The organism is Campylobacter sp. 2014D-0216, assembly GCF_014931215.1.
Lineage (GTDB): Bacteria > Campylobacterota > Campylobacteria > Campylobacterales > Campylobacteraceae > Campylobacter_D.
Map to the genome: position 1 here is coordinate 456,635 of NZ_CP063089.1, position 115,343 is coordinate 571,977.

A 115,343-nucleotide genomic window follows, 5' to 3' on the forward strand; every position below is an offset into this window, starting at 1 on the left:
AAATTTTATATGCTCAAAGGTGATGGTTTAGATAGAATTAGAAATCTTAAAAAAGGCGATGTGGTAAAAGAAAAAGGCGTTTTTGTTGTGATTGCTGATGAAAATGATAGAGAAGCAAAAAGACACTATATTCCAAGAGAATCAGTGATTGAATTTGATGATAGTTCTTTTGTGGATAATCCTAAAGCTATCATAGCAAAATCAAGCAAAGAAGATAAAACTATCATTGCTGAATGGGATGCGTATAATAATACTGTAATTGCGGAAGTTGCAGGTACAATTAACTTTGAAGATATTGAATCAGGTTATAGTGCTGATGAGCAGATAGACGAAGCAACTGGTAAGAGATCGTTAGTGATTAATGAATATTTACCAAGTGGAGTGCGACCTGCATTGTTGATCTTAGGTGAAAATGACAAAGTAGTGCGTTATCAGCTTGAGCCAAAAACAGTTATTTATGTAAATGATGGCGATAAAGTTAAACAAGCAGATATTTTAGCTAAAACTCCAAAAGCAGCAGCTAAGTCAAAAGATATCACAGGAGGTCTTCCAAGAGTTTCTGAACTATTTGAAGCGAGAAAGCCAAAAAATACCGCTGTTGTTGCTGAAATTGATGGCGTGGTAAGATTTGACAAACCTTTAAGATCTAAAGAGAGAATTATCATCCAAGCAGAAGATGGAAGCAGTGCTGAATATTTGATTGATAAATCAAAACGCATCCAAGTAAGAGATGGTGAGTTTATTCATGCAGGTGAAAAACTAACCGATGGGGTTATTTCAAGTCATGATGTACTTAGAATTTTAGGTGAGAAAGCATTGCATTATTATCTTATTTCTGAAATTCAACAAGTTTACCGTGGTCAAGGCGTTGTGATTTCTGATAAACATATTGAAATCATCGTTTCTCAAATGCTAAGACAAGTTAAAATTGTAGATAGTGGTCATACAAACTTCATTGTAGGTGACTTAGTTTCAAGAAGAAAATTTAGAGAAGAAAACGAAAGAATTTTAAGATATGGCGGTGAGCCTGCTGTGGCTGAACCTGTATTACTTGGGGTTACTAGAGCTGCTATTGGAAGCGACAGTGTGATTTCAGCTGCTTCATTCCAAGAAACAACAAAAGTTTTAACTGAGGCAAGTATCGCGGGTAAATTTGACTATCTTGAAGATCTAAAAGAAAATGTAATCTTAGGTCGTATGATTCCTGTTGGTACGGGTTTGTATCAAGAGCAAAAGCTTAAGTTGAAAGAAAAAGAATAAAAATCCCTCTCAAGGGATTTTTACTGATATATATTTTCCAATTCTGGAAAATATAAATTTAACTCCTGTTCTATTTTAAATTTTTCATCTAATAAAATTTTCTTATTTTTCTTTTTAAATTTTTCATCAGAGTAAAATATATGGTAAGAAATGCTAATTGCTGCTATGATTTTATCATTATGTTCAATCCCTATAGCCATGCATTCGATTTCAGGATTCATTTCCCCGCTTTCTAAAGCTATTTTTTCTTTTTTAATAAGTGTCAATTCTTTATACAACTCTTCTATATTTGCAATGGTATTAGGAGTGATTTTTTCAAAAGGGTGAGGGTAAATTGATTGAAGCTCTTTGTAACTTTTCATTTCCAATAAAGCTTTGCCTAAAGAAGTAGCATAAGCTGGGTAAGAAGCCCCAACAAAAGATTTAATCTGAATATGATGATCAGGATTTATTTTTTCAAGATAAAACACATCTCCTTCTTTTAATATCCCCATTTGGCAAGTTTGCCCTGTTAAATTTCTAATATTTTTCATATGCTTTTTAATAAGTTCTAGAGCGCTATTTTTCATTGAAACACAGCGACTAATTTCTAAAATTTTATAATCTAATGTATAAATTTTGTTTTTATCGCATTTGATGTAGTTTTTAGCTTGTAGGGTTTGTAATATAGGAGAGAGTGTTCCTGGAGGAATATCTAGTTTTTTTGCAATTGAACTTAATGTATTTTTTTCATTTGTATTGGTAAGCAATTCTAAAATTTTCAAAACTCTTAAAGTTGGCTGATGTGTCATTTTACTCCTTTTGATGGATAAATTCTATCATAATTTTTACTTTTAGTAACATTTTTACGTAATTTATTTCTATTTTACTTGTGTAATTTTTTCCATAATCGAGGTAATAATACCGCATTAAAGGCTTTTGAATAAAAATTGGTATTTTATTTAGGTTTTTTAAAATTTCTATTTTTAGCTATATTTTTTGTATATAAAAATATTTTTGTATATACAAAAATAATGAAAGGAAAGATATGGGAAATTTAAAAGGAACTTTTCCGGCCTTATTGACACCTTATGATGTTCATAGGAATATTGATGAAAAAGAATTTGTTCGTTATTGCGAATTTGGAATTTCAAAAGGCTTAGATGGGCTTTTTTGTAATGGAAGCGCAGGAGATTCTCAAGCATTAAGTTTAGAAAAACAAGTTAAATTAATGCAACTATCAAAGAGTGTTGCTAAAAACAATGTCCCTGTGATTACTGGTATTACTTCTACAGTATATGAGCACACACTTATTCTAGCACAAAAGGCGTATGAGTTAAATTTAGATGCACTTTTGCTAGCAATGCCTTATTATTATAAATTAGATGAAAATGATCTTTTTGAATATGTTAGGCTAGTTGCAAATAGTGCGAAAATACCTGTTTATGTTTACAATATACCTTTATTTGCACCTAGCATGAGCTTAAAGCTAATAGAGAAAGTTTCTAAATTAGATAATGTTGTCGGGATTAAAGATAGCAGTGGAGATGCTTTGCTTTTAAATCATATACTTGATGTAGTGCCTTGTGATTTTGATGTGTTTGTTGGTAGAGAGGAATTTTATGCAGGAGCTTTATTTGCTGGTGCAAAAGGCTCTATGACAAGTATAGGTGGTGTATTTCCTGAACTTATGAGTGAAATTTATCACTGTATGTGTGATAAAAACTATGAAAAAGCACTAGGCATACAAAAAAGTTTATTAAAAGCTATACGCTTTGCGATGAGTATTAGTTTTCCTATGGGTTTTGCATTGTTATTAAAACTTAGAGGTTTTGAATTTACTCGTTTTAGAATTCATCCTAGTTCTATAAAAGCTGAATCTTACTTGGAGCAATTTTACAATGAAGCTAAGAATGTAATTCAAACTTTAGAACAAGAAACTGGAATTTTATTATGAGTAATTTTATCATTGTACATGAAAAAGATAATGTTGCAACCGCATTAAAAGACCTTCAAAAGGGCGAGGAATTTGCAGGAGTTATCTTGAGAGAAGATATAAAAAATGGACATAAATTCGCAATTAAAACTATAGATAAAAATCAGCTTGTAATTAAATATTCAGAAGCCATAGCAATGGCAAATAAGACAATTTATGCAGGAGAATGGGTTCATACACATAATATTGATGGGATTCGCGCAAGAGGTGATAAGGAAGAATGATGAAAATAATGGGATATCGTAGAGCAGATGGTAAATTTGGCTTAAGAAATAAAGTTATTATTATACCAAGCGTGCATTGTGCTAATAAAGTATGTGAAAACATAGCAAAAAAATGCGATGGTGCGGTATATATCAATCATCAGCATGGTTGTTCACAGCTTGATTTTGATGCATTGCAAACGAGAGATGTTTTAATAGGACATGGAAGTAATGCAAATGTTTTTGGTGTTTTGGTTGTTGGATTGGGGTGTGAGGTGATACAGGCAAAAACTGTAGCAGAAAAAATCAAAGAAGCAACTCCTTATAAGCAGGTGGAATATCTAGTAATTCAAGAGTGCGGTGGAAGCAAAAATACCATTGATAAAGGGGTAGATATTGTTAAATCTATGCTCGAAAATGCATCTAAAATAGAAAAAAGCGAAGGTGATTTCAGTGATTTGATTTTAGGAACAGAATGTGGTGGGAGTGATAGTTATAGTGGTTTAAGTGCAAATCCTGCATTAGGAAATTTGAGTGATTTTGTGATCGAGCAAGGCGGTTCTGTTATCTTAGCTGAGACAACTGAGTTGATAGGTTGTGAAGCAATTTTAGCCAAAAGAGCTAAAAATGATGAAGTTGCAAAAAAAGTGTATGAGAAAATTTTAGGTTATGAAAATTTGGTTAAATCTTTTCATGCTGACATTCGTGGAGCCAACCCAAGTCCTGGAAATATAGAAGGTGGTCTTAGCACTATAGAAGAAAAATCATTAGGTTGTGTGTATAAAGCAGGAACTAAGACACTAATGGATGTGATAGATTATGCTAAACCCGTAGTTTCTAAAGGACTTACCTTTATGAATACCCCTGGAAATGACATAGAACAACTTAGTGCTATGGTTGCAGGTGGGGCGAATATATGCGTTTTTACAACAGGGCGTGGTACTCCTACTGGATCAGCTATAGTACCTACTATCAAAATGAGTTCTAATACTTTTTGTTATACAAATATGAATGATGCTATTGACATTAACGCTGGAAGTATTATCGATGGAGTGAAAACAAAAGAGGATGTTCGCGATGAACTTATAGATTTGATTGTGCGGATTTCAAATGGAGAATTAGTAAAAGCGGAAATAAACGAGCAAAACGACTTTTCAGTTTGGAGACTTGCAACAACTTGTTAAATTATAAAAAGGATGTAATATGGATTTAAAAATTCAAAATAAGGTTTGTATTATCACTGGTGGGGCAAAAGGTATTGGTTATGGCATTGCTAAATTATGGGCGCTAGAGGGTGGAATTCCTGTTATTTTTTCAAGAAGTGAAATAGCAGAAAAAAACCACAACGAACTAAAAGAAATTTGTGAAAATTACGGTTTTTATCAAATAGACTTAAAAAATACAGAACAAATTGCAATGCTTGTGAAAAATGTGGTTGATAGTTATGGTGGAATATATGCTTTGGTTAATAATGCAGGTGCTAATGATAATTTGCATATTGAAAACACAAGCACTCAGGATCTGATCAAATCTTATGAGAACAATCTTTTTCATTATTATACTATGGCTAAGGAATGTTTACCGTATATCAAAAAAGAACAAGGGAATATTTTAAATATTACCAGTAAGACAGGTTTAACAGGTCAAGGTAGAACATCAGCTTATGCCTCTGCTAAGGCTGCTCAGATAGGTTTTACAAGAGAATGGGCATGCGCTTTTGCAAAAGATAATATTCGAGTAAATGCAATTGCACCGGCTGAAGTGATGACTCCGCTTTATGAAAAATGGTTATCTAACTTTCCAAATCCAAAAGAACAATATGAAAAAATAGCAAAATGTATCCCTTTGGGTCACCGCTTTACAACCATAGAAGAGATAGCAAACACAGCTGTTTTTACTCTAAGTCCTCTTGCATCACATACAACAGGACAAATTTTAACTCCAGATGGTGGATATATCCATCTAGATAGAGCTTTAAATTGGGATGAAAATTAGCAAAAGGAGGTTTATATGCTAAGTAATTCTAAAAATATAAAAATAGCAATTATTCTAGTTACTTCTCTTTTTTTTCTATGGGGAGTAAGCTATGGTTTGATTGATGTAATGAATAAAAATTTTCAAAATCACCTGCATATTACACAACATGAAAGCGGATTTTTACAGCTTGCGTATTTTGGTGCTTATTTTATTATAGCACTACCTGCGGGTTATATCGCTAATAAATACTCGTACAAAATCGCTATTATTTTTGGTTTGATTTTGTATGCGATAGGTTGTTTATTGATTATACCAGCAACCAATTTGGCTAATTTTTATTTGTTTTTATTTGCGTTTTTTATATTAGCTTGTGGTATTGGTTCTTTAGAAACTAGCGCAAATCCTTATATGGTAAAACTAGGGGATGAAAAAAATGCAAGTTTTAGGATCAACGCTGCTCAAAGTTTTAATGGCTTAGGACAATTTTTAGGACCTATTATAGGAGGTGCTTTATTTTTATCTATTACTAAGCAGGCAGATGGAGCAAGTAAAGAGCAAATCGAAGCAGCCTTGCTAGCTAATATGGGCAATGTTCAACTTGTATATGTGGGGATAGCGGCTATTGTTATTTTGGTTTTAATTGCTTTTGCTTTAAATAAAATTCCAGAAGGTGCTGCTGTGAGTAGTGATTATGAGCAAACAGACACTTCAAAACCCATAGGAGTGTTTAAGCATAAACATTTTAATCTCGGTCTTCTAGCCCAGTTTTTATATATAGCAAATCAAGTAAGTGCAGGTGCGTTTTTTATTAATTATCTTAGTGAACATAATGAAAATTTAAAAGATGAGCAAGGGGCGTATTATTTTTCTATTGCACTAGTTGTTTTTATGATGGGTCGTATCCTTTCTACCCCTTTAATGAAAAAAATTAAAGGTGAAGTTATTTTAGGATGGTACTCATTTATTAATGTAATTTTATGTGTGTGTTTGTATTTTGCAAGTGGTTTTATTAGTATAGTGATTTTAATTGCTTTGTTTTTTTTCATGTCAATTTCCTTTCCAACTATTTTTGCCGTTGCAACCAAAAATCTTCCTTTTAACCAAGTAAAACTAGGCGGTTCTTTGCTAGTTATGAGTATAGTAGGTGGTGCAATTATGCCTATTATTGTAGGTTTGGTTAATGATCATTTTGGAACAAGTATGGGGTATTTGGTGATGGCTCCTTTGTTCTTGTATGTATCTTGGTATGGATTTTTTGGTTCTAAAATAAAGGCATAGCATGCAAGCTATTTTTGATTCTCATTTGCATCTTTGGGATTTAAGTAAAATGCCTATTTCATGGATAAAATCTAATGATAGATTAGATCAAAATTTTGAATTTGAAAGAGCAAAATTAGAATATAAAGACTATCAATTTTTAGGTGCAATGTATGTTGAAACTAATAGCGATGATAAAAGCAAGGAAGCTTTGTTTGCATTAGAGCAAAGGAGGCTTCATGGGCTTTTTCTTTGTTTGGCTGATTTAGAATGCAAAGATCAACTTTGTGCTTTTAGAGAAGTAATGCATACAAGCAAAAAAGGTGCTAGAAGGTTATTTGAACCAGATTTTAAGATTATATTGCGAGTTTTAAAACAAGAAAATATAGTTTTTGAAGCTTGTATGAAGAATGAAGAATTATGGTTTTTAGAAAGGTTTTTGCAAGAAAATTCTGATTTAAAGGTTGTGCTAAATCATATGGGTAGCCCTAAAATGGAATGTTTTGAAACATATAAAAAAACTCTAGAAAAATTAAAACTTTTTTCCAATTTATGGATAAAAATTTCTGCTCCAGATGATTTTACAATACAAACTCACAAAGAGTTTGTAAAAGAGTGTTTTGTGTTTTTAAAAAGCATTTTTAATGAAGATAGATTTTTATTTGGTAGCAATTATCCGGTTGCAAAAATACCACCAAGTCAATGGGCGAAGCTTATTGTAGAGAGTGGAATTTTTAAAGATCTAGATGGCATATTTTATAAAAATGCTTTATCAATTTACAAGGAGGATAGGTGCAAAGATATGGGCAAATCATAAAAGTTAAAAAGGAAAAAATACAAGAATATAAAGATCTTCATGCTAAACCCTATGATGGGGTTTGTGAGATGATTAAAAAATGTAATATACAAAATTACTCTATTTATTTATTCGGAGAGTATTTATTTGCATATTTTGAATACATTGGTGCTGATTTTGAAGCGGATATGGCAAAAATGGCAAAAGATGAAAACACACAAAAATGGTGGAGAGTGACAGATCCTTGCCAAATATCTTTAGGCTATGCGGGTCAAAAATGGCTAGATATGGAAGAAGTGTTTCATTTAGATTGAAAGGAGAAAAAAATGACAACTTATTTAAATTATATTGATGGTGAATTTATTCCGCATGATGGTGAATTTATTGAGGTTTTAAATCCTGCTACAAAAGAAGTAGTATCAAGAGTGGCTAGTGCTTCTTTGGAGGATACAAAAAGAGCCATTGAAGCAGCAAAAAAAGCACAGAAGTCTTGGGAGGCAAAGCCGGCGATTGAAAGAGCGAGTTATTTAAGAGAAATTGCAAATTTAATACGTAAAAATGCAAATTATTTAACCGAAGTTTTAATGCAAGAACAGGGTAAAACAAGAACTCTTGCAAGTATAGAGATTAACTTTACAGCAGATTATATGGACTATATGGCAGAATGGGCTAGAAGGTATGAAGGTGAGATTATACAAAGTGATAGACCTAATGAGCATATTTATTTATATAAAAGTGCAATCGGGGTTATTGGCGGAATTTTACCTTGGAATTTTCCATTTTTTCTTATTGCTAGAAAAATGGCACCTGCTTTAGTTACGGGCAATACGATTGTTATAAAACCAAGTAGTGAAACACCTAATAATGCCTTTGAATTTGCAAAACTTGTTGCACAAAGTTCTTTACCTAAAGGAGTATTTAATCTAGTAGCGGGTAAAGGAAGTGTGGTAGGACATGAGTTATCAAGCAATGAAAATATAGGCATGGTGAGTCTTACAGGGAGTGTTGAAGCAGGCACCAGAGTAATGGAAGCTGCTGCGAAAAACATCATTAAAGTATCACTAGAACTAGGTGGTAAAGCACCAGCTATAGTTTGTAAAGATGCTGATATTGACTTGGCAGTTGAAGCAATTAAAGCTAGTAGAATTTGCAATAACGGCCAGGTGTGTAATTGCGCTGAAAGAGCTTATGTGCATTCAAGTATTTATGATGAATTTGTGGATAAATTTGTCAAAGCTATGAGTAAAGTAAGTGTTGGCAATACTCTAAAAGGTGATTTTGATATGGGTCCACTTGTAAATCAAGCAGGTGTTGATAATGCTTTGGCGATGCTTGAGAGAGCTAAAGCTAAAGGTGCAGTTGTAGAGTGCGGTGGAAAAATAACCGATACAAGCGGATATTATTTTCCTGCAAGTGTTCTTACAAATGTTAAGCATGAAGATGAAATTATGCAAAAAGAAATTTTTGCACCTATTTTACCGATTGCTAAATTTGATACTCTTGATGAGGCTATTGATATGGCAAATGATTGCGAATATGGTCTTACAAGCTCTATTTATACACAAAATTTAGATATAGCAATGAGAGCAAGCAGAGAGATTAAGTTTGGTGAAACATATATCAACCGTGAAAATTTCGAAGCAATGCAAGGTTTTCATGCAGGATTTAGAAAAAGCGGTATAGGGGGAGCTGATGGTAAACATGGGCTTGAGGAATACCTAGCAACTCATGTGGTTTATTTGCAATACAACACTAACAAACAATAGTTTTTAATCCTATCTAATTTTAGATAGGATTTTCTTTCGATTTTATAACAAATACATTTTGCGTGTATTTGGTTAATATGACACTATTTATCAATGTACTTAATAAAGTAAAAATAAAATACATCTAGTTTATATTTTTGTAAGTAAAATTTAGGTATTATCCAAAGTTTATTATATTTTTTAAAGAAAGGAATTATTGTGCCTACCATAAATCAATTGGTTAGAAAAGAGCGCAAAAAAGTTTTAGAAAAATCTAAATCTCCAGCGCTTAAAAATTGCCCACAAAGAAGGGGAGTTTGTACTAGGGTTTATACTACAACCCCTAAAAAACCAAACTCAGCGTTAAGAAAAGTTGCCAAAGTAAGACTTACAAGTGGCTTTGAGGTTATTAGTTATATTGGTGGTGAAGGTCACAACCTACAAGAACACAGCATTGTTTTAGTACGTGGTGGTAGGGTAAAAGACTTACCAGGTGTGAAGTATCACATTGTGCGTGGTGCTTTAGATACAGCAGGTGTTGCAAAAAGAACTGTTTCTCGTTCTAAATATGGTGCAAAACGCCCTAAAGCAGCTGCTAAGTAATAAACATACAGACAAATCCGTTAGATTTGATTTTGTTTGAGTAAAATTATAAATTTGAAGGAAAAATATGAGAAGAAGAAAAGCTCCGGTAAGAGAAGTCTTGCCTGATCCGATTTATGGAAACAAAGTAATCACAAAATTCATTAATTCTTTAATGTATGATGGTAAAAAAAGTACAGCAACAACTATTATGTATGGTGCTTTAGAAGCTATCGATAAAAAAGGCGGAGAAAAAAAAGGTATAGAAATTTTTAATGATGCTATTGAAAATATCAAACCTTTATTGGAAGTTAAATCTCGCCGTGTAGGTGGAGCGACTTACCAAGTACCAGTTGAAGTACGCCCAGCTAGACAACAAGCTTTAGCTATTCGTTGGATTATTTCTTTTGCTAGAAAAAGAAGCGAAAGAACTATGATTGAGAAATTAGCAGCTGAATTACTAGATGCAGCTAATAGTAAAGGTGCTTCGTTCAAGAAGAAAGAAGATACTTATAAAATGGCAGAAGCTAATAAAGCATTTGCTCATTATCGTTGGTAAGAAAAGGTGTAAATAATGTCAAGAAGTACCCCTTTAAAAAGAGTTAGAAATATAGGTATTGCAGCGCACATTGATGCCGGAAAAACAACTACAAGTGAAAGAATCCTTTTCTTCACAGGTATGAGTCACAAAATCGGTGAAGTACATGATGGTGCAGCTACAATGGACTGGATGGAGCAAGAAAAAGAAAGAGGTATTACAATTACTTCTGCTGCAACAACTTGTTTTTGGAAGAATCACCAAATCAATCTTATTGACACTCCGGGCCACGTTGACTTTACAATCGAAGTTGAAAGATCAATGCGTGTTTTAGATGGTGCTGTTGCGGTATTTTGTTCAGTAGGTGGTGTACAACCACAATCAGAAACAGTTTGGAGACAAGCTAATAAATATGGTGTTCCAAGAATTGTTTTTGTAAATAAAATGGACAGAATTGGTGCAAATTTCTTTAATGTTGAAGAACAAATTAAAAATCGTCTAAAAGGAAATCCAGTTCCACTTCAAATTCCAATCGGTGCTGAAGATAATTTCAAAGGTGTGATCGATCTTATCACTATGAAAGCTTTAGTATGGGAAGATGAAAACAAGCCAACTGATTATGTAGAAAAAGAAATTCCAGCTGAGTTAATGGAAAAAGCTGAAGAATATCGTGTAAAAATGATAGAAGCGGTTTCTGAAACTAGTGATGAATTAATGGAAAAATATTTAGGCGGGGAAGAGCTTACTCAAGAAGAAATTAAAGCAGGTATCAAAGCAGGTTGTTTGAATCTTTCTATGGTTCCAATGTTATGTGGTACAGCTTTTAAAAATAAAGGTGTTCAGCCATTACTTGATGCTGTTGTAGCTTACTTACCAGCTCCTGATGAAGTAGCAAATATCAAAGGTGAATATGAAGATGGTACAGAAGTTTCTGTAAAATCAACTGATGATGGTGAATTTGCAGGACTTGCATTCAAAATCATGACGGATCCTTTTGTTGGACAATTAACTTTCGTTCGTGTTTATAGAGGAAGTTTAGAAAGTGGTTCTTATGCATACAATTCAACCAAAGACAAAAAAGAAAGAATTGGTCGTCTTTTGAAAATGCACTCTAATAAAAGAGAAGAAATTAAAACTTTATATGCTGGAGAAATCGGAGCCGTTGTTGGTCTTAAAGATACATTAACCGGTGATACTTTAGCAAGTGAAAAAGATAAAGTTATTTTAGAGAGAATGGACTTCCCAGATCCTGTTATTTCAGTTGCTGTTGAACCTAAAACAAAAGCAGATCAAGAAAAAATGTCAATTGCTTTAAATAAATTAGCACAAGAGGATCCAAGCTTTAGAGTTTCTACAGATGAGGAAAGTGGTCAAACTATTATTTCAGGTATGGGTGAGCTTCACTTAGAAATTATTGTTGATCGTATGCTTAGAGAATTTAAAGTTGAAGCTGAAGTTGGACAACCTCAAGTTGCTTATCGTGAGACTATTAGAAAAACAGTTGAGCAAGAGTATAAATATGCTAAACAATCAGGTGGTCGTGGTCAATATGGTCATGTATTCTTAAGACTTGAGCCACTTGAGCCAGGTAGTGGTTATGAGTTTGTAAATGATATCAAAGGTGGGGTAATTCCAAAAGAATATATTCCAGCAGTTGATAAAGGTGTACAAGAAGCATTGCAAAATGGTGTTTTAGCGGGTTATCCTGTTGAAGATGTTAAAGTAACAGTTTATGATGGAAGTTACCACGAAGTGGATTCTTCTGAAATGGCATTTAAACTTGCGGCTTCTATGGGCTTTAAAGAAGGTGCTAGAAAAGCAGGTGCAGTAATCTTAGAACCTATGATGAAAGTTGAAGTTGAAACTCCTGAAGAATATATGGGCGATGTTATTGGTGATTTAAATAAACGCCGTGGTCAGGTTAATTCAATGGATGAAAGAGGTGGTAATAAAATCATCACAGCATTTTGTCCGTTGGCTGAAATGTTTGGATATTCAACTGATCTTAGAAGCCAAACACAAGGCCGTGCTACTTACTCTATGGAATTTGATCATTATGATGAAGTTCCTAAGAATGTTTCTGAAGAAATTATCAAAAAAAGAAACGGTTAATTTCATAAAGATGAGCTTTTATAGCTCATCTTATTTTTTTATTCTTCTTTTTTCTTTCTATTTTATTTTGTATTTCATATTTTATGTTTTGCTAACTCTCTTATAAAATTATGTAGTTTTATAGAAAATAATATTCGCAATTTTTGGGATAGTTTTTAATTTGAATGAGTTTGAATGAGTTTGAATGAGTTTGAATGAGTTTGAATGAGTTTGAATGAGTTTGAATGAGTTTGAATGAGTTTGAATGAGTTTGAATGAGTTTGAATGAGTTTGAATGAGTTTGAATGAGTTTGAATGCGTGAGAAATTTATATTAGAATGAAGAAGAGTTTTTACTCTTCCTCTTCAGTGCTTTTACGCACTACTTTGATACGTTCTATGCTATTGCCATCCATTTTTTTAACTTCATAGTGGCAAAATTCATCTTCTATTCTATCTCCAACTACCGGGAGACGACCAAGAAGATTAAATACATATCCACCTATAGTAACTTGCTCTAAATCTTCATCATAGCGTATATTGAGTAATTCTTCAACCTCGCTAATTTCATATCTTCCTTGAAATTCATAAATATTTTCTGCAAGTTTTTTAAAGTGCGGACTAGAATCATCATGTTCATCATTGATATCACCAACAATTTCCTCCATGATATCTTCCATGGTTAAAAGACCTGCTGTTCCACCGTATTCATCAACAACTAACGCAGTGTGTACTTGCTCTTTGTTCATCATAAAAAGAACTTTTGAAATACTAATGTTTTCTGGAACCAAAATCATTTTGATCAAGAAATCATCTAGTTTTTTCTTGTTTTTACTTAGTTCATTTTGCATAATATCTCTAATGTGTACCATACCTAAGATAACATCTTTTGATCCATCTATGTATGGAAAACGAGTATGCTTGTGCTGACAGACAATTTGCATATTTTCTTCATAACTTTTTTGCTTATTAAGACATATCATATCTTTTCTTGGTGTCATGATTTCTTTTGCGACAGTGTCTGAAAAGTCAACAGCATTGCGAATGATTTCTGTTTCAAATTCATCTAGTACACCGCCTTTTTGACTTTCACTTGCAATGAATTTAATTTCTTCTTCAGAGTGACTTAATTCATGTTCTTTTGCAGGTTTGATACCAATGATTTTTAAAGAACTAGCCGCTAAGAAGTCGAATGTCTTTATAAATGGCAAGAAAAGCAACCAGAATAAGTGTAAAGGTCTTGCTATCCATAGTACGGCTTTATCTGCAATAGTGATTGCGATACTTTTTGGTACAAGTTCACCTAATACAACATGTAGTAAAGTGATGATCGCAAATGCAATAATAAATGCAATGGTATGCGTTAACGTGGAGCTTAAACCTAAATTTGCCAAAGGCACTTCAAGCAGTTTAGCAATAGCGGGTTCGCCTATCCAACCAAGAGCAAGAGAGCTTAATGTGATACCAAGCTGACATGCACTTAGATAAGTATCAAGTTTAGAGGTAACTTCTAAAGCTTTTTTAGCATTGCGTTTTTTTTCTTTTACCATTTCTTCTAGTTTTGATCTACGAACTTTGACAATGGCAAATTCAGAAAGAACAAAAAAGCCGTTTAAAAGCACTAATGCTAGTGCAACAAGAATCATAAAAGTAGAATAGCCTACATCGATTGATGCAACTGTAGGTAATGTTTGATTTAAGTCTAAAGATTGACTGGGGTCCAAAAAAACTCCTTTAATAAAATTTTTCGCAAAATTATATCAAATCAAAACTATAAAATCAGCTTAAAATAAACGGTATATTTTAAATTAATTTATTTTTTTCTGTATTCTATATTTTTTTCAAATTCATCTAAACGTTTGTAAATACTACGTAACTGGGTTATGGTAGTCCAGTTGGTGATGAAAATGCTAAATGAAGATCTAACTTGATCAAAGGCATTTCCAACTTGTATAATAATTCCAAGTTGTATAAGACCTAAAAATAAGCTTGGAGCCATGATTAAAAAAGGAACTATAACCATAAATTGCTCAAATAAATATAACCACACATTAAAATATCCATAGTGTAAAAATAATCTTTTATAGTTAACTTTAAGCCCAGTAAATAAACTTAAAATGCTTTCATCGCTAGCATAATTTTTTCTGTCATCTTCTGCAAAGACTAGTTCTTTTCTAAAGGCAGCTTCTGCTTTTTGATTGTTATATTCAAGCCCAGGGAGTTTAATGCCAACAAACCATGATATAATAAGCCCTCCTAAGGATACTAAAAAAGCTATCCATACTAAAGAACCACTGATATCTTTTAAGATAGGTAGATGGACATGTGCACTTAGCATCCATAAAATAGGCACAAAAGCAATTAAAGTCATTATTGCTTTAACAAAAGCTAATCCTAAGCTTTCTATAATTTTTGAGAAATTGTAAATATCTTCTTGAATTCTTTGCGAGCTACCTTCTATGTTGTCATCTTTTTTTTGCCAAAATTTAATATAATCAAAAGTCATCGCTTCACGCCATTTAAAGGCATAAATACTACCAAAATATTGCGTAATGGTTGCAATAAAAACATAAGGTAAAGCTAAATATAAAAATTGCTTGATGAAATAATAAAAATCATTAATATTGTGATTTTTGGCATCTTGTAAAACATCATAAAAGTCTTTATACCATTCATTAATGGCAACATTAATAGAAGTTTGTGCAAGTAAAGAGGCTAATAAAAAAAATAATCCCGCATAAGCCCATAATGCCCATTTTTTGGAGTAAAAAAAAGATCTAAACATTTTAGATCTCTTTTAGCATTTTTTCATAGTGACAGACACTCTGTTTACTTGCTTTAAAAATAGTGCTAAAGATTACAATAAAACAGCTCGCAACTAAAAATCCAGGAATGATTTCATAAACTGCTATGAAATTTGAGCCAAAATGTTTATATAATATAACAGTTAAAGCCCCACTAATCATACCCGCTATAGCACCTTCTTTGCTCATGTTTTTGTAAAATAGTGCAAATAAAATAACACTTCCAAAACTAGCTCCAAAACCCGCCCATGCATATGAAACAATACCTAAAATTTGAATTTGTGTATCAAGCGAAAGCACAAAGGCTACACAAGCAACAACCAAAACACCCATGCGAGAGAATAAGGTAATGTTTTTGTCACTTGTCTTTCTTTTTAAAATTTGTGTGTAAAAATCTTGCACTAAAGTAGATGCACACACTAGTAGTTGAGAACTAGCTGTGCTCATAATGGCAGCTAAAATAGCACTGAGTAAAATTCCTGCTACCCAAGGGTTAAAAAGCACTTGAGACATTACGATAAATATTCTTTCAGGGTCATTTAGACTAAGGTTAAATTTTGCCATATAAGCAATACCTAAAAAACCTATCATTGCAGCTCCTGCTAAGGATATTACCATCCAGGTTATCCCAATGAAAGTTGCAGTAGGAATTTCTTTTACATTTTTTATAGAGATAAAACGAATTAATATATGAGGTTGACCAAAATATCCAAGTCCCCATGCTAGAGTTGAAACTACCACTAACCAGCCACCACCATCTAATCCAAAGGCTTGTGGTTTAACATCATGTATAGTAGAAAACGCTTCGCCAAAACCACCTAGTTCAAAAATCATCACAAAAGGAATGATTACCAAAGAACCCATCATTAAAAGTCCTTGTATCATATCAGTCCAGCAAACAGCTTTATATCCTCCTAAAAAAGTATATAAAACAATCACCAAAAATCCAATACTCAAAGCATAAAGATAAGGCAAGTTAAATACACTTTCAAAAAGTTTAGCGCCACTTACTAATCCAGCGCTAATATAAATTGTAAAAAACACTAAAATCACGATCGAACATACACTTCTTAAGATATGTTTGTTATCATGAAAACGACTCTCAAAGAAATCAGGTATTGTAATGCAGTCTTTGGCAATTTGCGAGAAGATTTTTAGTCTTTTAGCGACAAAGGTCCAATTTAAAAACATTCCAAAAGTCAAGCCTATAGCAATGTATATTTGTCCAAGACCAGCTGCATATAATGCACCAGGAAAGGCCATTAATAGCCAACTACTCATATCAGAAGCACCAGCGCTTAAAGCCGAAACAACAGGCCCCATAGAGGCATTTCCGACAAAATAATCTTTACTGTTTTGATTTTTTTTGTAAAAATAAAAACCTATAAAAAGCATTAAAAATGCATAGGTAATAAATGTAGTAATAATAGGATAAGATAGTTCTACACTTTGTAAATTCATAAGTGTCCTTAAAAAATTTAAAAAATTATCATTTTACTTGTTTTATTTTAAAAAAAGATTATAAAAAGATTTTTATGATTGAATTTCAATGCTTTATAAAGTTTTTTTGCTACAATTTTCAAAAAAATTGAGGAAGGCTAATGAAAAATCTTTTAATTATAGGTGCAGGTGGTGTAAGTCGCGTTGCAACTGTAAAATGCGCAATGAATAGCGATGTTTTTAGTAAAATAACTCTAGCAAGTAGAACTAAAAGCAAGTGTGATGAAATAGCTGCGTTTATCAAAGAACGCTTAGGTGTAGAAATTTACACTGAGCAAATTGATGCAGATGATACCGCCGCTGTGGTTGAGCTTATCAAAAAAACAAAGGCTGAAATTTTACTAAATGTGGCTTTGCCTTATCAAGATTTAACTTTAATGGATGCATGTATTCAAACTAATATTCATTATGTAGATACTGCAAATTATGAACACCCTGACTTAGCTAAATTTGAATACAAAGAGCAATGGGCAAAAAACGAAAAATTTAAGGAAGCAGGAATTTTAGGGCTATTAGGTAGTGGATTTGATCCTGGTGCGACCAATGTTTTTTGTGCTTATGCGCAGCAAAATTTATTTGATGAAATTCACTATATCGATATATTAGATTGTAATGCAGGAGATCACGGTTATGCATTTGCAACTAATTTCAATCCTGAAATCAACTTAAGAGAAGTTTCAGCAAAAGGGCGTTATTGGCAAGAAGGTAAGTGGATAGAAACTGAGCCTATGGAAATAAAAATGGAATGGGATTATCCTGAAGTAGGGGTAAAAGATAGTTATTTGCTTTATCATGAAGAACTTGAAAGTCTAGTGAAAAACATTAAGGGTTTAAAAAGAATTAGATTTTTTATGACTTTTGGGCAAAGTTATTTAACTCATATGAAATGCCTTGAAAATGTTGGTATGCTGGGCATTAAACCTGTTATACATCAAGGTAAAGAAATAATACCAATAGAATTTTTAAAAACCTTGCTTCCTGATCCTGCTAGTTTAGGACCTCGTACTAAGGGTTATACAAACATAGGTTGTGTAATACGTGGTGTAAAAGATGGAAAAGATAAGCAAGTATATATTTATAATGTTTGTAATCACGAAGAATGCTTTAAAGAAACTGGAGCGCAAGCTGTGAGCTACACCACTGGAGTTCCTGCAATGATAGGTACAAAATTAATTGCGAAAGGAATTTGGCAAGGTAAGGGTGTATTTAATATGGAAGAATTTGACGCTAAACCTTTTATGGATGAGTTAAACACTCAAGGACTCCCTTGGAAGATCATTGAAATGCAGCCAACTCTAGGAAAATAATCTCAAGCCTTTTTTGGCTTGAGAACGAAGCTTTGATAATGCTGCAACTACTTCAAAATATTGATTGGACTCCCTTTTTAGTTTCAATGAAGCTTTCTATTGTTACCTGTGTTATTTTATTTTGTTTTTGTGTGCCACTTGCTTGGATTTTTGCTTTTAAACATTTTAGAACAAAAAAAATTTTAGAAACAATTATAACTTTACCTCTGGTTTTACCACCATCTGTTGTTGGTTTTTACTTGTTGATTTTATTTTCAAAGTATTCTTTTTTAGGTGAATTTTTAGAAAAGCACTTTGATATCACTTTGGCTTTTACTTTTGAGGGATTGGTTATAGCAAGTTGTATTTACTCACTACCTTTTATGTTTAATCCTTTGTATACTTCCATGACATTAATTTCAAAAAATATCGTTGAAGCGAGTTTTTCTTTAGGAAAAAATTCTTTCATCACGCTTTTTAGAGTAATTTTACCTAGTATTAAACCAGCTATACTCAGTGCTTTGGTAATAAGTTTTGCACATACTATGGGTGAGTTTGGTATAGTGTTAATGATAGGTGGTTCTTTAAATGGGGAAACGAAAGTAGCAAGTATTGCTATATATGAAAGTATGGAAAATTTAGATTTTACTACAGCTCATGTTTATAGCCTTATACTTTTAATTTTTAGTTTTATTGTTTTATTAAGTGTTAACCTTCTTAATAAGCAAAAAAATAGAGTATAACCCCCCCCACTTCTTTAACACACTTCACTTCATACACCCTATATCAATACACTTTATATTCTTTTATATTTATTATTCTATATTTATAAATTCTCCTTTCTATAAATTTCTTTTTTTATTTTCATTTCTTTTTTCATTTAATAAAACTTTAAGCTTTTGTTGCTATAATTTCATTTCCTTTTCAAACGAAAGGGATTTAAAAAGCTAAGATTTTTTGTCTTAATTTTTTAGTATTTGTTCTTTAAATTATTAATATTGTTAATCAAATCTTATAGTCAATCTTTGAAATCTAAATAAGTGATCGATTGAGCCAGAAAGATTTATTTTTAAATCTTAACAATCAACTTTTTCTTTGAAGAAAAAGATTAAACTTATCCAATTATTTTTTATGGAGAGTTTGATCCTGGCTCAGAGTGAACGCTGGCGGCGTGCCTAATACATGCAAGTCGAACGATGAAGCTTTTAGCTTGCTAGAAGTGGATTAGTGGCGCACGGGTGAGTAAGGTATAGTTAATCTGCCCTACACAAGAGGACAACAGTTGGAAACGACTGCTAATACTCTATACTCCTGCTTAACACAAGTTGAGTAGGGAAAGTTTTTTCGGTGTAGGATGAGACTATATAGTATCAGCTAGTTGGTGAGGTAATGGCTCACCAAGGCTATGACGCTTAACTGGTCTGAGAGGATGATCAGTCACACTGGAACTGAGACACGGTCCAGACTCCTACGGGAGGCAGCAGTAGGGAATATTGCGCAATGGGGGAAACCCTGACGCAGCAACGCCGCGTGGAGGATGACACTTTTCGGAGCGTAAACTCCTTTTCTTAGGGAAGAATTCTGACGGTACCTAAGGAATAAGCACCGGCTAACTCCGTGCCAGCAGCCGCGGTAATACGGAGGGTGCAAGCGTTACTCGGAATCACTGGGCGTAAAGGGCGCGTAGGCGGATTATCAAGTCTCTTGTGAAATCCAACGGCTTAACCGTTGAACTGCTTGGGAAACTGGTAGTCTAGAGTGAGGGAGAGGCAGATGGAATTGGTGGTGTAGGGGTAAAATCCGTAGATATCACCAAGAATACCCATTGCGAAGGCGATCTGCTGGAACTTAACTGACGCTAAGGCGCGAAAGCGTGGGGAGCAAACAGGATTAGATACCCTGGTAGTCCACGCCCTAAACGATGTACACTAGTTGTTGGGGTGCTAGTCATCTCAGTAATGCAGCTAACGCATTAAGTGTACCGCCTGGGGAGTACGGTCGCAAGATTAAAACTCAAAGGAATAGACGGGGACCCGCACAAGCGGTGGAGCATGTGGTTTAATTCGAAGATACGCGAAGAACCTTACCTGGGCTTGATATCCTAAGAACCTTATAGAGATATGAGGGTGCTAGCTTGCTAGAACTTAGAGACAGGTGCTGCACGGCTGTCGTCAGCTCGTGTCGTGAGATGTTGGGTTAAGTCCCGCAACGAGCGCAACCCACGTATTTAGTTGCTAACGGTTCGGCCGAGCACTCTAAATAGACTGCCTTCGTAAGGAGGAGGAAGGTGTGGACGACGTCAAGTCATCATGGCCCTTATGCCCAGGGCGACACACGTGCTACAATGGCATATACAATGAGACGCAATACCGCGAGGTGGAGCAAATCTATAAAATATGTCCCAGTTCGGATTGTTCTCTGCAACTCGAGAGCATGAAGCCGGAATCGCTAGTAATCGTAGATCAGCCATGCTACGGTGAATACGTTCCCGGGTCTTGTACTCACCGCCCGTCACACCATGGGAGTTGATTTCACTCGAAGCCGGAATACTAAACTAGTTACCGTCCACAGTGGAATCAGCGACTGGGGTGAAGTCGTAACAAGGTAACCGTAGGAGAACCTGCGGTTGGATCACCTCCTTTCTAGAGTACAAACTGATAAGTCTCACAACTATCAGTTCATATATAGACTCAATCATCCTTGTTTAGATTTCAAAGATTGATGAAAAGCTAATTTTGGGGAATTAGCTCAGCTGGGAGAGCGCCTGCTTTGCACGCAGGAGGTCAGCGGTTCGATCCCGCTATTCTCCACCATTTATTAAGGGCCTATAGCTCAGCTGGTTAGAGTGCACCCCTGATAAGGGTGAGGTCACAAGTTCAAGTCTTGTTAGGCCCACCATAAAAGATTTGTTTATCAATCATAAATTAAAGTTTTAAAACTTAAAGCAAGTATATAGCTAATAATAAAGCAATAAGTAAAGTAAAATGATTTATTACTTATGTTTTTAAATTATTTAAACTCTTGATATATACTTCCTTTAGGTTTTAAGACCTAAGCTAAATAAATAATAGAATATTTTATATATTAGATTAGTTATTTAATGTTATTTGAATTATCATTGTTAAGAGTCACAAGCAAGTTTTAATAAAAACAATTTTACAGGACTTGTTAAAGGATAAAACCTAGCTATCTTTTCTTTAGCTTTTAGTTAAAGACAAGTTTTAAACTCACAGCTTAGTTGGACTAATATTTTTAGTTTTATTAAGTGTTTAAATGCTTTCCGTCTTAAGATAGTAAAGTCTTATCATAAAAACTTTAGCAAGGAAGTGATGCGTTTTAGAATGAATTTAAAAGGTAAGCTATTAAGAGCGAATGGTGGATGCCTTGGCTGGTAAAGGCGATGAAGGACGTACTAGACTGCGATAAGCTACGGGGAGCTGTCAAGAAGCTTTGATCCGTAGATTTCCGAATGGGGCAACCCAGTATATAGAGATATATACTACCATAATGGAGCGAACGTAGGGAATTGAAACATCTTAGTACCTACAGGAAAAGAAATCAATAGAGATTGCGTCAGTAGCGGCGAGCGAAAGCGCAAGAGGGCAAACCCAGTGCTTGCACTGGGGGTTGTAGGACTGCAATGTGCAATAGGTGAGGTTAGTAGAACACTCTGGAAAGTGTAGCCATAGAGGGTGATAGTCCCGTATACGAAAACCAAACCTTAGCTAGCAGTATCCTGAGTAGGGCGGGACACGAGGAATCCTGTCTGAAGCTGGGTCGACCACGATCCAACCCTAAATACTACTACCAGACCGATAGTGCACAAGTACCGTGAGGGAAAGGTGAAAAGAACTGAGGTGATCAGAGTGAAATAGAACCTGAAACCATTTGCTTACAATCATTCAGAGCACTATGTAGCAATACAGTGTGATGGACTGCCTTTTGCATAATGAGCCTGCGAGTTGTGGTGTCTGGCAAGGTTAAGCACACGCGAAGCCGTAGCGAAAGCGAGTCTGAATAGGGCGATTAAGTCAGATGCTGCAGACCCGAAACGAAGTGATCTATCCATGAGCAAGTTGAAGCTAGTGTAAGAACTAGTGGAGGACTGAACCGATAGGCGTTGAAAAGCCCCCGGATGACTTGTGGATAGGGGTGAAAGGCCAATCAAACTTCGTGATAGCTGGTTCTCTCCGAAATATATTTAGGTATAGCGTTGTGTCGTAATATAAGGGGGTAGAGCACTGAATGGGCTAGGGCATACACCAATGTACCAAACCCTATCAAACTCCGAATACCTTATATGTAATCACAGCAGTCAGGCGGCGAGTGATAAAATCCGTCGTCAAGAGGGAAACAACCCAGACTACCAGCTAAGGTCCCTAAATCTTACTTAAGTGGAAAACGATGTGAAGTTACTTAAACAACCAGGAGGTTGGCTTAGAAGCAGCCATCCTTTAAAGAAAGCGTAATAGCTCACTGGTCTAGTGATTTTGCGCGGAAAATATAACGGGGCTAAAGTAAGTACCGAAGCTGTAGACTTGATTTTATCAAGTGGTAGGAGAGCGTTCTATTTGCGCCGAAGGTATACCGGTAAGGAGTGCTGGAGCGAATAGAAGTGAGCATGCAGGCATGAGTAGCGATAATTAATGTGAGAATCATTAACGCCGTAAACCCAAGGTTTCCTACGCGATGCTCGTCATCGTAGGGTTAGTCGGGTCCTAAGTCGAGTCCGAAAGGGGTAGACGATGGCAAATTGGTTAATATTCCAATACCAACATTAGTGTGCGATGGAAGGACGCTTAGGGCTAAGCAAGCTAGCGGATGGAAGTGCTAGTCTAAGGTCGTAGGAGGTTATATAGGCAAATCCGTATAACAATACTCCGAGAACTGAAAGGCTCTTCAAAGTCTTCGGACAGCGAGGAGAATTGCTGATGCCGTCGAGCCAAGAAAAGTTTCTAAGTTTAGCTAATGTTGCCCGTACCGTAAACCGACACAGGTGGGTGGGATGAGTATTCTAAGGCGCGTGGAAGAACTCTCTTTAAGGAACTCTGCAAAATAGCACCGTATCTTCGGTATAAGGTGTGGTTCGCTTCGTATTAGGATTTACTCCGAAAGCGAAGAAACTTACAACAAAGAGTCCCTCCCGACTGTTTACCAAAAACACAGCACTCTGCTAACTCGTAAGAGGATGTATAGGGTGTGACGCCTGCCCGGTGCTCGAAGGTTAATTGATGGGGTTAGCATTAGCGAAGCTCTTGATCGAAGCCCGAGTAAACGGCGGCCGTAACTATAACGGTCCTAAGGTAGCGAAATTCCTTGTCGGTTAAATACCGACCTGCATGAATGGCGTAACGAGATGGGAGCTGTCTCAAAGAGGGATCCAGTGAAATTGTAGTGGAGGTGAAAATTCCTCCTACCCGCGGCAAGACGGAAAGACCCCGTGGACCTTTACTACAGCTTGACACTGCTATTTGGATAAGAATGTGCAGGATAGGTGGGAGGCTTTGAGTATATGACGCCAGTTGTATATGAGCCGTTGTTGAGATACCACTCTTTCTTATTTGGGTAGCTAACCAGCTTGAGTTATCCTCAAGTGGGACAATGTCTGGTGGGTAGTTTGACTGGGGCGGTCGCCTCCCAAATAATAACGGAGGCTTACAAAGGTTGGCTCAGAACGGTTGGAAATCGTTCGTAGAGTATAAAGGTATAAGCCAGCTTAACTGCAAGACATACAAGTCAAGCAGAGACGAAAGTCGGTCTTAGTGATCCGGTGGTTCTGTGTGGAAGGGCCATCGCTCAAAGGATAAAAGGTACCCCGGGGATAACAGGCTGATCTCCCCCAAGAGCTCACATCGACGGGGAGGTTTGGCACCTCGATGTCGGCTCATCGCATCCTGGGGCTGGAGCAGGTCCCAAGGGTATGGCTGTTCGCCATTTAAAGCGGTACGCGAGCTGGGTTCAGAACGTCGTGAGACAGTTCGGTCCCTATCTGCCGTGGGCGTAAGAAGATTGAAGAGATTTGACCCTAGTACGAGAGGACCGGGTTGAACAAACCACTGGTGTAGCTGTTGTTCTGCCAAGAGCATCGCAGCGTAGCTAAGTTTGGAACGGATAAACGCTGAAAGCATCTAAGCGTGAAGCCAACTCTAAGATGAATCTTCTCTAAGCTCTCTAGAAGACTACTAGTTTGATAGGCTGGGTGTGTAATGGATGAAAGTCCTTTAGCTGACCAGTACTAATAGAGCGTTTGGCTTATCTTATTTAAGCATCACTTCCTTGTTAAGGTTTTTATTAAGCTTTAGTCTTAAAAGTAAAATCTTATAGTAGAAGTTCGTTGATATTAGAACTTGCTCTTAACATTGTTTTTTAAGTATTCTTGATAAAACAGTATAAAGATTTAAATAGAATATTTAAATAACAATGTCCGTGATTATACAGATGTGGAGACGCCTTGCTCCATCCCGAACCAAGAAGCTAAGCACATCGTGGGTGATGATACTACGCCTTACTGGCAGGGGGAAAGTAGCTCATTGCGGACTTGTTAATTCTCTTATTATTCTTACTTATTACTTAGTTAAATCCTTAATTAGTTTATTCTTTGTTTTTTTTATTAGAGATAGTTTTTATTGTTTTATAATTTATTTCTTTTATGGTTTTTTATAATAAATATCTTTCTAGGAAAGTGATTAAATTATAATAAAGAGCTTTAGAGATAGTTGTAAAAAGTAGGTTTCTTTTATTTCTTTTATGGTGCGATCATGAATTGTTTAGTGGTTAAGTTAGTTTTTACTGCTTGTCGTGGATTAGTTTGTGTAGTTTGTGTAGTTTGTGTAGTTTGTGTAGTTTGTGTGGTTTGTGTGGTTTGTGTGGTTTGTGTGGTTTGTGTGGTTTGTGTGGTTTGTGTGGTTTGTGTGGTTTGTGTGTGGGGGGGGTGGGCGTAGCGTTTTTGTATAGAGTTGGTTTATTTGGTTGCTATAGCTTTTAAGTTGTGTTATTGTGATTGAATTATTTTAATAGTTGGCTTAGTTGGTTTGAAGGTTTAGTTGTTTTAGCTTTAAAATGCTTATAGTAAGTTTGGTAAATTACTTTTTTAGTTTTTTAGTTTTTTAGTTGGCGGTGCTTTGTAGTTTGTATTAAATTATTTTAATAATTTATGGAGGCTTGTTTTAATTTTTAATTGTGTATATCTTTTTTATTGCTTTATTAAATTTGCTTTTATGGGTTTTTTAGATGAAATTGTAGTTTTATGTTCTTAGGTGTGTATTATTTATAATTGATAGATTGCTTGTTTATTTGCTTAGATTGTTATAGATGTTTTTATTTAATAAGATATTGTTTTTTATCATTAATAGGCTTAGGATTATTGATTAATATAAGAAAGTAGCTTTGGTAAACTTGTTGGTGTAATTATGGCTTTTTAGGGTGTATGGTGGATGTGGGTTAATTGTTTTTTATAGTTTTTAGGTTGTTTGTGGGAGGGGGTATTTTTATGTATCATCATTTTAGGTTATGGCTAATTGTGGGTAAGTTGTAGTTTATTTGCTTTGTGTGGAAAATGCTATTTATTGTGAATGTTATTTTTTTATGGGCTTGAGTGTTAAAAAAGTAGGCGGGGTGAAAATTGGATTTTAGTAGTTTTTATAGTGAGGTTGGTAAAGTGGATTTGATGGTGTAATTTTTAGCAATTTAATAAATAATGTTTTTATATTTTTAATAAGTCTAAATTGTGTTGTTTTGTTTGTTAATATTGTTATGGTTATTACTGTAAATATTGATTGTATACTTTTTATAGATTATTTCCTAGTTTGAGTTTGTAAAATTTGTCAAAGTGAGATCATTTTTAAATGAGTTTAGATACTAGAAGTTAATGGTAATCTATTGATTGATATTTTCTAGTAGAAATTAATAGCGCTTAATTTGTTTATGTAATTTGAAATAAGTTTCTGGCTTATTCTCGCGTTTGTTTTTAGATAAATTGAAATAACAGTTTGCTTTAAAATTATATAATTGGTATTTGTGTAACATTAAGTGGCTATATTTATATAGTGGCGTGTAAAATATGGAGGATGTATGAGAAAGATTGTTCTTGCGCTTGCGTTAAGTTCATTATCAATGTTGGCTAGTAGTAAAGTATTAAATGTTTATGAAAGTCCTACATGTGGATGTTGTGATCTTTGGGCTGATTATATGAAAGCTAAAGGTTATCAAGTTCAAGTACACAAGAGTGATGATTTTTTAAAAGTAAAAGAAAAGATGAATATTCAACCTATGTATCAAAGTTGCCATACAGGTGTGATTGAGGGTTATGCGATAGAAGGTCATGTGCCAGAAGATGCTGTTGCTTGGCTTTTGAAAAACAAACCTCAAGATGTTATAGGTGTTTCTGCTCCTGGTATGCCTCAAGGTAGTCCTGGAATGGAACAAGGGTATGAGGAAGAGTACCCTGTGGTTTTGATGTTGAAAAATGGAGATTATAAAATTTATGGTATTTATAAGGGTCATCAACTTATAAAATAAACTAAGCAAAATTTGCTTAGTTTATTTTATAAATGAGCGGTATTTTGATACGGTAAGTTTTGTCATATTGTGGAAAATTTTTAGATGCAATACGTATGGTTTCTAAAGCACTTTCGTTTAATAATTTATATTTTGATGATTTAAGTATTTTTAAGTCTAATAAATTTTTGTCTTTTGTCCACGTAAATTCCAATAGGACTTCGCCGCTCATACGCATTTTTTTGGCTTGCCTTGGGTAGATTAAAGCCTTATCTATGGCTTGCTTAACTTCTTTTAATAAATCATTATTGTTACCACTTAAGGATATGTTTTCATGAGTATTGCTTGTTATGGCGTGTTGTGTTGTTTCTTGTTTGAGGATTGCGCTTTCTTTTGGTAAGGTTGTTGGTTTTGGTTGTGTATTTTGGACTATTTTTTTGGGTTTAGCAATGGGCTTTTCTTTTTTTGTTTCAATGGGTTTGATTGGTTCTTGCATAGTTTTTTGCGTTGGTTTTGTGGTTTGAGATGTCTGTATAAACTGCTTGATAGCTATATTAAATTTATCTTCTTTTGGCATACCATGTTCTATATGCATAAAATTTTTAGAATAAATCAATACAAAAAACAAAGGCATAAAAAGAAATAGCGTGATAAAAAAAGACCGACTTTTATGGCTAGCTAAAAATGTTCTCATCTTTTATGCTCTGTTAAAATTTGAAAATTTTCGTGATTTTTATTTTTTAAGATTTCAATGATTTTTATAAAGCTTTCAAATTTTGCATCTTTATCGCTTTTTAATTCTACTATGGTTTGGGGTTGAATAGAGTTGATTTTTAAATTTATTTCTTCTAGTGAGCTTGCTTTGTCGTTGATGAAAAATTGATTTTCTTTATTGATTAGAATGCTTATTTTGTCTTTATTGTTATCAATTTTATTTGGATTTTCACTTTGTGGTAGATGGATTTCTATTTTTCCATGTGCAATAAAAGTAGATATACTGAGTACAATTGCAAGTAAAACAAGCATAATATCTATAAAAGGAATGATATTTAAACCTTCGTTTTTTGGTAGTTTAAGCATTTTTTTCCTTAAAAATACGATATGAGTTGCTTAGTAGTGATATTTTTCTTAGTAAAGCATTGTAAGCCATCAGTGAAGGAATGGCAACTAAAATCCCTAATGCTGTGGCTTTTAGTGCTAATGATAAACCTATCACAATAGATTTAACATCAATATCCCCGCTTAATCCCATATCATAGAAAGTAATCATAATACCAACTACTGTTCCTAAAAGCCCCACATAAGGTGCATTGGTGTAGATAATATAAAGCATAGTAAGATTTTCACTGATTGCATCATCAAAATTTTCTTGGCGTGGATAATCATTAAAGTTGATTTTTCTGAAAAACAAAATGCGCTCGATTGTACACCATATAGCAATAAATGCCATAAAACCTAAGACCACAAAAATAATCAAATCGATATAAGTTTTTAAAAATTCCATTTTTTCTCACTCTTGTTTAATTTTTGTGATTATAGTATTTAAAATTAAATCATTTATTAATAACAATTATCATAATTGATACAATAAATTTATTTTAAATTAATAATTATTATCATAATATTTCAATTTTTAAAACATAGAGTAAATATAGCAAAGGGAAATAATGAAAAAATACATTTTATCATTTTGTGTTGCTAATCTTTTAGTTTCAAGTGCTTTATCGCAAGAGGTTGTGTTAGATAGCTCCATAGTAAGTGCCTCGGGGTTTTCTCAAGATATTAAGGAAGCTCCTGCGACTATTAGTGTGATTGGTAAAAAAGAACTAGAAAGTAAGCCATATAGAGATGTTGCTGAAGCAATTGCAGATATTCCTGGAGTAGATTTATTTGCAAATAAAGGAAAAACAGGCTCTTATAATATTACCATGAGAGGTATTACGGGTTATACTTTAGTTTTGATTGATGGACGGCGACAAGGTATAGGTGGGGAAGTTGGACCTAATGGCTTTAATGAGATTTCAAATTCTTTCTTACCTCCAATTTCTAGTATAGAAAGAATAGAAGTGATAAAAGGGCCAATGAGTACTTTATATGGTTCTGAAGCTTTAGGTGGTGTTGTAAATATCATCACAAAAAAAGTAAGCGATAAATGGGAAACATCAGTTAGTTTAGACGGTATTTTTAATGCACATAAAGAATGGGGTAATACTTATGGTACAAGTATATATTCAAGTGGTCCATTAATGAATGATCGCCTAGGATTAACCTTGCGTTTTAGAGAGTTTTATAGAGAACAGTCAAATGTTGAATTTAGCAATGGAAGTGGACAAAGAGTGCAAGGCGATCAGGCTCAAAGTCCCACAAAAGCTAATAATTTTAACTTAGGAACTAGGTTAAATTATCTAGTAGATGATTATAATACTTTGATATTTGATATCGATTTTTCAAGAAATCATTATGATAATAAAAAAGGACAACTAGGAACACTGACTAAGCCATCTGGTGATAATGGTGCTTTAACAGGTGGTTATACAGACACTATGCAAGTAGATAAGCTAGTAACTTATTTAAGTCATGAGGGGGTATATGAAGATTTTTCGATTACTTCTACTTTGCAGTATAACCGTGTAAGTAACGATGGGCGTGAGGTTGTTGGCCGAGCAAATCAGCCATTTTTAGGACAAAATAGAGATATAGTTGCTGAAGATATTATTGTAGATACAAAATCAGTTATACCTTTAGGTCAAAGTCACATTATAAGCGTGGGTGGTGAATATAGACTCGAAAAAATGCAAGATAAAATCGCTAATCCTACAAATTTTGATCAGTACTTATTAGCTCTTTTTGCAGAAGATGAATATAGTATAAGAGATGATTTAAGATTTACTTTTGGCGCAAGGTATAATCATCATGAAATTTTTGGAAATAATATTTCTCCAAGAGCTTATTTGGTTTATAATCCTACTAGTGAACTTACTTTAAAAGGTGGTGTTTCAACAGGATTTAGAACCCCATATGCTAATAGATTGATAGCAGGTACTTATAATTATGGAGGACAGGGTAAGTACCCTATGTATGGAAATCCGAATTTAAAAGAAGAAACTTCGCTTAATTATGAATTAGCCGCTGTTTATAATAATGACTTATTTTATATTTCAGCAACCGGCTTTTTAACAAATTTCAAAGATAAAATTTCTAGTCAAAAATTTAGTAAAGACAATATGATTTCTGGTATTGGAAAATGTGAAGCTGATACTTGTTATCAAGCGATTAATCATGGCAAGGTTGAGTATAAAGGTATAGAGCTTGGAGCAGGGGTTACTCCTATAGAACACCTAAATTTAGATTTATCTTATACTTATCTTGATAGCGAAATTAAAGATGCGCAAGATAAGGCTGTGATAGGAAAGCCAGAAATTGATAGTTTAAAACACAACATCATGTTAAAAGCAAGCTATAATATCTTTAATAAATTCACTCCATGGGTAAAAGGTGAATGGCAAATAGATCGTTATATGGGTGATACAAATATTAATAGAGAATATTATCAAGATGTCTTTTTAGCTTCTATGGGTGTGCGTTATGATATCAATAAAAATTGGAACATTAATGCGGCAATTTATAATCTTTTTGATAAAAGTTTTACAAATGCATGGGATTCTTATAAAAACAAAAGCGAAGATACTTGGGTAAACACTTATAACCGTATTGAAGAAGGAAGGAGAATTTATATTTCGATCAATGGTAGTTTTTAATTTTGAATTGATGGGGAGCCAAAGAGCTTGTTAAGCGCTTCTTTGGCTTCATCTTTAGGATTGTATTTTTTAGCATCTTTTTTAAAATTTTCAAAATGCTCATTTAAATTTGGAGTGCTTTTTACTTCTTGCTTTATAGGGGTTTTGAATATATCCTGTAATTTTTGCGTGTCTATTTTTTCTATTTTTTGAATTTTTATTTGTGCTTTTTCTCCAAAAAGTTCATGAAGTAGAGTTTTGATTAGTTTAAATCCATTATTTAGAATTTTTCTATCTTCATCTTGAGCATGTGAGCTAATATTTAAAATATCATCTTCAAAAGAGATAAATTGTGTAGTTTTTTTAAAAACTTCAGCCAAATCATAATCTCTTTTATAGATAGCCTTTAATAAGCTTTCGTATGGATTGAGTTTTTCATCTTTGGTAGTTTGTGTTGAAGGTAAATTTTGTTGCTGTATATTTTTTGATATATCGTATGGTTTTAGATTATCGCTTGTATCGATAGCCTCATCAATGCTTTTTAGATAGGTTGCTTCTATTAACATAAAAGCCATAACGCAAAGTACAAAACTATCATCATCGCTAGAATTTAACATAGTTTTGGCGCGTGAAAGTATTCTAAAAAATCTTTCATAAATTAACATAGAAAATAAATTGTTTTTGGCAAAAAATGCTTCTTTTAGAAAAAATATCATTTCATCTATTACATTGCTTGCCTCATAGTCTTCAAAATCTTTTAAAAATTCAAGAACTTTATCTTTCTCATTGGTTAAGATAGCTTGATAAAATTCTTCAATCTTAGCTGGATCTAAAAAGCCTAGCATCGCAGTAATTTTTTGTGTTTCTATGTGATTTTGACAATATACTATGGCTTGATCTAATAAAGTTAGAGTGTCTCTTAAAGATCCATTTCCGCTTCTTGCTATGAGTTTTAAAGCTTCTTTTTCATAATTTATATTTTCTTTATCTAAAATCCATTCTAAATGATTTAAGATATCATGAGTGGAGATTTGCTTAAATCTAAAATGCTGTGTTCTTGAAAGAACCGTTGCAGGTAGCTTTAAAGGATCAGTTGTCGCAAGTATAAATTTAACATAACTTGGCGGCTCTTCTAGGGTTTTAAGTAGTGCATTTGCTGCTTGTGGAGTGAGCATATGTACTTCATCAATGATGAAAATTTTAAACCTAGCTAGCGATGGAGCATATTTTACTTGTTCTATTAATTCTTGGATATCTTCTAAGCTTCTGTGGCTTGCAGCATCCATTTCTATGATGTCAATATTGGATCCATTAAGTGAAGCAAGGCACTGAGAACATTCTCCACATGGATTAGCACTTGGTCCTTGTTCACACACTAAGGCTCTTGAAAAAATTCTTGCACTCGATGTTTTACCGCTCCCTCGCAGTCCTGAAAACAAGTAAGCATGTGCTAAGCGATTATTTTCAAGCGCATATTTTAAGCTTGTAGAAACTGTGTTTTGTCCTACAAGTTCATTAAAATTTTTGGGTCTGTATTTAACAGCAAGTGCTTGTAACATTATTACTCATTCATAATAGAGAGCAATTCTTCATTGCTTTTAGTTTTGAGCATTTTTGAGTATAAAAATTTTAATGCTTCAATATCATCCATTTGAGATATGGCTGATCTAATCGCCCAAATTTTTTGCAGTTTTTCGACGCCTTGGAGCAATTCTTCTTTTCTAGTGCCAGATTTTATAATGTTAATTGCAGGATAGATCCTTCTATCTGAAATATTTCTATCAAGAACGATTTCGCTATTTCCTGTACCTTTAAATTCTTCAAAAATAACTTCATCCATTCTTGATCCAGTTTCTATCAAAGCAGTTGCTATGATAGTTAGTGAGCCTCCATGTTCTATATTTCTAGCTGCACCAAAAAAGCGTTTTGGTTTATGTAGCGCGTTCGCATCAACCCCACCACTTAAAACTTTACCACTACTTGGTGTGGCGGTGTTATAAGCTCTTGCTAATCTTGTAATGGAATCAAGCAATATAACCACATCTTTACCTGTTTCTACCATCCTTTTTGCTTTTTCTATCACCAGTTCTGCTACGCGAACATGATTATAAGCAGGTAAGTCAAAAGTTGAGCTAAAAACTTCACCCTTAACACATCTTTGCATGTCTGTAACTTCTTCAGGACGCTCATCTACTAAAAGTACGATCAAGTGAGCTTCAGGATGGTTTTTAGCAATGGCGGTTGCTAGTTCTTTCATTAGCTCGGTTTTACCAGTTCTTGGAGGTGCTACAATCAAACTTCTTTGACCTTTTCCTATAGGGGCAAATAAGTCAAGCATTCTACCAGTGAGTTTTAAAGGATCATATTCTAATTTGATTTTCTCAGTTGGAAAAATCGGAGTAAGGTTATCAAATAAAGGTCTTTCTCTAGCTTCTTTTAAAGGAAGGTAGTTAATTGCTTCGATTTTTAATAAAGCGTAGTATTTTTCTTGATCTTTAGGTTCTCTAACCTGACCTGTAACAATATCTCCCACACGTAAAGCAAATTTTCTAATTTGCGAGTTTGATACATACGCATCGTTTACGCTATCGCTTAAATTAGAATCCATTCCGCGTAAGAATCCATAGCCATCTGGTGAAATTTCTAAAATTCCGGTAAAAAGTATAAAGCCACCTTTTTTAGTTTGTGCTTTTAAAATTTCAAAAATAAGATCTTGTCTTCTAAATTCTCTTGGATTTTCTATTTCTGCTTCATTGGCAATTTTAACTAAGCTTTCTAAGTCAAGCAACTTCAAATCTTCAATTTTATAACCTTCCACTGGAATGTGTGTTCTTTGGTGTTTTTTTTCTTTAGTATTTTCCATATATCCTCTAAAATGTAGAAAATGTAGTATTTAAAATGAATACGAGATTTTATTCAAAAAAACGCTTTTTTGTCAAATTTTTGAAATTATAATATAGCTTTGTAAATAATTTTTAAAATTGCTGTTTTAAAAAAATGATAAAATAGTAAAAAATAACAACGAAAGTCTAAAATGAAATGCAAGCATTGTCAATTAAGTTTTAAACAAGAACAAATGATAGAAAAAAATGGAAATTATTTTTGTTGTAAGGGTTGTGAGAGTGTTTATGAAATTTTACACGATAACAATTTAGAGGAATTTTATGAAAAACTAGGTAGTCAAACTCTAAATCCAGTGACTATAGAACATATCAATAAAGACTATGGCAAGTATATTCAAAAAACTAAAGAAGGTTTTAGTGAAATCTTTTTGCTTATAGAAGAAATTCACTGTGCTGCTTGTGTTTGGCTGAATGAGAAAATTCTCATTAAAAGCGAAGGAGTGGTTGAGGTTGATATTAATTCTATCACTCATAAGGCTAGGATTGTTTTTGATGATAAAAGTATTAACTTAGCACAAATTATACAAAATATAGAAAGTATAGGTTATAAAGCGAGTGTGTATTTGCCTACCAAAAATGAACAAAGAGCAACACAAACCAAAAGAGACTTTTATGCAAAATTAATCGTTGCTATAGCTTGTGTGATGAATATTATGTGGATTTCTGTTGCAAAGTATGCGGGTTTTTTTAGTGGTATGGATGCAGATACTAAAGATATTTTGCATTTTGCGGAGTTTTTGTTGTGTACTCCTGTGCTTTTTTATACAGGATCTGTTTTTTATAAAAACGCCTATTATGCCTTAAAATTTAAGAACATCAATATGGATACTTTGGTTATTAGCGGAGCAAGTTTGGCTTATATTTATTCTATTTGGGCTATGTTTTCAAGGGCTTCGCAGGTGTATTTTGACTCTGTTGCAATGATTATTTGTTTTGTTTTTATAGGAAAATACCTAGAGCTTTTGAGTAAAAAAAGAGCATTGGATACGCTTGATCATTTGCGTTCATTTTTGGTAAGCGAGGTAAGAGTTTTAAAAAATGGAGAAATCAAAAACACCGATGTTGAAGAAGTTGAAATAGGAGATATTATCGAATTAAAAGAAGGAGATAAGATACTAATTGATGGGGTGTGTATCAGTGGTAATGTAAGTTTAGATGTTTCTAGTTTAAGCGGAGAAAGCTTACCACTTGATGTGCAAAAAAACGATGTTATATATTCTGCTTCTTTGGTTTTAAGTGGTAATGCCTTGTATAAAGTGAGTGCTTTATATAAAGACTCTAAATTAGCAAGGATAATCACTTTACTTGAAAACTCAAGTACCAAAAAAGCAAAAATAGAAAAAATGGTGCAGCAAGTTAGTAGGTATTTTTCTCCTATTATTTTAACTTGCGCTCTATTGTGTTTTGCTTTCACTTTTTTTGTGTTGAATTTAGGTTTCGAAGAGGCCATGATACGCATGGTTTCGGTATTGATTATTGCATGTCCTTGTGCTTTGGCTTTAGCTACTCCTGTGAGTTCTTTGGTAGCAATTAGCACAGGGTTAAAAGAAAAGATTTTGTTTAAAGAAGCTGGTGTAGTAGAAGATTTAAGTAAATGCAATATAGCGGTTTTTGATAAAACAGGAGTGCTGACAAAGGCGAGCTTGGAAATAAAAAAATACTATTTAGATGAAACACTAGATCATAATGAATTGGTGAGTTTTTTATCTTTAACCAACCACCCTGTTGCAAAAAGTATTTTGCGATTTTTAAATATAAAGCAATATAATAGAATTGAATTTGATAAGGTAGAAAATTTCCAGGCAAGAGGATATAAGGCATTTTTAGGAAATGATGAGTGGCTTGGTGGCAATGAGAAATTTTTAAAAGAAAATTATATTCAAACCCAATCTTTTGAAAGTACTCATTTTATTTTTGCAAAAAACAAAGTGATTATGGCGGTGTTTGAGTTGGAGGATAAAATTCGAGATAATTCTAAAGAGTTGATCGATTTTCTTAAAAATCAAAAAATGCAAATTTATATGCTTAGCGGGGATAATCCTTTTGCTGTAGAAAGAGTTGCAAAAAAATTAAAAATAAGCAACTATAAAGCTTCTTGTATGCCAGAAGACAAAATGCAAATTATAGCTAGTTTAAATCAAAAAGCTAAAGTCTTAATGGTAGGAGATGGGGTTAATGATGCTTTGGCGCTTTCTTATGCTGGGGTAGGGGTTTCATTAAAGGAAGGTTCAGAACTTGCTATGGAAAATAGTGATATTGTATTGTTAAAAAATGATCTTGAAAGTTTACAAAAAGCCATGAAAATAGCAAAAAAAACATATTATATCATTAGACAAAATTTAACTTTTTCTTTATGTTATAATGCCTTGAGTATGCCTTTGGCTTTTTTTGGTTTGATTAATCCGCTAGTTGCGGCTTTATCGATGTCATTTAGTAGTATAATAGTAATTTTAAATGCTTTAAGGATAAGAAAATGAATGGTGTTTTAATGATGATGATTGGAGTTTCATTACTTGCTTTGTTTTTGGCAATTTGTGCTTTACTTTGGGGTATTAAAAACAAGCAATTTGATGATGATTATAAATTTACCATTTTAAATGATAGTGAAGATGCTTTAAATGATGCAGTGATTTTAGAAAAGAGGAAAGAGGAAATTTTAAAGAATAAAAAACAGCCATAAAGGCTGTTTAGATTATTTTTTTAAGCTTTCAATATGTTCTTCGATCGCTTTGAAATCTGCTTCAGTTAAACCTTTAAGATTGATTTTCATAATCGCACCTTGGCCATAAGCATTTCTTTTGCCTGCTGCATATTCTTTCATGTATTGTAATCTTTCAGCTGCAGTTAAAGAATTTAACGCAGGGACTTTGTTAAGATAAACTTTGTCTGCTTTAGCACCATGACATACTGCACATTTTTTATAAAGTGTAGCACCATCTGCAGCAAAAGCTGAAACACCTAGACATGCCAAAGCTGATAAAACAAGTAGCTTTTTCATTGTATCACTCCTATATAAATTGAAAATAAAATGTTTTTAATTATAAGCTTTTTTTATTTAAATATACTTAAAAATTTTTTTAGCAGTCAAATTATAAAAATCTTAATAAAAATACATTATAATTTTTGCATGAAAACAAAGGCGTTATTTTTAGATAGAGATGGAATTATCAATATAGATAAAAAATATGTTCATAAGATTGAGGATTTTGAATTTTGTGAAGGTATTTTTGAGCTTTGTGATTTTTTTCAAAAACAAAATTTTGCAATTTTTGTTGCAACTAATCAATCTGGCATTGCAAGAAAATATTATAGTGAAAAAGATTTTGAGGTTTTAAGTGCATATATGCTAAGTGAGCTAAATAAACAAGGTATAAAAATAGAAAAAATTTACCACTGTCCTCATTTGGAAAATTGCGAATGTCGCAAACCAAAACCTGGCATGTTCTTAAAAGCACAAAAAGAATTTAACCTAGATCTTTCTCTTTCTTTTTTTGTGGGAGATAATTTAACTGATATGCAGGCTGGAATTTGCGCAGGCATAAAAAATTTATTTTTAATCAACGAAAATTATAACGATGATGAAAATTATAAAGCCTTTAAAAATTTAAAAGAATTTTTGCATTATTTAAAGGAAGAAAAATGAAAATTGTAATAACAGGCGGAGCAGGTTTTATAGGATCAGCATTGGCTTTAGAGCTTCAGGAACAACATGAGATTTTAATTGTAGATAAAATGCGTTCAAATGTTGTTTTTGATAATGGAAATTTAGAAAGTTTTGGACATTTTAAGAATTTGCTTGACTTTAACGGGGAGCTTTATGTAGGTGATATTAATGATGAAAAAACTTTAGCATATATAAAAAGTTTTAAACCTGATGTGATTTTTCACAAAGCTGCGATTTCTGATACAACGGTTTATGATCAAAATAAAGTTTTAAGTACCAACTTAAATACTTTTAAAGATTTTATTGAGCTTGCGCTAGAGATTGATGCTAAATTAATTTATGCAAGTTCAGCATCAGTTTATGGAGATGCTCCTAGTCCTCAAACTGTAAATTTAAGTGAAGCCCCTAAAAATCCTTATGCTTTTTCAAAATTAATGATGGATAAATTAGCAAAAAAATATTTTGATAAAATGCATATAGTAGGGCTTAGATATTTTAATGTATATGGTAAAGGGGAATTTTTTAAAAATACTACCGCTTCTATGATTTTGCAATTTGGACATCAGATTTTAGCAGGGAAGAATCCTCGTTTATTTGAAGGTAGTGATCAAATTTATCGTGATTTTGTTTATATTAAAGACGTCGTAAGTGCTAATTTGGAAGCATTAGAAACAAAAAGTGGTATTTATAATGTTGCAACAGGAAAAGCAAGAAGTTTTCAAGATATAGTGGATATTTTACAAAAAGAATTAAACACTAATTATCCTTGCGAGTATATTCCTAATCCTTATAAAAATGCTTATCAATTTCATACTCAAGCAAAACTAGATGCAAATTTTTTATATACACCACAATATAGTCTTGAAGAAGGAATCAAAGACTATCTAAATGAAATCAAAAGACTTTATGAAAAGGAAGTAAATGTTTGATGTTTTAAATTCAAAAAGACCCAAAATTCTAGTTGTTGGGGACTTTATAGTTGATCATTATATATGGTGTGATTGTACTAGAATTTCTCCTGAAGCTCCTGTAATGATAATGAAATCACAAAAAGAAGACAAAAGATTAGGTGGTGCTGGAAATGTATATGCAAATTTAAAAAGTCTTGGTGCTGAGGTTTATGCTTTGGGGCTTGTGGGTGATGATGAGAGTGGTAGGTTTTTAAAAGAAAATTTAAATGCAAGTTTATTAGTAGAAAAAAATAGAAAAACTCCACTCAAAAGCAGAGTTTTATCGCATTCGCAGCAGGTTTTAAGACTTGATGATGAAAATGATTTTAATACGCAATTAGAAGATGAGCTTATTGATGAGTTTAAGAAAATAGCTAAAGATTATGATGCGATTGTTTTGAGTGATTATGCTAAAGGTGTTTTAACGCCAAAAGTAACAAGAGCTTTAATTTCTCATGCAAATACCCTAAATTTGCCTATTTTGGTAGATCCAAAAGGAAAAGATTTTAGTAAATATCAAAACGCAACACTGCTTACACCTAATAAAAAAGAAGCTATGCAGGCTTTAGGTGTAGAGAAAATAGAAAATCTAGAACAAGCAATAAAACAATTAAAAGATGATCTTGGTTTGTGTTATTCGATTATAACTTTATCTGAAGAAGGCATTGCACTTTTTGATGATCGTTTGCATATTATCCCTGCTAAGGCTTTAGAAGTATATGATGTAACTGGTGCTGGTGATAGTGTTATAGCTATGCTTGCTTATGCTTTGGCTTTAAAGATTGATATTGTCAAAGCATGTGAATTAGCCAATGATGCTGCAGCGGTTGTAGTGGCAAAAGTTGGAAGCGTTAGTGTTAGTTTAGATGAGATAAGAAATTTAGAAAAAGCTTCTTTTGAGGGTAAAATCAAAAGTAAAGAAGAGCTTGTAAAAATAACACAACATCAAAAAGTGGTTTTTACAAATGGTTGTTTTGATATCATGCACTATGGGCATATAAAATACCTTGAAAAAGCCAAAAGGCTAGGAGATGTGTTAGTTGTGGGGTTAAATTCAGATCAAAGCATTAAAAGACTTAAAGGAGATTTAAGACCCATTAATGCTGAATTTCAACGTGCATGTATGCTTGCGAGTATGTATTTTGTAGATTATGTGGTAATTTTTGATGAGGATACGCCTTTTGAATTGATCCAGTTTTTAAAACCCGAGATACTCGTAAAAGGGGCTGATTATAAAGATAAAGAAGTAGTTGGATCAGACATAGTAAAAAAAGTAGAATTGATTGATTTTGAAGAAGGTTTTAGCACCACTAATATTATCAATAGGATTGTTAATGATAAAAAAAATTGAAAAAGAAATAATAGAACATCAAAAAACTTTAGAGCAAGTTTTAAATTTAAAAGAGCAAGTTGCTTTGGTTGCTCAAGAATTGAAAAATTGTCTAAAGCAAGGTGGTAAGATTTTAATTTGTGGAAATGGCGGTAGTGCAGCAGACAGCCAGCATTTTGCAGCTGAATTGAGTGGGAGATATAAAAAAGAAAGAAAAGCTTTGGCTGCTATTGCGCTAAGTACAGATACTTCAGCTTTAAGTGCTATAGGAAATGACTACGGTTTTGAATTTGTTTTTTCAAGACAAGTGGAAGCTTTGGCTAGCGGTAATGATGTTTTAATTGGTATTTCAACGAGTGGAAAGAGCATCAATGTTATCAAAGCGTTTGAAAAAGCTAAAGGCATTGGAGTTAAGTGTATAGGTTTAAGTGGGAAAGGCGGTGGTTTGATGAATGCATTATGCGATCATAACATAGTTATCCCAAGCGATGATACTGCAAGAATTCAAGAAATGCATATTTTAATTATACATTGTTTGTGTGATTTGATAGAAGAAGAATACTAAGTTTGGGTTATTTACCCAAACTTAAATAATACTCGATTTGATCTTTTTGTAAAATTCTAATTAAATTCGTACTTCCTGCTACACCTATAGGAAAACCTGCTGTAAGGGTATAAACACCATCTCTTTTCATCAAACCTTTTTCAACTCCAAGTTTTACTGAGTTGCTTAAAAGTTCTGTTAAATTCTCATGTTTTTCTATTAAAATAGCAGGTTGTACACCCCAAACTATACTTAAGAAATTTAAAGTTTTTTTAGAATGTGTAATAGCTATAATGTCCATTTTTGGACGATATCTCGCAGTTTTAATGGCAGAAGCACCACTGCTTGTTATGGTGAAAATTGCATTAGCATTTAAATCAGTTGCTAATTGAGTGCTTGATTTTGCGATGATATCTGTTTCATTAAAGCATTTGAAATTTTCAAATTTTTCATAAGGATAGTTTTTTTCAGTTTCGATGATAGTTTGAGTCATGATATCTACTGCATTGGCAGGATCAATACCAACAGCACTTTCTTCGCTAAGCATAACTGCATCGGTGCCATCAAGTACCGCATTTGCCACATCTGAAATTTCAGCTCTAGTTGCTGTTTTAGATTTTGCAAGCGAGAAGAGCATTTGTGTGGCAGTGATGACTGGTTTGTTAGCTTCGTTGGCTTTTTTTATGATGAGTTTTTGTATATTTGGTACTCTATAATAAGGAACCTCTATACCCAAATCACCTCTTGCAACCATAATACCATCACTGCAGCTTATAATTTCATCGATATTTTCAACTGCATCGAATTTTTCTATTTTTGCAAAAATAGCAATTTTAGCATTATTTTCATCAAGAATTTTTTTTACTTCATCAATATCATGGGCATTTTGCACAAAAGAAATAGCTAGAAAATCAACATCATTTTTAATACCCCAAGCTAGATCATCTTTGTCTTTTTGTGTGATAATATCGATATTGATTTTTGTGTTAGGAAAATTGATTCCTTTGTTTGAGCTAAGTATTCCGCTATTTTCTACTTGGGTTTGGATAAAATCTTTTTCAACTTGTACTACTTTGGTTTTAATAGAGCCATCACAAAGGTAAATGTATTCTCCAACCTTTAACATAGAGAGAATTTCTGGGTGATTAATGCATACTCTATAATGTTCATTAGAAAATTTTTCACCATCAAATGTATCTTTGTAAAAGTCTAATCGATCGCCGTTTTTTAATTCAAAAGGTTCTGGAATTTTTAAAGTTCTGATTTTTGGACCACTTATATCTTGTAAAATTCCAATTCTTGCGTTTAATTCAGCTGCGACTTTTCTAATAGTGGCTAAATTTTGACTATGATACTCATGGCTACCATGTGAGAAATTTAAACGAAAGACATTTACACCATTAATGATCATTTGTCTAACAGTAGTTTCATTTTCGCTTGCTGGTCCAATCGTTGCAACAATTTTTGTCTTTTTTAGCATTTTTAATCCTTTTTATAGTAGTTCGCTAGCAAATAAATCCTCATTAAAATTTGTACCTAGGTATTGACAGATAAGTTTTGCATCTCTATAGCCATTCCCAAGACAACTTGTAGCACCTGGACTTGGAGTCATATTGAAGATTATACCTGGAATCTCTGTGATACTTGCTTCACCAAGCATTAGCTCGCCTGCTTTTTTATCAAGTACTTGTGGACGAACCCCACCAAATTTTTTAGCATAATAAATATCATCAGTTTTCAAACTAGGAACAATTTTTTTGGCATCTTTAACAAAAAGTTTTTTGTTGATATAAGGAATTTCAAATAAATAATTATAAAGAATGTAGTTTCTAATGGTAGAGTCTTTAAAAAGATTAAAGCAAATTTTAACTACATTCATATCAAGGTTAAGTGTTTTGAAAAATTCAGGTAAAGATTTAAAACCATGATATCTTTCCAACATAGGAATAACTAAAGCGGTAGGGCCAAAGCGCGTATTCATATCTGCAAGTAAGTCAGGATCTCCATGTAAAGCAGCAAAAGGTAGTTTTGGGTTTTGTACCATATAGACTTTACCATTTAGGATTTTTCTTTTTGTCATATAGAAACTTCCTGCAACAGGAAAGCAAGATTTGTCTAAACCTATACCCATTTTATGTGCTAAAAATAAAGAATGCGCACCTGCGTTGACTATGATAGATTTTGCACTATATTCTTTAAAATCTTTTGTTTTGATATAAAAAATATCATCTTTTTTTTCTATAAAAACAACTTCTTGATTATAAGCAACATGTGTGTTTTTGCCTTGTTTGTGAGCTTGTTCTATTAAGCTTTGACTCATGAGGCCAAAGTCAACAGTGGTGTAAATTTCTCCTGCTTCTACACCCATAGCTACAACATTATCTGTTCTATCATTAACACCATCTTCACCTAAAACAACATTAGGTTCTATTTGTTTGATTTCGTCTTTGTTGTAAAATTTAATATAAGGATATAGTTCTTTAAATTCTTCGTATCTATTTTTCATGTACTCACATTCTGTATCACCTACTGCTAATGCTAATTTTTGATGTGAGTGCATAAATTTGTTTTGAGCATTTTGTAAAAGCCCGTACTTTACAATCATATCAGCTGTTTTTTTGACTTTTTTTGCTTTTTCTAAAGTATAGTTTGTTTCTATATCGCCACAGTGGATAGTTTGTGAATTGCTTGTACCACAACTGTTTAGGGTCGCAGCGCTATTATATTTTTCCAATAAAGCAATGTTTTGTATATTTGTATATCTTGCTAGCTCATAAAATGCTGCAGCACCAGAAATCCCACCGCCAATTACCACGGTATCAAAATGTTTTTGATCCATTGTTGTTTATTCCTTTTGTGTGTTTGATTTTGCTAATGATATCAAAATATAATTGTTTTGAGTTTAAATAAAGCTTATAATTTGTGGAGTTATTAAGAGAAATAAATTTTATAGTTTAAAATTTTCACAAACGGCTTTTTTCATACCTCTAAAAATTAAAAATTTATCATAAATAGCATAGTCAAAAAAATTTGCCAGAAATTGTCCATCGCCACCTGTGAAGTATAGTTTTTTATCATAAGCACTGTCTTTAATGAGTAAATAAATACTTTTGAAAACACCGTAACTTAATGCATCAACAGTTCTTTGTGGGAAGGCGTCGAAATTGATTTGGGTGTTAAGTTCGTATTTTAAACGTGATGAAATATTTGCAAAAGATTTTTTATAGTTTTCAATTCCGGGTAAAATAAAACCACCTAAATGAATGGAGTTAGAAACAATATCTACTGTTATGGCTGATCCTGCATCAACCACTACGCCATCTTCTATGGTATAGCAAGCTGCTATTCTATCAACACCTAGGTTGTCATAAATTGTATCGAAATTAAAATATGGTGCAAGGTTGACAAATAAAGGATTGCGTTTTAATCTTTCTTCTAAGTTAGGATTAACATTGATATAAAATACCTTTTGTGTTGGTTCGTATTGTAAAAATTGTTCAATACTCATAGAATGGAATTTTTGTTCATTTAAAAAACTCGCGGTTGTATTTCCAATATCACACAAAAGCATGGGTTTTGATTCCTTGGTTATTTAGATATGCTTTTGCTTTGGAGCAGATTAAGGCTTGATGAAAGATAAAAGAATTTTTAAAGTTAAGATCTAGATGGGTACTGATTTGCTTGATAATTCTTTCATATTCTAAGCTATCTTTTGCAAGAATTTTACTTTTGACAAAAGAAAACAAAACCAAGCAGTATTCTTTTTTTGTGTTTTCCCCGTATAAGCATAGTATTTTTTTCTTTTTGCTAAAGCTAGAAAGATCTATGCTTTTGGTATTTTTTAAAATTAAGCCGCAACTGATAAGAATATTACTAAGTTCTTGGTTCATTTTAATTTAACTGTAAAACTTTGTTATTATAGAAAAATTTGTCATGACTCATAAAGCTTTTTTGATCTACTGCATCGCTTAATTTGTATACAGAATAGTTTTTTAAATCAGTATTTAAGCGGATTAAATATCCTGTTTTTTCAAAGATATATAAAAAGTCATGATGCAATGTGCTTTTTGAAAATAAAGCAAACTGAAATTTTACCTCATTAATTTTTCTAAGATTATAATCATTTTTGATAATTCTTCCATCTTTGGTGAGTATAAAAATTTCTCTATCATTAGCGTTTACTTCTTTGATGTCCTCGTTAAGATATACGGTTCTATTAGTAGGGGTTACAACGATGATTTTTTTTGCAGTTGCTGCAATCATTGTGTCGTTTTTAACATGAAGATAAATGATGTTGTTAAAAAACTCTTCACTACTTACCATGATTTCTTTGCTTACTTTTAAACTGCTTTTGTTTACTATAGCAAGTTTACCATTTAGCATAGGATAGATAATAATGGTATTTAAGAAATAAGGATTAGCATAACGACTATCTTGAGCGTAAGCAGTTCCTAAATTTTGTAGCATTTTTATACCAAGATTTTTGTTTGCATAAACCAAGCTATTGCTTGCTAAAACCAAAGCGATATCATCACCATCTAAACTTGCACTAACAACACTTTCATTAAATTTATAAAAATATAACTCTTCGCCTTTTAGATTTAAAATTTTAAAATTTCCATTATCATCTGCTATAAGAATTTCATCTTGATATGCATTTAAGATGTGGTAGTTTTTATCTAATTTAAAGTCAATAATATTTCCTGTTGTGTTTATAAAAGCATTGTTATTTAATTGTGCGATATTGTTATTAAAACTTGTAATTTTACCATTGATGTTTTTTGCGCTATTTGGAAGTGGATCTACCTGTGTAGGTTGATAGTATTCTCTTTTTGTACCACATGCGCTTAAAAAAACGAGTGTTATGATAAACAAATAAATGTGTTTCATTTTATTCCTTGATAGTGTTTTAAGCTAGTGATAACTTGCCATAATGGCGAATTTACTGGTATTTTATTAAATTCAAGATCTGCATTTTTAAAATCATTATTTTTTAAAAATTCAAAGCCTTTTAGTAAGATATTATAGTCTTTTAAAAAGTCTGATTTTTGATTATTTTGTGCTAAAACAATTTGTTTTAACAAAGGATCAATATCAAAAGCGGTGGTTTGATTGAGATCATGACTGTTTTGGCTCATTAAAAAAATAGTATAAAGGTTTAAATTTTTTTGTTTTAATTCCTCTAAAAGCTTTTGATCTGATGGGTTTTTTTGCAAACTGCTAAAAATAAGATTGCTTTCTTTTATATTTTTTTCTTGGTTGATATGATAAATATAACTTCCACCAAAATAAACAATTAGCAAAACAATAAAAGTGATAAAATAGTATTTGTATTTTCTTATAAAACGTTCTGACTTAATGAAATTTTCCATCATTTGTTCTTGAGAGCTTAATTCTTGTTGAACTGCTTTTAAATTATCTTTTAAAGCCATATTTTTCCTTTATGATTATATAGTAAAATACCACCTAGTGTTTAAAGTCTATAATTGTAACATATAAAAATGAAAAAATAAATGATTTTATGTTATAATTTTCTATCTAAAAAAGAGTTTTTAGAAGATCATTTTAAAAATTAAGGTAAATCATGCAAATTGATGATAATTTATTAACAAAGCTAGAGAAACTAAGTGCTTTAAAAATAGCAGATGAAAAAAGACAAGAGCTGGAAGAGCAACTAAGTCAGATTGTTAATTTTGTTGAAAAATTAGACGAACTAGATCTTTCCAATATAGAAGCAATGACAAGTACCACCAATGGTGGCACGCCTTTTAGAAGTGATGAAAGTGAAAAATCTGATGTGATTGATTCAGTAAGCAAACATGCTCCAAATTCCCAAGATGGATTTTTTGTTGTACCTAAGATAATTGAATAAATATTTGGAGTTTAAGAGAGTATGGAAAATTTTTCATGGTTTGATGTTTTTGTATTGGGATTAACTGCGGTTTTGGGCTTAAAAGGCTTAGTAAGTGGTTTATTTAAAGAGATTTTTGGTTTATTAGGGATAGTTGGTGGTGTTTTACTTGCTTCAAGATATGCTAAAGAAGTAGCAGAAATTATCAATAATAATTTTTATTCAATTCAAAATGAAAATCTTGCGATTTTTGCTGGTTTTTTAGTATTACTTGTTTGTATTTGGATAGTTTGTATGGCTTTGGGAAATATCTTATCGAAAATGTTTAGCATGAGTGGACTTGGATTTATTGATCGTATCGGTGGTTTTTTGTTTGGTAGTGCTAAGATATTTTTGATTTTTGCTATTTTAGTAGCTTGTGTAAGCAATATAGAATTTTTAAATTCGAGCCTAGAAAAATATACAAATAATAGCCATACTTTAGATTTGCTTAGAAAAACCGGTGAATATATTATGAATACGGAATTTACTCAAAATGGTTTGGAAAAAATTGAAGAAAAAATCAAAGATTCTAACTTAAGTTTAAATTCGGAGAATGGATAATGCAAATTGAAAATATAGAATATGATGTATTGCTAGAGCGTTTTAAAAAAACACTTAAGGATAATGGCTTAAAGTATACTAAACAAAGAGAAGTTCTTTTAAAAACTTTATACAATAGTGATGTGCATTATACCCCTGAAAGCTTATATGTGGAGATAAAACAAAAAAACCCAGAATTAAACGTAGGTATTGCTACGGTGTATAGAACATTAAATTTACTAGAAGAATCGGGTATGGCTACTTCGATATCTTTTGGAGCTTCAGGTAAAAAATTTGAACTTGCCAATAAACCACACCATGATCATTTAATTTGCAAAAGTTGTGGTGAGATAGTGGAATTTGAAAATTCAATTATCGAACAACAACAAATGTTAATAGCAAAAGAATATAATTTCAAATTAACAGGGCATTTGATGCAGCTTTATGGTTTGTGTCCGCAGTGTAGTAAAAAGTAGAGGTAGGTCGATGTTTGACAATATTTTAGAGCAACAAAAAATTCAAAAAGCACATGAGTTAAAAGAGTTAGGGATAAATCCATATCCGCATTTTTTAAAAAAAGAGATGAATATAAGTGAGTATAAAAATAAATTTACTTATATTAAGGATATGGAAAATCAAAGAGATGAAAATTCATATGGTATTGTAGCTGGAAGATTAAAACTTCTCAGAATAGCTGGAAAATCTGTATTTGCCAATATTGAAGATGAGCAAGATAATTTGCAAATTTATTTTAATCAAAATATTTTAGGAGAAGAGTATTTTGGTATTTTAAAAAAATATCTTGAAGTAGGAGATATTGTTTTAGTTAAAGGTTTTCCTTTTATGACTAAAACTGGAGAATTTAGTCTTCACGTGAAAGAAATTCAAATAGCAACAAAAGCTATAGTTCCACTTCCAGAGAAGTATCACGGATTGACAGATATTGAGCAAAGATATAGAAAAAGATATCTTGATATGATTATGAATAGTGAGGTAAGAAAAGATTTTATTTTGCGTTCTAAAATCGTTTCTTATATAAGAGCTTTTTTTGAATCTAAAGGATTTTTAGAAGTCGAAACTCCGATGATGCATCCTATTGCAGGTGGTGCAAATGCTAAACCTTTTGTAACTTATCATAATGCTTTGGGCGTAGAAAGATTTTTAAGAATTGCTCCTGAGCTTTATTTAAAACGTTTGATTGTAGGTGGTTTTGAAGCAGTTTATGAGATTAATAGATGTTTTAGAAATGAAGGTATGGATTTAACACATAATCCTGAATTTACAACAATAGAATTTTATTGGGCATATCATAATTATCACGATCTCATGGATTTAACGGAAGAGTTATTTGCTATGCTTTTGGATAAGTTAGGACTAGATAAAAAGCTTGAATTTGATGAAAAAATAATCGATTTTTCTAAACCTTTTGAGAGAATTACCTATAAAGATGCTCTAAAAAAATATGGTGGTTTGGATGATGAGTTGATTCATGATAAGGCTAAAATTTTAGAAAAACTTCAAAGAGATGGTTTTGAAGTAAATGAAAAATTAGAGCTAGGTCATTTGCAAGCTGAGCTTTTTGATCACTATGTAGAAGATAAATTAATTGATCCTACTTTTGTAGTAGATTTTCCAATATCAATTAGTCCTTTATCAAGAAGAAGTGATAAAGATGCAGAAATTGCAGAGAGATTTGAGCTTTTTATTGCGGGCAGGGAAATTGCAAATGGCTTTAATGAATTAAACGATCCTCTTGATCAGTATGAGAGATTTTTAAAGCAAATCGAAGCTAAAAATGCAGGCGATGAAGAAGCTTGTGAGATGGATGAGGATTTTGTTAACGCATTAGGCTATGCTATGGCACCAACTGCAGGCGAGGGTATAGGGATAGATAGACTTATTATGCTTTTGATTAATAAAAAATCAATTCGTGATGTTGTCCTTTTTCCAGCAATGAGACCACTTAAAAACGAAGCAAAAGGAGAGTAAATGTTAGAAAATTTTGATAAAGAAATTTTTGATTTAACCCAAAAAGAATTAACAAGACAATGCGATGGTCTTGAAATGATAGCAAGTGAAAACTTTACCATACCAGAAGTGATGGAGGTAATGGGAAGTATTCTTACTAATAAATATGCAGAAGGTTATCCTGGTAAAAGATATTATGGTGGATGTGAATTTGTAGATGAAATAGAAACAATTGCTATAGAAAGATGTAAAAAACTTTTTAATTGTAATTTTGCTAATGTACAACCAAATTCAGGATCACAAGCTAATCAAGGTGTTTATATGGCACTGTTAAATCCAGGCGATAGAATTTTGGGTATGGATCTAAGTCATGGCGGACATTTAACTCATGGTTCAAAGGTAAGTTCTTCAGGTAAAATTTATGAAAGTCATTTCTATGGAGTGGAGCTTGATGGAAGAATTGATTATGATAAGGTTAGAGAAATAGCAAAAGAAGTTAAGCCAAAGCTAATTGTTTGTGGTGCTAGTGCTTATCCTAGAATAATTGATTTTGCTAAATTTAGAGAAATTGCAGATGAGGTTGGTGCGTATTTGTTTGCTGATATCGCACATATTGCTGGTTTGGTTGTTGCGGGTGAGCATCCTAGTCCTTTTCCTCATGCGCATGTTGTAAGTTCAACAACCCATAAAACTCTAAGAGGCCCAAGAGGTGGGATTATAATGTGCAATGATGAAGAAATTGCAAAAAAAATCAATTCAGCGATTTTTCCCGGTATTCAAGGTGGACCTTTAATGCATGTAATTGCTGCTAAAGCGGTCGGATTTAAATATAACCTAAGTGATGAGTGGAAATTATATGCAAAACAAATCATTAAAAATACAGCAACACTAGCACAAGTATTAATAGACAGAAAATACGATCTAGTTAGCGGTGGCACAGATAATCACTTAATCTTGTTGAGTTTTTTAAATAAAGAATTTAGTGGTAAAGATGCGGATTTGGCTTTAGAAAGAGCTGGAATTACAGCAAATAAAAATACTGTACCGGGAGAAACTAGAAGCCCGTTTGTAACAAGTGGATTAAGACTTGGAACCGCGGCTTTAACTGCAAGAGGTTTTAAGGAAGAGCAAATTAGCATTGTTGCAAATTATATAGCAGATATTTTAGATGATATACAAAATACAAAATTACAAGATGAAATTAAGACTAAATTAAAAGATTTAGCAAGTAATTTTATTATTTATGAAAGGGCTTTATTTTGATTACAACAATGGATTTAGCTTTAATTAAAATGGTTACAAGCCATTATTACATTAAACGCAATACTATAGTAAACAAATACGAACACAAGGGTAGAATATTTTTTGATAAATTTGAAAAAATAAATGCACCCTTAACTGCGAATGTGATACAAGAGCACATGGAGAAAAAGATTATTGTTGCACACTCGTTGATCAATAGTTTTGATAAGGTTGAAAACATAGTATTTGATTATAATGGCTTTAATGCTGAACGTTTTTGGCATAGAGCTCAACTAGTTTTAAGAGAAGAGGGTTTTATTAATTTTACTGCTTATAAAACAAAGAGCAATAACCATTTGCATTTGTATATTCATAAGGGTCATACTACTTTTAATGAGGCATGTTCTTTGGGGTCAAAATTATCTTTGCTTTTTTCTCAAAAAATGCCAGTTGAATGGAAGGTTTTTCCTAGCTTGGATATACCTAAAGAATTTAATATTCTTACTTTACCTTATGAGGTTTATCAAAAAGAGCGTGGTGCTTCTTGGTCTAAACATATGTAATTTTGAAAGGATGTAGAAAATGGAAGAAAACAACAAAAATGAATTTGATGATATTATTTTGCAAAAGAGCAACAAAAGTGAGAAATTAAAGAAGATTTTACTTCGATCTATTATTTTGATTATTGTCTTTTTGGTTGTGATGATTGTAATGAAGTTAATCAATGATCCAGGTGAAGAAAAAGCGTTGCAAATGCCACCAGAGCCACAAGAGCAATCTTCTTATGAAAATAATTTTAATTCTCTACCAATTACTGATAGCGCTAAAGAAGAAGATGAATTTGAGGCTTTGGCTAGAAAATTAAAAGAAGAAAGTGCTTTGGTTGACACTAATACTACTGAAGAGATAAAACAAGAAATTCCAACAACAAACAATAGCGTATTGGATCAAATTTCAAATTCTGAGCCAAAAGAAGAAGTTGCTAAGGTTGAAGAAAAACAAGAAGAAAAAGTAGTGGAAAAAGTAGCTCAAAATCCAGTTCAAAAGCCGATTGAAAAACCAAAGACAAGTGTAAGTGAAAAACCAAAAGCACCAGAGCAAAGTAGCAATGCAAATGAGCTATTTGAAAGCATTCAAACTCCAAGCATTCAAACTCAGCTTCCAGCAGGTGCTTACGTGCAAGTATTTTCTTTGAATAGTTTAGATTTGAAATCTAAAGAATTAAATCTTTTAAAATCTAAAGGCTATGAATACAAAATTTATAAAACAGTGGTTAATGGAAAAGAGCTTACCAAGGTTTTAGTTGGTCCTTATAAAGAAAGCGAACTAAAAGCTGAATTAGAAAAAATTCGTTCTAATGTTGCAAAAGGTGCATTTACTTTTAGAATCAAATGAAAATCTTTGCTGTTATTGGCGATCCAATTGTGCATTCTAAATCCCCTAGAATGCACAATAATGCCTTAAATACTCTTAATTTTTGTGCAAGTTATACACGCTATCACCTCCAAGAAAAAAACAAACTAAAAGATGTCGTAAAATTCTTTGATGGAGTTAATATTACCATTCCTTTTAAAGAAGAGGCTTGTTTAATAGCCGATTTTAAAGATAAAAGTGTTTTGCATATAGGTTCTGCTAATACTCTTTTAAATAAAAATAATAAAATTTATGCTTACAATACAGATTACTTGGGTTTTTTAAAAGCGATTGAAGAATTTAAGAATATAAAAAATGCTTTGATTTTGGGTGCAGGTGGTACAGCCAGAGCATTAGCATATGCTTTAAAAACACAAGATATTGAAGTAGCAATTGTTAATCGTTCTGATGGTAGATTTGAAAAACTAAACCATAGTGTTTGTTATTTATATGAACAATTACAACCTGACTTTCAATTTGATTTGATTGTTAACACAACTAGCGCAGGTTTGAATGATATGATTTTGCCTTGCAAAAGAGATATTTTAGAAAATCTTTTTTGTAATGCCAAATATGCTTTTGATGTAATTTATGGTAAAAATACTCCTTTTTTGGAGTTAGCTAGACAATGGAATTTGCAAACTAAAGATGGAACAGATATGCTCTTGTGGCAGGGCGTGTTTGCATTTGAACTTTTTTTAGAGTGTAAGCAACAAAGAGAAGAGATATTTAAAGCCATGAATATGGCTTTAAATTATCCTTAATGGCTAAACCAAGATTTTATTTTATCAAATAAACTTTCTTGCTCAATAAACGCTTCTTCATCGGCTATACCAAAGCTTTTTTCAAGTTGCAATAAAAGGTTTTTTTGTTCTTCATTGAGATTTTTAGGGAATTTAATATCAATTTGCACAATGTGCGAGCCTAATTTTCCTGTGTGAATATTTTTAACCCCTTCATTGGCTAATTCAAATTTTTGTTTATCTTTTGCGCCAACTGGAAGCTTTAGATCTGCTTCTCCTCTTATGGTGGAGATTTTTATGGTTTTTCCTAAAGCAGCTTGAGTGAAAAACACAGGAACGATAGTATAAATATCATCTTCATGTCTGATAAATCTCTCATCATCTTCAACAATAATTTTGATATATAAATCTCCTCTTTGTGAGCTATTTGGAAGTTCATTGGCTTTGTTTTGAACTCTAAGACTCATTTCATTATCTATGCCTTCAGGTATATCAAGCTCGATTTGATCTTTTATTTCTTCATATCCATTTCCATGGCATGTTTTACATTTATCTTTAATGACTTTTCCATTTCCATGACAGTGATTACATGTTTGAACTAGAGTCATAAAACCTTGTCTAACGCCTACTTGTCCTTTACCACCGCAATATGAACAAATATCTTCTTTTCCGTTTTCAGAACCACTTCCATTGCAGCTTTTACAAAAAGTTTTATAACGAAAATCAATCTTTTTCTTGCAGCCAAAAACAGCTTCTTTAAATGTGATTTTGGTGGCTATTTTTAAATCACGTGGGTATTTTTCTTTTTTTTCTCTTCTTTGACTAGAGCTGCCAAATCCAAAGCCTTCTCCAAAAAAGCTTGAAAAAATATCCCCTAAATCAATATCTCCAAAACCACCAAAACCACCTGCTTGGCCTTTTAAGCCATCTTTTCCGTATCTATCATATATGCTTCTTTTTTCATCATTACTTAATACTTCATAAGCTTCGTTAACTAGTTTAAATTTTTCTTCAGCTTCTTTGTCTCCTTGATTTCTATCAGGGTGGTATTTTAAGGCCATTTTTCTATAAGCTTTTTTAATAGTGTCTTTATCAGAATTTTGAGAAATTTCTAATATTTCATAATAATTAAGTTCCACTGTTTTCCTCTCAATTGAAAATTAATAATGCAATTTTAGCAAAAAAATAAATGAAAAATTAAATTATGTGTTATAATATTAAGTTGTAACATATTTTATTAAGAAGGATAAATGATGATTAATGTTTTAATGATCGAAGATGATCCAGATTTTGCGGAATTTTTAGCAGAATATTTAGCTCAATTTAATATTAAAGTTACGAATTACGAAGATCCTTATTTAGGAATGAGCGCTGGTATAAAAAACTACGATTGTTTAATCCTTGATTTGACTTTACCAGGACTTGATGGTCTTGAAGTTTGTCGTGAAATAAGAGAAAAATATAGCATACCTATTATCATTTCTTCGGCTAGAAGTGACTTAAGCGATAAAATCGTAGGACTTCAAATAGGTGCAGATGATTATCTTCCAAAACCATATGATCCAAAAGAAATGCACGCAAGAATCATGAGTTTGATTCGTCGTTCAAAACGTGTAAATGAAACCCCAGAAAAAATTATCAATTCTGCATTTAAGATTGATGAAAAAAGACATGAGATCAGCTATAATGATGAAGTTTTGGTTTTAACTCCTGCTGAATATGAAATTTTAAGCTATATGATCAGACAACATGGTTTTTCAGTGAGTAGAGAGCAGCTTGTATATCACTGTAAAAGTTTAAAAGATAAAGATTCTAAAAGCTTAGATGTGATTATTGGAAGACTTAGAACTAAAATCGGTGATAGTTCAAAAGCACCAAAGCATATTTTCTCAGTTAGAGGGATAGGGTATAAGTTAATAGGATGAAAGTAACTATTAATCTTAAGATTACTATTCTTTTTGCGACTGCTTTTTTATTTGTTTGTGCTTTGTTTGTCCTTCTTGGCAAGGTTCAGATTGATTCTTATTTGACAAGTGAACAAAGTCGACAAAAAGAAATTGTGGAGAAAATTATTTACAATTTAGAAAGAAGAGAAGGTTTTTCTATTCATGAATATCTTCTTTCTAAATCTTTTAAATTGGTTGAAAACGAACGCAATATTAAGCATATAGTTTCAAAAGGTGAAAAAGTACTTAGGATTAATTCTTTATACGGAAGTTTTTCTTCTATAATTTATCACAATCAGATCTTTTTTTACGTAGAGCGAATGAATACAAAAAGACTTTATGAGTTAAATGCTTCTGCACGCTTGGAGTATTTGTTTTTACTTAGTTTCTTTTTTAGTTTGATTTTAATTATATTTTTATATTTTTCTGTATTAAGATCCTTAATGCCATTGAAAATTTTAAAAAAGAAAATTAAAAATATTAGCGCAGGAAAAATCGAATCTTTGTCGGAGTATTCGCAAATTAATGACGAAATTTCTGAAATTTCTTTTGAGTTTGATCATGCTATTAATAAAATTCAAGAACTAGTTAAATCTAGACAATTCTTTTTAAGAATGATCATGCATGAGTTAAAAACACCTATAGGTAAGGGTAGGATAGTTTGCGAAATGCTAGATAATCAAAAGCAAAAAGACCGCCTTGTTGCTATTTTTGAAAGACTTGAATTGTTGATAGATGAATTTGGAAAAATTGAAAAAGTATTATCAAGAAATTGTCAACTTAATTTGCAGACTTATCATCTAAGCTTGATTTTAGAACAGGCTGAAGATTACCTCATGAGAGATGATTTTTATCAAAAAGTTAAAATCTCCTATAAAGAAGATACGATGATCATTGCTGATTTGGAGTTATTTTCTTTAATGCTTAAAAATTTAATCGATAATGCGATTAAGTATTCAGAAGATAAAAGCTGTGAGATTATATGTTCTGGGGATTATGTGATTGTAAAAAATAAAGGTGTGCAGCTTAAGAAAACTTTTGATTATTACCTTAAGCCTTTTGTTAGGGAACATAATAACGAAGTAGAAGGTATGGGATTGGGACTTTATATTATTAATAATATCTGCAATCTTCATGGTTATAACTTGACATATAGCTACGAAGATGGTTATCATACTTTTAAAATTGTCTTTTCAAGGCTAAAATAACTTGAAAAGTTTAGAAAAATTTAATGAATTAGTTGAAGCCTTTTCAGCACTCCCTACCATAGGTAAAAAAACAGCATTAAGACTTGCTTATCATGTGTGTATAAAAGATCCGCTGTTGGGTGCGAAATTAGCATATAGTGTCGAAGAATCTATTCGAATGATTAGAAAATGCACACAATGTGGTTCCTTAAGTGAAAACGAATTGTGTGAGATTTGTTCTAGTGAAGAGAGAAATGAGCAAATCATTTGCATTGTTCAAGATCCAAAAGATGTTTTGGTTTTAGAAGATAGTGGAAGTTTTGATGGCTTGTATTTTGTTTTAGATGATACTAGTGAAGAAAATATCACAAGATTAAGAAATATGATACAAAGTAAAAATTCCAAAGAAATCTTTTTCGCTTTTACGCAGGGTTTAAATTCTGATGCGATTGTTTTTTTTATAGAAGAAAAGTTAAAAGATCTTGATTTGAGTTTTTCACAAATCGCGCAAGGAATTCCAAGTGGCGTTAGCTTGGAAAATGTTGACTTTATATCACTGCACAAGGCAATCAATCATAGAACCAAGCTTGATTAAAGATATTTTTTAAGCAAATTAAGCCATTCGTTTTTATTAAGATCGTGTAAAATTTCATCTGCAAAATTACATTCCTTCACTCTTTCTTTAGAGAAAAGTAAAATTCTGCTTTCGGGGTATTTGTTTTTGTATTCATGGAGCAAATGTAGCATATAATCAAAATCAAACTTAATCACTTCATAATCAAGTAGTATTAATTTAAAACAAAACCTTAGAGTGCTTTTAAAATCACTAAGATTGCTTGCTGCTTGATTGTTTTGGCAAAACTGGTTTGTGATGTTTAAAATAAGATCATTTTCAAAGCTAGAAGATTTAAAAATTAAAACATTAGACATATAAGGCATTTGGTAGAAATCTTGTTTAAAATGAGTATTTAAGAATTCTGCCAAGTCTTTAGTATCAACTTGCGAAAAAACATAATTTAAGCCGTGTTCTACCGGATTTTTTGAGATGACAAATTGATAGTTTTCATATATTATTTCTTCACTTGTCTTGATTTCGCTAGAAATACCCATATCGTGCAAGATGCATTGCAATAGATAATTTTCGATTGAATTATCATTGATAATGCATGCGTGAATATTTCTATAAATATTAAATTGAGATTTTTTTATAATATTAAATTCTTGAAAAATGTTTTGAAGTACTTTGTCGTGTTTTAATGGTTTGTTATAGTGTAGGCTTTGTATAAGATCATGCAATTGCTTTTGCATGAAATGTTTTTGTGTTTTTTGATCTTGTAATTGCACTTGTTGTGTTTGAAAAACTTTTTTCAAGTTTTCTTTGGTTTCTTGTAGAGAATTTGAATGTGGTAAATTAAAATAATCTTCCAAATCCCAAATTATCATATTATTTTTTTTATTGTTTTTATTTCTTATAAATACATAGCTTATAGATATGCATACAATTAAAACACATATAAAACTATAAAGATAAAATAAATTCTCATTAATAGGGTAGAAAAAATAGTAGTTTAAAAAACACAGAGTTAAAGCCAAAAAGCTTATAAAAAGTATCATGTATTGTCCTTAATTAGTTGAGCTATTTTTGCATTAGAAAGTGATTTTAATTCATCAAAACTTGCGTTAAAGATATTATCAAAATTACCATAATAATCCAAAAATTTCTTAATATAGCCTTGAGAAATTCCAAGTTGTATTAATTTTGAGCTTTGTAAATCTTGCTTTCTTTTTGTTTTTTGGTGAAAGCTAATAGCAAAGCGATGTGCTTCATCGCGTAGTTTTTGTAAAAATTGCAATTTTTTATCGTCAGTATTTAACTGTATTTTGCCATCTTGGGTGTAAATTTTATCTTTAGCGCTTCCTTTTGCACGGTGTGCTTTTGCATCGATTTTTTCTTTTGATATGGCTAGTATATCCACGTTTGCACCTGAACTTTTAATGATATCGTTGGCTAATTTTAACAAAGCATCTCCTCCATCAATCAACCATAAATCAGGAGGTGGATTTTTATCAAATGACAAAGCTCTTTTGCTAAGAGTTTGGAGCATTTGATCATAATCATTTTTATAAGATAGATGATAATGTCTATAAGAACTTTTATCAAATTTTCCATCTTTGAAAGCCACTAAAGCACCGACATTTGCCTCACCTTGCATATGAGAATTATCGAAAATTTCAATATGATTAGGATAATTTTGCAAATTAAAAAAGTCTTTTATTTCTTTCAAGAGTAGGTAGTTTTCATTTTTCAGGTGTTTTTGTATATTGATTTTTGCATTTTCCAAGGCAAGATCACACAATGCTTTTTTTTCGCCAAGTTTTGGCATTTTAAGGTGGAATTTCTTAGAAAACCTTTTGCTAAGTAGATCTTGCAAAAGCTCCATATCTTCAAATTCATCATGTGTATATATGCGAGTTGAGTTAATAGGAGCTTCTTGGGTGTAATTTTCTAATATATACTGCTTATAGATTGCATTAGGATCAAACTCGCTTTGATTTTTAAGTGCTAAAATTTTATGATTTGAGCTGATGATTTTACCATTGTTAATCACAAATCGTACCATAGATAGTAGATTATCCTCGCAATAGACTGCAAAAACATCAAAATCTTCAAGCTTGGCAAGATCGATTTGTATTTTTACACTTAAATCTTGAATGGTTTTAATCTGATCTCTTATAAGGGCTGCTTCTTCATAGTTTTCATTTTTTGCATATTCTAGCATTTTATGCTCTAGGTTTTTAACTAAAGAAAGTGGATTTAAAAGCGCTTGTATAGCTTCTTGTGTGATTTTTTCATAAGCTTCTTGTGTGATTTTTTTTTCACATGGTCCTTTGCAGCGTTTAATCTGATAAAAAAGACAAAGTTCTTTGCAGGATTTTTTTTGTCTAAGTTCAAAAGATAAATATAACGCATTTAAAAGTTCTTTTGCTCCTTTAAAAAAAGGACCAAAATATTTAATTTTATTTTTTTTAATGATTTTTCTTGTAATTTCAAATCTTGGAAAATCTTCGTTTAAATCAATATAAATATAAGGATAAGTTTTATCATCTCTTAGCAATATATTATATTTAGGGTGCAATTGTTTTATGAAAGAATTTTCTAAAATCAAAGCATCAGCTTCACTTTTTGTGGTGATAAATTCCAAGTGCGAAGCCTCACTGATCATTTTTTGGATTCTTAAGCTGTTGTTAGGATTAGGACAAAGTTTAGGTGTAAAATTAAAATAACTTCTTACACGGTTTTTTAAGTTTTTGGCCTTGCCTACATATAGCAATTTTCCTTGTGCGTCAAAGTATTGATATACGCCAGGTAGATCCGGTAAAGTTTTGAGTTCATTTTCTAACATTTTTTATTAACACCCTTAATTCTTCAAATTTTTGATGTAAAATAGGATCTTGAATAGAATTGATAAAGTTTCCGCTAGAAAGCTCTAAGTGGTTTTGGGGTCTTTGTTTGGTGGTGTTTTTTTGTGCGGTAAAATTTTTATCACTTAGGATTTTGATATTTTTTACTTTGGCAAAATTACTCATAGGTTTAGCTAAAGTATAGTTTTTTATGAGATTTTTAATCATTTTTTTGGTATTATCGTGATTTAACTCCATGTATGCAATATGGTGTTTAACTAAAATAATCAAGGTATCATTTTTAATAAAGAGTTTGCTAATCATTTGTTGATGGTTATAACTTAATAAATTTAAAAACTCTTTATATTGAAAAAGTGCCCTTAAAGGTTTGTAATGTTTAAAATCGGCAAGTTCATTGATGATGTAATGGCTCGTTTTAATTTTCATTTATTTATTCTAACATTTTTTTTATTAATATTTTTAAACGCTTGCGGGTATAAAGATGCTCCATTTTATGAAATCAAAGATAATAACGGCAGTGTTAAGGAGATTAAAAAATTCCAATCTTTGGAGAGTGAAATATGAGTAAAATATTTTTTTTGCTGTGTTTGGGGGTTAGCTTTTTGCTAGCTAGTCCAACACATGAGTTAAATTTGGCTTTTAGTGCTTTGGGTATAGGTATTTTGATTATTTTTATACTAGGGTATTATTTTATTGCTGCAGAAGAAAAATATCACATCAATAAAACAAAACCTGCTTTATTTATAGGCACTGTTTCTTTTATTATAATTGGTATTTACATGGTTTTAAATGATCTAGACACTCAAATACTTGAAGAAAGTGTTAATCATTTGATTTTAGAAATAGCACAAATTGTTTTTTTCTTAATAGCAGCTATGACTTTTATAGAAGCACTAATAGAAAGGTCGGTTTTTGAAACATTAAAATATAAACTTGTAAGCAAGGGATATACATATAGGAAGTTATTTTGGCTAACAGGAATTTTAGCTTTTTTTATTTCGCCAATCGCAGATAATCTTACCACCGCTTTGATTTTATCTACGGTGCTTTTAACTATAGATAAAAACAATAAAGAATTTTTAATCCCAGGTGCTATTAACATTGTTGTTGCAGCTAATGCAGGTGGAGCTTGGTCGCCTTTTGGTGATATTACTACCTTGATGGTATGGACTGCAAAAAAAGCAACTTTTTTTGAATTTTTTGCTTTATTTCCTGCTTCGTTTATCGGTTGGTTATTGACAGCATATTTATTATCACGCTATGTTCCAAATGTTCAGCCTAATTTCCATAAAGATAATTTAGAAAAAGTTGAAATTAAACCAGGTGGTAAGGTATTTATTGCATTGGGTTTTTTAACTATTGCTTTGGCTGTATTTATCCATAGTATTTGTGATTTGCCTGCTATGTGGGGGATGATTTTTGGTCTTTCCTTATTAAGCTTATATATATACTTTTTTAATAAAAAACAAGGTAAAAAAGATTTAAATGTGTTTTACTATATGACGCGCATTGAAATGGATACTCTGTTGTTCTTCTTTGGTATTTTATCTGCAGTGGGTGCTTTGCATTTTGTGGGTTGGCTTGCATATGCTTCAGATCTTTATGTAAAATTTGGCGCAACAAGTATCAATATAGGAGTAGGATTTTTATCTGCTATTGTAGATAATGTTCCGGTAATGAGTGCAGTCTTAAAAGCAAATCCAAGCATGGATGATACTCAATGGCTTTTAGTTACACTTACAGCGGGAATTGGAGGTTCTTTGATAAGCTTTGGTTCTGCAGCTGGAGTGGGTGTTATGGGTAAAATGAAAGGTATTTATACTTTTAATGCACATTTAAAGTATGCTTGGACAATTTTAATAGGTTATGTAGTATCTATTATGGTTTGGTATGTACAATTTCAACTGTTAAATTTATAAAGGAGTTAGATGAAAAAAGCAGATATTTTAGTTTTAGACTTCGGGTCTCAATACACACAATTAATTGCTAGAAGATTAAGAGAGCAGGGTGTGTATGCAGAAATTTTACCTTTTAATGTAAGCTTAGATGAGATTAAGGCTAAGGAGCCTAAGGGTATTATTTTAAGTGGCGGGCCAGCTAGTGTGTACGCAAATGATGCTTATTTTTGTGATAAAGGTGTTTTCGAGCTTAATATTCCGGTATTAGGGATATGTTATGGTATGCAACTTATGGCACATCATTTTGGCGCAAACGTAGCTCCGGCAGGACACAAAGAGTATGGTAAAGCAACTATAGATATTCAAAACGATAGTGATTTGTTTAAAAATTTACCAAAAAAACAAACGGTTTGGATGAGCCATTCTGATAAGGTAGAAAATTTACCACAAGGCTTTGAAGTTTTAGCAACTAGTGAAAATAGCCCTTTTTGTGTTTTTGGAGACGAAAAACGTAAATTCTTTGCTTTACAATTCCACCCTGAAGTACAACATAGTGAATTTGGAAAGAGTATCTTGAAAAATTTTGCTAAATATGCTTGCAACTGCGATAGTGTATGGAATATGGGATCTTTTGCAAAAACTCAAGCGCAGAAAATCAAAGAAGAAGTGGGTAATGATAAAGTTCTTTGTGCAGTAAGTGGCGGGGTAGATAGTAGTGTAGTAGCTGCTTTGCTTGCAAGTGCGATCAAAGATCAAGTGGTAGTGGTTTTTGTTGATAATGGACTTTTAAGAAGTGGAGAAAAAGAGCAAGTTGAGTATATGTTTAGACATACTTTGGGTATTGATTTAATTAGTATTGATGCAAGAGAGATTTTTCTAAGTCGCTTAGCGGGTGTGAGAGATCCTGAGCAAAAAAGAAAAATTATAGGCAATACCTTTATAGAAGTATTTGAAGAAGAAGCAAAAAAACATAAAGATGTTAAGTATTTAGCACAAGGAACTTTGTATACTGATATTATTGAAAGTTCAGTTGTTGGAGCTAGTAAAACTATAAAATCTCATCATAATGTAGGCGGTTTGCCTGAAAAGATGAATTTAAAGCTTATCGAGCCTTTAAAAGAGATTTTTAAAGATGAGGTAAGGGCTTTAGGAATGGAACTTGGTTTAAATAAAGATGTAGTGTATCGTCATCCTTTTCCTGGGCCAGGACTAGCTATACGTATTATGGGCGAAGTTAATGAACCTAGCTTGGAGCTTTTAAGAAAAGCAGATGTGATTTTAATTGAAGAGTTAAAAAGCAGTGGTTGGTATGATAAAACTTGGCAAGCATTCTGTGTGCTTTTAAATGTACAAAGTGTTGGCGTAATGGGAGATAACAGAACTTATGATAATGCAATATGCGTACGCGTAGTTAATGCAAGCGATGGTATGACTGCGACTTTTTCTCATTTGCCTTATGAATTGTTAGAGAATATATCACGCCGTATTATTAATGAAGTAGAAGGAATTAATCGCGTGGTGTATGATATTTCTAGTAAACCACCAGCGACTATTGAGTGGGAATGATTATTTAGTACAAAAATATACAAAAGCAGGGGGTAGATTTTGCCAAACGATTGGTGAAATCTCTACCTTGCTAAAAGTAGCAAAAAGTTTCTTTTTAAAAGCTCTTCCTTTTGGTGTTGGAAGTATATAGGCAAAAGTAGCAAAGCAACCGTTTTCTTCTAAAACATCATGAATGGAATTTAGCAGCAAATCTTGCTCTTGGGAATTTAACAAAGCCCATGGAATTCCTGAAATAATCAAATCCACACTGTTAATTGATCTTTTTTCTAGCATTTCGGGTAAAAATTCTGCTGATCTTACTTCTATGTCAATGTTGTCTATGTTTTGTTTTAATTTATTAGCCATGTGGGGATTGATCTCAACTGCAAAAAAACTCGCATTGTGGTTTTTTTGTTGAAGAATGTATTTAGTAAAACTTCCTGTGCCTGGACCAATTTCTACAATATTATTTGCATGTTGTACGTGAGAAGTAATTAGTTTGCTTAGTTGTTTAGAGCTTGCACAAAAAGCTCCGGTTTGTTTTGGATTTTTAAAATATTGATATAAAAACATAAATGAATTACCTAAAATATTTTATTTTATTAAATTTTAAAATATTATTGTAAATTTATGAAAACAAAGTTAAAATAAGAGTTTAATTTTTTCTTTAAATTTTAAGGACTTGTATATGCACGGAAAAATAATGGTTTATGTAGATGCTACTGGAAGAGGAACAGTGATCAATCTAGCAAAAACTTTTTTTGAATTTAATAAGCATGCGTGGCATGATAAAAGAAGTATGCCAACGGTTGGTATGTTTGTTGAATTTAGATCCGATGGAAAGCATATTACAGATTTACGACCATCTAAATTCCAAGAATTTGGAGATAATGATTTTATCAAGGAAAGAGATTTTTGGAAAACAGAAAGTGATGATGAGTTAGAGGATTTAAGGCTTACAAGACGTGATGCATATGTGCAAGAACTTTATAGAGAAACTAATTATGACGAGTTAGATAAAATCACCTTAAATTTGACTATTCCACAAGCCATTCAAAGGTATTTTTATAATGAAACCTTGTCTATTAACGCGGTTAAAGATATTGACATCAGTGAGGTGCCATATACTATTGATTTTTTTGCGATGAAACGTTTTTTATACAAGGCTTTGGATACTTTACTTTTTTCAGATAACACTATCAATCAGGCTGATTTTTCTGCGATGAAAAATATCATCGTGCATCTTGAAATGGCTTATAAAGATATGAAAGATAAGCAAAAGCATATCAATATGGAGCGTTTGTATGATGAAGTTTTTTTATCTCATCAGTGCCACTATCAAGCACTTTTAGCTTCTATTGATAATAGAAAAAATCGAAAATTAGCACTTGATCGTCAAATGAGTACTTTGATAACAGACATAAAATCCAAACAGGCTAGATTAGAAACAGAGACTGGAAAAAAGCGTCAGGAATTTGAAGAGTTGATTCAACAAAAAAAACAAAAATTAGTCGAAATAAAAAACGAAGCAGATTATTTTACCAAAAGCGTAGAGAGATTAGAAGCAATGAGAAAATCTTTCTATGAAAAAAATCTTTCTATTTTTAGTAATAGCTTTAATATGGCTAGAGAGAAATTGTTTGATAAAATTAAACAAGGACTTAATATATGTGCAACTAAGCTTGATATAGAAATTTGGAAAAAGTCATTAAAATCAACAAGTATAAAAAATTCATATTTTAAAAATACAACCGAAATTTCATTTTGCACTTTATCATTTGCTGAACTTTATTTAAATAGACTGAATAAACATGCTTTAAATCCAAACGACCAACTCTTGCTTTCTTATGTTAAAAAAGTCAGAAAAGAATGCGAAAAAAGCTTTTTGGTGGTAACATCTAATCCAGATTTGTATGTAAGTATGAAAATTCAAATTTTTGCTATGAATCCTTACTATGTGGTTAAACATGCACCTAAAAAAGTAAATTATCAAGGTTTGATGAAAAATAACGAATTTGATATAGTGTATGTTGATGAAAAGACTATTTGGGCGCCAGTGGCTGATGTTATTTTAGAAGGAAAATATTTTCTCAAAAAAGAATCTAAGACCAAATTTAAAATTTTATAAAAATCCTTTTTAAACCCTATTTTTAAGTTTTCTTAGATATAATTATACTGCCTAAATGGTTCGATATGGTATTAAAGAGGATCCAACACATTAATTATAAGCTGTGATGTGTGATTTACCGTGTTCTGTGACTTCGTTTGAGCTTTGAGAAAAAGCGAGAAGCTGCAGCCTTTAAAAATCACCTAATGGCATACTTTGACTTTTTGAGGGTCAGACACTTATACTCCGGCCATTTGGGTTTTGTAACACTTTTAAGGAAAATAATGAAAATTTTAATATTAGGAAGCGGTGCAAGAGAATATTCCATCGCTTTGGCTCTTCAAAAAACAAATAATAATTTAGAATTTTACTTTGCTCCAGGAAATGGTGCTACCGCTAAAATAGGAACTAATCTTAATATGAAAGATCCTAAAGTGATCACGGCTTATGCAAAGGCATCTGAGATTGACTTGTGTATAGTTGGGAGCGAAAATTTTTTAGCAGAAGGTATAGTGGATCTTTTTAAAGAAAATAATATTGCTATTTTTGGACCTACTAAAGCAGCTGCTATGCTTGAAGCGTCAAAATCTTACATGAAAAGTTTTCTTAAAAAATACAAAATTAAAACAGCCAAATTTTTAAATACAACTGACTATGAAAAAGCTAAAAAATTTATTATGACTTTAACTCCACCTATTGTGGTGAAAGCTGATGGTTTATGTGCAGGCAAAGGAGTGATCATTGCTCAAAGCCATGAAGAGGCTTTAGAGGCTACTAAAAATATGCTGAGTGGTGAAAGCTTTGGTGATGCTGGAAAAATTGTTGTTATAGAAGAATACCTTAACGGCTTTGAATTAAGTGTGTTTGCGGTTTGTGATGGAAGTGATTTCGTTTTATTGCCAGCTGCTCAAGATCATAAAAGATTATTAGATAACGATAAGGGACCAAATACCGGTGGTATGGGTGCATATGCTCCAAGTACTTTAGCAAGTGAAAATTTACTAGAGCAGGTAAAAAAAGATATTGTTGCACCAACGTTAAAAGGCATGAAAGAAGAAGGTGCTGAGTTTGTAGGGGTGTTGTTTATAGGATTGATGGTGGTAAACAACAAGCCTTATGTTTTGGAGTATAATGTACGTTTTGGTGATCCTGAGTGTGAAGTTTTGATGCCTTTAATCGAAAATCCTTTAGATCTATTTTTAGCCTGTGTTAATAAAAATTTAGCTAATACTACTATAAAAATTAAAAATGAATTTGCTGTGGGCGTAGTGTGTGCGAGCAAAAATTATCCTTACAAAGACTCCCCAAAAGCATTGATTGAAATAGGAGATATCCCGCAAAATTCTCATATTTCTTACGCAGGCGTAAGTTTAGAAGATGATAAACTATATGCTAGTGGTGGACGCGTATTGGTTTGCGTGGGAACTGGAAAAAACATAGAAGAAGCTCAAAAAAATGCGTATGCGCTTTGTGAGAATGTACAATTCAAGGGAAAACAATATAGAAAAGATATTGCTTTTCAGGTTCTTAAATGAGTACTAATCAAGAATTATTCGACAAATTAGAAAAAGAAGAATTAAAAATAGCAAGTTTTAAAAAAAGATTTCTTGCTTATATTGTGGATAGTTTTGTAATACTTGCGATTGTTGCAGTCATTTTGCTTGATAAATTTAATTCCGCTCAAACATATGAAGAAATTCATAACCTTTTAATGCGTTTTGCGAGTGGAATTTTGATCTTGCAATTTACATACCATGTGCTTTTTACTTATTTATATGGCGCTACTTTAGGGAAAATGCTTTTAAAGATTATGGTGATTGATCAAGAATTGCTAGATAAGCCTAGTTTTACCCAAAGCGCTTTAAGAGCAGGTGTAAGGCAAATCAGTGATATGCTATATGGATTGGGATTTGCTTGGGCTTTAAGTAATGTCGTTTTAAAAACTTGGCATGATTATGCGGCTAAAACTGTGGTGATTGATCTTGCGTAAAATATTACTATCCTTAGCTTGCATAGGAAGCTTGTATGCTTCTAAAGTAGATATTTATGCTTTGGATGTTGTAAAAAAAAATGATACCATCGAAGCGAAAAATAACGTAGTTGTGGTTTCTGATTTGTATTTGATTACTGCTAATGAAGCTAAATTTAATGAAAAAACAAAAGATTTAGAATTATTTGGTGATGTAAATATTTTACGAGGACAAAAAGAAAGAACCAATTCTACATATACTAAAATTAATCTCAAAGACAACACAACGGCATTTAAAAATTTATTTTTTTCTAACAATGATTTAGAGGTTTGGATGCAATGTCATCAAGCCAATTTTGATGAAAAATTTGTGATTACTAAAAAATCGGTTGTCTCAAGTTGTAATGTTGAAAATCCTGACTGGGAAATTCGTTTTGATGAAGGTAAACTTAATAAAGAAAGTAATTTTTTACACTTGTATAATGCAAGATTGTATGTAAAAAATACACCTGTGATGTATTTGCCGTATTTTGGATTTAGTGTGGACACCAAAAGAAAGAGTGGTTTATTGATTCCTCAAGTGATTTTAAAACAAAGTGAAGGGTTGTATTATAACCAACCTATTTATTATGTTATTGATGATAATGCAGATATACAGCTTGAACCTCAAATTAGAACAAAAAGAGGATATGGTTTGTATTCAACTTTAAGATTTATTGATACGCCATATTCTCAAGGTGAAATCAGTGGTGGTATTTTTGGAGAAAAATCAAGCTACAAAAGAAAAGAAAATTTAAAAAACAAAGAACATTATGGTATAGAAGTAAAATACTCCAGTGAGGCACTGTTTAAAAGTCTTTTAAGTGATGAATTTCAAGAAGGCTTATGGGTTGATGCAACATATTTAAATGATGTGGATTATACCAACTTAAGTTCTAGTGCAAAAACAGAAGCTTCTTTGGTGACTTCAAAAATAAATTATTTTTTATCTGATGATGATAATTATTATGGTGCTTATGCAAAGTACTATATAGATACTTCTAAAATCAGCAACAAAGATACCTTGCAAGAATACCCTTCTTTTCAGTATCATAGATATTTAAATGGCTTTTTTGATAATTATATACAATATAGTCTTGATGCCTCTTTTCATAGATATTATAGGCAAACAGGTATTTATGCTAAAACTTTAGACTTTGATCTACCTTTGGTTTATCATACAAGTCTTTTTGATGATTTTTTAAATTTTACTTTTACAGAAAGAATTTATGCGAATTTTGTGGATTATTCCAATACTAATTTAAAAAATCAAGAGCATTTGTTTCGTAATTCACATAATTTTTCTTTATACACAGATCTTTCTAAGCCTTATGAAAATTTTTATCATACTTTGTATTTAGGGGCTAATTATTATATACCTGGAGCAAAATCAGGAGAAATCACAGAAGATTTTATAGACATTAAAAACGATCCAGAGCAATTAAATTTTTCTATGTTTCAGTATTTTTACAGTACTTTAGGTAAGAAAAAACTTTATCATAGTTTGAAGGCAAAGTACTATACCAAACAGGGAAGTTTTGGCGGATTTGATAATGTTGTAGAATATTTTTATAATGATTATATTAGTTTTAGAAATGAAGCAGAGTATTCAGGCATAGATAATCGTTTTGACAAAGTTTTTAGCGAGGCATTGTTTGATTATGGAGAGTGGAAATTTAGCCTTAATCATGCATATAGGATCTATGAAAAAGAAAAATATAACTTTTTAGGTACAAAAGCACAATACCACATTAATGCAAATTATCAAATTTTTGGTGGTTTATGGTTTGACTTAGGAAAAGATCCTGAAAAATGGGAAGTAGGTTATACGTATCAAAGAAAATGTTGGAATTATTCTTTGATGTACCGTCAAGATATATCTCCTAAACTTACAAGTGGAGGGATCAGCGCTAAAGATCAAAGCGGTGTGTATTTTATGTTTAATTTTTATCCATTGGGTGGAGTGTCTTATGACTTCTCGCTTCAAGAAAACGAAAGGTCGATATGATATTTTTTGAAGATGAAAAAGATGCATTTGAAAAATTATATGATTTATTACCTACTAATAAATTAAAAGATTATATCATCATCACTCCATCTTTAAAATCTATAGTTTTTGTTAATATGCTTGCGCAAAAACTAGAAATCCCATATAATTTTTTATTTACAGAGCAAATTAAAGCTCCTAATAATAATGAATGCCAAATCGCAATGATTAGCGAAACCAAAGAGCTAGTATACAACGAGGCTTTAGTAAAAGCTTTTGATATAAGTTTAGATTATATCTATGGCGAAGCAAATAGAACTTATGAAGAAAAAATTTTAAAAAATGTTTATCGTTATAGAAAAGGTAATCTTTTAAAAGATCTCAAAGGTAAAAATATCTTAATGCTGCACGAAGGTTGTGAAAGTGGTATTACCGCATCTTCTTGCATAAAAAGTTTGTTGAAAGAAGAAGTAAATAGCATTATTTACGCTACAGCTTTAATGCCAAGTGATGTTTATGATTATATCAGTGTTTTTGTAGATGAGGTTTATTGTGTGCAAAAGATTGATCATTTTATAGATATTGAGTTTTATTTTAAAAATAAAACAATTTTGCAAAGTCATGAAATTTTAGATATCTTAGAAGAGAGCAAATATTATCTTCCGTTAAAAAGATAAATTTATATCTGGACAATTTATTGTTTAGATATAAATTTATAGGCAAAATAAAAACAGGCTTTTTAAGTTTTAGTGTTTAAAATTTAAAAAGCTTATTTGGTTTTGCCTATGATAAAAACATTACAAAGGAAAAATCATGCGACATGAAATCAACATAAACAGCCATCTTGAGATATTTGATACAGATAAGGTAGCAAAACAAGCAGCGGGTGCTGTATTGATGCAAGAAAAAAACGCTGTGGTTTTAGCAACTGTGGCTAGAGAAGATAAAATGGTAGAAGAGGACTTTCTGCCTCTTACGGTTCAATATATCGAAAAAGCTTATGCAGCGGGTAAGATTCCAGGTGGTTATGTTAAAAGAGAAACTAAACCTGGGGACAATGAAACACTAAGTGCGAGAATTATAGATAGAAGTTTAAGACCGCTTTTTCCAAAAGGCTATGCATATCCAACCCAAATTGTTGTTATGGTGCTATCTGCTGATCCTGAAGTGGATTTACAAGTGATGAGTTTAAATGCTGCAAGTGTTGCTTTGTATTTAAGTGATATTCCCATTAAAGCTCCTGTTTGTGGCGTAAGAATAGGTCGTATTGATAATGAATTTGTTTTAAATCCAAGCAATAGTGAGCTAAAAAATAGCACTTTAGATCTTTACGTAGCGGGTGTTAAAGATGAACTTTTGATGATAGAGATGAGAGCTTTAGCAAATAAACAAGATAATAATCATTGTATGAATGAGTTAAGCGAAGATGATACTTTAAAGGCTTTAGAATTTGCAGGCAATGCGATTTTACGCGGGTCAAATGAGTATGAGAAGACTTTTGCTGCTTATAGAAAAAATTCTATGCTCGAATTTAAAGTAGAAAGCGATAATGCGCAAATTATAGAATATATTAAAAATTCATACATGGCTAAATTGAAAATAGCTATCAATCAAATGGCAAAAAGTGAAAGAGCAAGTGAAATTTTACAAATAGCCAAAGAAATTGAAAACGAAACGATCACAACTGAAAATGAATGGAAACTAGAAGACATAGAAAAAGCCTTGTTTGTATGCAAAAGAGAATTAATCCGAAGTCAAATCATCTATGAAAATAAAAGAGCAGATGGTAGAGGCTTAAAAGATGTTAGAAAGATAGATATAGAAACAAATATCTTGCCAAGTGCACACGGTTCTTGTCTTTTTACTAGAGGGCAAACTCAAGCTTTGGTGGTTGCAACTTTAGGAAGTGATAATGATGCTCAAATGTCAGACTTGCTAACTGAAAAAAATCCAATTTGTGAAAAATTCATGGTTAATTATAACTTCCCAGGTTTTTCTGTGGGTGAAGCTAGTCCTATAAAAGCTCCAGGTAGAAGAGAGCTTGGGCATGGAAATTTAGCAAAAAGAGCATTACATCCTAGCGTGGATACTGAATACGCACATACAATTCGCTTGGTATCTGAAATTTTAGAAAGCAACGGTTCTAGTTCAATGGCTACTGTTTGTGGCGGTGCTTTAGCATTAAGAGCTGCAGGAGTTGAAAGTAAAAAATTAGTTGCAGGTGTGGCGATGGGTCTTGTTTTTGAAGATGATAAGTATGCGATTTTGACAGATATTATGGGTCTTGAAGATCATGATGGAGATATGGATTTTAAAGTTGCAGGAAGTTGTGATGGGATTACGGCTTTACAAATGGATATAAAACTTGGTGGTATAGATCAACAGGTATTAAAAGAAGCATTGTATCAAGCAAAAGAAGCTAGAGGACATATCTTAAACTTAATGGAAGAAGCAAATCAAAATATTGTTGTCAATGAGGCAATTTTGCCAAAAGTTGAAATTTTTAACGTAGACCCAAATAAAATTCCTGATATTATCGGACAAGGTGGTAAAACTATCAAAGAAATCATCGAAAAATTCGAAGTAAACATTGACTTAGATAGAGAAAAAGGCGAAGTTAAAATCGCAGGTATTAGCCATGAGTTAATCCAACAAAGCAAAGAATATATTTTAAATTTGCTCCAATCAAAAAATTTCAATAAAAAACGCGACAAAAAAGAAATGCCTAAGTTTGAAATAGGTGAAGAATTCTTAGGAAAAGTTCAAAAGGTTGTAGATTTTGGAGTTTTTGTAGAGCTTAAAGAAGGTGTAGATGGCTTGCTACACAACTCAAAAATCAAAGAAAAACTAGAAGTGGGAGTTGAAGTTAAGGTTAAGGTTTTAGAGATTAAAAACGGCAAAGTTTCTTTAGATCTTGCATGATTTTTTAAGCATATTATAAAATATGCTTAAAATTTTACTTTTGGTCTTGACAAAAAATTATTCTTTTGGCATAATTTCATTTTTTTGAATGTCTCGTTAGCTCAGCCGGTAGAGCATCTCCCTTTTAAGGAGGGGGCCGTTGGTTCGAATCCAACACGGGACACCACTAAATCTTTAATGGTCGCTTAGCTCAGTTGGTAGAGCGCCACCCTTACAAGGTGGATGTCATAAGTTCGAGTCTTATAGTGACCACCATTCTTTTATTGTTTTAGGTGCGGCGGTAGTTCAGCTGGTTAGAATATCGGCCTGTCACGCCGGAGGTCGCGGGTTCGAGCCCCGTCCGCCGCGCCATTGTCTCGTTAGCTCAGCCGGTAGAGCATCTCCCTTTTAAGGAGGGGGCCGTTGGTTCGAATCCAACACGGGACACCACTAAATCTTTAATGGTCGCTTAGCTCAGTTGGTAGAGCGCCACCCTTACAAGGTGGATGTCATAAGTTCGAGTCTTATAGTGACCACCATTCTTTTATTGTTTTAGGTGCGGCGGTAGTTCAGCTGGTTAGAATATCGGCCTGTCACGCCGGAGGTCGCGGGTTCGAGCCCCGTCCGCCGCGCCATTGTCTCGTTAGCTCAGCCGGTAGAGCATCTCCCTTTTAAGGAGGGGGCCGTTGGTTCGAATCCAACACGGGACACCACTAATGACCCTTTCGTCTAGTGGCTCAGGACGTCACTCTCTCTGTGTGATAACAGAGGTTCAAATCCTCTAGGGGTCGCCATATAATCCAATATTATTTTTATTTGATTCACTTTTAAATTCTTTTTTGTTTTATAATGTTTATTATTACATATCTATATTTAAAATCAATTATTTTTTACCCCTTAAGCTTAAATTCATAAATATAATATTAATATTCAAATTTGTTTGTTAATTAGTTGTTGTAATTATTATTACATTTTGCATTAAAATAAATCATTAATAATATTTATTAAATATTCTTGAAAGAGCTTTTGAATGAATAAAAAAATTTCCAAAGACCACTCTATAAAGGAGAGTTGCAAGGGTTTATTAAAAACATCATTGGTTGCATTTACTTTGCTAAATTCTTTAAACGCAGCCACCCATGCAGAGTATGATAAGACATCTAATGCTTATATTATTAAAGAACATAGTTTTTCTAATCATGATGTATATGATTATCAAGAAAACACATATAAATTCTTAAATGGTAAAAACTTCTATGGTCAAATGAGTGATGGCAAAGATATTTCTAATATCACTTTGATCTATGATAACCCTAAAGACAATATTCATGATACCCAAAATAAAGCAAGAGAACTTGCTTTTAAGCAAGATATGCTTACTCCAAATATCAAAGAAGGTATGTTTGTTATCAATGGGCTTCATAATACCAGTTTTTATAGTGCTACTGTCCATCAAACTAGCTACATACCTTTCTTGGTTTCTGCTTATGTCTTTAATGCAAAAGCTAATGATAATACCTTGGTATTAAAATCAGGAGAATTATCTTCAGTGTATTATCTAAAACCAACCGATAAAGAGGTGGCTAGCCCTAAAGCTAGTGGCTTGGATAATAAATATAATTTTTTAATCACTCCAGCTATAGCAAGAAAAGGCGAAGCAAGCCATAACACCTTAAATTTCTTAAAAGATGCCTATGTAAATATGGGTGTTGAAAACACTTACACTTTGCCTTTAAATGGTGCTCCATATATCTTAGGTGCATTTGGTGTAGATGCAAATACGCATAATAATAGTGTGATTTTAAATAAGGGTGCAAAGATAGATTTTCATTCTACGCCATATAGAAAAAGCAAGATTGGCGGGTTGAGTTTTGATGAAAGAGCCACTCATATTGCAGGAGCTATTGCTTATAATGCTAATGCTAAAAATAATAAAGTCGTCATAGATGGTGCTTCTTTGTTGGTGCATGGACCGATTGATTCTTATTCTACGTTGTCGTGGACTCATTTGGGTGGAGCCTTTGTAAATGTAAACAATAGCCAAGCTTATGAAGTAAGCAATAATTCTTTAACTATTGAAGATTTAACTTTGGGTTTAAAGGTAGATACCAAAGGCACTCCATTTATTTATAATGCTATTTTAGTAGGTGACATTTTTGGTGGTAAAATTGTACAAGGTAATGCTTATAAAAATACTATAGATATAAAAGGTTTGCAAACTTTAGCTTCTTTAAGTACCAATGTAGAAGTTAAAGCCTTGTTTGATTTTTATGCAGGTGTGACTAATGATGGTGTAGCAAACGATAATAGCATTAGCATTAATCTTAAAAAGCCATTAGGCGTTAATTATAATTTTGCAGGTGCAAATGAGTTTAACTTATATGGTGGTATAGCTACTAAAGGCGCCAGCGGAAATAGCATTAACATTGAAGGTGATTTTATTACATTTTATGAAGATGAAAACCACCAAGATAAAATCCAAATCACAGCAGCAAAAACCCTTAGTTCTAAAGCTAATAACAATAGCATCAACATCAGCCATTCTAATATTGCCATGCCTTTGTATTTATATGGAGTAAGCAAAGCTACTTTGGAGAATAAAGACTATTATGCAAGTAGTGCAAATGCTAATAGTATAGTTTTAGACAATGTAAAATCAGGTAGAAATCTCACAGCTATTATAGAAGCAGATAATTTAGAAAAAAACACTATAAAATATAATATAGTCCAATCTTTATCAAATGCTTCTAATATAGATAAAGGTTCTAAGATCATACTAAGAGCTAATCAAAAAGCTAGTGGTAATATTGTTAATATCAAAGATTATTCAAGTGCAGCTAGTTCTAATGTCTATGTTGTTAATGCTAAAAATGAAAGTGCTAACAATACTTTTATCTTTGATAATTTAGCCCTAGGTACAGCTTCTGATAAAAGAGAAGGTGAAGTAGTAATTAGTGCAGGTATAGCTAAGAACACTCATGATAATTATACTCATATTAACAATTTAAACATAGATGAGTATAAAAACAACTCTACTATCATCATAACAGCTTCTGGTGTATATAGTGAAAAAGATAAAAGCTATGATAATACTTTATATCTAAGTGGTAATACAAATATATCTAAAGGAACTAACATCACACTTTTAGCTGGTAGCTTTTTACAAACTCAAACTCAAGATCAATTTAAACCAAAAAAACTAGCACATCAAAGCAATACTAATAATCATTTAGTATTAAATACAAACATTAAAGCTGATCTTGTAAATAATTTTGATCATTATAGTTTTATCTTAAAAGATCATACTAAGGCTTATTTAAGTGCTAAAGAAGCTATTAATCTTTCTAAAGATAGTTCTATTAATGTATATACAAACAATAATGTAAAAAATAAAAGCTTTATTCTAATGCAAAGTGAAAAAGGCTTTGTAGATGCAAACAATAAACATCTAAATCAAAAAGATTTACAAAGCTTATTAGAAGTTATCGCTAAAAATAATCAAAGCTTGCATAAAAACATTAAAGCAAAAGCTCAAAAAGCTAAATACACTCTAAGTGTAAGCGAAGATGCAAAAAGCATAGTAGTGAATTTAAACTAAAGCATAAGAAAGGATAACTATGAAAACAAATAAACTATCAAATCATATCATACTTTCAAGCATAGTTTCTTCTATGCTTTTTTCTCCTCTTATGGCTTTACCTAGTGGAGGTAAATTTACTCATGGGACTAGCGGGACTATAACTACAAATGGCAATAATATGCAAGTTAGTGGTAATGGGCTAAACTCAGTCATACAATGGGGTGGTGGTTTTAATATAGGTAAGGATCAAAGTGTAAATTTTGGAAATAATAATTTCAAAGGTCAACAAAACTACCTAAACATTGCCCATGGTGCTAACAAATCTATGATAGAAGGTGTATTAAATGCAGGTGGTAATAATGTCTTTTTAATCAATCCCAATGGAGTAATCATTACTAAAACAGGAACTATCAATGCTAATCGCTTTGTGGCTTCTACTTCGTCGATGAGTAATGAAAGCATGCAAGATTTTGCCGATGGAAAACTTGCTTATAATACTTTCTCTCCTGTGTTTAAACCAAATGGTGGTAATGTGGTTAATATGGGTGGTGAAATCAATGCTGCTAGCGTTGTCTTGCAAGGCAATAAAGTAATATCTAATGCATATACTGACTATCATAAAAATTTAGGAGAACACTCAAAACAAATTTCAGCTAATGAAATAACCTTACAAGGCAATGAAGTTCATGTTGATGTAAGCTCTATTAATGGTAATCAACTTAGCAAATTAAATATCAAAGGAAGTGATGGCAATAACTTTAAAGGTTCTATGTATTTAAATGCTAGTGGATATTATTACAACCCTAGTTCTTTTAAAGTGTTTGGTAAATATACAAACACAAATAACAACTTTAAAGTATATGATTATGTAGGTATAGGTTCTGATGTAGATTGGTGGCATTTTGCCAAAGGGTGGAATGATGACAAAGAGGGCTTTAGAGAAACAGCTGATAAATATAGACTTACAAGTGATATAGATTTTAAAGCAAGTAGTGGTCAAAACTATGCAAACTATTGTATAGAAGGACTTGGATGTACTAATATGATAGTTGGTTATAAAGATGCTATTTATGATAATTGGGAATTGGTAAAAGATAATGGATTTTCTAATAAAACATTCGATGGACAAGGCTTTACTCTAAGCAATATTAGCATAAATACAACTGATATGCCATCTATCACTTATGCAGGGATATTTGGTAGTGCAAATAATTCTGTGTTTAAAAATATAAAAGTTGATTACAATCAAAATTCTATCATTTCACACGCAATGCAAACAGGTGGGTTTATTGGATATGCAAGCGGTAGTAGTAAATTTGAAAATATAGAACTTAAGAATATTTCGAAAATTTTTGCATAATCAAATAATGGTTTATATGTAGGTGGATTTGTTGGAAACGTAAATGGAGCAACGTTTGATCAAATTTTACTTGGAAATATAGATGAGATAAGTGGACTTAGTACTAGTTTTGGTTCGCACATAGGTGGTTTTGCAGGAAGTGTAAACAATGGAAAATTTGAAAATATAAGTATTTTTGATATTAAAAAAATTCTTAATGACAAAACTACTAAGGAAACATATACTGGTGGTTTTGCTGGGCAAATTTCTTTTGAAGGTGGACAATTTAATAATATCGATATTAGAGGGATTAAAGAGATTAGAGGAGGGTTTGTTACGGGAGGATTTTCTGGTAATCTTGATAATTCCAAGATATCGAATGTAAATTTAGATATAGGAGATATCAACTCTGTGTTTAATTCTTCGAGTAATACATATACTGGAGGTTTTATAGGGAGTATTGATTCTGGCGAAAGCGAATTTAGTAATATTAGCATAGCGGTTGGAAATATTAAAAGTATTAATAAAGATAGTCAAAGTGTGTTTTATGATGATTCAGAAAATAATGGTAATGCTTATGCAGGAGGATTTGTAGGCTTTGCTAATGGAGGTATTTTTGATAATATCAGCATAAAAGCTAATAAAATAGAAGCTATCAATGATAACAACCTAGAAACTGGTCGTGCTGTTGCAGGAGGATTTGCAGGTAAAATAGAAGGATATAGAAGCGACAAATTAACAATATCAAATATTACTATAAGAGATATTGATACTATCTTGGGTAGATTAGAGCAAGATAAAAATAGCATAGTAAATGTCGGTGGTTTTGCAGGATGGATCCAAAAAGAAGGTCAAGGAGATCTAAGTAATATAAGTTTGTATAATATTAAAAATATTCAAGCATATGGTAAAGGTGATTTTGCGAATGCGGGAGGTTTTATAGGTCGTGTGGATGGCCGTGGTACAGGCAAAGATTTTGAGTTAAATTTAAAAAATATATATTTATTTTTTGAAAAAGATTCTCAAATACAGTCGTTTGCAAGTGAAGGAAAAGCAATAAGTGGAAAATTCATCAGCGCTTATGATGATAAAACATCAAAACTGTTTTTTGATGATATTCATGTATATCATCATGAAAGTGATTTTTCTGATGTAGATTCTGATAAAAATTACTGGAAAGATACACAAGTAAATATTCACACATATAAAGATGAGAATAAAGAAGAAAAATATAAAGAATTTTTAAATCAAGACAATTCTATCGCAAGACCGATTATAGAACTTCCTAGTAAACCAGAGTTTGTTGAAAGTGAAAAAATAAATTATCCAGATGTTGAAAGTATAAAAAACGAAGAGGCGATTTTAGGTGAAGATGATTTATTTGAGGTTACTATTAAAGAAGAAATCTTGGGAGATCTTATAGAGCAACATTATAAAGTATACATTGATACCTTATTGCAAATGTTGGCAGAGAAAGATTATAAATTAATGACCTTGGAAGAAAAGATCGAATTTATCTCTAAATATTTTCTTAAAGATACGGTTAATAACAAAGAAGAAGCTTTGAAAATCATACAAAGTTTAGATTTTATCGCAGCATACCAAGATAATGGATTAAATCAAGCATCAGAAGATAAATTTGAAAGTGGAATTCGTGATTTTTATATCAAAAATATTAAAGCAAATATGGATAAGGTCTTAGAAAATAAAGATAGAATTAGTTTTGCTTTAAAAAATGATCTAAAAGATGTTGTTTTAAATTCTAACTCGCTTATTGCAGAGTTAGAAGAGATTAAAAAACAATTGCAAGCTTTGGCAGATCAATACAACGAATATGTAAGAAATAACACTCAAATTGATACAAATGTGCTTAGTGAATTACTCTTGAGTATTAATTCATTATCAAAACAGCAAGATGCTATCTTAAGTCAGTTGGGCTTGTCAGATATTAAATCTAAAATAGAATACAAAATAGATAATGGCAGTTTTTTGTTAGTAGGTGATTATGCTCAAACAGCTTATAAACCTATACTAGAAGCAGTAAATATTAATCCTGGGAATTCTTCAAAACCGGATTTACCTTGGATTGATTTGTTTCCAACTCTACCTGATCGAGTAGATCAGGTAGAGTATGTGACTTTTGGCGGAGTGCCATTTGGATTAATGGGAAATGATTTCATAAGAAAAGAACCTGAAATAAACATCATAGGTGAGACCGAAGGCGATGATTATAAAAAAACATGTGTGACAAGCTCAAATTCTAAAGTAATGAATGCTTGTATTAATTGATAATGTTAAATAAGGAATGAAAGATTTATGAAAAAACTCTTACTTAGCACCATAGCACTTAGTTCTTTAATCTATGCTAATGAAGGAGGCATTAGCATAGCTAAAAATGATATAGAAAAGGTTATAGAACTATCTCCTGATAGAAACCTCCCTCAAAACAAAGCCATCAAAGAAAATCTAAAAACCAAAGAAGATTATGAAAAAAGCCAAGAGGCTAAAAAAGACTTTGAAGAAAAAAAAGAAATTTTAAAAGAAAAACTCAAACAAGAAGATGAAACTAATACCAAAACGCCTCATCAGCCACATCATCAAAACAACTCAAATGCCACATCTAAAAAAGTTATCACTCATTATAAATTTGTCATCGTTAATGAAAACACTAGCTTTGAAAAACTAGGCATTAAAGAAGAAAACCTACAAAACCTTGTAGGTGAATTTAGTATGAGAAAATTTAGTTTGCAAGATTTGCAAGATATATCTAATATCATTGCTTATTATTTTCAAGTCAATGGCTATCCTGCAGCAACTGCTTATGTACCCCAACAAGAATTTGAAGATAATATACAAATTAACATAGCCTTAGGAACACTGGGTAAGTATGTTGTAAAAAATAAAACGACTATAAAAGATCATTTCATAGAAAGTAAGCTTAATGAAAGAATCAAAGGTAAAATCATCTCTACTAAACTCATAGAAGATAGTGTATATAAAGTCAATGAAATGTATGGAGTGCAAACCTTAGCAGGTTTACAAGCAGGAGAGAATGTAGGGGAAACTGATGTTGTGATAGAAGTAGTCCCTGATACTAAGGCTAATGTATTATTATATACTGATAATTATGGCATTAAAAGTGCAGGGGATATAAGAGCTGGTATTAGTATGGGATTTAATTCTATATTGAATATGGGAGATTATTATAATTTTTACTTACAATCAAGCAATGAAAAACAAATCAACTACGGGGCTAGTTATACTTTCTTTTTAGGAAATTTAAAAATTACTCCAAGCATATCTCAAGGAACTTATTCTTTAGGTGGAGATTATGAGGGTTTAGGTTTTAGTGGTACTTCTAGAAATTTTGGTATAGACTTTTCTTATCCTGTGTGGATTAATACTAATTCCTCTTTGTACTTTACTTCTAGTATTTATCATAAGATACTTAGCGATGTAACTTTGGATCTTTTAACCTTTGATAAACATTCTAATGTAGGGAGTATGGGATTAGAAGGTTTATTTAGAGGCTTTGAAAACAACACCTTAAGTTATAGTGCAAAAGTAAGTATAGGTAAGGTATATGATGATGGTACTACTATATTTGGAAGTACATCTAAAAGTGGATCTAAAGGCTTTGGTTGGTTTAGAAAACTCAATGCTAGTGTGAATAATTATTACAGTATTAATGAATACATCACTCATACATTAAACATCAATTATCAAAAGGTATTAGGAAATTTTGAATTAGATTCTTCTGAGAGTTCCTCTTTAGGTGGAGCTTATGGAGTAAGAGCGTATGATAATGGTGAGGGTGATGGAGATAATACCATAGTGGCTAACTTTGGTATAAGAATTAATCTACCAAATACGAATTTTTATTTTACTCCCTTTTATGATATAGGTTATGCTTGGTATGAAAAAGATTCAGGAGATAGATTAGCAGATGAGCATTTTTTAGATGCAATAGGCTTACAAATACTTATAATAAAGCAAATGAGTATTATATAAAATTAGATGTAGCAAGAGCGCTACATCAATACAAATACGATGATGATCATAGAATGAAACTATACTTAAGCGGTGGGATTTATTTTTAATTCACCGCTTTTGTGCCCCCCCCACTTCTTTAACACACTTCACTTCATACACCCTATATCAATACACTTTATATTCTTTTATATTTATTATTCTATATTTATAAATTCTCCTTTCTATAAATTTCTTTTTTTATTTTCATTTCTTTTTTCATTTAATAAAACTTTAAGCTTTTGTTGCTATAATTTCATTTCCTTTTCAAACGAAAGGGATTTAAAAAGCTAAGATTTTTTGTCTTAATTTTTTAGTATTTGTTCTTTAAATTATTAATATTGTTAATCAAATCTTATAGTCAATCTTTGAAATCTAAATAAGTGATCGATTGAGCCAGAAAGATTTATTTTTAAATCTTAACAATCAACTTTTTCTTTGAAGAAAAAGATTAAACTTATCCAATTATTTTTTATGGAGAGTTTGATCCTGGCTCAGAGTGAACGCTGGCGGCGTGCCTAATACATGCAAGTCGAACGATGAAGCTTTTAGCTTGCTAGAAGTGGATTAGTGGCGCACGGGTGAGTAAGGTATAGTTAATCTGCCCTACACAAGAGGACAACAGTTGGAAACGACTGCTAATACTCTATACTCCTGCTTAACACAAGTTGAGTAGGGAAAGTTTTTTCGGTGTAGGATGAGACTATATAGTATCAGCTAGTTGGTGAGGTAATGGCTCACCAAGGCTATGACGCTTAACTGGTCTGAGAGGATGATCAGTCACACTGGAACTGAGACACGGTCCAGACTCCTACGGGAGGCAGCAGTAGGGAATATTGCGCAATGGGGGAAACCCTGACGCAGCAACGCCGCGTGGAGGATGACACTTTTCGGAGCGTAAACTCCTTTTCTTAGGGAAGAATTCTGACGGTACCTAAGGAATAAGCACCGGCTAACTCCGTGCCAGCAGCCGCGGTAATACGGAGGGTGCAAGCGTTACTCGGAATCACTGGGCGTAAAGGGCGCGTAGGCGGATTATCAAGTCTCTTGTGAAATCCAACGGCTTAACCGTTGAACTGCTTGGGAAACTGGTAGTCTAGAGTGAGGGAGAGGCAGATGGAATTGGTGGTGTAGGGGTAAAATCCGTAGATATCACCAAGAATACCCATTGCGAAGGCGATCTGCTGGAACTTAACTGACGCTAAGGCGCGAAAGCGTGGGGAGCAAACAGGATTAGATACCCTGGTAGTCCACGCCCTAAACGATGTACACTAGTTGTTGGGGTGCTAGTCATCTCAGTAATGCAGCTAACGCATTAAGTGTACCGCCTGGGGAGTACGGTCGCAAGATTAAAACTCAAAGGAATAGACGGGGACCCGCACAAGCGGTGGAGCATGTGGTTTAATTCGAAGATACGCGAAGAACCTTACCTGGGCTTGATATCCTAAGAACCTTATAGAGATATGAGGGTGCTAGCTTGCTAGAACTTAGAGACAGGTGCTGCACGGCTGTCGTCAGCTCGTGTCGTGAGATGTTGGGTTAAGTCCCGCAACGAGCGCAACCCACGTATTTAGTTGCTAACGGTTCGGCCGAGCACTCTAAATAGACTGCCTTCGTAAGGAGGAGGAAGGTGTGGACGACGTCAAGTCATCATGGCCCTTATGCCCAGGGCGACACACGTGCTACAATGGCATATACAATGAGACGCAATACCGCGAGGTGGAGCAAATCTATAAAATATGTCCCAGTTCGGATTGTTCTCTGCAACTCGAGAGCATGAAGCCGGAATCGCTAGTAATCGTAGATCAGCCATGCTACGGTGAATACGTTCCCGGGTCTTGTACTCACCGCCCGTCACACCATGGGAGTTGATTTCACTCGAAGCCGGAATACTAAACTAGTTACCGTCCACAGTGGAATCAGCGACTGGGGTGAAGTCGTAACAAGGTAACCGTAGGAGAACCTGCGGTTGGATCACCTCCTTTCTAGAGTACAAACTGATAAGTCTCACAACTATCAGTTCATATATAGACTCAATCATCCTTGTTTAGATTTCAAAGATTGATGAAAAGCTAATTTTGGGGAATTAGCTCAGCTGGGAGAGCGCCTGCTTTGCACGCAGGAGGTCAGCGGTTCGATCCCGCTATTCTCCACCATTTATTAAGGGCCTATAGCTCAGCTGGTTAGAGTGCACCCCTGATAAGGGTGAGGTCACAAGTTCAAGTCTTGTTAGGCCCACCATAAAAGATTTGTTTATCAATCATAAATTAAAGTTTTAAAACTTAAAGCAAGTATATAGCTAATAATAAAGCAATAAGTAAAGTAAAATGATTTATTACTTATGTTTTTAAATTATTTAAACTCTTGATATATACTTCCTTTAGGTTTTAAGACCTAAGCTAAATAAATAATAGAATATTTTATATATTAGATTAGTTATTTAATGTTATTTGAATTATCATTGTTAAGAGTCACAAGCAAGTTTTAATAAAAACAATTTTACAGGACTTGTTAAAGGATAAAACCTAGCTATCTTTTCTTTAGCTTTTAGTTAAAGACAAGTTTTAAACTCACAGCTTAGTTGGACTAATATTTTTAGTTTTATTAAGTGTTTAAATGCTTTCCGTCTTAAGATAGTAAAGTCTTATCATAAAAACTTTAGCAAGGAAGTGATGCGTTTTAGAATGAATTTAAAAGGTAAGCTATTAAGAGCGAATGGTGGATGCCTTGGCTGGTAAAGGCGATGAAGGACGTACTAGACTGCGATAAGCTACGGGGAGCTGTCAAGAAGCTTTGATCCGTAGATTTCCGAATGGGGCAACCCAGTATATAGAGATATATACTACCATAATGGAGCGAACGTAGGGAATTGAAACATCTTAGTACCTACAGGAAAAGAAATCAATAGAGATTGCGTCAGTAGCGGCGAGCGAAAGCGCAAGAGGGCAAACCCAGTGCTTGCACTGGGGGTTGTAGGACTGCAATGTGCAATAGGTGAGGTTAGTAGAACACTCTGGAAAGTGTAGCCATAGAGGGTGATAGTCCCGTATACGAAAACCAAACCTTAGCTAGCAGTATCCTGAGTAGGGCGGGACACGAGGAATCCTGTCTGAAGCTGGGTCGACCACGATCCAACCCTAAATACTACTACCAGACCGATAGTGCACAAGTACCGTGAGGGAAAGGTGAAAAGAACTGAGGTGATCAGAGTGAAATAGAACCTGAAACCATTTGCTTACAATCATTCAGAGCACTATGTAGCAATACAGTGTGATGGACTGCCTTTTGCATAATGAGCCTGCGAGTTGTGGTGTCTGGCAAGGTTAAGCACACGCGAAGCCGTAGCGAAAGCGAGTCTGAATAGGGCGATTAAGTCAGATGCTGCAGACCCGAAACGAAGTGATCTATCCATGAGCAAGTTGAAGCTAGTGTAAGAACTAGTGGAGGACTGAACCGATAGGCGTTGAAAAGCCCCCGGATGACTTGTGGATAGGGGTGAAAGGCCAATCAAACTTCGTGATAGCTGGTTCTCTCCGAAATATATTTAGGTATAGCGTTGTGTCGTAATATAAGGGGGTAGAGCACTGAATGGGCTAGGGCATACACCAATGTACCAAACCCTATCAAACTCCGAATACCTTATATGTAATCACAGCAGTCAGGCGGCGAGTGATAAAATCCGTCGTCAAGAGGGAAACAACCCAGACTACCAGCTAAGGTCCCTAAATCTTACTTAAGTGGAAAACGATGTGAAGTTACTTAAACAACCAGGAGGTTGGCTTAGAAGCAGCCATCCTTTAAAGAAAGCGTAATAGCTCACTGGTCTAGTGATTTTGCGCGGAAAATATAACGGGGCTAAAGTAAGTACCGAAGCTGTAGACTTGATTTTATCAAGTGGTAGGAGAGCGTTCTATTTGCGCCGAAGGTATACCGGTAAGGAGTGCTGGAGCGAATAGAAGTGAGCATGCAGGCATGAGTAGCGATAATTAATGTGAGAATCATTAACGCCGTAAACCCAAGGTTTCCTACGCGATGCTCGTCATCGTAGGGTTAGTCGGGTCCTAAGTCGAGTCCGAAAGGGGTAGACGATGGCAAATTGGTTAATATTCCAATACCAACATTAGTGTGCGATGGAAGGACGCTTAGGGCTAAGCAAGCTAGCGGATGGAAGTGCTAGTCTAAGGTCGTAGGAGGTTATATAGGCAAATCCGTATAACAATACTCCGAGAACTGAAAGGCTCTTCAAAGTCTTCGGACAGCGAGGAGAATTGCTGATGCCGTCGAGCCAAGAAAAGTTTCTAAGTTTAGCTAATGTTGCCCGTACCGTAAACCGACACAGGTGGGTGGGATGAGTATTCTAAGGCGCGTGGAAGAACTCTCTTTAAGGAACTCTGCAAAATAGCACCGTATCTTCGGTATAAGGTGTGGTTCGCTTCGTATTAGGATTTACTCCGAAAGCGAAGAAACTTACAACAAAGAGTCCCTCCCGACTGTTTACCAAAAACACAGCACTCTGCTAACTCGTAAGAGGATGTATAGGGTGTGACGCCTGCCCGGTGCTCGAAGGTTAATTGATGGGGTTAGCATTAGCGAAGCTCTTGATCGAAGCCCGAGTAAACGGCGGCCGTAACTATAACGGTCCTAAGGTAGCGAAATTCCTTGTCGGTTAAATACCGACCTGCATGAATGGCGTAACGAGATGGGAGCTGTCTCAAAGAGGGATCCAGTGAAATTGTAGTGGAGGTGAAAATTCCTCCTACCCGCGGCAAGACGGAAAGACCCCGTGGACCTTTACTACAGCTTGACACTGCTATTTGGATAAGAATGTGCAGGATAGGTGGGAGGCTTTGAGTATATGACGCCAGTTGTATATGAGCCGTTGTTGAGATACCACTCTTTCTTATTTGGGTAGCTAACCAGCTTGAGTTATCCTCAAGTGGGACAATGTCTGGTGGGTAGTTTGACTGGGGCGGTCGCCTCCCAAATAATAACGGAGGCTTACAAAGGTTGGCTCAGAACGGTTGGAAATCGTTCGTAGAGTATAAAGGTATAAGCCAGCTTAACTGCAAGACATACAAGTCAAGCAGAGACGAAAGTCGGTCTTAGTGATCCGGTGGTTCTGTGTGGAAGGGCCATCGCTCAAAGGATAAAAGGTACCCCGGGGATAACAGGCTGATCTCCCCCAAGAGCTCACATCGACGGGGAGGTTTGGCACCTCGATGTCGGCTCATCGCATCCTGGGGCTGGAGCAGGTCCCAAGGGTATGGCTGTTCGCCATTTAAAGCGGTACGCGAGCTGGGTTCAGAACGTCGTGAGACAGTTCGGTCCCTATCTGCCGTGGGCGTAAGAAGATTGAAGAGATTTGACCCTAGTACGAGAGGACCGGGTTGAACAAACCACTGGTGTAGCTGTTGTTCTGCCAAGAGCATCGCAGCGTAGCTAAGTTTGGAACGGATAAACGCTGAAAGCATCTAAGCGTGAAGCCAACTCTAAGATGAATCTTCTCTAAGCTCTCTAGAAGACTACTAGTTTGATAGGCTGGGTGTGTAATGGATGAAAGTCCTTTAGCTGACCAGTACTAATAGAGCGTTTGGCTTATCTTATTTAAGCATCACTTCCTTGTTAAGGTTTTTATTAAGCTTTAGTCTTAAAAGTAAAATCTTATAGTAGAAGTTCGTTGATATTAGAACTTGCTCTTAACATTGTTTTTTAAGTATTCTTGATAAAACAGTATAAAGATTTAAATAGAATATTTAAATAACAATGTCCGTGATTATACAGATGTGGAGACGCCTTGCTCCATCCCGAACCAAGAAGCTAAGCACATCGTGGGTGATGATACTACGCCTTACTGGCAGGGGGAAAGTAGCTCATTGCGGACTTGTTAATTCTCTTATTATTCTTACTTATTACTTAGTTAAATCCTTAATTAGTTTATTCTTTGTTTTTTTTATTAGAGATAGTTTTTATTGTTTTATAATTTATTTCTTTTATGGTTTTTTATAATAAATATCTTTCTAGGAAAGTGATTAAATTATAATAAAGAGCTTTAGAGATAGTTGTAAAAAGTAGGTTTCTTTTATTTCTTTTATGGTGCGATCATGAATTGTTTAGTGGTTAAGTTAGTTTTTACTGCTTGTCGTGGATTAGTTTGATTAGTTTGTGTAGTTTGTGTAGTTTGTGTAGTTTGTGTAGTTTGTGTAGTTTGTGTAGTTTGTGTGGTTTGTGTGGTTTGTGTGGTTTGTGTGGTTTGTGTGGTTTGTGTGGTTTGTGTGGTTTGTGTGTGTGGGGGGGGGTGGGCGTAGCGTTTTTGTATAGAGTTGGTTTATTTGGTTGCTATAGCTTTTAAGTTGTGTTATTGTGATTGAATTATTTTAATAGTTGGCTTAGTTGGTTTGAAGGTTTAGTTGTTTTAGCTTTAAAATGCTTATAGTAAGTTTGGTAAATTACTTTTTTAGTTTTTTAGTTTTTTAGTTGGCGGTGCTTTGTAGTTTGTATTAAATTATTTTAATAATTTATGGAGGCTTGTTTTAATTTTTAATTGTGTATATCTTTTTTATTGCTTTATTAAATTTGCTTTTATGGGTTTTTTAGATGAAATTGTAGTTTTATGTTCTTAGGTGTGTATTATTTATAATTGATAGATTGCTTGTTTATTTGCTTAGATTGTTATAGATGTTTTTATTTAATAAGATATTGTTTTTTATCATTAATAGGCTTAGGATTATTGATTAATATAAGAAAGTAGCTTTGGTAAACTTGTTGGTGTAATTATGGCTTTTTAGGGTGTATGGTGGATGTGGGTTAATTGTTTTTTATAGTTTTTAGGTTGTTTGTGGGAGGGGGGGGTTGTTATAGAAAAGATACTATAATTTTAAAATGGTTTTAGAGAGAATAAGATATTTTTTAGAAGATGGGCATGTTTTCTTAAGCGGTGGAGCAGGAGTTGGGAAGTCATTTTTAACCATAGAACTTATTAAATCGTATAGAAAACAGGGAAAAATTGCAATTGTATTAGGTTCTACAGCACTAAGTGCATTTAATATAGGTGGGGTAACCTTACATAGTTTTTTTGGTTTTGGTAGATGTGCAAACTATGAAGAGTTATATTATGAAGATAGAAATCAAAAAGATAAATTAGAAAAAATTAGAAGAATTTTAAAACAATGCGATTTGTTGGTTATCGATGAAATATCCATGGTTAGTGCTTCTTTAATGGAGATGATATACTATAGACTATCAAGAAGTGAATTTAATGGCAAAATCTTGTTAGTTGGAGATTTTTTTCAACTTCCTCCTGTGGTAAATTTTAAAAATTCTCAAGTGCATAATAGTTTGTTTAATCACTCTTTGTACGCCTTTTCTTCTCAAGCATGGGTTGATTTAAAATTTACCAATTTAAAACTTACCATTACAAAAAGAACTATGGATAAGCTTTTTTATGAATATTTATTTTTTATTAGAATGGGTGAGGTTAATCAGCAAATACTAGATTTTTTTAAAAAAATGCTTATACTTCCAAAAGATTTGCTTATCTACATGGATGAATACACGCTATTGTGCGCAACAAATAAAAAAACTAACGATATCAATACAAAAAAATTAAATTTACTGCAAGGTGAAGAAAGAATTTTTAAGGCTTTTAGTGAGAAGATTGATCAAAATTTGGATGATAAAAGTTATCAACAGTGGATCAATGGTTTAAATTCATTAGAGGAGTTAAAGTTAAAAATAGGTGCTAAGATTATTTTTTGTGTTAATAATAAAGAAGAAAATTATTATAATGGCGAGCAAGGAGTTATAATAGACTTCATAAAAGATGAAGAGCAAGAATTTATTTTAATAGAGAAAAACAATAAAGAAAGATTAAAATTAAAAGTTTACGAATATATTTTGGAAGAATACGAATTGGATAAAAATGATCGATTGGAGGCTAAAATCAAGGCGAAATTTATTCAATATCCAATAAAGCTAGCTTATGCCATTACAATTCATAAGTCTCAAGGTATGAGTATAGATAAGTTAATATGTGATATTGATGGAATTTTTGAAAAAGGACAATTATATGTGTGTCTTTCTAGGGCTGTTAATCCTTGTCATTTGAAAATCGTATATAATTATAAAATGCCTTTTGAGAATTATTTTTTAAGTGTTTTAAAAACTGACAAAGAAGTGAAACAGTTTTACTCAAAGGAAAAATTTATTGATTTAGAAGAAAATGAGGAATGAGATGAGATTGATTGCATTTTTATTATGTGCGTACTTTGGTGTCTTTGCAAATACTTTAAGTATAGAAGATTTTAGAACAGATTTATATTCCAAAACCGGAGCAAACACTTTAAAAAAAATCGAGCTAAGTTTAGATTTTGAAGGAGAAAATTTAGATTATAATAAAATCACAGATGCGTTAAATACGATCATATCTAGTTATTTTTATGAAGACTTGTTCACAGAAATAGGAAAAAATAATTTCAAAGAAACTTTATTGAAATTTAGCAATAAAAAGTACAAAACACAAATTAGCAATATTTATATTTTAAAAATCAACTCAGTTGCACCATTTGATTTGGAGGAATTTAAGCGTTATGTTAAAGACTTAGAAGATGATGATAAAAAAGAACTTACAAAAGAAATAATCAATACCCCAAAAGTTACAAAAAAACAAGAGCAAAATTCAACAAAAGATCTCAATGCTACTCAAGTGATAAATGATGTTGCAAATGACAATAATCCAAGCTCAACTCAAGATGCTAATACAAGCAAAGAGGCAATGGATATGATATTAAAAACAATGCAAGATGCGCAAATGCAAATGTTAGCACCAAGCAAAGATCAGCAAGATTTATTTAAAGAGATACCATTTTGATTATTGAATAATATCAAAATGACTTGGAATTTTTGGTAAAAAAACTTCATCATTTATTTTTTGATCAAATTTTTGATTAAAAAAATGAATACTAACAGAATTTTCTAGCTCATCTTTGTAGGAGATATCATTTAATTTGTCATTTTTTAGTTGAATAAAATAAGTGATGTTTTCGTATTTTGCTTCGTATTTTTCTTTTGATATTTGCTTTGCTTGTTTGAAAATTTCTTGAAGATTTGGTAAATTTTGCAAATGCGTATAAATGACTTGCTCTAGTTCAGGCTCTATGATCACAACTTCTTTATGATTGATGTAAATTTGTTTTTGATTGGGTTGGGTATAGTTCCAAAAAGCTTTATTTTGTGTAATGATAAAATTACCCTTATAGTTTAGTGTTGCATTGTTGCTTGTAACTTTTTGTTCAAAATCACTACTAAAATTTTGAAAGTTAATATCAAATGCAAAGCTATTATATAATAAAAAAAATAAAGATAAAAAAATTCTCATTTATGTCCTTTTTTTGTTTTTTTGATTATATAAAAATTAACCAAACAAAACTTTTTATATAGTTCTAATTAAAACTAAGATATAATTTAGCATATATTTTTATAAATAAAGGTAAAAAAATGTTTTCTAATTTATTTAAAGCAGTATTTGGCACAAAAAATGATCGAGAAGTGAAGAAATACTTAAAAAGAGTTGCACAAATTAATGCTTTAGAATCAAAATACCAAAATCTTAGCGATGATGAATTAAAACAAATTTTTTTAGATTTTAAAAGTCAAATTCAAAATCATGAAAAAACCTTAGATCAAATTTTAAATGAAGTTTTCGCAATAGTAAGGGAAGTGGGTAAAAGAACGCTTAATATGCGCCATTTTGATGTGCAGTTAATCGGTGGTATGGTTTTGCATGAAGGTAAAATAGCTGAAATGAAAACAGGAGAGGGTAAAACCTTGGTTGCAACTTTACCTGTTGTATTGAATGCTATGAGTGGTAAAGGCGTACATGTAGTTACTGTGAATGATTACCTAGCTAAAAGAGATGCAGAACAAATGAGCGCGATTTATAATTTTTTAGGTTTTAGTGTAGGGGTAATACTTTCAGAACAAAATAGCGATGAAGCACACAAAAAAGCTTATGAATGCGATATAACTTATGGTACAAATAATGAATTTGGTTTTGACTATTTACGCGATAATATGAAATTTTCAAAACATGAAAAAGTACAAAGAGAGCATAATTTTGTTATCGTAGATGAAGTAGATAGTATTTTGATTGATGAGGCAAGAACTCCTCTAATTATAAGTGGTCCTACAAATAGAACTTTAGATGGCTATATCAAAGCGAATGAAGTTGCTAAGCAAATGCAAAGGGGTGAAGCGGTGCTTCCTCCACAAACTCCAGATGGTGATTTTGTTGTTGATGAGAAAAATAGAACAATTATGATCACAGAGGTTGGAATTTCTAAAGCTGAAAAATTATTCGGAGTGGAAAATTTATATAGTCTTGATAATGCAATTTTAGCTCATCAGCTTGATCAAGCTTTAAAAGCACATAATTTATTTGAAAAAGATGTGCATTATGTTTTAAGAGATAAGCAGGTTGTAATAGTTGATGAATTTACAGGAAGATTGAGCGAAGGAAGACGTTTTAGCGATGGTTTACACCAAGCCTTAGAGGCAAAAGAAGGAGTGAAAATTCAAGAAGAAAGTCAAACTCTAGCAGATATTACTTTCCAAAATTATTTTAGAATGTATAGCAAGTTAGCAGGTATGACAGGAACTGCACAAACTGAGGCAACAGAATTTTCTCAAATTTATAGTTTAGATGTTATCTCTATACCTACTAATATTCCAATTGCAAGGTTGGATAAAGACGACTTGATCTATAAAACACAAGAAGAAAAATTTAAAGCAGTGATTGAGGAAATAAAACAAGCTAATGCAAAAGGTCAGCCGGTATTGGTAGGAACTGCAAGTATTGAAAGAAGTGAAGTGTTTCATAATATGCTTGTTAAAGAACGTATTCCTCATCATGTACTTAATGCTAAAAATCACGAGCAAGAAGCTTTGATTATCCAAGATGCAGGAAAAAAAGGTGCAGTAACCATAGCTACAAATATGGCAGGCCGCGGTGTGGATATAAAAATCGATGATGAAGTAAGAGCTTTGGGTGGACTTTATATCATCGGAACAGAACGTCATGAAAGTAGAAGAATAGACAATCAGCTTCGTGGTCGTGCGGGAAGACAAGGCGATCCTGGAGTGAGTAGGTTTTATTTGAGTTTAGAAGATAATCTTTTGAGAATTTTTGGTGGCGATCGTATTAAAAATATCATGGAGAGATTGGGTATAGAAGAAGGTGAGCATATAGAAAGTCGTATTGTAACCCGTGCAGTGGAAAATGCTCAAAAGAAAGTAGAGAGTTTGCATTTTGAAAGTAGAAAACACTTGCTAGAATATGATGATGTAGCTAATGAGCAAAGAAAAACTATTTATAATTATAGAAATGAATTGCTAGATGAAGAAATTAATCTACAAGAAAAAATTCTAAAAAATATTGCTGAATATAGTAATTTTTTAGTAAGTCAAATTTATTTAAATGCTGAATTAGAAGATGATATAAAACATTTTGATAACTTAAAGCAAAAAGTAAGCTATGAGTGCAACTTAGAACTTAAAGAGGAAGACTTTAAAGACTTAGGTGTGGTAGAAGTAGAAAATAAACTGACTGAAATTTTAGAACAAGCTTATAAAGAAAAAATGAATATTATTGAAGAAAGTGAAGCAAGAAGAATCGAAAGAATTTTATATCTTCAAATTTTAGATAATTTATGGAGAGAGCATTTATACCAAATGGATATTTTAAAAACAGGTATAGGCTTGAGAAGTTACAACCAAAAAGATCCTTTGGTGGAATACAAAAAAGAAAGTTATAATCTCTTTATGGAACTTGTAGAGCGTGTAAAATTTGATAGTTTAAAACTACTATTTAATGTAGTGTTTACTCAAAAAGAAGCACAAAATTTCGAAGAAAAAACTCAAGAGCAAAACGAGCAGTTTTTAGCAAATACAACAGAAATTGGTGTAGATGAAAATGCACAAGCACAAGTTGCAAAAGTACCTAGAAATTCTCCTTGTCCTTGTGGTAGTGGTAAAAAATACAAAGAGTGTCATGGAAAAAGTGGCCCTAAAAAAGGTATTTTAGCTTAAGGTTGAATGATGAATTTGGTTATAGTTGAAGATGATATCAATATGAGAAAATCACTCGAGATAGCCTTGAGTGAGTATGAGGAATTTACTATCAAATCTTATAAATCAGCTACTGAAGCTTTGAAAAAAATCAATGATGATGTTGATTTGATTATTACAGATATCAATATGCCAGGTATGGATGGTATTGAATTTGTACAAGCTTGTGAAAATAAGTATGATTTTATCATTATCACAGGCAATGCAACTTTAAATCGTGCGATTGAAGCGGTGAGATTGGGTGTTAAAGATTTTTTAGTAAAGCCATTTGATATTAACACTTTGGTAACTGCTATCAAACGTGCGAAAATAATTCAAGAAAAAACTTCCAAAAAATCTAGTAAAAAATCCAGTAAAAATGAGGAAAATCAAGATTTTTATGGTAGTTCTAAGGCATTAGAGGCATGCCTTGGTTTAGCAACAAGAGCAGCAAAAACTGATGCAAGTGTTGTTCTTTTTGGTGAAAGTGGAGTAGGAAAAGAAGTTTTTGCTAACTTTGTGCATAAAAATTCAAAAAGAGCGCAAAAGCCTTTTGTGGCGATTAATATGGCAGCAATTCCATCTAATTTGATTGAAAGTGAACTTTTTGGATTTGAAAAAGGTGCTTTTACTGATGCTAATACAACTAAAATAGGGCTTTTTGAGCTTGCTAATGAAGGAACTTTGTTTTTAGATGAAATAGGGGAAATGCCTTATGAAATTCAAGCAAAGCTACTAAGAGCTTTACAAGAAAAAGAAATCACAAGATTGGGAAGTACTAAAAGCATCAAGATTGATGTTAGAATTATTAGTGCAACCAATGCCGATATAGAAAAAAAGATAGCCAATAATGAATTTAGGCAAGATTTATACTATAGACTTAATACTATACCGATTAATATACCACCACTAAGAGAGCGTCAAGAGGAAATTTTGCAAATAGCGCAAAAAGTTTTGCTTGATACTTGCAAAGAGTATGACTTTAAAGAAAAAAAATTAAGTCAAGAGGCACAAGATGCTTTATTGTCTTATGATTTTCCAGGAAATATTAGAGAATTAATTTCTATTATACAAAGGGCTTGTATTTTAAGTGAAAGTGATGAGATTAGTGCTCAAGATTTGTTCTTAGAAAGTAGAAAAAGCAAGGATATAAAAAATCTTGAAAAGGAATTGATTTTAGAAGCCTTAAGAAATTCACAAGATACAAGTGAGGCGGCTAAGCTTATAGGTATGAGTGAAAAAATTTTTAATGAAAAAATGAAAAAATATAATATTACTTAAAAAGGAAGGATAATGAAAAAAATTGCTATTGTGGGCGCAACTGGAGCAGTTGGTGAAGAGCTTTTGAATGTTTTAGATGAGCTTGATTTTCCAGTTGAAAGTATTTTGCCGCTAGCAAGCGCAAAAAGCGCAGGCAGTGAAGTAGAATTTAGAGGCAAAAGCTACAAAGTTAAAGAATTAACTCCAAGTGTTTTTAAGGAAAATCCTGTAGACATCGCCTTTTTTAGCGCAGGTGGAAATATAAGCGCTGAGTATGCAAAATACGCAGTTGAATGCGGTGCTGTTGTGATTGATAATACAAGTCATTTTAGAATGGATGAGAATGTTCCTTTGGTGGTGCCTGAATGCAATAGTGAAGATATTGAAAATTGGAAAAAAACAGGGATTATTGCAAATCCAAATTGCTCTACTATACAAATGGTACATGTGTTAAAACCACTAGATGATGTATTTAATTTAAAAAGAGTAGATGTAAGCACTTATCAGGCTGCAAGTGGTGCGGGTAAAGAAGGTATGGAAGAATTGGTTCAAGGTATGCAAAGTTTTTTTGCGTTTGAATTAGATGAATTTGAAGCAAAAACCTTTCCTTATCCTTTGGCTTTAAATTTAATTCCGCAAATTGACGTTTTTAGTGATAATGGATACACTAAAGAAGAGTTAAAAATGATCAACGAAACCCAAAAAATACTTCATAAGAAGCTAGATATCTCTGCAACTTGTGTAAGAGTTCCTGTGCTTAGAAGCCATAGTGAGGCCATTACAATGCACTTTGAAAAAGAAGTGGATATTGCTCAAGTAAGAGAAATTCTTTCTAAGGCTCCAAGCGTTGTTGTAATGGATGATGTAGAAAATAAAAAATACCCAATGCCGCTTTTTACAAGTGATACAAATGAAACTTATGTGGGTAGAATTAGACGCGATATAAATCACAAGAATATTGTGCATTTATGGTGTGTAGCGGATCAAATTCGTGTTGGGGCGGCTACTAATGCTGTCCGTATTGCAAAAAAATGGTTAGAATTGGTTTGATAAAGGGGAAAAATGCTAGGAAAATTTTTTGAAAATTTATTAGTTAAAAGTCGTTTGGTTACTATTTTACCGGTTATTTTTGGTCTTGTTGGTGCTTTTGTTTTGTTTTTTATAGCTAGTTACGATGTAATTAAAGTTTTAAAATATGTTTTTGAATACTTTATGGTTTCTAATTCAACAGTAGATTTGCATGAGGATATTGTGGGTTTGATTATAGGTGCTGTGGATTTATACCTAATGGCTTTAGTTTTATTTATCTTTTCTTTTGGAATTTATGAGCTTTTTATTAGTGAAATACAAGAGTTTAAAAAAACAAAACAATCTAAAGTGTTAGAAGTGCATAGCTTAGATCAACTCAAGGATAAACTAGCAAAGGTTATCATTATGGTTTTGGTGGTAAATTTCTTCCAAAGAATTTTACAAATGCAGTTAAACACCGTCTTAGATATGACCTATCTTGCAGGTTCTATTTTAGCTCTTTGTATAGGTCTTTATTTTTTACATAAAAGCGATCACTAATATAAGGAATAAAAATGATTTTTATTGATGCGTGTTTAAAAAAACCAACTCCTTATACTCCTGTTTGGATGATGCGTCAAGCAGGAAGATATTTGCCTGAGTATATGGAAGTTAGAGCAAAAGCTGGAGATTTTTTATCTCTTTGTAAAGACTATAAAAAAGCAAGCGAAGTTACTTTGCAGCCTATTGATATTTTAGGGGTTGATGCGGCTATTATTTTTTCAGATATTTTAGTGGTACCTTTAGAAATGGGCATGGATTTGAAATTTGAAAAAGGAGAAGGACCGGTATTTTCAAACCCGTTGAAAACAAAAGATGATTTAGAAAATTTAGATGTGGAAAAAAGCATTAAAAATCTTTCTTATGTATATGATGCCTTAGCACTTACTAGAGAAAAACTTTCTCAAGATAAAGCATTGATTGGTTTTTGTGGAAGCCCTTGGACTATTGCTACTTATATGATAGAGGGTGGTGGTAGTAAAAATTATGCAAAATGCAAAAAATTAGTTTATCAAAATCCTGAATTTTTACATCAGATTTTATCTAAACTTACTTTAGCATTGAAGTATTACATTCAAGAGCAAATCAAAGCAGGTGCAAATGCTATTCAAATTTTTGATAGCTGGGCAAGCGCTTTGGAGAAGGAAAAGTTTTTTGAATTTTCTTTTAACTATATGCTTGAGATCGCAAATTTTATAAAAGAAAAATATCCTGATATTCCTGTGATTTTATTTCCTAAAGGTGTGAGTGGCTTTTTAGATGATATCGATGGAAATTTTGATGTTTTTGGTGTAGATTGGAGTACGCCTTTAGAGCTTGCAAAAGAAAAACTAGGTGCTAAATATACTTTACAAGGTAATATGGAACCTTGCAGGTTGTATGATAAAAAAGCGATCGAAGTAGGAGTGGAGAAAATTTTAAATATCATGCAAGGTAGTGCGCATATTTTTAATTTAGGTCATGGGATTTTACCAGATATTCCAGTGGAAAATGCAAAATATTTTATTAAGTTAGTTCAAGAGAAATCACAAAAGTGAGTAAAATTACCTTTGGACCTATAAGCTCAAGAAGATTTGGACTTTCATTAGGTATTGATTTAAGTCCAAATCAAAAACAATGCAATTTTGACTGTGTATATTGTGAGTTACAAGCTGCAAAACCCTTAGAAAGGGCTTTAATCTATCCTGAAGTTCAAGATATTATCCATGAAGTGCAAAAAGCATTAGAAAGTAATGTGCAATTTGATTTTTTAACATTGACCGCAAATGGCGAACCAAGTTTATATCCTCATTTAGAGAAACTAGTTAATGAGTTAAAAAAAATAAAACAAGATAAAAAGCTTTTGATTTTAAGTAATGGTAGTGGGGTTTTAAACCCTAATTCTTTTAATGCGCTGCTTGGAATTGATGTTGTGAAATTTAGCCTTGATAGCGCAATAGAAAAAACATTTTATAGAATCGATAGAGCTTTAAAGCAAATTAGACTTGAAACTATGGTTGAAAAAATGATAATTTTTAGGGAAAAATTCTTAGGTGATCTTGTGATGGAGGTCTTAATCGTACAAGGTTTAAATGATAGTAAAGAAGAAATGCATGCTTTAAATGATGTTTTTGCAAGAATTAAGCCTTTAAGGGTTGATTTAAGCACGATTGATAGACCACCAGCTTATCCAGTTAAGGGTGTATCTACGGAAAAACTTGAGGAATTAAGCGCGTGTATTACTACTGTGCCTGTGGTGCTTGCTAAGCATTATTATAAAGGCGATAAGATAGATTTTAACGCTTTTGAGCTTTTGAAAATGGTACAGCTTAGAGCGCAGAGTGAATTTGACGTAGAAAATAAATTTAGCCAAAACAGTAAAGAACTGCTAAAACAACTGGTTGAACAAGGCCAAATTACTGTAAAAAACTTAGCAGGGGTAAAATTTTATAAAAAAATATAATTTTTTGTAAAAAACTCTTGACAAAAGTATTTTTTTCTTATATAATACCATTTCTTATTTATTGATGTTCCGGATTAGCTCAGCGGTAGAGTAGTCGGCTGTTAACCGATTGGTCGTAGGTTCGAATCCTACATCCGGAGCCACTTCTTTTATTTATATAATCTCATGTAATATTATTTAATTTTACTATCATCATAAACCTTATCTTGTATTTAAACAGTTTCTGTTGAGCCATCTGCTCTAGTTAAAGTTAAATTTATTTATATGTTTAGTATTTTCTATATAAAATAGAAAATACTAATGTTTGATATCAAAGGTAAAGAATTTGCTTTTGAAGTTATTTCCCACTTTTTCATACTGAAACATTGCAGGTTCTAAATTTTGCACTTCGTGATATAAAAGACCTAACGCAAGTCTAGCTTCTAGAGTTTCTTCATTTTCTAATCTTGCAAGCTCAAGTAAGGCGATAGCTGAATTTGGGTTATTTGAGCCTATTGCAGCTACTGCTGCTAAAAAGAGTGTTTGAGCATCTTTGATTTTATAATCATCGATCAAAATATTATAAAGCGTGTATGCTTCTTGGTATTCTTTTGCAAAGATATCTACATATGCTAAAGCAAAGATCAGCCCAATGGAGTTTTTGTTGCTAGTAGAAAGTCTTTTTTTAATGTCATTTCTAACATGATTAAGCAAACCCGTAATCTGCATAAGTGTTACATAGCTATCTTTTACAATGCCTGCGCCACCAAATAATGAATTATAATCAAGTTTAGTGGTTAAAAAGTATATTTGAGCTTTTTTAGCATACTCTTTTATATCTAGATTGGTATTTTCTGAATTAAAATATAAGATATTACTAATAATATCTTCTTTTAGCAAATCTTTAAGTTCCTTAATTTTTTCATTTCTTAAATTTTCAAGATTATTTCCATTAGCAGCTATGATAGAAAACATTAATTCTAATGGTGAGTTTTCTTTGCCTGAAAGATTATCTAAATAAGGTATCATTGCTGTAAAGTCGTTTCTTGATAAATGAATGAGATATTTGTAAATATTATGGTTTTGATCAATTGTTGGATCTGCTTGTAAGTTTTCTAGTAACTCATTGGTTAATTTTGTATAGTCTTTTTTTACTAAATCCATGCAGAAAATAGCAAAAATTCCTGCAATGTAGTTTTTAGGATTTAGATGATATGCGGTTGAAAAATGCTTATAAGCATTGTGATAATCTTGCAGTTGGGCATAAGTAAGAGCAAGATTATAGTGAATAACATCATGCGCATGATAAATTTCACTAATGTTTTTAAATTCTTGATTTGCTTCTCTTAAGTGAAAGTTAAAAGCAAGGTTGATTGCATGGGATAATTCCACATTAACGCCTGATAAGGCTTTGCTTTTAACTAGCAGTTCATATTCATAACCTTGTATGAAATTTCCCAAATCAGCCTTAGTGATAAGCTCCATACTCTGTTTGACATCAAAAACACGGTAAGGGGAAAAATAAAACAGCAAATCATAAATTTGTTGTTTTCCGGTGATCAGTCTTTTTGCGAAATTTTGTTGAGCAATGTCTATATTAGACAAATTGCGTTTTAATCTAGTTTTGATTTTATAGTATTTCGTTCCGATATCTCTATCTTTAATATATAAAGCTTTTAAGATTTCAGAGCCATTGGCGTATTGTCCTAGTTTTAAGTCAACCAAAGCTAGGGCAACTTGACTTCTTTGTTTGTGTAAGTCACTTTTACTTGATTTTTCAAGGTGTTCTTTTGCTTTGGCGTACTGGCCGATCTTTGCATATAATAAACCTAGTGGAAGATCTACGTTGTATTCTTCTTGTTTTTGTAAGAAATTGATAGCATTTTTTTCTGATTGTAAAAGAGAGTAAATTTTGCCACTAATGTAGTATGACTCATCTTTGTAAGATGGATTGTCTACTTTTGAAAACATTTGCAATGCTTCTGGGTAAAAACCTTGGTAGTAATTAATCAAACCTTGATAATAATAATACAAAGAAGACTTTGAATCTTGCGGAAGATAAGCTTTAGCTAAGTCGATATAGTGATTGAATTTTGCTCTATTGCCTAGATTATAATAACACACAGCAAGATTAATACTAGCTGCTACTTTATGTTCACCTAGATCAAGAGATTGTTTAAAATTTTCTATCGCACTGGTGTAATCTTTTTGCTTCATCTGAGCCACTCCAAGATTGTAGCTAGATAGAGATTGGTTGAAAATATTGATATTATTGTAAAGCTCTAAAGCGCTTTCTATATCACCTTTTTCATATAGTAAATTTGCTTTTTGTACAACTAAATCAAGCGCTGATTGTTTTACTCTGGTGATATTTGTGCTTGAATTATCATCTGCGAAATTTTGTATAGTAGGTTTTTGTTCATCTTTAGAAAAGATGAGTATAATTAAAACAATCAATAAAACAAGCGCGAGTCCTCCAAGCGCTGAAATTAAAATAAGAAATTTTTTGTCAAAAAGTTTTTTTTCTTCTTGGGGTTGAGGAGCAGGGGGTTCTTCTTCTACTCTTTGAAAAGTACTTTCTTCATCTTCTAGTTCAGGTGGTATCATACCTGGAGGAATGGTTTGTTCTTCCACTCCAGGATTTTCATCAATATCTGAAAAGGCTTTTTCTTGGTTATTTTCTTCTTTAAGTGTTACTTCTTCAGCCATGTTTCCTCTTAAAAGTATTTTCTTAACACATCAGGAATTCTTATGCTTCCATCTTTTTCTTGATAATTTTCCATAATAGCAACCAAAGTTCTACCAACGGCTAGTGAAGAACCATTAAGTGTGTGTACTAATTCGTTTTTGCCTTTGTCGTTTTTAAAACGGATTTTAGCTCTTCTTGCTTGAAAATCTTTGCAGTTGGAAACCGAACTAATTTCACGGTATTTATTTTGAGATGGAAGCCATACTTCTAAATCTACTGTTTTAGCAGCTGAAAAACCTAAATCTCCGGTGCAAAGCATTAAATGTCTATGAGCCAATCCTAAAGAACTAAGCAAATCGCTTGCACAAGTTAGCATTTCTTCAAACATCATTTCGCTTTGTTCAGGTTTACATATGCTAACAAGCTCTACTTTTTCAAATTGATGTTGTCTGATAATGCCTCTAGTATCTCTTCCTGCGCTTCCTGCTTCTTGTCTAAAGCAAGCACTATAACAAGTCATTTTTAAAGGCAATTCTTCTTGGGTTAAAATTTCATTAGAATAAAGATTGGTCACAGGAATTTCAGAAGTTGAGATGAGGTATAAATCATCATTTTCTACTTTATACATATCATCTTTAAATTTTGGAAGCTGTCCGGTGCCATACATAGTTGCGCTATTGACTAAAAATGGCACATTAACTAGCTCAAAACCTCTACTTCTATTAAAATCTATCATATAATTTACTAAAGCTCTACTTAGCAAAGCCCCTTCATTTTTGAGTACACAAAAACGACTTTGTGAGATTTTAACCCCTCTTGTAAAGTCAAGCCAGTTTAATTTTTCACCTAAATCATGGTGTTCTTTGATCTCAAAATCAAAACTAGGCGGAGTAAGTATTTTTTTAAGTTCGACGTTTTCATCCTCATCTTCCCCCAAAGGTACACAATCATCTGGTATATTTGGCACTGCAAGAGCAATTTGTTCTAGTTTTTCTTCTAGTGTACTAACGATTTTTGATTGAGTGTTGATTTTTTCTTTATTTTGGCTTAGCTGTGTTTTTAAACTTTCTTTATCTTGTGCAGTTGCAAGTTCTTTGCTAAATTTATTTTGAAAAGCTTGAAATTCTTCCAAAAGTGCTTTTTCTTTTTTTAAATTGACAAATAATTCACTGAGTTCTTTAAGTAAATTTTCATCGACTTTTTTAGCTTTTAATTTTTGTGCGATTTCATCAAAATTATTTTGTAAAAGTTTTAGATCTAACATTATAACTCCTTATTATAGTCCTATTTTAGCATAAATTTTTTCCATTGTTTCTTGAGCTTGTTTTTTTGCTTTGTTTGCGCCAAATTCTAAAATTTCTTCGATTTTAGAAGGATTAGCTAGTAGTTTCTCATACTCTTCTTTGGCTGGAGCAAAATACTCACTAATAATTTCGTTTAAATACATTTTAAAATGCCCATATCCTTCGCCACCTTTTTGATATCTCGCGATTAAGGCTTCTTGTTCTTGAGTGTTTAAGAATAGTTTTGCAATGTTAAAGACATTACATTGGGTGTGATCTTTTGGATCTTCTAAAGCTGTACTGTCTGTAACGATAGAAGAAATTTGCTTTTTGATGGCTTTAGGAGTATTGAAAATATCAATAGTGTTTTGATATGATTTACTCATTTTAGCTCCATCAGTACCTGGTACTACCGCAACTTCATCGTTAACTTTTGCTTGAGGTAGGGTGAAGATTTCTCCCCATTCGTTGTTGACTTTTAGGGCAATATCTCTTGCAATTTCAACGTGTTGAATTTGATCTTTGCCGACTGGAACCACTTGTGCGTTAAAAAGTAAAATATCTGCAGCCATTAAAACAGGATAAGAAAAAAGCCCGTGGTTGGCGTTTAAGCCTTTGGCGATTTTATCTTTGTAGCTATGTGCTCTTTCTAAAAGCCCCATAGGGGTAAATTGAGAAAGGATCCAGTAAAGCTCCATTACTTCTTTGACATCGCTTTGTAACCAAAAAACACTTTTTTGCGGATCAATTCCTAAGCTTAAAAAAGCCGCAGCAGCTTTAAGCGAGTTTTGTCTAAGTTTTTCCCCATCAAAACTTGAAGTCATAGCATGGTAGTTTGCTATAAACATATACATTTGACTTTCTTCTTGCATGTTTAGCATTTGTTTGATTGATCCAAAATAGTTTCCTATATGTAAATCCCCGCTTGGTTGTAAACCTGTAATAACTCTCATTTTACCTCTTTTTTAATCTCTCTGATAATTTTTTTAATGCTTTTGTTTTCAATGTTAATTATAATATCTGCTTTTTTTTCATATTTTTTTATTCTTTGCTTAAAAAGCATTTTGGCGTTGTTTGGATTAGCCAGTAAAGGTCTTGCAGATAATTCCTTTTGCTTTAATCTTTGTATGATGTATTCAAAACTTGCTTGTAGATAAACAATTTTACCAATCTCTTTTAACCCTTTTTGTTGTATAAAACCACCACCACTTGCAATGGAACAATTTTGAGTGTTAGCAAGAAAAGTAAGCAATTTTTTTTCTTCTTTACGAAATTTTTTCTCCCCGTATATTTTGAAAAATTCACTAATTTCAAGATTAAATTTATCTTTAATCAAACAGTCTGTATCTAAAAAAAATTTATCATATTTTTCTGCATAAGCTCTTGCAATAGTCGTTTTACCACAACCCATAAAACCTACAAAAAGGAGGTTATCCTTCTTGCTCATCTTTGCTACCTTTTTTTCTTGAAGCTAAAATCAAAGGCACGCCTTCAAAATTAAAATGTTTTCTGATTTGATTTTGCAAATAGCGTTTATAACTAAAATGCAAGGCTTTAGGACGATTCATGATTAGAGCTATTTTTGGAGGTGCTAAGTCATACTGCACGGCATAGTATATCTTAACTAGTTTTCCATAATCATGAGGCAATGGGTGTGCTCTTGTGGCCTCTTCTACTAAAGCATTTAACTTTGCTGTTGGAATTTTTTGTGTGAAATTTGCAAAAACTTCTAAGATTTTATCTAAAAGTACGTGCACTCTTTTTCCACTTAAAGCCGATACGCTTACAACAGGTGCATAAGCTAGAAATTTAAAACGATCTAGTTTTAATTCTTTTAAAGTTTTGTCAAAATCAAGCTCGCTTTTATCCCATTTGTTTAAAACAATAATCACACCCAAACAATGTTTGGCAGCAAGTCCTGCGATACGCTCATCTAACTCGTTAAAACCCTCAGCTGCATCTAGAACTAAAAGCGCAATTTGGGCATTAGCTAGAGCATATTCGGTTCTATTGAGTGCATAGCGCTCTAAGCCTTGTATTTTTCCACGTTTTCTAATCCCTGCAGTGTCTACAAATTCGATGATTTTATCTTTATGCATAATGCTTTCATTAACAGGATCAATGGTAGTACCTGCTATATCGCTTACCACACTACGTTCTTCTTTTACTAAGGCATTTAAAAGACTTGATTTTCCTACATTCACTCTACCAATAATCCCTACTTTAATGTGGTTTTCATTGATGGTTTTTAGTTTAAAATCTCCGCTATTTTCATCAAAATTTTCTAAATAACTTTCAAAATCTTCTTCTTCATCTGCATTTAAAAAGCTTTCATTTAAGAATTTACCAGCCCACATGCAAAGCTCATCGATGCCTATATTATGTGTAACCGAGATGTTAAAAACTTCTTTAACACCAAAATTTGAAAATTCCCAAGATCTTTCTTCATCTTTTTTGTTATCGACTTTATTGATTACTAAAGCTATGGGTTTGTTGAGTTTTTTCATTTCATAAAAAAATGCTTTATCTTCATCATCAGGTAGGAATTTACCATCAACCATATAAAAGATAATATCGCTATTTTTAGCAGCTTTGAGAGAATTTGCTTTGACGTTTTTAAAAAGCTCGTTGCTCTCATCAAGCCCACCGCTGTCTATTAACAAAGCTTTTTTACCATCAATCTCTACTTCGATTTTGTTTGTATCTCTTGTGGTTCCGCTAATATCGCTAGTGATAGCTATACGTTTTCTTGCAAGTCTATTAAAAAGACTTGATTTGCCAACATTAGGTTTTCCTATTAAAATAATACTTTGCATTGATACCCATTTTTTAAATTTTTATTTGTGATTATATAAAAATTGCCTTAAAATTAAGCAAAAAAGACTAAAATAACGGGAATTTTTATGTGGAATTAATATGTTAAGAATTGTCAAAAAAAATTTAGGTATATATTTTATGATTATTGCTTCGATAGAGTTTGCACTTGTGGGTGCTTGTGCAAAAATTTTAAGCGAAGAATTATCATCAATTGAAATTATGTTTTTTAGAAATATCATAGGCACCGCTTTCATGCTCTATGCTCTTTCAAAATTAAATTTTCATAAAAGTGGTGGACATCTTGGACTGCTTATTTTTAGAGGTATTATAGGAACAGTTGCTTTATATCTTTTCTTTTATAATGTTTCTAATATTTCCCTAGGAGGTGCTTTTGCATTTCAAAAAACAGCACCTATTTTTATAGCTTTAATTGCCTTTTTGTTTTTTAAAGAGAGGTTAGGGTTAAAAGCGTGTTTTGGAATTTTGATCGCTTTTATTGGGGTGTTATTGGTTTGTCAGCCTTTTGCAGATAGTAGTACGCATTCGGGTTTTGATTTAAAAAATAGCATTCTGGGAATTTTAAGTGGTTTTTTTGCAGCTTTGGCGCTAACTAGCGTAAGAGAACTTAGAAAATCATATCCAGCGCCTTTTATAGCCTTATCTTTTGTTTTGATTGGTACTTTAATGCCTTTGGTTTCTATGATCATAGGTTCATTTTACGAGGCAAAAGAATTGGACTTTTTAATCGCACCTTTTGTTATGCCTAGTTTTAAAGCTTGGATTTTTATTATTTTAATGGGTATTTTTGGTGCTATGTATCAAATTCATGTTACCAAAGCTTATGGTGTAGCAAAAAAAGCAGGAGTGGTTGCAGGGGTTAGTTATATAGATGTAGTTTTTACTTTATTTTTGGGTATATTGCTAGGAGATGATTTTCCTAGTTTGATGGTTTTTATAGGAATTTTCAGCATTGTTATAGGAGGAATTATTTTGGTAAGTAAACAAACAAAAGGAAAGAAAGATGGAAAATAAAACAGACTTAATTTATGGCTTAGAAGACAGGCCACCATTTGCTAAGGCTTTTTTTGCTGCGTTAGTGCATTTGATGGCAATGTTTGTGGCTGTTATTACGCCTGCTTTGTTGATTTGTAAAGGACTTGGGGTAGATGATAGCAATACAGCTAGAATCATTTGTATGTCGCTTTTTGCTTCAGGCGTAGCTTCGCTTTTGCAAATTAAGACTTGGGGTCCTGTGGGAAGTGGTCTTTTGTCTATTCAAGGAACAAGTTTTAATTTTGTTACGCCTATTATTTTGGGTGGACTAGTTTTAAAAGATAATGGTTTGAGTCAAGAAGCGATGCTTGGAGCGATTTTTGGGACTTTAATGCTTTGTTCTACCACAGAGATGATTATTTCTCAAATTCTTCCTTTTGTTAGGAGAATTATTTCGCCTTTGGTTTCAGGCATTGTTGTGATGATTATAGGTCTTAGTTTGATCAATGTAGGTTTGATAAGTGCTGGAGGTGGTTTTGCTGCTAAAGCAAGCGGGGAATTTGGTTCATTGCAAAATTTATTGCTTGCTGCAGTGGTGATTTTAAGTATTGTTATTTTAAATCGTTTTGATAATGTATATATAAGAATTTCATCTTTATTTATCGCTATGATTATAGGGCTTTTGGTGGCTATGACTTTTGAAAACTTTAGCTTTAGCTTTAATGAAAATTTACCTTTGATCTTTTTACCCGATCCTTTGCATTATGGCTTAAGTATTGATTATAATTTGATTTTACCTTTGATTTTGGTTTTTATGGTAACTTCTTTAGAGACTATTGGTGATATTAGTGCAACAAGTGAAGTTTCAAACCAACCTGTTAAAGGTGAGCTTTATGCTAAAAGGTTAAAAGGAGGGGTTTTGGCTAATGGTCTTAACTCTTTTGTTTCGGCTTTTTTCAATACCTTCCCTAATTCGTGTTTTGGTCAAAACAATGGCGTTATAGCTTTAACGGGTGTTGCAAGTCGCTATGTGGGCTTTATAGTTGCTTTTATGCTGATGATTTTAGGATTATTTCCTATTGTAGCAGATATTACATTGCAAATTCCAGAGCCTGTTTTGGGTGGGGCAACTTTAGTGATGTTTGGTACGATAGCTGCAACGGGGGTTAGGATTATTTCAAAAGAAAATTTAAACCGTCGTTCTATTATTATCATTGCAATGAGTTTGGGTATAGGACTTGGTGTTTCAAATAATCCTGATATTTTAAATTTTATGCCTTTATGGTTTAAGACTTTATTTTCTTCAGGGATTGCAGCAGGAGGAATTACAGCGATTATTTTAAATTTTGTTTTTCCACTTGAAGAAAATACAAAAAATAAAGTAAAATAATAAAACAAGGAAAAATAGATGAAAAAAATGATATTAATTGCAGGTCCTTGTGTGATAGAAAGCGAAGAGCTTGTTTTTAAGGTTGCGCAAGAACTAGAGTGCTTTTTAAAAGATGATAGAATTGATTTTTATTTTAAATCAAGCTTTGATAAGGCAAATCGCACAAGTATTAATAGCTTCAGAGGACCAGGCATTGAAAAGGGTCTGGAGGTTTTGCAAAAAGTAAAAGATAAATTTGGTATGCAAATTCTCACTGATATTCATGAAAGTTCTCAAGCAAGCATTGCGGCTGAGGTTGTAGATGTTTTGCAAATCCCTGCGTTTTTGTGCAGACAGACCGACCTTTTAGTGGCAGCTGCTAAAACAAAAGCAAAAGTTAATGTAAAAAAAGGACAATTTTTAAATCCTGATGATATTAAATACAGTGTAGCTAAAATTTTACAAACTAGAGGCATTGATGAAGAGGGGTTTGAAGTTGCAAAAGAAAATGGTGTTTTTGTGGCTGAAAGAGGTTCGAGTTTTGGTTATGGGAATTTAGTGGTAGATATGCGAAGTTTGGTTATTATGAGAAAATACGCTCCAGTTATTTTTGATGCTACCCATAGTGTCCAAATGCCAGGGGCAAATGGAGGAAGCAGTGGCGGCAAGAGCGAATTTGTTGAACCTTTAGCAAGAGCCGCTGCTAGTGTTGGTGTAGATGGATTTTTCTTTGAAACGCATATTAATCCTTGTGAGGCTTTGTGTGATGGTCCAAATATGCTTGATCTTTCAAGACTTAAAAATTGCGTTGATACGCTTTTAAAAATTCAAGAAATCATTTAAAAAGGAAACATATGAAGATAATAGAAGGAAACTTAAGTTTAAAAGGTGATGAGAAAATCGCAATCATTAATGCAAGATTTAACCACATCATTACTGATCGTTTGGTTGAAGGTGCTAAAGATGCTTTTTTAAGACATGGGGGTAAAGAAGAAAATTTAAATCTTATTTTAGTGCCCGGTGCTTTTGAAATTCCTTTTGCATTAAAACAAGCTATAGAGAGTAAAAAATTTGATGGAATTTGTTGTGTTGGAGCGGTAATACGTGGCAGCACTCCGCATTTTGATTATGTTGCAGCTGAAACAACTAAAGGGATCGCAAGTGTAGGACTTGGGGCGAATGTGCCTGTAAGTTTTGGAGTTTTAACAACTGATACTTTAGAACAAGCTATAGAAAGAGCAGGTAGTAAGGCAGGAAATAAAGGCTTTGAAGCTATGCTTACCGTAGTTGAAATGCTTAATTTAATTCAAAAAATTAAGGCTTAAAATGGCTACTAGACATCAAGTAAGACAAAGTATCGTTTCCTTGCTTTATGCAGCACAGCTTAATCAGGAAAATAAAGACTTTATCAATGAATTTTTAGATGAGAAAAAAATTCGCAACGATCAAAGAAAATTTACATTAGATTTATACAACGGTATCAATGAGCAGCTTGCTTTTCTTGATGAAAAAATCAATGAATGTTTAAAAGAGTATAAATTAGATGGGGTGGCTAATATAGAAAAAGCTATTTTGCGTTTAGGTGCTTATGAGATTTTATTTACTTCTACTCAAAAAGCGATTATCATTAACGAAGCTATAGAGCTTGCTAAGGAAATGGCAGGTGATAATGCTCCTAAATTTATCAATGGAGTATTAGATAAAATCAACAAGGAAAAACAATGAAGCTTTGTGTGGCTTTTGATGTGGCAAGTTATGATGATTGCCTTCATTTGGCTAAAGAATTAAAGGGTTTAGATATATGGATAAAAGTAGGGCTTAGGTCTTATTTAAGAGATGGTGTAAAGCTTTTAGAGGCGATTAAAAAAATAGATGATTTTAAAATTTTTTTAGACTTAAAGCTTTATGATATTCCAAATACTATGGCCGATGCTTGTGAAGAACTTGCAAAACTTAATGTAGATATGTTTAATATTCATGCAAGTGCTGGAAAAAGCGCTATGTGTACAATCATGGATCGCTTGAGTGCTCTAGAAAAAAGACCGTTAGTATTGGCTGTGTCAGCATTGACAAGTTTTGATGAGCAAGAATTTTTTAGCTTATACCGCCAAGATATTAAACAAGCGGTGAAAGAATTTTCTAAAATAAGCTACGAAAGTGGTCTTGATGGTATGGTGTGTTCGGTGTATGAAAGCTTACTAATAAAAGAAAACACAGATTCAAAATTTATCACCTTGACGCCTGGAATTCGCCCTTTTAAAGAAAATTCAGATGATCAAAAAAGAGTGGCTGATATCCAATGTGCGAAAGAAAATCTTTCAGATTTTATTGTAGTAGGAAGACCTATTTATAAAGCAAAAGAACCTAGAAAGGTTTGTGAGGATATATTAGAGCATTTAAAATAAGCCCAAAAGGCTTATTTTAAATATACTTTCATTTTCTTATTTTCTAGTATGATGCCATTATCATCACTAGTGATTTGAAAATCTCCATTAAAATATCTCAAGAAATTATCTTCAAATTTCATAGATTCTTGATCACAAAGCATTTTAGTAGAGGCAAGATTGTCTTCTATTTTAATGCTATCTCCTTGATCTTTATAGTTTCCAAAAAATCTATTACACCCTGATACTCCAAATACTCTTTTGTCTTTATTGTCAAAGCTAATGCTAGTTTTTATTGTATTGGATTCAAAAGTTTTTCCATTAGCCTCATAAGAACTGATAGTAAATTCTTTATTTTGTAAATCATCAACACTTAAATTCGCCACCGAGCACCCACTAAAAATAGCTACGCTTGCAGCGCCAAATGCTAGTAATTTTTTCATTTTTATACTCCTTTATTTTATACATTGAAATGTTTTAATTCATCTTCTAAATTTTGACAGACTATATTTAACTCATGTGCAACATCAAGTAAAATTTTTGAAATTTCTTCGTTTTTATCACTGAGTTTGACGGTTTCTTGCATTTTATCTAGTAAAGATTGCAAAGTCTCTTGTGTACTTGAAATTTTTTGCATACATGCATTAGCTAAATCTCTTGCATTCTCATTGCAAACTTTTACTTCATTGGTTCCTTCTACTAGATCTTTTGCATCTTGATTTAGTGAATTAATTTCTTTTGCATTGTGTTTTAATTCTTTAGAAACTTCATTGATGCTATCTACTAGTTGCTTGGTTACTATAGCAATATTTTTCAAAAATTCTTCCGAGTTTTGAGCAAGATTTCGCACATCTTCAGCAATTACTGAAAATCCGCGCCCAAACTCTCCTGCACGTGCTGCTTCTATCCCTGCATTTAGAGATAAAAGATTAGTTTTATCAGCAATTTCTCCCATCATTTCAGAGGCTTTTTTGATTTCCTCTGCTTGCTTTTCCATGATTTCTACTTTTTGAGATAAAACATCTTCATTTTCTGCAACAACTCTCACTTTATCCACTACCTGACCTAGCGAATCAAGCATAGCATTTAATACTTCGAATGATTTTGTATTTGCTTTGTTTGCATTATTTGAAAGCACAGCTAGATCTTGTAATTCTGTGTGAATTTGTTCACTTAGTTGGTAAGATTCATCTGTTTTAGTGTGACCTTCTTTGGTTCTATTAGCTAGATCAAGTGCATTGGCATTTAGAAGTTTTGATTGCTTATCTACCATTTGAGAGCTTTCATTGGTAGAAATAACGGTATTTTGAATTTTTTCGATAAATTGATTAATATAAACACAAGCTTTGCCTATTTCATCATTGCTTTTTACGCTAATTCTTGCACGTAAATCCCCATCTCCACTAGCTAGTTCTTTAGCATGTTTTAAAAGGTCTAAGACAGGATTTCCTACAACAATTTTTAAAATATAAAGCACAGCAAATACAGTAAAAAGTAAAGCAACGCTAAAGATTACAATATAAGTTCTTGCAGAGTCTGCTAGATCATCATCAATATGTTTTAAGTCATTGTACATATCCATCACGCCCAATACATCGCCTTTTTGAGCATTGGCATGGCATGCAAGACAGGTTTCATTGGCGATTAATGGACGTATTAATCTTAAATAATGCCCTTGTTCATTGTTGATTTCGACTGCTCTAACTTGAGGTTTACTAAATTGTTCGTTGATGAGTCTATCATCGCTTTTTGTAAATTTTTGCATTTCAAAAAGCTCAATGGTGCTTTGTGAGGGATAAATTTTAATATCTTTAATACCTTCAATCTCTCCAGCTTCTTTAATAGCTTGTTCTATGATAGCAGGATCGCCTAGGTTCATCGCCATTCTTAATGTTTGAAAAACAGAAGCACTTAGAGTATCTAAATTAGCGCGACTGATTCTATCGGTTGTTTGCTGAGAGTCGTTTTGCAAAATAATTTGCATAATAATAAAACTAATAAGCAATGTGGAAATCATTGCTAAAGATATCTTTGCACCGATGCTTTTAAACATTTTAATCTCCCTTTTTTAATGTAAAAAGTGTCTTACACCGCTAAAATATAATGCAATGCCATATTCATTAGCTGCTTGGATAATATCCTCATCTCTTATGCTTCCACCTGGCTCGATAATGGCTTTTACTCCGATTTTGCTAGCCTCATCAATGCTATCTCTAAAAGGAAAAAATGCTTCACTTGCTAAAACGCAACCTTGCAAATCAAGCCCCATTTCTTTTGCCTTGCTAATAGCTGCTTTAGCCGCATCAATACGACTTGTCATACCCATGCCAATAGCTACCATAGCACCATTTTTTACATATACTACGTTGTTTGACTTGGTGAATGCGGCAATTTTCATAGCTATTTCAAGGTCTTTTAATTCTTCTTCGCTCGCTTTTCTTTCGCTTTTTAAAACCGCATTTTTTAGCTCATCTTCTTTAACTTCGTCACTATCTTGATATACGAAGCCACCATCAATATGCTTGAAGTCGTATTTGTCGTAAGCTCTAGTTAAAAATGGTGCTTTTTGTGTGAAAATTTTAATACGTTTTTTATCTTTAAATACTTCCAATGCTTCATCATCTACATTTGCAGCAATGATTACTTCGATATAAATTTCATTAATTTTTTGTGCTAATTCTTTATCTAAGGTTCCATTGATCGCAACAACTCCGCCATAAGCACTTAAGGTGTCACATTTTAATGCGTGGATGTAACTTTGAAGTAGATTTTCTTTTATAGCAAAACCACAGGCATTGGCGTGTTTTACAATTGCCACTGCAGGGGCTTTATCAAAAGCGCTTGCTAAGTTTAAAGCCGCATTGATATCGGTTAGGTTGTTAAAACTTGCTTCGCCTTTTAAGGTTGTAAAATTATGTGTGAAAAAGTCATCAAATTCATACAAAGCACCTTTTTGATGAGGATTTTCTCCGTATTTTGTATCAAAAACTTTCTGTCCTACGATAAATTTACTTGCCCCAAAGCCACCATTGAAGCGCTCATTCATGTAGTTTGCTATATATGCATCATAATTTGCAGTATGCTCGTATGCTTTGATCATTAAAGATCTTCTAAAATCAAGATCTAAGGTATTTTCTTTTAAAGCTTGAATGATTTTGTCATAATCTAAAATATCACAAACAACAATGACATTTTTAAAGTTTTTTGCACCACTGCGTATCATTGCTGGGCCGCCAATGTCAATATTTTCAACAATCTCATCAAAATCTTGTGTCATAATGGTTGTTTTTTTAAAAGGATATAAATTTACGCACAGCAAATCAATGCTTTCGATGTGATGTTCTTTGGCTTGTTTTTGATGATTTTCATCTTCTCTTTTATATAAAATTCCGCCATGAATTTTTGGATGTAAGGTTTTTACACGCCCTTCAAACATTTCTGGGCTTTGAGTAAAATCACTTACTTCTTGCACTTGTAGGTTGTTTTCTTTTAAAAGTTTATATGTACCACCAGTAGATAAAAGTTCAAAACCTAGCTTTGCAAGTTCGCTTGCAAATTCTACAACACCTTCTTTGTCGCTTACACTAATGAGTGCTTTCATTTAGTTTTTCCTTTCTATGTATTGTTTTAAAAATTCATAAGATTCGTTAACTTCTTGAAATTTTTTTACACCTTCTTTTATTTTGGCTTCATCGCTGTGATTAGCATTTAAAATATCAGGATGGTATTTTTTAGCAAGTTCTCTATAACGTTTTTTCAGTTCTTGTAATGTTATATTTTCATTTACTCCTAAAATTTTACATGCTTTTTGTAAATTCATGTTTGAATTTTGAGTTTTCATGGAATTTAAAAGCTTATCAAGTAAATTTGCATCTAGTCCAAAAGCTCGTATGATAGACATTAAAACTTCTTTTTTTGCATGATTGACTTCTCCGTCTATTAAAGCCATTGCAACTAAAACATTAAAAATATTAATTCGTTCTTGCTGTGGTAAAGGCACTTCTTTGATAAGTTCTTTGGCTACTTCATAAGTATCATTTAAAGTGTTTTTGTGTTCATTGAAGCACTGTTTTAAAAATTCTCTTTCTTTTGAATCTTTGGCATTATAATCAAGAATTTGTGAAATCATATTGGCTTCGTTTTCACTTACCCTGCCATCGCTTTTTGCGATTTTTGCTAAAAGTGCTATAACATAGTAGTTTAGTCTTCTTTTAAAACCATCAATTCTTTCTTCATGGTAGCCTTGTTTAAAGCCTTGAGAAAAGCTTTTGGCTCCTTTTTTAAAAGAGCCCAAAAGATCATCTTTTCCCCATGTTTTATAATACCAATAAAATGCCAAAATTGCTAATATTAATAAAACAAAAAGCATTTTTATCCTAAATATTCATTAAATTTATCAAAATAAATTGCTTGTAGTTTTGCTAAAGATATCTTAATTTCATCTAAAATGAAATCTTTTTCATTTAAATTTCCAAGTTTTGTAAATTTAATTCCCATTTCATTTACAAATTTAATAAATTTTTCTTCATCTTTAACACCTACTATAACTCTTGTTGGGCTTTCTTCAAAAATAAAACTTTTATCTTCAAAATTAGTTTTTACTTCAATGCCTAAATTTGCCTTTGCGCTCATTTTTGCTAGAGTGATAGCAAGACCACCAATACCTATACTATTTGCACAGTCAAGTAATTTTGTTTCATTGGCTTTTAGTAAGAAATCCCATAGTTTTAATTCCGCGTTAAAATCTATATCTTTAAGTTCTCCTGCAACTTTTTGATCTAAAACTTTAGCAACCAAAGATCCACCAAAAACACCTTTGCTTTCTCCAAGTAAATAAATAGCTTGTGTATTTTTACTAAAGTATGATTTTAAAACATTTTCTGCGCTTTCGTTGACTCCAACACATGCGATGGTTGGACTTGGAAAAATACTCACTCCATCGGTTTCATTATATAAGGAAACATTGCCACTTACCACAGGAGTGTTGAGTTCTTTACAAGCTAGTTTGATACCTTCGCAGCCTTGAGCAAATTGCCACATTACCTCAGGATTTTGTGGATTACCATAGTTTAAACAGTCGCTAATTGCTAATGGTCTAGCGCCTGAGCATGCTATTTTTCTACCTGCACTTGCAACAGCTGCTGCTGCACCTATTTTTGGATCAATATAGTTTAATCTTGAGTTGCATTCAATTGCCATGGAAAGTAAGCAATTGTTTTCTTTGATTCGAATGCTGTTTGCTCCTAAAGCTCCATCACTTTTTAAAGTATTGGTTTGCACGCTTGAATCAAATTGTTCGTAAATATAAGCTTTGTTGCTTACATTTTCATTTGCAAGGAGTTTTTCAAATGCTTCTTGGGTGGAAATATTGAGTTTAAATTGATAGTTTTTTATTTCATCTAAATATGCTGGCTTAGCTACAGGTCTATCAAGCATAGGTGCTTTTTCGCTTAGTGGTTCAATAGGGATTAAGCCAACTAACTCATCATGCCAAAATAGTTCCATTTTACCAGTATCGGTAACTTCACCTATAATCGCTGCATCAAGCCCCCATTTATTGAAAATCTCGATTACTTTTTCTTCATAACCTTTTTTAGCGCAAATTAGCATTCTTTCTTGTGATTCGCTTAGCATTAACTCATAAGGAGTCATGCCTTCTTCTCTCATAGGGGTTTTATCAAGATAAAGCTTCATTCCGCTACCACTACGTCCTGCCATTTCAAAAGAACTTGAGGTAAGTCCAGCTGCACCCATATCTTGAATACCTACAATATAATCTGTTTTAAAAAGCTCTAAGCAAGCTTCCATTAGTAGTTTTTCAGCAAATGGATCTCCAATTTGCACAGTTGGTCTTAAGCTTTTGCTAGATTCATTAAAGCTATCACTTGCCATTACAGCTCCACCAAGTCCATCGCGACCGGTTTTTGAGCCTACGTAAATAACAGGATTTCCTATACCTTCAGCTTTTGCATAAAAAATATCTTCAATTTTACAAGTTCCAAGTGCAAAAGCATTTACTAAGATGTTTCCATTGAAACATTCATCAAAAGCACACTCTCCACCTATGGTAGGCACACCCATGCAATTACCATAGTGCGAAATTCCGCTTACAACACCTTTAACTAGGTATTTTTGGTGTTTACCTATTTTTTCATCATGAATGTTGCCAAATTTTAAAGAATTCATGCCAGCAACTACTCTTGCGCCCATAGTAAAAACATCACGTAAAATTCCACCTACACCGGTTGCAGCACCTGCAAATGGTTCTATAAAACTTGGGTGATTGTGGCTTTCTACTTTAAATACAGCAGCCATTCCTTTGCCTATATCGATTACTCCGGCATTTTCACCAGGTCCTTGGATAACCCAAGGAGCTTTGGTTGGAAAGCCATTGAGGTATTTTCTGCTTGATTTATACGAACAGTGTTCACTCCACATGGCAGAAATAACTCCAAGCTCCAATAGATTAGGCTCTCTGCCTAGTATGTTTAAAATTTCTTGATATTCCTCATCGCTGATTTTGTGTTGTTTTATAATTTCTTTATCCATTTTCTCTCCTTGTTATTTACCTAAACAAAAATTACTAAACATTGCATCTAAAATTTCATCTCTTTCAAAATCTTTTGTAAATTGGGCTATCTCTCCTATGGCTAAATTTAATTCAAAGGCAAAAAGCTCTAATGAGCTTTCTTTTAATAAATCTCTTGCACGTAAAATGGCTTCGCTAGCATTTTTGCAAGCATTGAGTATTAAGGTATTGCTAATTAGCATTCCATCGCCATCAAGGGTGTTAAGGTATTCGTTTAAATTTTCTTTGATAGCTTGGGTATTTTCTTGTGCGCAAATACGTATACAAGAGTTGCTTATTTCGTGTTGAAATCTAGTGGTTAAATCGCTTTTGTTTAAGACATAAAGAATTTTTTTGTTGCAATTTTCTAAAGCTTGTAAAATACGCGCATCTTCTTCATCAAATTCTCTAGAACCATCAAAAACAGCTATGATAATATCTGCTTCTTTAATGCTTTCATAACTTAAATGAACCCCAATTTTTTCTATTTCATTATCTGCATTTCTTATACCTGCTGTATCAATGATCTTAATTAAGTGTGAACCTATTTTTAAACTTTCTTCGATACGATCCCTTGTTGTGCCTGCGACATTAGATACAATGGCTCTATCAAATGCTAAAAGTGAGTTTAGTAGCGAGCTTTTTCCTGCATTTGGTTTGCCGATAATTACAACTTTAAAGCCTTCTATCAAACCTTTTTTACTTAAAGAAATATCTACGATGTCACGCAAAAGTTTTGAATTTTTTTCACACATAGTGATGATTTGATCAAGTAGATCTTGCGGTAGATCATCATCTGCATAGTCTATACTAGTTTCTACAAAAGCAAGTGTTTGAACAAGATCAATTCGAATGGTATTTAAAAATTTACTTAAATCACCTTTAATGTTTTTAGCAATAATATTTGCAGCACTTGTTGATTTTGACATAATAGCATCTTGTATGCTTAAGGCTTTTAGAAGATCCATTTTACCATTAAGACAAGCCCGTTTACTAAATTCTCCA

Annotated in this window: 93 protein-coding genes, 13 tRNA genes and 6 rRNA genes (2 of these 112 running past the window's edge); 79 read left to right on the forward strand and 33 right to left on the reverse strand. The window is 32.7% G+C overall.

The annotated features are described in order from the left end of the window. On the forward strand, positions 1-1,260 hold the end of the coding sequence (gene rpoC / locus A0083_RS02380) for a DNA-directed RNA polymerase subunit beta' (RefSeq protein WP_197553905.1). The gene continues 3,294 nt to the left of window position 1, outside the view; 1,260 of the gene's 4,554 nt are visible here — the last part of the coding sequence; the start codon falls outside the window, past its left edge; it ends in the stop codon at positions 1,258-1,260. Positions 1,261-1,280: 20 nt separating this feature from the next. Here rpoC and A0083_RS02385 read toward each other — a convergent pair whose 3' ends face one another. Further along, positions 1,281-2,051 (reverse strand): IclR family transcriptional regulator, encoded by a 771-nt coding sequence (locus A0083_RS02385; RefSeq protein WP_197553908.1) that lies wholly within the window; start codon positions 2,049-2,051, stop codon positions 1,281-1,283. Between the two features lie 236 nt (positions 2,052-2,287). Here A0083_RS02385 and A0083_RS02390 point away from each other — a divergent pair, with 236 nt between their 5' ends. From A0083_RS02390 to fusA, 11 genes are all read left to right on the forward strand, one after another. Continuing rightward, the gene (locus A0083_RS02390) at positions 2,288-3,196 is read left to right on the forward strand and encodes a dihydrodipicolinate synthase family protein (RefSeq protein WP_197553911.1); all 909 of its coding nucleotides are present in this window, start codon (positions 2,288-2,290) and stop codon (positions 3,194-3,196) included. Beyond that, complete coding sequence (locus A0083_RS02395; protein WP_197553914.1) at positions 3,193-3,459, forward strand: UxaA family hydrolase; 267 nt, start codon at positions 3,193-3,195, stop codon at positions 3,457-3,459. The genes A0083_RS02390 and A0083_RS02395 overlap by 4 nt, the downstream gene beginning before the upstream one ends. Next, a complete protein-coding gene (locus tag A0083_RS02400) occupies positions 3,456-4,622 on the forward strand; it encodes a UxaA family hydrolase (protein ID WP_197553917.1) in 1,167 nt (388 codons plus the stop codon). The genes A0083_RS02395 and A0083_RS02400 overlap by 4 nt, the downstream gene beginning before the upstream one ends. A gap of 19 nt (positions 4,623-4,641) precedes the next feature. Further along, positions 4,642-5,433: an SDR family oxidoreductase gene (locus A0083_RS02405; protein WP_197553920.1), complete on the forward strand. Its 792-nt coding sequence runs from the start codon at positions 4,642-4,644 to the stop codon at positions 5,431-5,433. A gap of 15 nt (positions 5,434-5,448) precedes the next feature. Beyond that, on the forward strand, positions 5,449-6,693 hold the full coding sequence (gene fucP / locus A0083_RS02410) for an L-fucose:H+ symporter permease (RefSeq protein ID WP_197553923.1): 1,245 nt from the start codon (positions 5,449-5,451) through the stop codon (positions 6,691-6,693). A gap of 1 nt (position 6,694) precedes the next feature. Next, positions 6,695-7,489 (forward strand): amidohydrolase family protein, encoded by a 795-nt coding sequence (locus A0083_RS02415; protein ID WP_197553925.1) that lies wholly within the window; start codon positions 6,695-6,697, stop codon positions 7,487-7,489. Then, positions 7,465-7,782 (forward strand): L-rhamnose mutarotase, encoded by a 318-nt coding sequence (locus A0083_RS02420; protein ID WP_197553928.1) that lies wholly within the window; start codon positions 7,465-7,467, stop codon positions 7,780-7,782. Before A0083_RS02415 ends, A0083_RS02420 begins: the two co-directional genes overlap by 25 nt. Before the next feature lie 12 nt (positions 7,783-7,794). After that, complete coding sequence (aldA, locus tag A0083_RS02425) at positions 7,795-9,234, forward strand: aldehyde dehydrogenase (protein WP_120760864.1); 1,440 nt, start codon at positions 7,795-7,797, stop codon at positions 9,232-9,234. Between the two features lie 198 nt (positions 9,235-9,432). Further along, on the forward strand, positions 9,433-9,816 hold the full coding sequence (rpsL, locus tag A0083_RS02430) for a 30S ribosomal protein S12 (protein ID WP_012661187.1): 384 nt from the start codon (positions 9,433-9,435) through the stop codon (positions 9,814-9,816). 67 nt (positions 9,817-9,883) lie between these two features. Further along, a complete protein-coding gene (rpsG, locus tag A0083_RS02435) occupies positions 9,884-10,354 on the forward strand; it encodes a 30S ribosomal protein S7 (protein WP_012661188.1) in 471 nt (156 codons plus the stop codon). Positions 10,355-10,369: 15 nt separating this feature from the next. Beyond that, the gene (gene fusA / locus A0083_RS02440; RefSeq protein ID WP_120760865.1) at positions 10,370-12,445 is read left to right on the forward strand and encodes an elongation factor G; all 2,076 of its coding nucleotides are present in this window, start codon (positions 10,370-10,372) and stop codon (positions 12,443-12,445) included. 331 nt (positions 12,446-12,776) lie between these two features. On the opposite strand, the gene A0083_RS02445 is transcribed toward fusA, so the two are convergent. From A0083_RS02445 to putP, 3 genes are all read right to left on the reverse strand, one after another. Further along, positions 12,777-14,147, reverse strand: coding sequence for a hemolysin family protein (locus A0083_RS02445; protein ID WP_197553931.1), 1,371 nt, complete (start codon positions 14,145-14,147; stop codon positions 12,777-12,779). Between the two features lie 89 nt (positions 14,148-14,236). Further along, positions 14,237-15,208: a putative transporter gene (locus tag A0083_RS02450; protein ID WP_120760867.1), complete on the reverse strand. Its 972-nt coding sequence runs from the start codon at positions 15,206-15,208 to the stop codon at positions 14,237-14,239. 1 nt (position 15,209) lies between these two features. After that, complete coding sequence (gene putP, locus A0083_RS02455; RefSeq protein WP_197553934.1) at positions 15,210-16,688, reverse strand: sodium/proline symporter PutP; 1,479 nt, start codon at positions 16,686-16,688, stop codon at positions 15,210-15,212. A gap of 140 nt (positions 16,689-16,828) precedes the next feature. Here putP and A0083_RS02460 point away from each other — a divergent pair, with 140 nt between their 5' ends. The 9 genes from A0083_RS02460 to A0083_RS02500 all read left to right on the forward strand — a co-directional run bounded on the left by A0083_RS02460 (position 16,829) and on the right by A0083_RS02500 (position 26,530). Next, positions 16,829-18,034, forward strand: a complete 1,206-nt coding sequence (locus A0083_RS02460) for a saccharopine dehydrogenase family protein (protein ID WP_197553937.1) — start codon at positions 16,829-16,831, stop codon at positions 18,032-18,034. A 38-nt stretch (positions 18,035-18,072) separates the two neighbouring features. Then, positions 18,073-18,756, forward strand: a complete 684-nt coding sequence (modB, locus tag A0083_RS02465) for a molybdate ABC transporter permease subunit (protein ID WP_197553940.1) — start codon at positions 18,073-18,075, stop codon at positions 18,754-18,756. 385 nt (positions 18,757-19,141) lie between these two features. Further along, positions 19,142-20,655 (forward strand): 16S ribosomal RNA (locus tag A0083_RS02470). 95 nt (positions 20,656-20,750) lie between these two features. Next, positions 20,751-20,826: transfer RNA gene (locus A0083_RS02475), tRNA-Ala, on the forward strand. 8 nt (positions 20,827-20,834) lie between these two features. After that, positions 20,835-20,911: transfer RNA gene (locus A0083_RS02480), tRNA-Ile, on the forward strand. Between the two features lie 454 nt (positions 20,912-21,365). Continuing rightward, a 23S ribosomal RNA gene (locus tag A0083_RS02485) occupies positions 21,366-24,273 on the forward strand. Between the two features lie 162 nt (positions 24,274-24,435). Further along, a 5S ribosomal RNA gene (rrf, locus tag A0083_RS02490) occupies positions 24,436-24,552 on the forward strand. The 16S, 23S and 5S rRNA genes sit together here with 2 tRNA genes alongside, the layout of an rRNA operon. A 219-nt stretch (positions 24,553-24,771) precedes the next feature. Then, positions 24,772-24,954 (forward strand): hypothetical protein, encoded by a 183-nt coding sequence (locus tag A0083_RS02495; protein ID WP_197553168.1) that lies wholly within the window; start codon positions 24,772-24,774, stop codon positions 24,952-24,954. A 1,129-nt stretch (positions 24,955-26,083) separates the two neighbouring features. Further along, positions 26,084-26,530 carry a DUF411 domain-containing protein gene (locus A0083_RS02500; RefSeq protein ID WP_120760785.1) on the forward strand — a complete coding sequence of 149 codons (447 nt, stop codon included), beginning with the start codon at positions 26,084-26,086 and terminating at the stop codon, positions 26,528-26,530. A gap of 16 nt (positions 26,531-26,546) precedes the next feature. Here the strand turns inward: A0083_RS02500 and A0083_RS02505 are convergent, their stop codons facing one another. From A0083_RS02505 to exbB, 3 genes are read right to left on the reverse strand one after another with little or no spacing between them, the layout of a single operon-like run. Next, positions 26,547-27,203, reverse strand: coding sequence for an energy transducer TonB family protein (locus A0083_RS02505; protein ID WP_120760784.1), 657 nt, complete (start codon positions 27,201-27,203; stop codon positions 26,547-26,549). Beyond that, entirely contained in the window at positions 27,200-27,589 is a 390-nt protein-coding gene (gene exbD, locus A0083_RS02510; protein WP_120760783.1) for a TonB system transport protein ExbD, read from the reverse strand. The genes A0083_RS02505 and exbD overlap by 4 nt, the downstream gene beginning before the upstream one ends. Next, positions 27,582-28,013: a TonB-system energizer ExbB gene (gene exbB, locus A0083_RS02515; RefSeq protein ID WP_120760782.1), complete on the reverse strand. Its 432-nt coding sequence runs from the start codon at positions 28,011-28,013 to the stop codon at positions 27,582-27,584. The genes exbD and exbB overlap by 8 nt, the downstream gene beginning before the upstream one ends. A 163-nt stretch (positions 28,014-28,176) precedes the next feature. On the opposite strand from exbB, the gene cfrA reads away from it, so the two are divergent. Continuing rightward, the gene (gene cfrA, locus A0083_RS02520) at positions 28,177-30,267 is read left to right on the forward strand and encodes a TonB-dependent ferric enterobactin receptor CfrA (protein ID WP_197553943.1); all 2,091 of its coding nucleotides are present in this window, start codon (positions 28,177-28,179) and stop codon (positions 30,265-30,267) included. On the opposite strand, the gene A0083_RS02525 is transcribed toward cfrA, so the two are convergent. Both A0083_RS02525 and rho read right to left on the reverse strand, forming a co-directional pair. Next, entirely contained in the window at positions 30,264-31,805 is a 1,542-nt protein-coding gene (locus A0083_RS02525) for a DNA polymerase III subunit gamma/tau (protein WP_197553946.1), read from the reverse strand. The genes cfrA and A0083_RS02525 overlap by 4 nt on opposite strands. A 2-nt stretch (positions 31,806-31,807) precedes the next feature. After that, positions 31,808-33,109 (reverse strand): transcription termination factor Rho, encoded by a 1,302-nt coding sequence (rho, locus tag A0083_RS02530; RefSeq protein ID WP_039663099.1) that lies wholly within the window; start codon positions 33,107-33,109, stop codon positions 31,808-31,810. 171 nt (positions 33,110-33,280) lie between these two features. Here rho and A0083_RS02535 point away from each other — a divergent pair, with 171 nt between their 5' ends. Together A0083_RS02535 and ccoS are read left to right on the forward strand one after the other, a co-directional pair. Further along, positions 33,281-35,626, forward strand: a complete 2,346-nt coding sequence (locus A0083_RS02535; RefSeq protein WP_197553949.1) for a heavy metal translocating P-type ATPase — start codon at positions 33,281-33,283, stop codon at positions 35,624-35,626. Next, positions 35,623-35,829 (forward strand): cbb3-type cytochrome oxidase assembly protein CcoS, encoded by a 207-nt coding sequence (gene ccoS, locus A0083_RS02540; protein WP_120760778.1) that lies wholly within the window; start codon positions 35,623-35,625, stop codon positions 35,827-35,829. The genes A0083_RS02535 and ccoS overlap by 4 nt, the downstream gene beginning before the upstream one ends. 12 nt (positions 35,830-35,841) lie before the next feature. Here the strand turns inward: ccoS and A0083_RS02545 are convergent, their stop codons facing one another. Then, a complete protein-coding gene (locus tag A0083_RS02545) occupies positions 35,842-36,147 on the reverse strand; it encodes a c-type cytochrome (protein ID WP_120760777.1) in 306 nt (101 codons plus the stop codon). Positions 36,148-36,276: 129 nt separating this feature from the next. Here A0083_RS02545 and A0083_RS02550 point away from each other — a divergent pair, with 129 nt between their 5' ends. Genes A0083_RS02550 through gmhA form a run of 4 tightly spaced genes read left to right on the forward strand, consistent with a single transcriptional unit; the run spans position 36,277 to position 39,658 of the window. Further along, positions 36,277-36,792 carry a D-glycero-alpha-D-manno-heptose-1,7-bisphosphate 7-phosphatase gene (locus tag A0083_RS02550; RefSeq protein ID WP_120760786.1) on the forward strand — a complete coding sequence of 172 codons (516 nt, stop codon included), beginning with the start codon at positions 36,277-36,279 and terminating at the stop codon, positions 36,790-36,792. Further along, a complete protein-coding gene (gene rfaD / locus A0083_RS02555) occupies positions 36,789-37,742 on the forward strand; it encodes an ADP-glyceromanno-heptose 6-epimerase (RefSeq protein ID WP_197553952.1) in 954 nt (317 codons plus the stop codon). The genes A0083_RS02550 and rfaD overlap by 4 nt, the downstream gene beginning before the upstream one ends. After that, positions 37,735-39,114, forward strand: a complete 1,380-nt coding sequence (gene rfaE1, locus A0083_RS02560) for a D-glycero-beta-D-manno-heptose-7-phosphate kinase (protein ID WP_197553955.1) — start codon at positions 37,735-37,737, stop codon at positions 39,112-39,114. The genes rfaD and rfaE1 overlap by 8 nt, the downstream gene beginning before the upstream one ends. Next, entirely contained in the window at positions 39,098-39,658 is a 561-nt protein-coding gene (gene gmhA / locus A0083_RS02565) for a D-sedoheptulose 7-phosphate isomerase (RefSeq protein ID WP_197553958.1), read from the forward strand. Before rfaE1 ends, gmhA begins: the two co-directional genes overlap by 17 nt. 7 nt (positions 39,659-39,665) lie before the next feature. On the opposite strand, the gene pyk is transcribed toward gmhA, so the two are convergent. The 6 genes from pyk to A0083_RS02595 form a co-directional block, all read right to left on the reverse strand. Continuing rightward, the gene (gene pyk, locus A0083_RS02570; protein ID WP_197553961.1) at positions 39,666-41,117 is read right to left on the reverse strand and encodes a pyruvate kinase; all 1,452 of its coding nucleotides are present in this window, start codon (positions 41,115-41,117) and stop codon (positions 39,666-39,668) included. A gap of 12 nt (positions 41,118-41,129) precedes the next feature. Next, positions 41,130-42,476 (reverse strand): FAD-dependent oxidoreductase, encoded by a 1,347-nt coding sequence (locus tag A0083_RS02575; protein ID WP_197553964.1) that lies wholly within the window; start codon positions 42,474-42,476, stop codon positions 41,130-41,132. 108 nt (positions 42,477-42,584) lie between these two features. Then, positions 42,585-43,208: a type III pantothenate kinase gene (locus A0083_RS02580; protein ID WP_120760771.1), complete on the reverse strand. Its 624-nt coding sequence runs from the start codon at positions 43,206-43,208 to the stop codon at positions 42,585-42,587. Then, the gene (locus A0083_RS02585) at positions 43,195-43,527 is read right to left on the reverse strand and encodes a hypothetical protein (RefSeq protein ID WP_120760770.1); all 333 of its coding nucleotides are present in this window, start codon (positions 43,525-43,527) and stop codon (positions 43,195-43,197) included. The genes A0083_RS02580 and A0083_RS02585 overlap by 14 nt, the downstream gene beginning before the upstream one ends. 1 nt (position 43,528) lies before the next feature. Next, complete coding sequence (locus A0083_RS02590; RefSeq protein ID WP_197553967.1) at positions 43,529-44,527, reverse strand: hypothetical protein; 999 nt, start codon at positions 44,525-44,527, stop codon at positions 43,529-43,531. Further along, positions 44,524-45,069 carry a hypothetical protein gene (locus A0083_RS02595; RefSeq protein ID WP_197553970.1) on the reverse strand — a complete coding sequence of 182 codons (546 nt, stop codon included), beginning with the start codon at positions 45,067-45,069 and terminating at the stop codon, positions 44,524-44,526. Before A0083_RS02595 ends, A0083_RS02590 begins: the two co-directional genes overlap by 4 nt. Positions 45,070-45,221: 152 nt before the next feature. On the opposite strand from A0083_RS02595, the gene gatC reads away from it, so the two are divergent. Genes gatC through A0083_RS02635 form a run of 8 tightly spaced genes read left to right on the forward strand, consistent with a single transcriptional unit; the run spans position 45,222 to position 51,457 of the window. After that, complete coding sequence (gatC, locus tag A0083_RS02600; RefSeq protein WP_120760767.1) at positions 45,222-45,509, forward strand: Asp-tRNA(Asn)/Glu-tRNA(Gln) amidotransferase subunit GatC; 288 nt, start codon at positions 45,222-45,224, stop codon at positions 45,507-45,509. A gap of 21 nt (positions 45,510-45,530) precedes the next feature. Continuing rightward, a complete protein-coding gene (locus tag A0083_RS02605) occupies positions 45,531-46,091 on the forward strand; it encodes a CvpA family protein (protein WP_120760766.1) in 561 nt (186 codons plus the stop codon). Further along, entirely contained in the window at positions 46,091-46,546 is a 456-nt protein-coding gene (locus A0083_RS02610) for a Fur family transcriptional regulator (RefSeq protein WP_120760765.1), read from the forward strand. The genes A0083_RS02605 and A0083_RS02610 overlap by 1 nt, the downstream gene beginning before the upstream one ends. Before the next feature lie 10 nt (positions 46,547-46,556). Then, positions 46,557-48,059: a lysine--tRNA ligase gene (gene lysS, locus A0083_RS02615; RefSeq protein WP_197553973.1), complete on the forward strand. Its 1,503-nt coding sequence runs from the start codon at positions 46,557-46,559 to the stop codon at positions 48,057-48,059. Then, positions 48,060-49,301, forward strand: coding sequence for a serine hydroxymethyltransferase (locus A0083_RS02620; RefSeq protein WP_120760763.1), 1,242 nt, complete (start codon positions 48,060-48,062; stop codon positions 49,299-49,301). Continuing rightward, positions 49,298-49,843 (forward strand): DUF1882 domain-containing protein, encoded by a 546-nt coding sequence (locus A0083_RS02625; RefSeq protein ID WP_120760762.1) that lies wholly within the window; start codon positions 49,298-49,300, stop codon positions 49,841-49,843. The genes A0083_RS02620 and A0083_RS02625 overlap by 4 nt, the downstream gene beginning before the upstream one ends. A gap of 19 nt (positions 49,844-49,862) precedes the next feature. Beyond that, entirely contained in the window at positions 49,863-50,675 is an 813-nt protein-coding gene (locus A0083_RS02630) for an SPOR domain-containing protein (RefSeq protein WP_120760761.1), read from the forward strand. Continuing rightward, positions 50,672-51,457: a shikimate dehydrogenase gene (locus A0083_RS02635; protein ID WP_197553976.1), complete on the forward strand. Its 786-nt coding sequence runs from the start codon at positions 50,672-50,674 to the stop codon at positions 51,455-51,457. The genes A0083_RS02630 and A0083_RS02635 overlap by 4 nt, the downstream gene beginning before the upstream one ends. On the opposite strand, the gene dnaJ is transcribed toward A0083_RS02635, so the two are convergent. After that, positions 51,454-52,575: a molecular chaperone DnaJ gene (dnaJ, locus tag A0083_RS02640; RefSeq protein ID WP_120760759.1), complete on the reverse strand. Its 1,122-nt coding sequence runs from the start codon at positions 52,573-52,575 to the stop codon at positions 51,454-51,456. The genes A0083_RS02635 and dnaJ overlap by 4 nt on opposite strands. A 114-nt stretch (positions 52,576-52,689) precedes the next feature. Here dnaJ and A0083_RS02645 point away from each other — a divergent pair, with 114 nt between their 5' ends. Genes A0083_RS02645 through recR form a run of 3 tightly spaced genes read left to right on the forward strand, consistent with a single transcriptional unit; the run spans position 52,690 to position 55,164 of the window. After that, positions 52,690-53,361, forward strand: a complete 672-nt coding sequence (locus A0083_RS02645) for a response regulator transcription factor (protein ID WP_039617824.1) — start codon at positions 52,690-52,692, stop codon at positions 53,359-53,361. Next, on the forward strand, positions 53,358-54,590 hold the full coding sequence (locus tag A0083_RS02650; RefSeq protein WP_120760758.1) for an ArsS family sensor histidine kinase: 1,233 nt from the start codon (positions 53,358-53,360) through the stop codon (positions 54,588-54,590). Before A0083_RS02645 ends, A0083_RS02650 begins: the two co-directional genes overlap by 4 nt. A 1-nt stretch (position 54,591) precedes the next feature. Beyond that, positions 54,592-55,164: a recombination mediator RecR gene (recR, locus tag A0083_RS02655; protein ID WP_120760757.1), complete on the forward strand. Its 573-nt coding sequence runs from the start codon at positions 54,592-54,594 to the stop codon at positions 55,162-55,164. Here recR and A0083_RS02660 read toward each other — a convergent pair. The 3 genes from A0083_RS02660 to A0083_RS02670 are packed head-to-tail and all read right to left on the reverse strand — an operon-like array spanning position 55,161 to position 58,418. After that, positions 55,161-56,183 carry a hypothetical protein gene (locus A0083_RS02660; protein WP_197553979.1) on the reverse strand — a complete coding sequence of 341 codons (1,023 nt, stop codon included), beginning with the start codon at positions 56,181-56,183 and terminating at the stop codon, positions 55,161-55,163. The two genes, recR and A0083_RS02660, sit on opposite strands and share 4 nt — an antisense overlap. Then, entirely contained in the window at positions 56,180-57,973 is a 1,794-nt protein-coding gene (gene uvrC / locus A0083_RS02665; protein ID WP_197553982.1) for an excinuclease ABC subunit UvrC, read from the reverse strand. Before uvrC ends, A0083_RS02660 begins: the two co-directional genes overlap by 4 nt. After that, the gene (locus A0083_RS02670) at positions 57,960-58,418 is read right to left on the reverse strand and encodes a hypothetical protein (protein WP_197553985.1); all 459 of its coding nucleotides are present in this window, start codon (positions 58,416-58,418) and stop codon (positions 57,960-57,962) included. Before A0083_RS02670 ends, uvrC begins: the two co-directional genes overlap by 14 nt. A 134-nt stretch (positions 58,419-58,552) precedes the next feature. Between A0083_RS02670 and nhaD the strand changes: the two genes are divergently transcribed. Together nhaD and guaA are read left to right on the forward strand one after the other, a co-directional pair. Further along, positions 58,553-59,911 carry a sodium:proton antiporter NhaD gene (nhaD, locus tag A0083_RS02675; RefSeq protein ID WP_197553988.1) on the forward strand — a complete coding sequence of 453 codons (1,359 nt, stop codon included), beginning with the start codon at positions 58,553-58,555 and terminating at the stop codon, positions 59,909-59,911. A gap of 9 nt (positions 59,912-59,920) precedes the next feature. Then, the gene (gene guaA, locus A0083_RS02680) at positions 59,921-61,456 is read left to right on the forward strand and encodes a glutamine-hydrolyzing GMP synthase (RefSeq protein ID WP_197553991.1); all 1,536 of its coding nucleotides are present in this window, start codon (positions 59,921-59,923) and stop codon (positions 61,454-61,456) included. Here guaA and A0083_RS02685 read toward each other — a convergent pair whose 3' ends face one another. After that, positions 61,457-62,008: a class I SAM-dependent methyltransferase gene (locus A0083_RS02685; protein ID WP_120760750.1), complete on the reverse strand. Its 552-nt coding sequence runs from the start codon at positions 62,006-62,008 to the stop codon at positions 61,457-61,459. It lies immediately after the preceding gene. A 115-nt stretch (positions 62,009-62,123) separates the two neighbouring features. Here A0083_RS02685 and A0083_RS02690 point away from each other — a divergent pair, with 115 nt between their 5' ends. The 25 genes from A0083_RS02690 (at position 62,124) to A0083_RS08235 (ending at position 88,252) form a co-directional block, all read left to right on the forward strand. After that, entirely contained in the window at positions 62,124-63,563 is a 1,440-nt protein-coding gene (locus A0083_RS02690; RefSeq protein ID WP_120760749.1) for a hypothetical protein, read from the forward strand. 263 nt (positions 63,564-63,826) lie between these two features. Then, entirely contained in the window at positions 63,827-65,077 is a 1,251-nt protein-coding gene (purD, locus tag A0083_RS02695) for a phosphoribosylamine--glycine ligase (RefSeq protein WP_120760748.1), read from the forward strand. Next, positions 65,074-65,532 carry an RDD family protein gene (locus A0083_RS02700; protein ID WP_120760747.1) on the forward strand — a complete coding sequence of 153 codons (459 nt, stop codon included), beginning with the start codon at positions 65,074-65,076 and terminating at the stop codon, positions 65,530-65,532. The genes purD and A0083_RS02700 overlap by 4 nt, the downstream gene beginning before the upstream one ends. Then, complete coding sequence (locus A0083_RS02705) at positions 65,522-67,558, forward strand: LPS-assembly protein LptD (RefSeq protein WP_232087578.1); 2,037 nt, start codon at positions 65,522-65,524, stop codon at positions 67,556-67,558. Before A0083_RS02700 ends, A0083_RS02705 begins: the two co-directional genes overlap by 11 nt. Further along, complete coding sequence (locus A0083_RS02710) at positions 67,555-68,214, forward strand: phosphoribosyltransferase family protein (RefSeq protein ID WP_120760745.1); 660 nt, start codon at positions 67,555-67,557, stop codon at positions 68,212-68,214. Before A0083_RS02705 ends, A0083_RS02710 begins: the two co-directional genes overlap by 4 nt. 136 nt (positions 68,215-68,350) lie before the next feature. Beyond that, positions 68,351-70,459, forward strand: a complete 2,109-nt coding sequence (locus tag A0083_RS02715; protein WP_197553997.1) for a polyribonucleotide nucleotidyltransferase — start codon at positions 68,351-68,353, stop codon at positions 70,457-70,459. Between the two features lie 90 nt (positions 70,460-70,549). Continuing rightward, positions 70,550-70,625: transfer RNA gene (locus tag A0083_RS02720), tRNA-Lys, on the forward strand. Positions 70,626-70,638: 13 nt separating this feature from the next. Beyond that, positions 70,639-70,714: transfer RNA gene (locus A0083_RS02725), tRNA-Val, on the forward strand. A gap of 19 nt (positions 70,715-70,733) precedes the next feature. Then, positions 70,734-70,810 (forward strand) — tRNA-Asp (locus tag A0083_RS02730). Positions 70,811-70,812: 2 nt separating this feature from the next. Further along, positions 70,813-70,888 (forward strand) — tRNA-Lys (locus tag A0083_RS02735). Between the two features lie 13 nt (positions 70,889-70,901). Continuing rightward, positions 70,902-70,977 (forward strand) — tRNA-Val (locus A0083_RS02740). A 19-nt stretch (positions 70,978-70,996) separates the two neighbouring features. After that, a tRNA-Asp gene (locus A0083_RS02745) sits at positions 70,997-71,073 on the forward strand. A gap of 2 nt (positions 71,074-71,075) precedes the next feature. Further along, positions 71,076-71,151, forward strand: a tRNA-Lys gene (locus A0083_RS02750). A 5-nt stretch (positions 71,152-71,156) separates the two neighbouring features. After that, positions 71,157-71,232, forward strand: a tRNA-Glu gene (locus A0083_RS02755). A 236-nt stretch (positions 71,233-71,468) separates the two neighbouring features. Further along, complete coding sequence (locus A0083_RS02760) at positions 71,469-74,036, forward strand: hypothetical protein (RefSeq protein ID WP_197554000.1); 2,568 nt, start codon at positions 71,469-71,471, stop codon at positions 74,034-74,036. Positions 74,037-74,055: 19 nt separating this feature from the next. Continuing rightward, the gene (locus A0083_RS02765; protein ID WP_197554003.1) at positions 74,056-75,378 is read left to right on the forward strand and encodes a two-partner secretion domain-containing protein; all 1,323 of its coding nucleotides are present in this window, start codon (positions 74,056-74,058) and stop codon (positions 75,376-75,378) included. 390 nt (positions 75,379-75,768) lie between these two features. Further along, positions 75,769-77,646: a hypothetical protein gene (locus A0083_RS02770; protein ID WP_197554006.1), complete on the forward strand. Its 1,878-nt coding sequence runs from the start codon at positions 75,769-75,771 to the stop codon at positions 77,644-77,646. Between the two features lie 27 nt (positions 77,647-77,673). Then, positions 77,674-79,368 carry a ShlB/FhaC/HecB family hemolysin secretion/activation protein gene (locus A0083_RS02775; RefSeq protein WP_232087569.1) on the forward strand — a complete coding sequence of 565 codons (1,695 nt, stop codon included), beginning with the start codon at positions 77,674-77,676 and terminating at the stop codon, positions 79,366-79,368. A gap of 489 nt (positions 79,369-79,857) precedes the next feature. Beyond that, positions 79,858-81,371, forward strand: a 16S ribosomal RNA gene (locus A0083_RS02780). A 95-nt stretch (positions 81,372-81,466) separates the two neighbouring features. Beyond that, positions 81,467-81,542, forward strand: a tRNA-Ala gene (locus A0083_RS02785). 8 nt (positions 81,543-81,550) lie between these two features. After that, positions 81,551-81,627: transfer RNA gene (locus A0083_RS02790), tRNA-Ile, on the forward strand. Between the two features lie 454 nt (positions 81,628-82,081). Next, positions 82,082-84,989 (forward strand): 23S ribosomal RNA (locus tag A0083_RS02795). Positions 84,990-85,151: 162 nt separating this feature from the next. After that, positions 85,152-85,268: ribosomal RNA gene (gene rrf, locus A0083_RS02800) — 5S ribosomal RNA — on the forward strand. A 997-nt stretch (positions 85,269-86,265) separates the two neighbouring features. Then, the gene (locus A0083_RS02805; protein ID WP_197554009.1) at positions 86,266-87,615 is read left to right on the forward strand and encodes an ATP-dependent DNA helicase; all 1,350 of its coding nucleotides are present in this window, start codon (positions 86,266-86,268) and stop codon (positions 87,613-87,615) included. A gap of 1 nt (position 87,616) precedes the next feature. Then, on the forward strand, positions 87,617-88,252 hold the full coding sequence (locus A0083_RS08235; RefSeq protein WP_197554012.1) for a flagellar basal body-associated FliL family protein: 636 nt from the start codon (positions 87,617-87,619) through the stop codon (positions 88,250-88,252). On the opposite strand, the gene lolA is transcribed toward A0083_RS08235, so the two are convergent. Next, entirely contained in the window at positions 88,253-88,759 is a 507-nt protein-coding gene (gene lolA, locus A0083_RS02815) for a LolA-like outer membrane lipoprotein chaperone (protein WP_120759551.1), read from the reverse strand. 119 nt (positions 88,760-88,878) lie between these two features. On the opposite strand from lolA, the gene secA reads away from it, so the two are divergent. The 7 genes from secA to A0083_RS02850 all read left to right on the forward strand — a co-directional run bounded on the left by secA (position 88,879) and on the right by A0083_RS02850 (position 96,399). After that, positions 88,879-91,467 (forward strand): preprotein translocase subunit SecA, encoded by a 2,589-nt coding sequence (gene secA / locus A0083_RS02820; RefSeq protein WP_197554015.1) that lies wholly within the window; start codon positions 88,879-88,881, stop codon positions 91,465-91,467. Between the two features lie 9 nt (positions 91,468-91,476). Continuing rightward, positions 91,477-92,766, forward strand: coding sequence for a sigma-54-dependent transcriptional regulator (locus A0083_RS02825; protein WP_197554018.1), 1,290 nt, complete (start codon positions 91,477-91,479; stop codon positions 92,764-92,766). Positions 92,767-92,778: 12 nt separating this feature from the next. Further along, positions 92,779-93,795 carry an aspartate-semialdehyde dehydrogenase gene (locus A0083_RS02830; protein WP_197554021.1) on the forward strand — a complete coding sequence of 339 codons (1,017 nt, stop codon included), beginning with the start codon at positions 92,779-92,781 and terminating at the stop codon, positions 93,793-93,795. Between the two features lie 12 nt (positions 93,796-93,807). Then, positions 93,808-94,314 carry a YqhA family protein gene (locus A0083_RS02835; RefSeq protein ID WP_039663187.1) on the forward strand — a complete coding sequence of 169 codons (507 nt, stop codon included), beginning with the start codon at positions 93,808-93,810 and terminating at the stop codon, positions 94,312-94,314. A gap of 14 nt (positions 94,315-94,328) precedes the next feature. Then, positions 94,329-95,351, forward strand: coding sequence for a uroporphyrinogen decarboxylase (gene hemE, locus A0083_RS02840; RefSeq protein ID WP_120759544.1), 1,023 nt, complete (start codon positions 94,329-94,331; stop codon positions 95,349-95,351). Further along, the gene (locus tag A0083_RS02845) at positions 95,348-96,256 is read left to right on the forward strand and encodes a radical SAM protein (RefSeq protein WP_197554024.1); all 909 of its coding nucleotides are present in this window, start codon (positions 95,348-95,350) and stop codon (positions 96,254-96,256) included. The genes hemE and A0083_RS02845 overlap by 4 nt, the downstream gene beginning before the upstream one ends. A 68-nt stretch (positions 96,257-96,324) precedes the next feature. Continuing rightward, positions 96,325-96,399: transfer RNA gene (locus tag A0083_RS02850), tRNA-Asn, on the forward strand. A 154-nt stretch (positions 96,400-96,553) separates the two neighbouring features. Here A0083_RS02850 and A0083_RS02855 read toward each other — a convergent pair. The 5 genes from A0083_RS02855 to der are packed head-to-tail and all read right to left on the reverse strand — an operon-like array spanning position 96,554 to position 103,023. Then, complete coding sequence (locus A0083_RS02855) at positions 96,554-98,944, reverse strand: tetratricopeptide repeat protein (protein WP_197554027.1); 2,391 nt, start codon at positions 98,942-98,944, stop codon at positions 96,554-96,556. Between the two features lie 8 nt (positions 98,945-98,952). Then, entirely contained in the window at positions 98,953-100,188 is a 1,236-nt protein-coding gene (serS, locus tag A0083_RS02860; RefSeq protein ID WP_120759538.1) for a serine--tRNA ligase, read from the reverse strand. A 12-nt stretch (positions 100,189-100,200) separates the two neighbouring features. Next, positions 100,201-101,160, reverse strand: a complete 960-nt coding sequence (gene trpS / locus A0083_RS02865) for a tryptophan--tRNA ligase (RefSeq protein WP_197554030.1) — start codon at positions 101,158-101,160, stop codon at positions 100,201-100,203. Continuing rightward, entirely contained in the window at positions 101,157-101,654 is a 498-nt protein-coding gene (locus A0083_RS02870) for a shikimate kinase (protein ID WP_197554033.1), read from the reverse strand. The genes trpS and A0083_RS02870 overlap by 4 nt, the downstream gene beginning before the upstream one ends. Continuing rightward, positions 101,638-103,023, reverse strand: coding sequence for a ribosome biogenesis GTPase Der (der, locus tag A0083_RS02875; RefSeq protein WP_043019536.1), 1,386 nt, complete (start codon positions 103,021-103,023; stop codon positions 101,638-101,640). Before der ends, A0083_RS02870 begins: the two co-directional genes overlap by 17 nt. Before the next feature lie 100 nt (positions 103,024-103,123). Between der and A0083_RS02880 the strand changes: the two genes are divergently transcribed. From A0083_RS02880 to pyrF, 6 genes are read left to right on the forward strand one after another with little or no spacing between them, the layout of a single operon-like run. Beyond that, positions 103,124-104,056, forward strand: a complete 933-nt coding sequence (locus A0083_RS02880; protein ID WP_197554036.1) for a DMT family transporter — start codon at positions 103,124-103,126, stop codon at positions 104,054-104,056. Then, complete coding sequence (locus A0083_RS02885) at positions 104,046-105,407, forward strand: uracil-xanthine permease family protein (protein WP_197554039.1); 1,362 nt, start codon at positions 104,046-104,048, stop codon at positions 105,405-105,407. The genes A0083_RS02880 and A0083_RS02885 overlap by 11 nt, the downstream gene beginning before the upstream one ends. Positions 105,408-105,425: 18 nt before the next feature. After that, a complete protein-coding gene (gene kdsA / locus A0083_RS02890; RefSeq protein ID WP_120759529.1) occupies positions 105,426-106,229 on the forward strand; it encodes a 3-deoxy-8-phosphooctulonate synthase in 804 nt (267 codons plus the stop codon). Positions 106,230-106,240: 11 nt separating this feature from the next. Continuing rightward, positions 106,241-106,711 carry a 6,7-dimethyl-8-ribityllumazine synthase gene (gene ribH, locus A0083_RS02895; protein WP_043019540.1) on the forward strand — a complete coding sequence of 157 codons (471 nt, stop codon included), beginning with the start codon at positions 106,241-106,243 and terminating at the stop codon, positions 106,709-106,711. A 1-nt stretch (position 106,712) separates the two neighbouring features. Continuing rightward, on the forward strand, positions 106,713-107,111 hold the full coding sequence (gene nusB / locus A0083_RS02900) for a transcription antitermination factor NusB (protein WP_197554042.1): 399 nt from the start codon (positions 106,713-106,715) through the stop codon (positions 107,109-107,111). After that, a complete protein-coding gene (gene pyrF / locus A0083_RS02905; protein WP_197554045.1) occupies positions 107,108-107,791 on the forward strand; it encodes an orotidine-5'-phosphate decarboxylase in 684 nt (227 codons plus the stop codon). Before nusB ends, pyrF begins: the two co-directional genes overlap by 4 nt. Positions 107,792-107,802: 11 nt before the next feature. Here the strand turns inward: pyrF and A0083_RS02910 are convergent, their stop codons facing one another. The 6 genes in view from A0083_RS02910 to mnmE are tightly spaced (at most 17 nt apart) and all read right to left on the reverse strand, a layout consistent with a single transcriptional unit that may run on beyond the window. Further along, positions 107,803-108,213, reverse strand: a complete 411-nt coding sequence (locus A0083_RS02910) for an META domain-containing protein (protein WP_043019543.1) — start codon at positions 108,211-108,213, stop codon at positions 107,803-107,805. A gap of 17 nt (positions 108,214-108,230) precedes the next feature. Then, positions 108,231-109,823, reverse strand: coding sequence for a methyl-accepting chemotaxis protein (locus A0083_RS02915; protein ID WP_197554048.1), 1,593 nt, complete (start codon positions 109,821-109,823; stop codon positions 108,231-108,233). A gap of 15 nt (positions 109,824-109,838) precedes the next feature. After that, a complete protein-coding gene (purH, locus tag A0083_RS02920; protein WP_120759520.1) occupies positions 109,839-111,371 on the reverse strand; it encodes a bifunctional phosphoribosylaminoimidazolecarboxamide formyltransferase/IMP cyclohydrolase in 1,533 nt (510 codons plus the stop codon). After that, on the reverse strand, positions 111,372-112,139 hold the full coding sequence (locus A0083_RS02925; protein ID WP_197554051.1) for a DnaJ domain-containing protein: 768 nt from the start codon (positions 112,137-112,139) through the stop codon (positions 111,372-111,374). It abuts the gene before it with no gap. Positions 112,140-112,141: 2 nt separating this feature from the next. Continuing rightward, on the reverse strand, positions 112,142-114,319 hold the full coding sequence (gene purL, locus A0083_RS02930; RefSeq protein ID WP_197554054.1) for a phosphoribosylformylglycinamidine synthase subunit PurL: 2,178 nt from the start codon (positions 114,317-114,319) through the stop codon (positions 112,142-112,144). Positions 114,320-114,331: 12 nt separating this feature from the next. Further along, on the reverse strand, positions 114,332-115,343 hold the 3' portion of the coding sequence (gene mnmE / locus A0083_RS02935; protein ID WP_197554057.1) for a tRNA uridine-5-carboxymethylaminomethyl(34) synthesis GTPase MnmE. 317 nt of this gene lie beyond the right edge of the window; only the last 1,012 of its 1,329 coding nucleotides appear in the window; the start codon falls outside the window, past its right edge; its stop codon occupies positions 114,332-114,334.

Coding starts and splice junctions, on each gene's coding strand:
- fucP (WP_197553923.1), top strand. CDS start 5,449: ATGCTAAGTAATTCTAAAAATATAAAAATAGCAATTATTCTAGTTACT.
- A0083_RS02595 (WP_197553970.1), bottom strand. CDS start 45,069: ATGGCTTTAAAAGATAATTTAAAAGCAGTTCAACAAGAATTAAGCTCT.
- A0083_RS02405 (WP_197553920.1), top strand. CDS start 4,642: ATGGATTTAAAAATTCAAAATAAGGTTTGTATTATCACTGGTGGGGCA.
- guaA (WP_197553991.1), top strand. CDS start 59,921: ATGAAAAAAGCAGATATTTTAGTTTTAGACTTCGGGTCTCAATACACA.
- A0083_RS02775 (WP_232087569.1), top strand. CDS start 77,674: ATGAAAAAACTCTTACTTAGCACCATAGCACTTAGTTCTTTAATCTAT.
- rfaE1 (WP_197553955.1), top strand. CDS start 37,735: ATGTTTGATGTTTTAAATTCAAAAAGACCCAAAATTCTAGTTGTTGGG.
- A0083_RS02630 (WP_120760761.1), top strand. CDS start 49,863: ATGGAAGAAAACAACAAAAATGAATTTGATGATATTATTTTGCAAAAG.
- A0083_RS02525 (WP_197553946.1), bottom strand. CDS start 31,805: ATGTTACAAGCACTTGCTGTTAAATACAGACCCAAAAATTTTAATGAA.
- A0083_RS02855 (WP_197554027.1), bottom strand. CDS start 98,944: ATGGCTGAAGAAGTAACACTTAAAGAAGAAAATAACCAAGAAAAAGCC.
- nhaD (WP_197553988.1), top strand. CDS start 58,553: ATGAGTAAAATATTTTTTTTGCTGTGTTTGGGGGTTAGCTTTTTGCTA.
- A0083_RS02620 (WP_120760763.1), top strand. CDS start 48,060: ATGTTAGAAAATTTTGATAAAGAAATTTTTGATTTAACCCAAAAAGAA.
- A0083_RS02550 (WP_120760786.1), top strand. CDS start 36,277: ATGAAAACAAAGGCGTTATTTTTAGATAGAGATGGAATTATCAATATA.
- A0083_RS02500 (WP_120760785.1), top strand. CDS start 26,084: ATGAGAAAGATTGTTCTTGCGCTTGCGTTAAGTTCATTATCAATGTTG.
- A0083_RS02885 (WP_197554039.1), top strand. CDS start 104,046: ATGGAAAATAAAACAGACTTAATTTATGGCTTAGAAGACAGGCCACCA.
- A0083_RS02910 (WP_043019543.1), bottom strand. CDS start 108,213: ATGAAAAAATTACTAGCATTTGGCGCTGCAAGCGTAGCTATTTTTAGT.
- A0083_RS02925 (WP_197554051.1), bottom strand. CDS start 112,139: ATGCTTTTTGTTTTATTAATATTAGCAATTTTGGCATTTTATTGGTAT.
- purL (WP_197554054.1), bottom strand. CDS start 114,319: ATGGATAAAGAAATTATAAAACAACACAAAATCAGCGATGAGGAATAT.
- A0083_RS02650 (WP_120760758.1), top strand. CDS start 53,358: ATGAAAGTAACTATTAATCTTAAGATTACTATTCTTTTTGCGACTGCT.
- trpS (WP_197554030.1), bottom strand. CDS start 101,160: ATGAGAGTTATTACAGGTTTACAACCAAGCGGGGATTTACATATAGGA.
- A0083_RS02715 (WP_197553997.1), top strand. CDS start 68,351: ATGCGACATGAAATCAACATAAACAGCCATCTTGAGATATTTGATACA.
- exbB (WP_120760782.1), bottom strand. CDS start 28,013: ATGGAATTTTTAAAAACTTATATCGATTTGATTATTTTTGTGGTCTTA.
- pyrF (WP_197554045.1), top strand. CDS start 107,108: ATGAAGCTTTGTGTGGCTTTTGATGTGGCAAGTTATGATGATTGCCTT.
- A0083_RS02535 (WP_197553949.1), top strand. CDS start 33,281: ATGAAATGCAAGCATTGTCAATTAAGTTTTAAACAAGAACAAATGATA.
- ribH (WP_043019540.1), top strand. CDS start 106,241: ATGAAGATAATAGAAGGAAACTTAAGTTTAAAAGGTGATGAGAAAATC.
- cfrA (WP_197553943.1), top strand. CDS start 28,177: ATGAAAAAATACATTTTATCATTTTGTGTTGCTAATCTTTTAGTTTCA.
- lysS (WP_197553973.1), top strand. CDS start 46,557: ATGTTTGACAATATTTTAGAGCAACAAAAAATTCAAAAAGCACATGAG.
- A0083_RS02505 (WP_120760784.1), bottom strand. CDS start 27,203: ATGAGAACATTTTTAGCTAGCCATAAAAGTCGGTCTTTTTTTATCACG.
- secA (WP_197554015.1), top strand. CDS start 88,879: ATGTTTTCTAATTTATTTAAAGCAGTATTTGGCACAAAAAATGATCGA.
- purD (WP_120760748.1), top strand. CDS start 63,827: ATGAAAATTTTAATATTAGGAAGCGGTGCAAGAGAATATTCCATCGCT.
- rfaD (WP_197553952.1), top strand. CDS start 36,789: ATGAAAATTGTAATAACAGGCGGAGCAGGTTTTATAGGATCAGCATTG.
- gmhA (WP_197553958.1), top strand. CDS start 39,098: ATGATAAAAAAAATTGAAAAAGAAATAATAGAACATCAAAAAACTTTA.
- fusA (WP_120760865.1), top strand. CDS start 10,370: ATGTCAAGAAGTACCCCTTTAAAAAGAGTTAGAAATATAGGTATTGCA.
- A0083_RS02645 (WP_039617824.1), top strand. CDS start 52,690: ATGATTAATGTTTTAATGATCGAAGATGATCCAGATTTTGCGGAATTT.
- exbD (WP_120760783.1), bottom strand. CDS start 27,589: ATGCTTAAACTACCAAAAAACGAAGGTTTAAATATCATTCCTTTTATA.
- A0083_RS02870 (WP_197554033.1), bottom strand. CDS start 101,654: ATGAGCAAGAAGGATAACCTCCTTTTTGTAGGTTTTATGGGTTGTGGT.
- A0083_RS02835 (WP_039663187.1), top strand. CDS start 93,808: ATGCTAGGAAAATTTTTTGAAAATTTATTAGTTAAAAGTCGTTTGGTT.
- A0083_RS02660 (WP_197553979.1), bottom strand. CDS start 56,183: ATGATACTTTTTATAAGCTTTTTGGCTTTAACTCTGTGTTTTTTAAAC.
- A0083_RS02460 (WP_197553937.1), top strand. CDS start 16,829: ATGAAAAATCTTTTAATTATAGGTGCAGGTGGTGTAAGTCGCGTTGCA.
- A0083_RS02825 (WP_197554018.1), top strand. CDS start 91,477: ATGAATTTGGTTATAGTTGAAGATGATATCAATATGAGAAAATCACTC.
- A0083_RS02575 (WP_197553964.1), bottom strand. CDS start 42,476: ATGGATCAAAAACATTTTGATACCGTGGTAATTGGCGGTGGGATTTCT.
- pyk (WP_197553961.1), bottom strand. CDS start 41,117: ATGCTAAAAAAGACAAAAATTGTTGCAACGATTGGACCAGCAAGCGAA.
- A0083_RS02915 (WP_197554048.1), bottom strand. CDS start 109,823: ATGTTTAAAAGCATCGGTGCAAAGATATCTTTAGCAATGATTTCCACA.
- ccoS (WP_120760778.1), top strand. CDS start 35,623: ATGAATGGTGTTTTAATGATGATGATTGGAGTTTCATTACTTGCTTTG.
- A0083_RS02610 (WP_120760765.1), top strand. CDS start 46,091: ATGCAAATTGAAAATATAGAATATGATGTATTGCTAGAGCGTTTTAAA.
- A0083_RS02830 (WP_197554021.1), top strand. CDS start 92,779: ATGAAAAAAATTGCTATTGTGGGCGCAACTGGAGCAGTTGGTGAAGAG.
- A0083_RS08235 (WP_197554012.1), top strand. CDS start 87,617: ATGAGATTGATTGCATTTTTATTATGTGCGTACTTTGGTGTCTTTGCA.
- A0083_RS02690 (WP_120760749.1), top strand. CDS start 62,124: ATGCACGGAAAAATAATGGTTTATGTAGATGCTACTGGAAGAGGAACA.
- A0083_RS02710 (WP_120760745.1), top strand. CDS start 67,555: ATGATATTTTTTGAAGATGAAAAAGATGCATTTGAAAAATTATATGAT.
- rpsG (WP_012661188.1), top strand. CDS start 9,884: ATGAGAAGAAGAAAAGCTCCGGTAAGAGAAGTCTTGCCTGATCCGATT.
- A0083_RS02760 (WP_197554000.1), top strand. CDS start 71,469: ATGAATAAAAAAATTTCCAAAGACCACTCTATAAAGGAGAGTTGCAAG.
- purH (WP_120759520.1), bottom strand. CDS start 111,371: ATGAAAGCACTCATTAGTGTAAGCGACAAAGAAGGTGTTGTAGAATTT.
- lolA (WP_120759551.1), bottom strand. CDS start 88,759: ATGAGAATTTTTTTATCTTTATTTTTTTTATTATATAATAGCTTTGCA.
- A0083_RS02390 (WP_197553911.1), top strand. CDS start 2,288: ATGGGAAATTTAAAAGGAACTTTTCCGGCCTTATTGACACCTTATGAT.
- gatC (WP_120760767.1), top strand. CDS start 45,222: ATGCAAATTGATGATAATTTATTAACAAAGCTAGAGAAACTAAGTGCT.
- A0083_RS02635 (WP_197553976.1), top strand. CDS start 50,672: ATGAAAATCTTTGCTGTTATTGGCGATCCAATTGTGCATTCTAAATCC.
- A0083_RS02545 (WP_120760777.1), bottom strand. CDS start 36,147: ATGAAAAAGCTACTTGTTTTATCAGCTTTGGCATGTCTAGGTGTTTCA.
- A0083_RS02765 (WP_197554003.1), top strand. CDS start 74,056: ATGAAAACAAATAAACTATCAAATCATATCATACTTTCAAGCATAGTT.
- A0083_RS02450 (WP_120760867.1), bottom strand. CDS start 15,208: ATGTTTAGATCTTTTTTTTACTCCAAAAAATGGGCATTATGGGCTTAT.
- hemE (WP_120759544.1), top strand. CDS start 94,329: ATGATTTTTATTGATGCGTGTTTAAAAAAACCAACTCCTTATACTCCT.
- serS (WP_120759538.1), bottom strand. CDS start 100,188: ATGTTAGATCTAAAACTTTTACAAAATAATTTTGATGAAATCGCACAA.
- A0083_RS02415 (WP_197553925.1), top strand. CDS start 6,695: ATGCAAGCTATTTTTGATTCTCATTTGCATCTTTGGGATTTAAGTAAA.
- uvrC (WP_197553982.1), bottom strand. CDS start 57,973: ATGTTAGAAAATGAACTCAAAACTTTACCGGATCTACCTGGCGTATAT.
- A0083_RS02685 (WP_120760750.1), bottom strand. CDS start 62,008: ATGTTTTTATATCAATATTTTAAAAATCCAAAACAAACCGGAGCTTTT.
- A0083_RS02590 (WP_197553967.1), bottom strand. CDS start 44,527: ATGAAACACATTTATTTGTTTATCATAACACTCGTTTTTTTAAGCGCA.
- A0083_RS02880 (WP_197554036.1), top strand. CDS start 103,124: ATGTTAAGAATTGTCAAAAAAAATTTAGGTATATATTTTATGATTATT.
- nusB (WP_197554042.1), top strand. CDS start 106,713: ATGGCTACTAGACATCAAGTAAGACAAAGTATCGTTTCCTTGCTTTAT.
- A0083_RS02495 (WP_197553168.1), top strand. CDS start 24,772: ATGAATTGTTTAGTGGTTAAGTTAGTTTTTACTGCTTGTCGTGGATTA.
- der (WP_043019536.1), bottom strand. CDS start 103,023: ATGCAAAGTATTATTTTAATAGGAAAACCTAATGTTGGCAAATCAAGT.
- A0083_RS02585 (WP_120760770.1), bottom strand. CDS start 43,527: ATGAACCAAGAACTTAGTAATATTCTTATCAGTTGCGGCTTAATTTTA.
- A0083_RS02605 (WP_120760766.1), top strand. CDS start 45,531: ATGGAAAATTTTTCATGGTTTGATGTTTTTGTATTGGGATTAACTGCG.
- A0083_RS02700 (WP_120760747.1), top strand. CDS start 65,074: ATGAGTACTAATCAAGAATTATTCGACAAATTAGAAAAAGAAGAATTA.
- modB (WP_197553940.1), top strand. CDS start 18,073: ATGCTGCAACTACTTCAAAATATTGATTGGACTCCCTTTTTAGTTTCA.
- rho (WP_039663099.1), bottom strand. CDS start 33,109: ATGGAAAATACTAAAGAAAAAAAACACCAAAGAACACACATTCCAGTG.
- A0083_RS02670 (WP_197553985.1), bottom strand. CDS start 58,418: ATGAAAATTAAAACGAGCCATTACATCATCAATGAACTTGCCGATTTT.
- A0083_RS02385 (WP_197553908.1), bottom strand. CDS start 2,051: ATGACACATCAGCCAACTTTAAGAGTTTTGAAAATTTTAGAATTGCTT.
- putP (WP_197553934.1), bottom strand. CDS start 16,688: ATGAATTTACAAAGTGTAGAACTATCTTATCCTATTATTACTACATTT.
- A0083_RS02395 (WP_197553914.1), top strand. CDS start 3,193: ATGAGTAATTTTATCATTGTACATGAAAAAGATAATGTTGCAACCGCA.
- A0083_RS02580 (WP_120760771.1), bottom strand. CDS start 43,208: ATGCTTTTGTGTGATATTGGAAATACAACCGCGAGTTTTTTAAATGAA.
- aldA (WP_120760864.1), top strand. CDS start 7,795: ATGACAACTTATTTAAATTATATTGATGGTGAATTTATTCCGCATGAT.
- A0083_RS02400 (WP_197553917.1), top strand. CDS start 3,456: ATGATGAAAATAATGGGATATCGTAGAGCAGATGGTAAATTTGGCTTA.
- kdsA (WP_120759529.1), top strand. CDS start 105,426: ATGAAAAAAATGATATTAATTGCAGGTCCTTGTGTGATAGAAAGCGAA.
- A0083_RS02805 (WP_197554009.1), top strand. CDS start 86,266: ATGGTTTTAGAGAGAATAAGATATTTTTTAGAAGATGGGCATGTTTTC.